At 31.6% G+C, this 115,343-nt stretch carries 110 protein-coding genes, 1 pseudogene and 2 riboswitches (2 of these 113 cut by a window edge); of the genes and pseudogenes, 104 read left to right on the forward strand and 7 right to left on the reverse strand.

Going from position 1 to position 115,343, the window contains the following annotated elements; genetic code table 11:
- From B5D41_RS02700 to B5D41_RS02775, 16 genes are all read left to right on the forward strand, one after another.
- Positions 1-47: the 3' end of a tripartite tricarboxylate transporter substrate binding protein gene (locus tag B5D41_RS02700; RefSeq protein ID WP_200806405.1), read on the forward strand. It extends 913 nt beyond the left edge of the window; 47 of the gene's 960 nt are visible here — the last part of the coding sequence; its start codon lies off the left edge, out of view; it ends in the stop codon at positions 45-47.
- A 91-nt stretch (positions 48-138) separates the two neighbouring features.
- Positions 139-1,662, forward strand: a complete 1,524-nt coding sequence (locus tag B5D41_RS02705) for a tripartite tricarboxylate transporter permease (RefSeq protein WP_078809067.1) — start codon at positions 139-141, stop codon at positions 1,660-1,662.
- Complete coding sequence (locus B5D41_RS02710; protein WP_078809068.1) at positions 1,662-2,105, forward strand: tripartite tricarboxylate transporter TctB family protein; 444 nt, start codon at positions 1,662-1,664, stop codon at positions 2,103-2,105. Before B5D41_RS02705 ends, B5D41_RS02710 begins: the two co-directional genes overlap by 1 nt.
- Before the next feature lie 89 nt (positions 2,106-2,194).
- Positions 2,195-3,448 carry a nickel-dependent malate racemase, LarAH6 family gene (locus B5D41_RS02715; RefSeq protein ID WP_078809069.1) on the forward strand — a complete coding sequence of 418 codons (1,254 nt, stop codon included), beginning with the start codon at positions 2,195-2,197 and terminating at the stop codon, positions 3,446-3,448.
- A gap of 29 nt (positions 3,449-3,477) precedes the next feature.
- The gene (locus tag B5D41_RS02720) at positions 3,478-3,756 is read left to right on the forward strand and encodes an OadG family protein (protein ID WP_234983881.1); all 279 of its coding nucleotides are present in this window, start codon (positions 3,478-3,480) and stop codon (positions 3,754-3,756) included.
- Positions 3,725-4,117, forward strand: a complete 393-nt coding sequence (locus B5D41_RS02725) for an acyl-CoA carboxylase biotin carboxyl carrier protein subunit (RefSeq protein WP_078809071.1) — start codon at positions 3,725-3,727, stop codon at positions 4,115-4,117. The genes B5D41_RS02720 and B5D41_RS02725 overlap by 32 nt, the downstream gene beginning before the upstream one ends.
- Before the next feature lie 2 nt (positions 4,118-4,119).
- Complete coding sequence (locus B5D41_RS02730; protein WP_078809072.1) at positions 4,120-5,235, forward strand: sodium ion-translocating decarboxylase subunit beta; 1,116 nt, start codon at positions 4,120-4,122, stop codon at positions 5,233-5,235.
- A gap of 8 nt (positions 5,236-5,243) precedes the next feature.
- Entirely contained in the window at positions 5,244-6,572 is a 1,329-nt protein-coding gene (locus tag B5D41_RS02735; RefSeq protein ID WP_078809073.1) for an oxaloacetate decarboxylase subunit alpha, read from the forward strand.
- A 137-nt stretch (positions 6,573-6,709) separates the two neighbouring features.
- Positions 6,710-6,905: riboswitch (cobalamin riboswitch) on the forward strand.
- A 161-nt stretch (positions 6,906-7,066) separates the two neighbouring features.
- Complete coding sequence (locus tag B5D41_RS02740) at positions 7,067-7,822, forward strand: energy-coupling factor ABC transporter permease (RefSeq protein ID WP_078809074.1); 756 nt, start codon at positions 7,067-7,069, stop codon at positions 7,820-7,822.
- Positions 7,819-8,124, forward strand: a complete 306-nt coding sequence (locus B5D41_RS02745; protein ID WP_078809075.1) for an energy-coupling factor ABC transporter substrate-binding protein — start codon at positions 7,819-7,821, stop codon at positions 8,122-8,124. The genes B5D41_RS02740 and B5D41_RS02745 overlap by 4 nt, the downstream gene beginning before the upstream one ends.
- Complete coding sequence (gene cbiQ / locus B5D41_RS02750; protein ID WP_078809076.1) at positions 8,121-8,906, forward strand: cobalt ECF transporter T component CbiQ; 786 nt, start codon at positions 8,121-8,123, stop codon at positions 8,904-8,906. Before B5D41_RS02745 ends, cbiQ begins: the two co-directional genes overlap by 4 nt.
- A complete protein-coding gene (locus tag B5D41_RS02755; protein ID WP_078809077.1) occupies positions 8,899-9,726 on the forward strand; it encodes an energy-coupling factor ABC transporter ATP-binding protein in 828 nt (275 codons plus the stop codon). Before cbiQ ends, B5D41_RS02755 begins: the two co-directional genes overlap by 8 nt.
- Before the next feature lie 259 nt (positions 9,727-9,985).
- Positions 9,986-11,200 (forward strand): CdaR family transcriptional regulator, encoded by a 1,215-nt coding sequence (locus tag B5D41_RS02760; RefSeq protein WP_078809078.1) that lies wholly within the window; start codon positions 9,986-9,988, stop codon positions 11,198-11,200.
- A 193-nt stretch (positions 11,201-11,393) separates the two neighbouring features.
- The gene (locus B5D41_RS02765; protein WP_078809079.1) at positions 11,394-12,527 is read left to right on the forward strand and encodes a glycerate kinase family protein; all 1,134 of its coding nucleotides are present in this window, start codon (positions 11,394-11,396) and stop codon (positions 12,525-12,527) included.
- A gap of 69 nt (positions 12,528-12,596) precedes the next feature.
- The gene (locus B5D41_RS02770; RefSeq protein ID WP_078809080.1) at positions 12,597-13,931 is read left to right on the forward strand and encodes a GntP family permease; all 1,335 of its coding nucleotides are present in this window, start codon (positions 12,597-12,599) and stop codon (positions 13,929-13,931) included.
- Between the two features lie 286 nt (positions 13,932-14,217).
- A complete protein-coding gene (locus B5D41_RS02775; RefSeq protein WP_078809081.1) occupies positions 14,218-16,416 on the forward strand; it encodes an MASE3 domain-containing protein in 2,199 nt (732 codons plus the stop codon).
- A 50-nt stretch (positions 16,417-16,466) separates the two neighbouring features.
- On the opposite strand, the gene B5D41_RS02780 is transcribed toward B5D41_RS02775, so the two are convergent.
- Both B5D41_RS02780 and B5D41_RS02785 read right to left on the reverse strand, forming a co-directional pair.
- Positions 16,467-16,793: a hypothetical protein gene (locus B5D41_RS02780; protein WP_078809082.1), complete on the reverse strand. Its 327-nt coding sequence runs from the start codon at positions 16,791-16,793 to the stop codon at positions 16,467-16,469.
- A gap of 3 nt (positions 16,794-16,796) precedes the next feature.
- Positions 16,797-17,579 (reverse strand): 4Fe-4S binding protein, encoded by a 783-nt coding sequence (locus B5D41_RS02785; protein ID WP_078809083.1) that lies wholly within the window; start codon positions 17,577-17,579, stop codon positions 16,797-16,799.
- 261 nt (positions 17,580-17,840) lie between these two features.
- On the opposite strand from B5D41_RS02785, the gene B5D41_RS02790 reads away from it, so the two are divergent.
- Positions 17,841-18,161: a hypothetical protein gene (locus B5D41_RS02790; protein WP_078809084.1), complete on the forward strand. Its 321-nt coding sequence runs from the start codon at positions 17,841-17,843 to the stop codon at positions 18,159-18,161.
- Between the two features lie 56 nt (positions 18,162-18,217).
- Here the strand turns inward: B5D41_RS02790 and B5D41_RS02795 are convergent, their stop codons facing one another.
- Together B5D41_RS02795 and B5D41_RS02800 are read right to left on the reverse strand one after the other, a co-directional pair.
- Positions 18,218-18,457, reverse strand: coding sequence for a 4Fe-4S binding protein (locus B5D41_RS02795; RefSeq protein WP_078809085.1), 240 nt, complete (start codon positions 18,455-18,457; stop codon positions 18,218-18,220).
- 110 nt (positions 18,458-18,567) lie between these two features.
- A complete protein-coding gene (locus B5D41_RS02800; protein WP_078809086.1) occupies positions 18,568-19,494 on the reverse strand; it encodes an AEC family transporter in 927 nt (308 codons plus the stop codon).
- Positions 19,495-20,010: 516 nt separating this feature from the next.
- Here B5D41_RS02800 and B5D41_RS02805 point away from each other — a divergent pair.
- From B5D41_RS02805 to B5D41_RS03055, 52 genes and pseudogenes are all read left to right on the forward strand, one after another.
- Positions 20,011-20,625, forward strand: a complete 615-nt coding sequence (locus tag B5D41_RS02805; protein WP_078809087.1) for a DUF4912 domain-containing protein — start codon at positions 20,011-20,013, stop codon at positions 20,623-20,625.
- 32 nt (positions 20,626-20,657) lie between these two features.
- Entirely contained in the window at positions 20,658-22,253 is a 1,596-nt protein-coding gene (locus tag B5D41_RS02810; RefSeq protein WP_078809088.1) for a glycoside hydrolase family 57 protein, read from the forward strand.
- Between the two features lie 60 nt (positions 22,254-22,313).
- Positions 22,314-23,567 (forward strand): glucose-1-phosphate adenylyltransferase, encoded by a 1,254-nt coding sequence (locus B5D41_RS02815; RefSeq protein ID WP_078809089.1) that lies wholly within the window; start codon positions 22,314-22,316, stop codon positions 23,565-23,567.
- Positions 23,568-23,582: 15 nt separating this feature from the next.
- Complete coding sequence (glgA, locus tag B5D41_RS02820; RefSeq protein ID WP_078809090.1) at positions 23,583-25,259, forward strand: glycogen synthase GlgA; 1,677 nt, start codon at positions 23,583-23,585, stop codon at positions 25,257-25,259.
- Between the two features lie 116 nt (positions 25,260-25,375).
- On the forward strand, positions 25,376-27,622 hold the full coding sequence (locus tag B5D41_RS02825) for an alpha amylase N-terminal ig-like domain-containing protein (RefSeq protein ID WP_078809091.1): 2,247 nt from the start codon (positions 25,376-25,378) through the stop codon (positions 27,620-27,622).
- A 50-nt stretch (positions 27,623-27,672) separates the two neighbouring features.
- Positions 27,673-29,160 carry a 4-alpha-glucanotransferase gene (gene malQ, locus B5D41_RS02830; protein ID WP_078809092.1) on the forward strand — a complete coding sequence of 496 codons (1,488 nt, stop codon included), beginning with the start codon at positions 27,673-27,675 and terminating at the stop codon, positions 29,158-29,160.
- A 112-nt stretch (positions 29,161-29,272) separates the two neighbouring features.
- Positions 29,273-29,427, forward strand: a riboswitch (cobalamin riboswitch).
- Between the two features lie 140 nt (positions 29,428-29,567).
- Complete coding sequence (locus B5D41_RS02835) at positions 29,568-29,933, forward strand: sirohydrochlorin chelatase (RefSeq protein ID WP_159442872.1); 366 nt, start codon at positions 29,568-29,570, stop codon at positions 29,931-29,933.
- A gap of 2 nt (positions 29,934-29,935) precedes the next feature.
- Positions 29,936-30,550: a precorrin-8X methylmutase gene (locus tag B5D41_RS02840; RefSeq protein WP_143555644.1), complete on the forward strand. Its 615-nt coding sequence runs from the start codon at positions 29,936-29,938 to the stop codon at positions 30,548-30,550.
- 72 nt (positions 30,551-30,622) lie between these two features.
- Positions 30,623-31,753, forward strand: coding sequence for a cobalt-precorrin-5B (C(1))-methyltransferase CbiD (gene cbiD, locus B5D41_RS02845; RefSeq protein WP_078809094.1), 1,131 nt, complete (start codon positions 30,623-30,625; stop codon positions 31,751-31,753).
- Positions 31,729-32,355 (forward strand): precorrin-6y C5,15-methyltransferase (decarboxylating) subunit CbiE, encoded by a 627-nt coding sequence (gene cbiE / locus B5D41_RS02850; protein WP_078809095.1) that lies wholly within the window; start codon positions 31,729-31,731, stop codon positions 32,353-32,355. Before cbiD ends, cbiE begins: the two co-directional genes overlap by 25 nt.
- On the forward strand, positions 32,348-32,938 hold the full coding sequence (gene cbiT / locus B5D41_RS02855) for a precorrin-6Y C5,15-methyltransferase (decarboxylating) subunit CbiT (RefSeq protein WP_078809096.1): 591 nt from the start codon (positions 32,348-32,350) through the stop codon (positions 32,936-32,938). Before cbiE ends, cbiT begins: the two co-directional genes overlap by 8 nt.
- Position 32,939: 1 nt before the next feature.
- Entirely contained in the window at positions 32,940-33,656 is a 717-nt protein-coding gene (gene cobI / locus B5D41_RS02860) for a precorrin-2 C(20)-methyltransferase (protein ID WP_078809097.1), read from the forward strand.
- A complete protein-coding gene (cobM, locus tag B5D41_RS02865; protein ID WP_078809098.1) occupies positions 33,656-34,420 on the forward strand; it encodes a precorrin-4 C(11)-methyltransferase in 765 nt (254 codons plus the stop codon). Before cobI ends, cobM begins: the two co-directional genes overlap by 1 nt.
- A gap of 2 nt (positions 34,421-34,422) precedes the next feature.
- Positions 34,423-35,487 carry a cobalt-precorrin 5A hydrolase gene (cbiG, locus tag B5D41_RS02870; RefSeq protein ID WP_078809099.1) on the forward strand — a complete coding sequence of 355 codons (1,065 nt, stop codon included), beginning with the start codon at positions 34,423-34,425 and terminating at the stop codon, positions 35,485-35,487.
- Positions 35,382-36,203 (forward strand): precorrin-3B C(17)-methyltransferase, encoded by an 822-nt coding sequence (cobJ, locus tag B5D41_RS02875; RefSeq protein ID WP_078809100.1) that lies wholly within the window; start codon positions 35,382-35,384, stop codon positions 36,201-36,203. The genes cbiG and cobJ overlap by 106 nt, the downstream gene beginning before the upstream one ends.
- Entirely contained in the window at positions 36,200-36,982 is a 783-nt protein-coding gene (gene cobK / locus B5D41_RS02880) for a precorrin-6A reductase (RefSeq protein WP_078809101.1), read from the forward strand. Before cobJ ends, cobK begins: the two co-directional genes overlap by 4 nt.
- Positions 36,982-37,608 (forward strand): bifunctional adenosylcobinamide kinase/adenosylcobinamide-phosphate guanylyltransferase, encoded by a 627-nt coding sequence (gene cobU / locus B5D41_RS02885; protein WP_078809102.1) that lies wholly within the window; start codon positions 36,982-36,984, stop codon positions 37,606-37,608. Before cobK ends, cobU begins: the two co-directional genes overlap by 1 nt.
- Positions 37,598-39,115: a cobyric acid synthase gene (locus tag B5D41_RS02890; RefSeq protein WP_078809103.1), complete on the forward strand. Its 1,518-nt coding sequence runs from the start codon at positions 37,598-37,600 to the stop codon at positions 39,113-39,115. The genes cobU and B5D41_RS02890 overlap by 11 nt, the downstream gene beginning before the upstream one ends.
- A gap of 51 nt (positions 39,116-39,166) precedes the next feature.
- Positions 39,167-40,738, forward strand: coding sequence for a cobyric acid synthase (locus B5D41_RS02895; RefSeq protein ID WP_200806407.1), 1,572 nt, complete (start codon positions 39,167-39,169; stop codon positions 40,736-40,738).
- The gene (gene cbiB / locus B5D41_RS02900; protein ID WP_078809105.1) at positions 40,714-41,676 is read left to right on the forward strand and encodes an adenosylcobinamide-phosphate synthase CbiB; all 963 of its coding nucleotides are present in this window, start codon (positions 40,714-40,716) and stop codon (positions 41,674-41,676) included. Before B5D41_RS02895 ends, cbiB begins: the two co-directional genes overlap by 25 nt.
- A gap of 89 nt (positions 41,677-41,765) precedes the next feature.
- Positions 41,766-43,166, forward strand: a complete 1,401-nt coding sequence (locus B5D41_RS02905; RefSeq protein WP_078809106.1) for a cobyrinic acid a,c-diamide synthase CobB — start codon at positions 41,766-41,768, stop codon at positions 43,164-43,166.
- Entirely contained in the window at positions 43,153-43,755 is a 603-nt protein-coding gene (locus tag B5D41_RS02910; protein ID WP_234983876.1) for a cob(I)yrinic acid a,c-diamide adenosyltransferase, read from the forward strand. Before B5D41_RS02905 ends, B5D41_RS02910 begins: the two co-directional genes overlap by 14 nt.
- A 25-nt stretch (positions 43,756-43,780) precedes the next feature.
- Positions 43,781-44,536: an adenosylcobinamide-GDP ribazoletransferase gene (gene cobS, locus B5D41_RS02915; protein ID WP_078809107.1), complete on the forward strand. Its 756-nt coding sequence runs from the start codon at positions 43,781-43,783 to the stop codon at positions 44,534-44,536.
- An 86-nt stretch (positions 44,537-44,622) separates the two neighbouring features.
- Positions 44,623-45,531, forward strand: coding sequence for a GHMP family kinase ATP-binding protein (locus B5D41_RS02920; RefSeq protein WP_159442873.1), 909 nt, complete (start codon positions 44,623-44,625; stop codon positions 45,529-45,531).
- The gene (cobD, locus tag B5D41_RS02925; RefSeq protein ID WP_234983877.1) at positions 45,491-46,630 is read left to right on the forward strand and encodes a threonine-phosphate decarboxylase CobD; all 1,140 of its coding nucleotides are present in this window, start codon (positions 45,491-45,493) and stop codon (positions 46,628-46,630) included. Before B5D41_RS02920 ends, cobD begins: the two co-directional genes overlap by 41 nt.
- Position 46,631: 1 nt before the next feature.
- Positions 46,632-47,240, forward strand: coding sequence for an alpha-ribazole phosphatase (gene cobC / locus B5D41_RS02930; protein WP_078809109.1), 609 nt, complete (start codon positions 46,632-46,634; stop codon positions 47,238-47,240).
- A 109-nt stretch (positions 47,241-47,349) separates the two neighbouring features.
- On the forward strand, positions 47,350-47,784 hold the full coding sequence (locus B5D41_RS02935; protein WP_078809110.1) for a MarR family winged helix-turn-helix transcriptional regulator: 435 nt from the start codon (positions 47,350-47,352) through the stop codon (positions 47,782-47,784).
- Between the two features lie 10 nt (positions 47,785-47,794).
- Entirely contained in the window at positions 47,795-49,213 is a 1,419-nt protein-coding gene (locus B5D41_RS02940) for an MATE family efflux transporter (protein ID WP_234983878.1), read from the forward strand.
- Between the two features lie 150 nt (positions 49,214-49,363).
- A complete protein-coding gene (locus tag B5D41_RS02945; protein ID WP_159442874.1) occupies positions 49,364-49,900 on the forward strand; it encodes a nitroreductase family protein in 537 nt (178 codons plus the stop codon).
- Between the two features lie 325 nt (positions 49,901-50,225).
- Complete coding sequence (locus B5D41_RS02950) at positions 50,226-51,203, forward strand: rhodanese-like domain-containing protein (RefSeq protein ID WP_078809112.1); 978 nt, start codon at positions 50,226-50,228, stop codon at positions 51,201-51,203.
- Between the two features lie 301 nt (positions 51,204-51,504).
- The gene (locus B5D41_RS02955) at positions 51,505-52,401 is read left to right on the forward strand and encodes a nucleoside hydrolase (RefSeq protein ID WP_078809113.1); all 897 of its coding nucleotides are present in this window, start codon (positions 51,505-51,507) and stop codon (positions 52,399-52,401) included.
- A pseudogene (locus B5D41_RS14530) lies at positions 52,401-53,297 on the forward strand (PucR family transcriptional regulator); the annotation flags it as partial. The gene B5D41_RS02955 and the pseudogene B5D41_RS14530, both read left to right, overlap by 1 nt.
- 162 nt (positions 53,298-53,459) lie before the next feature.
- On the forward strand, positions 53,460-53,672 hold the full coding sequence (locus B5D41_RS14345; protein ID WP_268794128.1) for a helix-turn-helix domain-containing protein: 213 nt from the start codon (positions 53,460-53,462) through the stop codon (positions 53,670-53,672).
- A gap of 418 nt (positions 53,673-54,090) precedes the next feature.
- The gene (locus B5D41_RS02965) at positions 54,091-55,884 is read left to right on the forward strand and encodes an FAD-dependent oxidoreductase (protein WP_234983879.1); all 1,794 of its coding nucleotides are present in this window, start codon (positions 54,091-54,093) and stop codon (positions 55,882-55,884) included.
- Between the two features lies 1 nt (position 55,885).
- Positions 55,886-56,662: a heterodisulfide reductase-related iron-sulfur binding cluster gene (locus tag B5D41_RS02970; protein ID WP_078809115.1), complete on the forward strand. Its 777-nt coding sequence runs from the start codon at positions 55,886-55,888 to the stop codon at positions 56,660-56,662.
- 62 nt (positions 56,663-56,724) lie between these two features.
- Positions 56,725-57,438: a TVP38/TMEM64 family protein gene (locus B5D41_RS02975; protein WP_078809116.1), complete on the forward strand. Its 714-nt coding sequence runs from the start codon at positions 56,725-56,727 to the stop codon at positions 57,436-57,438.
- Between the two features lie 183 nt (positions 57,439-57,621).
- Positions 57,622-58,866 carry an ABC transporter substrate-binding protein gene (locus B5D41_RS02980; RefSeq protein ID WP_078809117.1) on the forward strand — a complete coding sequence of 415 codons (1,245 nt, stop codon included), beginning with the start codon at positions 57,622-57,624 and terminating at the stop codon, positions 58,864-58,866.
- A gap of 31 nt (positions 58,867-58,897) precedes the next feature.
- A complete protein-coding gene (locus tag B5D41_RS02985; RefSeq protein ID WP_078809118.1) occupies positions 58,898-59,770 on the forward strand; it encodes an ABC transporter permease in 873 nt (290 codons plus the stop codon).
- A gap of 27 nt (positions 59,771-59,797) precedes the next feature.
- The gene (locus B5D41_RS02990) at positions 59,798-60,613 is read left to right on the forward strand and encodes an ABC transporter permease (protein ID WP_078809119.1); all 816 of its coding nucleotides are present in this window, start codon (positions 59,798-59,800) and stop codon (positions 60,611-60,613) included.
- Positions 60,614-60,656: 43 nt separating this feature from the next.
- Complete coding sequence (locus B5D41_RS02995) at positions 60,657-61,724, forward strand: ABC transporter ATP-binding protein (protein ID WP_078809120.1); 1,068 nt, start codon at positions 60,657-60,659, stop codon at positions 61,722-61,724.
- A gap of 5 nt (positions 61,725-61,729) precedes the next feature.
- Entirely contained in the window at positions 61,730-62,416 is a 687-nt protein-coding gene (locus tag B5D41_RS03000; protein WP_078809121.1) for a TIGR04283 family arsenosugar biosynthesis glycosyltransferase, read from the forward strand.
- Positions 62,417-62,477: 61 nt separating this feature from the next.
- A complete protein-coding gene (locus B5D41_RS03005; protein WP_078809122.1) occupies positions 62,478-63,203 on the forward strand; it encodes a TIGR04282 family arsenosugar biosynthesis glycosyltransferase in 726 nt (241 codons plus the stop codon).
- The gene (locus tag B5D41_RS03010) at positions 63,188-64,207 is read left to right on the forward strand and encodes an aminoglycoside phosphotransferase family protein (protein WP_078809123.1); all 1,020 of its coding nucleotides are present in this window, start codon (positions 63,188-63,190) and stop codon (positions 64,205-64,207) included. Before B5D41_RS03005 ends, B5D41_RS03010 begins: the two co-directional genes overlap by 16 nt.
- 25 nt (positions 64,208-64,232) lie before the next feature.
- Positions 64,233-64,685, forward strand: a complete 453-nt coding sequence (locus tag B5D41_RS03015) for a hypothetical protein (RefSeq protein WP_078809124.1) — start codon at positions 64,233-64,235, stop codon at positions 64,683-64,685.
- Positions 64,686-64,945: 260 nt separating this feature from the next.
- A complete protein-coding gene (sigG, locus tag B5D41_RS03020; RefSeq protein ID WP_078809205.1) occupies positions 64,946-65,737 on the forward strand; it encodes an RNA polymerase sporulation sigma factor SigG in 792 nt (263 codons plus the stop codon).
- A 12-nt stretch (positions 65,738-65,749) separates the two neighbouring features.
- Entirely contained in the window at positions 65,750-66,433 is a 684-nt protein-coding gene (spoIIR, locus tag B5D41_RS03025; RefSeq protein ID WP_078809125.1) for a stage II sporulation protein R, read from the forward strand.
- Positions 66,434-66,601: 168 nt separating this feature from the next.
- Positions 66,602-67,591: an ABC transporter substrate-binding protein gene (locus tag B5D41_RS03030; RefSeq protein ID WP_078809126.1), complete on the forward strand. Its 990-nt coding sequence runs from the start codon at positions 66,602-66,604 to the stop codon at positions 67,589-67,591.
- 44 nt (positions 67,592-67,635) lie between these two features.
- Complete coding sequence (locus tag B5D41_RS03035; RefSeq protein ID WP_078809207.1) at positions 67,636-68,373, forward strand: ABC transporter ATP-binding protein; 738 nt, start codon at positions 67,636-67,638, stop codon at positions 68,371-68,373.
- Entirely contained in the window at positions 68,366-69,208 is an 843-nt protein-coding gene (locus B5D41_RS03040) for an ABC transporter permease (protein ID WP_078809206.1), read from the forward strand. Before B5D41_RS03035 ends, B5D41_RS03040 begins: the two co-directional genes overlap by 8 nt.
- A 477-nt stretch (positions 69,209-69,685) precedes the next feature.
- The gene (locus B5D41_RS03045) at positions 69,686-71,191 is read left to right on the forward strand and encodes a DUF445 family protein (RefSeq protein WP_078809127.1); all 1,506 of its coding nucleotides are present in this window, start codon (positions 69,686-69,688) and stop codon (positions 71,189-71,191) included.
- Positions 71,192-71,257: 66 nt separating this feature from the next.
- Entirely contained in the window at positions 71,258-72,514 is a 1,257-nt protein-coding gene (locus B5D41_RS03050; RefSeq protein WP_159442875.1) for a metallophosphoesterase family protein, read from the forward strand.
- Between the two features lies 1 nt (position 72,515).
- Positions 72,516-75,704, forward strand: coding sequence for an AAA family ATPase (locus tag B5D41_RS03055; RefSeq protein ID WP_078809129.1), 3,189 nt, complete (start codon positions 72,516-72,518; stop codon positions 75,702-75,704).
- 69 nt (positions 75,705-75,773) lie between these two features.
- Here B5D41_RS03055 and B5D41_RS03060 read toward each other — a convergent pair whose 3' ends face one another.
- Positions 75,774-76,058 (reverse strand): hypothetical protein, encoded by a 285-nt coding sequence (locus tag B5D41_RS03060; RefSeq protein ID WP_078809130.1) that lies wholly within the window; start codon positions 76,056-76,058, stop codon positions 75,774-75,776.
- A 165-nt stretch (positions 76,059-76,223) separates the two neighbouring features.
- Here B5D41_RS03060 and B5D41_RS03065 point away from each other — a divergent pair, with 165 nt between their 5' ends.
- Positions 76,224-77,105: a diacylglycerol/lipid kinase family protein gene (locus tag B5D41_RS03065; protein WP_078809131.1), complete on the forward strand. Its 882-nt coding sequence runs from the start codon at positions 76,224-76,226 to the stop codon at positions 77,103-77,105.
- A gap of 127 nt (positions 77,106-77,232) precedes the next feature.
- On the opposite strand, the gene gloA is transcribed toward B5D41_RS03065, so the two are convergent.
- Positions 77,233-77,616, reverse strand: a complete 384-nt coding sequence (gene gloA / locus B5D41_RS03070; RefSeq protein WP_078809132.1) for a lactoylglutathione lyase — start codon at positions 77,614-77,616, stop codon at positions 77,233-77,235.
- A 265-nt stretch (positions 77,617-77,881) separates the two neighbouring features.
- Between gloA and B5D41_RS03075 the strand changes: the two genes are divergently transcribed.
- The 29 genes from B5D41_RS03075 (at position 77,882) to B5D41_RS03205 (ending at position 109,384) form a co-directional block, all read left to right on the forward strand.
- Positions 77,882-79,195: a glutamate--cysteine ligase gene (locus tag B5D41_RS03075; protein WP_078809133.1), complete on the forward strand. Its 1,314-nt coding sequence runs from the start codon at positions 77,882-77,884 to the stop codon at positions 79,193-79,195.
- A 2-nt stretch (positions 79,196-79,197) separates the two neighbouring features.
- Entirely contained in the window at positions 79,198-80,547 is a 1,350-nt protein-coding gene (locus B5D41_RS03080; protein ID WP_078809134.1) for a glutathionylspermidine synthase family protein, read from the forward strand.
- Positions 80,548-80,581: 34 nt separating this feature from the next.
- Entirely contained in the window at positions 80,582-80,974 is a 393-nt protein-coding gene (gene queD / locus B5D41_RS03085; RefSeq protein ID WP_200806408.1) for a 6-carboxytetrahydropterin synthase QueD, read from the forward strand.
- Positions 80,975-81,628: a radical SAM protein gene (locus tag B5D41_RS03090; protein WP_078809135.1), complete on the forward strand. Its 654-nt coding sequence runs from the start codon at positions 80,975-80,977 to the stop codon at positions 81,626-81,628.
- Between the two features lie 27 nt (positions 81,629-81,655).
- A complete protein-coding gene (gene queC / locus B5D41_RS03095; protein ID WP_078809136.1) occupies positions 81,656-82,327 on the forward strand; it encodes a 7-cyano-7-deazaguanine synthase QueC in 672 nt (223 codons plus the stop codon).
- Between the two features lie 165 nt (positions 82,328-82,492).
- A complete protein-coding gene (locus B5D41_RS03100) occupies positions 82,493-83,605 on the forward strand; it encodes a P-loop NTPase (RefSeq protein WP_078809137.1) in 1,113 nt (370 codons plus the stop codon).
- A 179-nt stretch (positions 83,606-83,784) separates the two neighbouring features.
- Complete coding sequence (locus B5D41_RS03105; RefSeq protein ID WP_143555648.1) at positions 83,785-84,114, forward strand: YkvA family protein; 330 nt, start codon at positions 83,785-83,787, stop codon at positions 84,112-84,114.
- Positions 84,115-84,132: 18 nt separating this feature from the next.
- Positions 84,133-84,831: a tetratricopeptide repeat protein gene (locus B5D41_RS03110; protein WP_078809139.1), complete on the forward strand. Its 699-nt coding sequence runs from the start codon at positions 84,133-84,135 to the stop codon at positions 84,829-84,831.
- Positions 84,832-84,876: 45 nt separating this feature from the next.
- Entirely contained in the window at positions 84,877-85,299 is a 423-nt protein-coding gene (locus B5D41_RS03115) for a PPC domain-containing DNA-binding protein (protein ID WP_078809140.1), read from the forward strand.
- Positions 85,300-85,315: 16 nt separating this feature from the next.
- Positions 85,316-85,867 (forward strand): TIGR00725 family protein, encoded by a 552-nt coding sequence (locus B5D41_RS03120; protein ID WP_078809141.1) that lies wholly within the window; start codon positions 85,316-85,318, stop codon positions 85,865-85,867.
- Between the two features lie 79 nt (positions 85,868-85,946).
- Entirely contained in the window at positions 85,947-86,075 is a 129-nt protein-coding gene (locus tag B5D41_RS14455) for a hypothetical protein (protein WP_268794127.1), read from the forward strand.
- A gap of 241 nt (positions 86,076-86,316) precedes the next feature.
- Entirely contained in the window at positions 86,317-88,443 is a 2,127-nt protein-coding gene (locus B5D41_RS03125) for a diguanylate cyclase (protein WP_078809142.1), read from the forward strand.
- Positions 88,444-88,548: 105 nt separating this feature from the next.
- Positions 88,549-89,232 (forward strand): vWA domain-containing protein, encoded by a 684-nt coding sequence (locus B5D41_RS03130; RefSeq protein ID WP_078809143.1) that lies wholly within the window; start codon positions 88,549-88,551, stop codon positions 89,230-89,232.
- A gap of 338 nt (positions 89,233-89,570) precedes the next feature.
- Complete coding sequence (locus tag B5D41_RS03135) at positions 89,571-90,341, forward strand: ATP-binding protein (RefSeq protein ID WP_078809144.1); 771 nt, start codon at positions 89,571-89,573, stop codon at positions 90,339-90,341.
- A 319-nt stretch (positions 90,342-90,660) separates the two neighbouring features.
- Positions 90,661-92,583, forward strand: a complete 1,923-nt coding sequence (gene cooS / locus B5D41_RS03140; protein ID WP_078809145.1) for an anaerobic carbon-monoxide dehydrogenase catalytic subunit — start codon at positions 90,661-90,663, stop codon at positions 92,581-92,583.
- A gap of 32 nt (positions 92,584-92,615) precedes the next feature.
- The gene (acsB, locus tag B5D41_RS03145) at positions 92,616-94,742 is read left to right on the forward strand and encodes an acetyl-CoA decarbonylase/synthase complex subunit alpha/beta (RefSeq protein WP_078809146.1); all 2,127 of its coding nucleotides are present in this window, start codon (positions 92,616-92,618) and stop codon (positions 94,740-94,742) included.
- A 144-nt stretch (positions 94,743-94,886) separates the two neighbouring features.
- Entirely contained in the window at positions 94,887-96,248 is a 1,362-nt protein-coding gene (acsC, locus tag B5D41_RS03150; RefSeq protein ID WP_078809147.1) for an acetyl-CoA decarbonylase/synthase complex subunit gamma, read from the forward strand.
- 44 nt (positions 96,249-96,292) lie between these two features.
- Positions 96,293-98,212 (forward strand): ASKHA domain-containing protein, encoded by a 1,920-nt coding sequence (locus B5D41_RS03155; protein WP_078809148.1) that lies wholly within the window; start codon positions 96,293-96,295, stop codon positions 98,210-98,212.
- 48 nt (positions 98,213-98,260) lie between these two features.
- Complete coding sequence (locus tag B5D41_RS03160) at positions 98,261-99,016, forward strand: ATP-binding protein (RefSeq protein WP_078809149.1); 756 nt, start codon at positions 98,261-98,263, stop codon at positions 99,014-99,016.
- Between the two features lie 62 nt (positions 99,017-99,078).
- The gene (cdhD, locus tag B5D41_RS03165) at positions 99,079-100,044 is read left to right on the forward strand and encodes a CO dehydrogenase/acetyl-CoA synthase subunit delta (RefSeq protein WP_078809150.1); all 966 of its coding nucleotides are present in this window, start codon (positions 99,079-99,081) and stop codon (positions 100,042-100,044) included.
- Between the two features lie 79 nt (positions 100,045-100,123).
- The gene (locus tag B5D41_RS03170) at positions 100,124-100,915 is read left to right on the forward strand and encodes a methyltetrahydrofolate cobalamin methyltransferase (RefSeq protein WP_078809151.1); all 792 of its coding nucleotides are present in this window, start codon (positions 100,124-100,126) and stop codon (positions 100,913-100,915) included.
- Positions 100,916-101,171: 256 nt separating this feature from the next.
- Entirely contained in the window at positions 101,172-101,663 is a 492-nt protein-coding gene (gene nuoE / locus B5D41_RS03175; RefSeq protein ID WP_078809152.1) for an NADH-quinone oxidoreductase subunit NuoE, read from the forward strand.
- Positions 101,664-101,695: 32 nt separating this feature from the next.
- Positions 101,696-102,055: a (2Fe-2S) ferredoxin domain-containing protein gene (locus tag B5D41_RS13960; protein WP_143555649.1), complete on the forward strand. Its 360-nt coding sequence runs from the start codon at positions 101,696-101,698 to the stop codon at positions 102,053-102,055.
- 23 nt (positions 102,056-102,078) lie between these two features.
- Positions 102,079-103,572: an NADH-quinone oxidoreductase subunit NuoF gene (gene nuoF / locus B5D41_RS03180; RefSeq protein WP_143555650.1), complete on the forward strand. Its 1,494-nt coding sequence runs from the start codon at positions 102,079-102,081 to the stop codon at positions 103,570-103,572.
- Between the two features lie 88 nt (positions 103,573-103,660).
- On the forward strand, positions 103,661-104,173 hold the full coding sequence (locus tag B5D41_RS03185; protein WP_078809153.1) for a 4Fe-4S dicluster domain-containing protein: 513 nt from the start codon (positions 103,661-103,663) through the stop codon (positions 104,171-104,173).
- Positions 104,174-104,194: 21 nt separating this feature from the next.
- Positions 104,195-104,959, forward strand: coding sequence for a 2Fe-2S iron-sulfur cluster-binding protein (locus B5D41_RS03190; RefSeq protein WP_078809154.1), 765 nt, complete (start codon positions 104,195-104,197; stop codon positions 104,957-104,959).
- A gap of 176 nt (positions 104,960-105,135) precedes the next feature.
- Positions 105,136-107,919 (forward strand): UPF0182 family membrane protein, encoded by a 2,784-nt coding sequence (locus B5D41_RS03195; protein WP_078809155.1) that lies wholly within the window; start codon positions 105,136-105,138, stop codon positions 107,917-107,919.
- A gap of 174 nt (positions 107,920-108,093) precedes the next feature.
- Complete coding sequence (locus B5D41_RS03200; protein ID WP_078809156.1) at positions 108,094-109,116, forward strand: DUF4899 domain-containing protein; 1,023 nt, start codon at positions 108,094-108,096, stop codon at positions 109,114-109,116.
- An 82-nt stretch (positions 109,117-109,198) separates the two neighbouring features.
- The gene (locus tag B5D41_RS03205) at positions 109,199-109,384 is read left to right on the forward strand and encodes a hypothetical protein (RefSeq protein ID WP_078809157.1); all 186 of its coding nucleotides are present in this window, start codon (positions 109,199-109,201) and stop codon (positions 109,382-109,384) included.
- Here the strand turns inward: B5D41_RS03205 and B5D41_RS03210 are convergent.
- Positions 109,381-110,259: a VanW family protein gene (locus B5D41_RS03210; RefSeq protein ID WP_078809158.1), complete on the reverse strand. Its 879-nt coding sequence runs from the start codon at positions 110,257-110,259 to the stop codon at positions 109,381-109,383. The two genes, B5D41_RS03205 and B5D41_RS03210, sit on opposite strands and share 4 nt — an antisense overlap.
- 164 nt (positions 110,260-110,423) lie before the next feature.
- Between B5D41_RS03210 and B5D41_RS03215 the strand changes: the two genes are divergently transcribed.
- The 5 genes from B5D41_RS03215 to B5D41_RS03235 form a co-directional block, all read left to right on the forward strand.
- Positions 110,424-111,482, forward strand: coding sequence for a M42 family metallopeptidase (locus B5D41_RS03215; RefSeq protein ID WP_078809159.1), 1,059 nt, complete (start codon positions 110,424-110,426; stop codon positions 111,480-111,482).
- Positions 111,473-112,510 carry a M42 family metallopeptidase gene (locus B5D41_RS03220; RefSeq protein ID WP_078809160.1) on the forward strand — a complete coding sequence of 346 codons (1,038 nt, stop codon included), beginning with the start codon at positions 111,473-111,475 and terminating at the stop codon, positions 112,508-112,510. The genes B5D41_RS03215 and B5D41_RS03220 overlap by 10 nt, the downstream gene beginning before the upstream one ends.
- On the forward strand, positions 112,494-113,483 hold the full coding sequence (locus tag B5D41_RS03225; protein ID WP_078809161.1) for a M42 family metallopeptidase: 990 nt from the start codon (positions 112,494-112,496) through the stop codon (positions 113,481-113,483). Before B5D41_RS03220 ends, B5D41_RS03225 begins: the two co-directional genes overlap by 17 nt.
- 114 nt (positions 113,484-113,597) lie before the next feature.
- On the forward strand, positions 113,598-114,359 hold the full coding sequence (locus B5D41_RS03230) for a class I SAM-dependent DNA methyltransferase (protein ID WP_078809162.1): 762 nt from the start codon (positions 113,598-113,600) through the stop codon (positions 114,357-114,359).
- 69 nt (positions 114,360-114,428) lie between these two features.
- Positions 114,429-115,343, forward strand: partial view of a multiheme c-type cytochrome gene (locus B5D41_RS03235; protein WP_078809163.1) — the 5' portion only. It continues 408 nt past the right edge of the window; 915 of the gene's 1,323 nt are visible here — the first part of the coding sequence; the start codon lies at positions 114,429-114,431; the stop codon falls past the right edge of the window.

A 115,343-nucleotide genomic window follows, 5' to 3' on the forward strand; every position in this document is an offset into this window, starting at 1 on the left:
GAACGAAGTATTATAGACAATTATTAAAAGAAGTAGGATTACTATAATTAATAACCAAAACGGCTCTCACATATGTGAGGGCCGTTAAATAAGAATAAGATCCTGAAATAGTTAAATAAAGAAGGAGGTAGAGTAGTCATGATAGAACATATTATAACAGCATTTGGTGCAATGCTTACTTTAAAGAATATGCTATTTATGTTATTTGGTGTTACAGGTGGTATGATAGCTGGTGGTTTACCAGGTTTAACAGCTACTATGTCTGTAGCATTAATTGTTCCTTTTACTTTTTCAATGGACCCGATTACTGGTTTAGTAACAATCGGGGCAATCTATTGTGGAGCAATATTTGGCGGTGCTTTTTCAGCTATATTAGTTAATGCACCAGGAACACCATCTTCAATTGGAACTACTTTTGATGGATATCCTATGACTAAACAGGGTAGAGGAGAGGAAGCTATTCTTACAGCTACTTGGGCATCTGCAGGTGGAGGAATTATCGGTACTATCATCTTAATCTTTCTTGCAGTTCCTTTATCTGAAGTAGCTATTAAATTTGGACCACCTGAATATTTTTGGGTTAGTATTTTTGGGTTAACAATCATTACTAGCTTAGCTTCAAAATCTATATTAAAGGGAGTAACTGGTGGGATTTTAGGATTGTTGATTAGTATGATTGGGATTGCTCCAATAGGTGGAGATGTTAGATTTACTATGGGTATACCCGCTTTTCAAGGTGGGGTGCAATTAATTTCTGTCTTAATTGGATTCTTCTGTATTCCTGAAATGTTAAAGACAGCAGGAAACCTTAGGAAAAGTGAATTAAAGAAAGATGTTGAAGTTAGTGATCAGTCTGGAGTAGTAAAGAAAGCCTTTCTAAATGTATTTAAAAAACCTATCAACTTTATTAGATCTTCAATTATCGGAGCGCTTGTTGGGGTTTTACCAGGGGCTGGAGGAAGTATTGCAAATTTAGTTGCTTATAATGAAGCTCAAAAAGCTTCTGATGATTCAGATAGCTTCGGGACAGGTAATCCACAAGGAGTAGTCGCTACAGAAGCAGCTAATAATGCTACGATTGAAGGTGGAATGGTTCCTTTACTTACTTTAGGTATACCAGGTTCACCACCGGCAGCAATCATATATGGTGCTTTAATGTTACAGGGATTAAGACCTGGCCCTGAATTATTCTCAACAAATGCTAAAATTACTTATGCATTTATGTTATCATTATTTGTAGCTAATGTTATGATGTTTGTAGTGGGAGCCTTAGGAGGGAAAACTATTTATAAGGTTGTTACTAATATTTCTAATAGAGTATTAGTACCATCTATTATCTTCTTAACAATCTTAGGTTCTTATTCTATTCGAAATAATATAGCAGATGTAGTAGTTATGTTAGTAATAGGATTAATTGGTTATGTTTTAAAAGAATTAGGCTTCCAACCTGGACCGGTTGTTTTAGGCCTAATATTAGGTCCGATTGCTGAGAAAGGTTTAGTACAAGGTTATTTAATGGGTATGGCTTTACCAAATCCATGGTTAACTTTCTTTACTAGACCAATCTCAATAACATTAATATGTCTTACTATAATTTCTGGAGTTTGGCCGTTAATTAAAGAATATAGAGAACGGAAAAAAGGAAAAGAGGTGACAGCTTAATGAAAGAATATAATACAGATCTGATTGGTGGATTAATTGTAGTTATTACTTCATTCCTTTTCTGGAAAGCAGTAGGTAACTTTACTCGTTTTGGTAAGCTGTTTCCACAAGGTATTATCGCCATACTTTTCATTGCAGGAATAGGTTTACTGATTAAAAGTAAGATTAATCCTTCTAAACGTGTGATGTTTATGGAAGATGATAAGGCAAGAATGATGGCTATTGCAGTTATCAGTCTTCTTTGGGTATTACTATTAGATAAAATTGGCTTTGCAGTAACTAGTTTTGTAGCCATGGGGTTATCTTTTTGGGTATTAAAGGAAAAACGAGGAGTTAGTAGCTTACTTACTTCATTTTTATTAGCTGGTGTTGAAGTGACTACATTTTACCTTATCTTTAGTAATCTATTAAAGATTCCTCTTCCTACAGGGATGTTCTTTTAATAATAGTTGTTGGAAGACTAGGCTTAAAACTGGTCTTCCAATTTTATTTTGGTACTGATACAATTATAATAACTAAGGAGGAAAGAATAATGGAATTAAAGTATGGAGAAGGAAAAGTAAGTTTTGAAATTGATGAAAGCAAAGTAACAGAGACACTCTTAGCAGATGAAAAAGAAGGGGTAGAAGATCCATTAGAAGCTATTAAAGAAAGCATAAAATCACCAATAGGTACAGATCCATTACTAGAGGTGGCGAAAAGAAAATCTCCGAAAAAAGTTGTAATTATTGTTAATGATGTAAGTAGACCAACACCATATAATTATATATTACCACCTATACTTGAAGATTTACATGAAGCAGGAATTAAAAAGGATCAAATTACATTTATAATTGCTACAGGAATTCATGACCCACATACTGATCAGCAGAATGAAGAGATTTTTGGCAAAGAATTAGTAGAAAATTATTCTTTTAAATTTCATAATCCTGATGAAGATTTAGTTAATTTAGGTGAATTAAGTTCTGGAAATACACTGCATGTAAATAAAGAAGTAGTAGACGCAGATATGGTCATTACTACAGGAGTAATATTACCACATTATTTTGCAGGGTTTTCTGGAGGGAGAAAATCAATCCTACCAGGTGTTGCTGGTCGAGATACTATTCAATTTAATCATGCACGAATGGTTAAATTATTAGGGAATTTACCTCCATTAGAAGAGAATCCAGTTAGTTTAGAGATGTTTGAGGCGGCTAACAAAGTAGGAGTAGATTTTATTTTAAATATTGTAACGAATAGTGAGAGAGAAATAGTTAAGGTAGTAGCAGGAGATTTAGAAGAAGCCTGGTATGCTGGAACTGATATTTCTTCTAAGATGTATCATGTGCCATTAAAAGAAAAGACTGATGTGGCAATTGTAAGTGCAGGAGGTTATCCAAGAGATATAAATATTTATCAAGCTCAAAAAGCTCTTGATCATGCCGACCACGGTACTAAATTAGGTGGAACAATTATCTGGGTGGCTAAATGTCAAGAAGGTTTAGCAGAAGAGGTATTTGAAAATTGGATGTATGATGCTCAAAAGCCTGAAGATAACGTAAAGCGAATTAAAAAACAGTTTGTAATTGGTGGGCATAAAGCATATGCAATTAGTCAAGTAGCATGTCATAAAGAGATTATATTAGTTTCTGATTTAGATGAAGATATAACAGAAACATTATTTGCTAAGAAAATGGATAGTGTACAAGCTGCTATAGATTATGTGGAAGAGAAATATAATGGAGATTATAACACCATAGTAATGCCTCAAGGTAGTTTAACTGTTCCAACTGTTGATCATTAATTTTAAGGGAGGCAACTATATTGGAAAAAGTGATTATAACTAGTCTCTTAGGAATGGGGGTAGTCTTTAGTTTTTTATTATTAATTTATGGTATATTATTTAGCTTTAAATATATATTTGTAAAAAATGAACACGCTTCTAAAGGAGAAATAATACCTAATAATAATGATTTAGTGGAAGAAGAGCTAGTCTCAATTCTGACTACCTTAAATTATTATACTGGTGAAGATTTAAATGAAGGAGAAGTAATTATTGATAAAGCTGGGAGGGTAAAAGATGAAGAGATATATTGTTCAGGCCAACAATAAGGAATATGAAGTCTTTATTAGAGAAGCTCCAAATGGTAGTGAAAATTTAGAACAAGATAATCCTCAAACGTCTGATAAAGATGATGAAGTAGTAAACCAAGTTATTTCTAGTACCGATTCAGCGATTAATGAAGATAAAATTCCAGTATTAGCTCCTATGTCTGGTGAAGTTTTATCTATAAGGGTTGATGAAGGTTCTAAAGTTAATAAAGGCCAAATAATTATGACTATAGAAGCCATGAAAATGGAAACAGAGATAGCAGCACCTACCAGTGGCATCATCAATAAAATTTTGGTTAAAAAAGGTGTTAATTGTAACCAAAAAGATAAGTTAGCTTTAATTGAAGAGGTTGGTGGTTAATAATGTATGCCAATCTGATCCAGGAATTATTAGTAGAGACTGGATTTTATAATTTAACCTTCCAACATTTAATTATGTTATTGATAGGTTTATCATTGATCTATTTAGCAATCAACAAAAAGTATGAACCACTGCTTTTACTACCTATGGGAGTTGGTATGATTTTAGCCAATCTGCCATTAGCAGATTTAATGGAAAATGGGGGATTATTATATTATATTTATCAAGGGATAAAATTAGGAATTTATCCACCATTAATTTTTTTAGGAGTAGGAACAATGACAGATTTTGGTCCACTTATAGCAAACCCTCGTAGTATATTATTAGGAGCTAGTGCTCAATTAGGAATATTTTTTACTTTAATAAGTGCGTTTTTGTTAAATTTTAGTTTGCCAGAAGCAGCTTCTATTTCAATAATAGGAGGAGCAGATGGTCCTACAGCTATATTCTTAACTTCGAAATTAGCCCCTCATCTTTTAGGACCAGTGGCTATAGCAGCCTATTCATATATGGCGCTGGTACCTTTTATTCAACCACCAATTATGAAGTTATTAACTACTCAAGAAGAGAGAAATATAGAGATGGTTCAATTAAGGGAAGTTTCCCAAAAAGAAAAAATAAGTTTTGCTTTAATAGTAATGATTTTAGGTATTCTAGTAATACCTTCAGCAGGAGCTCTCTTAGGTGCATTAATGCTAGGGAATTTATTAAAAGAGAGTGGAGTAACTGAAAGACTGGCAGATACAGCTAGAAACTCTTTAACAAATATAGTAACTATATTTTTAGGAACAACTGTTGGTGCAACAGCCAATGCTGAATTATTTTTGAATTGGAATACGATATTTATTATAGCCTTAGGATTAATTGCTTTTATGATTGGGACTATAAGTGGAGTGCTTTTTGCTAAAATAATGAATTACTTTAGTAATACTAAGATAAACCCTTTAATAGGTTCAGCAGGAGTTTCAGCTGTACCAATGGCAGCTAGAGTGAGTCAAAAGGTAGGACAAGAAGCTAATCCTAATAATTATTTATTAATGCATGCTATGGGGCCTAATGTAGCTGGAGTATTAGGTTCTGCTTTGGCAGCAGGCGTTTTATTAACATTAATCGGTTAAAGGGGGGGATGATGAAAGTGAAAGTTACAGAAACTATTTTACGTGATGGACAACAGTCATTATTAGCTACTAGAATGACAACAGAGGATATGTTACCAGCTTTAGAAAAAATGGATCAACTAGGCTATCATTCATTAGAGGTATGGGGAGGAGCTACTTTTGATAGTTGTCTTCGCTATTTAGATGAAGACCCTTGGATTAGATTAAAAAAGATAAAATTAAGAGTAAAAAATACTCCTTTACAGATGTTATTGAGGGGACAGAATATTTTAGGGTATAAACATTATTCAGATGATATTTTAGAAAAATTTATTGAAAAATCAATAATAAATGGAATAGATATTATTAGAATTTTTGATGCATTAAATGATGTTAGAAATATGAAAAAAGCAATAGAATATACTAAAAAATATGGTGGACATGCGCAAGGTACGATAGTATATACTACTAGTCCAATTCATGATGTTGATTATTATGTTAATACAGCTAAATTATTAAAGGACATAGGAATAGATTCTTTATGTATAAAAGATATGGCTGGATTATTAACTCCTTATAAATCTTATGAACTTGTTAAAAAAATAAAGCAGGAGACAGATTTAATAATTCAATTACACAGCCATGATACAAGCGGGATGGCTGCCATGACTTATTTAAAAGGAGTTGAAGCAGGAGTTGATATTATAGACACCGCTATTTCTGCTCTAAGTTCTGGAACTTCTCAGCCGGCTACTGAAACAATGGTAGCAGTTTTAGATGATACAAAGAAGAATATAGACCTTGATTTGAAAGAGCTGGAGGAATTAGGAGGTTATTTTAGAGAAATCAGAAATAAATATGATAAATATGCTGATTCTTTTGATGTAGACCCTCGAGTTTTAACTAGTCAAATTCCGGGAGGAATGTTATCTAATTTAAGAAATCAATTAAAGGAACAGAATATGTTAAATAGATATGATGAAGTGCTAAAAGAAGTACCTAAAGTAAGAAAAGAAATGGGATATCCCCCTTTAGTTACACCTACTAGTCAAATTATTGGTACGCAAGCTGTATTTAATGTTGTAACTGGTGAAAGATATAGCTTAGTCTCTAAAGAGATTAAATATTATGTTAAAGGGATGTATGGACGACCTCCAGGTGAGATTGATCCTGAAATAAAAGAAATTGTATTAGAAGATGAGCTATCAATTAAAGAAAGGCCAGCAGATTTATTAGAGCCTAAATTTGATATCACATTGAAAAAAATAAAAGATTTTATTACTAAAGAAGAAGATGTATTATCATATATTCTCTTTCCAGGTGTAGCAGAAAAATTTTTAAAGAAACATTATCAGTAAAGTAAATGCTCCTTTGATCAAAGGAGCATTTACTTTTTTATATAAGATATTAGTTAGTTTTTTAAATCACAAAGCAGGATTATTATTTTTTTTAAAGAATTATATAGGTGAAGTGTAATAAAATGTTATTAAAAATAGAATATCGTTGATGGTTAGGTGCCTTTAATTATTTTAATTAAAGGAGAATAGGGAATCAGGTGAAAATCCTGAACGGGCCCGCCACTGTTATTAGCTAGTTAGGCTTAATACTCCACTTAGATTATAATTATCTAGGGAAGGGGAGTCTAGCGTTATGTTAAAAGTCAGGAGACCTGCCTAGTCATCGACCTACTAATGTTCTGCGATGGCAAGGAAAGTAGGTGATAATATGAGTGATTATTTATCCTTAATCTTGTTTATCTAGATTAAGGATTTTTAAATTTAAAGTGTTTTTTATAAAGGATTATAGCAAGATTATAAATTAAATTTGAATTATGAATAGGAGGAGTTTATCAATGCGTAAGGAGAATGCTTTTTCTATAGGTATTTATTTTATATTGGGTATACTGTTCTTTTCCCCAAAAGCATATGCAATGCATATCGCTGAAGGATTTCTACCGTTTAAATGGGCAGGAATTTGGTGGGTGTTAATTTTACCATTCTTAGCTTTAGGAATTAAATATATTAAAAATGTTATTGAAGAGCAAGGACATGGGGTGAAGATGCTATTAGCATTAGCTGGGGCTTTTGTATTTGTTTTATCTTCATTGAAATTACCTTCCATAACAGGGAGTTGCTCTCATCCAACAGGTATTGGATTAGGAGCTATCCTCTTTGGGCCATGGCCTATGGTAGTTTTAGGTTGTATAGTCTTGATTTTTCAGGCAATTTTATTAGCTCATGGTGGTTTGACTACTTTAGGAGCTAATACATTTTCTATGGCGATAGTTGGAGCATTTGTAGCTTATGGTGTATATAAATTATCTAAAAAATTAGGTGCTCCGCTTTGGCTAGCTGTATTTTTAGCCGCTGCGTTAGGGGATCTTATAACTTATTTGACTACAGCTGTTCAATTATCTTTAGCTTTTCCAGCAGAAAGCGGTGGAATTATGGTTTCATTGACTAAATTCATGGGGGTATTTGCAACAACCCAAATTCCATTGGCTATTACTGAAGGATTAGTAACAGTATTAGTTTTTAATGTGCTGCAAGAGTATAGTAAAGGAGAACTACAAGAGCTTTCGATTATCTCTAAGGAGGGTAGAATATGAGTTTAGCAGCTAAGAATTCAATTATTATAATATTAATATTGATTATGACTATTACCCCATTTGTCATTAAGCCGAATGCTGAATTTGGAGGTGCAGATGGAGCAGCTGGAGATATAATTAAGAAGATAAACCCAGAATATCAATCATGGTTTAGCCACATTTGGGAACCACCTAGTGGAGAGATAGAAAGCTTATTATTTGCATTACAAGCAGCTATAGGTGCTGGGTTTTTAGGATACTACATAGGTTCTAAACGAACCAAAGCTAAATATCAAACAGAAATGGAGAAAGATAATAGATGATAGACATCGACCAGTATGCTTATTCTAATAATTTGCGCTCAATACATCCAATTGAAAAAGCATTATTTGCTTTATTGACGATGTTAACTTGTTTAGTAGCTAATTCAATAATTACTTCCTTAGTTATCATTTTATTGATGGCTGGGGTAGTAATTTTTAGGGCTAAAATACCAGCAACTTCTTTTGCCAAAATGATCTTAATCCCCATTTCATTCTTATTGATGAGTACAATTACTATTGCTATTACTATTTCCAAAGATTCAAGTGGATTTCTTTATTATATTAGCTTATGGGATTGGCAGATTGGAATTAAATTCAAGAATATACTTATTGCTATAAATTTATTTTTGAAATCTCTAGGAACAGTTTCTTGTCTTTATTTTTTGGCATTAACTACTCCTATGATAGAAATCATTTCAGTACTTAAGAAGTTAAAGGTACCAAAAATATTTATTGAACTAATGATTTTGATCTATCGTTTTATCTTTGTACTTTTAGACACAGCCAATTTAATCAGAGTTTCACAAATGTCCAGGTTAGGGTACTCTTCTTTTAAGAATGCTTTTCTGTCATTAAGTGAATTGGTTTCAAATCTTTTTATTAGGGCTTATTATCGTGCTAAAGGCTTACTTACTACTCTACTAGCTAGAGGATATGAAGGGGAAATTAGAGTATTGGAGCCTGATTATGAATTTTCTAGAAAAAATTTAGTTTTGATTATATTAACTGAAATAGGATTAATATTTATTACAGTCTATACAGGAGGGGATTTGTTTGTCTGATTCAATACTCGAGGCCCAAGATCTTATATTTAAATATCCAGATGGAACTAAAGCATTAAATGGTTTATCTATTTCAATTGAAAAAGGGAAGAAAGTAGCTGTTTTAGGTGCCAATGGAGCAGGAAAGTCCACATTATTCTTGCATTTTAATGGTATTTTGCAGCCTAATGAAGGGCAAATATTATTTGATGGAGAAGTTATTAATTATAAGAAAAAAATGTTAAAAGAATTAAGAAAGAATGTAGGAATTGTTTTTCAAGATCCTGATATGCAATTGTTTTCATCTAGTGTTTTTCAAGAAATATCTTTTGGGCCTCTGAATTTAGGATTGTCCGAAGAAAAAGTAAAAGAGAGGGTTCATGATGCTATGGAAGTAACAGGGATTTTGGATCTTAAAGAGAAGCCTACTCATTTATTAAGCTATGGTCAAAAAAAACGAATTTCCATTGCTGATATTTTAGCTATGAAGCCTCAAGTTATAATCTTTGATGAGCCTACTGTTTGGCTTGATCCTAAACATTCTATTGAGATTATCGATTTTTTTAATGAAATTAATAAACAAGGAATTACAGTAGTCTTATCTACTCACAATGTTGATTTGGCTTATTCTTGGGCAGATTATGTTTATGTTTTTGCAGAAGGTAAGATTTTAGGAACAGGAGAACCGGAAGAGATATTTAAAGATAAAGAACTTTTAATGAGTGCTAATTTAACTCAACCATGGATTGTAGAAATCTATGAAGAGTTAATTGATAAACAGGTGATTGATCCTAATTTATCTATACCTAGAGCCAAAGAAGAATTACTTGCTTTAATATAGCATTAATTTTAGTCTTAATAGAAAAGAATATAATATATGATCTGTAAAGTAAGGCGGTTATCGTCTTGCTTTTTTTATTTAAAATAAATTATCAAAAAAGTATAAAAAATTTAAAAAGTGCTTAAGCAATTATGGTTTTAAATATTGTAAAGAATTTGATATTTCTAGAATATTTATATTAAAATAGTTATAATAATTCATTTTAATATAATTTATGATGATAATGGTTAAATCATAAGTGAAGGTAGGAGATGATCAAATGGAAATAATAGAAACTAATTCAGAAATTAATTTAACCTCACATCTCGCTCAAACTATCGTAAATAGAACTATGCAGATATTAGAGAGAAATATAAATATCATGGATGAAACAGGAATGATTATTGGCAGCGGTAATGCTGAAAGGGTTAATACACTTCACGAAGGGGCTAGAGAAGTAATATTAGAAGGAAAAGAATTAAAGATATCTAAGCAAGAAGCAGAGAGATTAAAAGGAGTAAAACCAGGGATTAATTTACCTATTCATTTTAATGGAAAGATTATAGGAGTAGTAGGGATTACAGGAATTCCAAAAGAGGTAGAAAAGCATGGTGGTTTAGTGAAGATGACAGCCGAATTAATGTTACAACAGGCATTTTATTTACAAAGGTTACAATTAGAGGAACAAGCTGAAGAATACTTTATTAAAGAGTTATTGAATGGAGACTTGGATCTTAAAAATGCTTTGATCTATGACAGAGCAGAAGCATTGGGCTACAATATCAAACAGCATTTATTCGTTTCTATTTTAGAAGTGATTAATTTATGGGATGAATTATTAACTAATTCTAATAATAGAGGAGAAGCCGAATTACATCAATATATAAAAAGAATTAGAGAAAGTATTGAAAAGTTCTTTAGTAGGCAGACTGCTACAAAAGTTTTTCATTTGACTGGGAAAAAATTTATAATTATAAGTTATGAGAACGAAGAAGTAAGAGTATTAGAAGATATATTAAAAGCTAAGAAGAGGTTAGTAGATAGATTAAAGAATCGATTTAAGGTTGATTGTAGAATTGGTATTGGTAGAGTAAGAGAAGGATTACTTGGAATTAAAAAGTCATTTGAAGAGGGTCTAGAAGCAATTAACTTAGGTAAAAAGTTTTATTCTTCTAAAGAGGTTTATCATATTGAAGATTTGAAATTAGAAAGGATGACCAAGCAACTACCTGTACAAGTGAGAAAGAACTTTGCGGATATATTGCCATTAGATCATCAATTTAGACAGAGCTTAGAAGTATATTTTTCTAATAATTTAAATATAAGTGAAACTGCTAGAAACCTTTATTTGCATCGTAATTCAATAATATATAGATTAGAAAGAATAAAAGAAATTACCGGTTTAGACCCTAAAAGTTTTGATGATGCAGTCTGTCTTAAATTAACATTATTATGTCATATGTTTGAAACTGAAGATAAAAGTGAGTTTAATTAACAGATAATTGTAGATTTTTTGTGCAAATTGATTAAATAACAAAGGGGATTCAACTAAAAAGTTGTATAGTTTGCTAATTGAATTTAGATAAAATACAACTTATAATAATATTAAGAAAATAAAAAATATTATTAAGAAAATAATAAAGATTAATAACCAATGATAGATATTTAATTTAGAGGGGATGAAAATGATGAAGGTATTAGTCGCGCCAGATTCTTTTAAAGGAAGTTTAACAGCATTAGAGGTAGCAGAAAGTTTAGAAAGAGGCTTGCAAAGAGCTGAGTCACAATTTGAAATAGAAAAATTACCTATGGCTGATGGTGGAGAAGGAACAGTACGTTCGTTAGTTGATGCTACTGATGGAAGGATAGTTACTCAGATAGTAACTGGACCCTTAGGAAATGAAGTTGAAGCCTTTTTTGGTGTATTAGGAGATGGGGATACAGCAGTAATTGAGATGGCAGCAGCTTCTGGTTTACCTTTAGTTCATAAAGATAAAAGAGACCCGAAAAAGACTACTACCTATGGAACAGGTGAATTAATTAAGTTTGCTTTAGATGAGGGTTGTAAGAAGTTGATTATTGGGATTGGAGGTAGTGCTACTAATGATTGTGGTGTAGGTATGGCTCAGGCGTTAGGAGGGGAATTTTTAGATAAAGACGGAAATAATGTTGGTTTTGGTGGTGGTGAGCTAGAGAATGTTCAAAAGCTTGATCTGACTGATTTAGATTCTCGGCTTGAAGAAGTTGAGATTCAAGTAGCTTGTGATGTAGATAATACTCTTTATGGTAAAAATGGTGCCGCTTATATTTACGGACCACAAAAAGGAGCAACACCTGAAGTAGTAAAAGAATTAGATGAGGGGTTAAAAAATATTGCCCAGGTAATTAAAAGTGATTTAAATAAAGATGTAAATAATATTCCAGGTGCTGGAGCTGCTGGAGGTTTAGGTGCAGGATTAACAGCGTTTTTAGGAGCAGAATTAAAACCAGGGGTTGATATTGTAATTGAAGCTAGTAAGATTGAAGACAAGGTTAAAGAAGTTGATATGATTATCACTGGTGAAGGCATGATAGATTCGCAAACTATATTTGGTAAGACTCCAATAGGGGTTGCAAGAGTAGCTAAAAAGCATGATAGACCAGTAATTGGAATAGCTGGCAGCTTAGGAAATGGGGCTAATAAAGTTTATGAAGAGGGAATAGATACTCTATTTTCTATAGTTGATAAGCCGATGGAGTTAAAAAATGCTATGGAACAAGCACAAGAGTTATTAGAAAGATTAGGTGAAAATATAGGTAGAATATTAAATATATCTTATTAAATAAGGAGGTGGATTAATAAGGATATTCAGTTTTGACTTTCTTATAAACAATAAAAGGAGGAATTAATTATGGTACAAGGACCATTATTATTAGTAATCTTAGCGGCGGCAATTGTATTTATAGTTCTTATGACTGCTAGAGTAAAGATGCATGCATTTTTAGTATTACTTTTATCAGCTTTCGGAGTAGGTTTATTATCAGGCATGAATTCTCTAGAGGTGATTAAGACAGTAACTGATGGTTTTGGAGGTATATTAAGTTATATAGGAATTGTAATTATAGCTGGAACTATTATAGGAACTTTATTAGAAAAATCTCGTGGTACATTAACGATGGCTAATACTGTTTTAAAGTTAGTTGGTAAGACAAAATCTGCTCTGGCTATGTCTATTACTGGAGCTATTGTTTCTATTCCAGTTTTTTGTGATAGTGGATTTGTAATCTTATCATCTTTGAATAAATCTTTAGCTAAAAAATCTAAAGTTTCTATGGCGACTATGGCTGTTGCTTTATCTTCTGGGTTATATGCAACTCATACTTTGATTCCACCAACGCCTGGTCCGATTGCAGCGGCAGGGACTTTAGGAGCAGATTTAGGATATGTAATTTTATTTGGATTAATTGTTGCTATTCCGACGATTGGTGCAGGATATTTATGGGCTACAAAGTTTGCTTCTAATTATTATATAGAAGCTGATATTGAAGTGAATGAAATAGAAGATGAAGGTAGTTTACCAGGTGTATTTGATGCATTTGCTCCAATTATGGTGCCTATTATTTTAATTACTTTAAAATCAATTGCTGACTTTCCGACACATCCTTTTGGTGAAGGTAGCATTAAGACTTTCTTTGATTTCTTTGGAGACCCAACAGTTGCTCTAATACTTGGTATTTTCTTAGGTTTTCGTTTATTACCTAGTTTAGATGAAAAATATATTAATGGCTGGGTTGGCGAAGGATTGAAAAATGCTGCTTCCATTATTATGATTACAGGTGCTGGTGGAGCATTTGGTGCAATTCTAAAGGCTACTCCAATTGGTGATTATTTAGGCTCAACTTTATCTGGATATCATTTAGGAATCTTTTTACCATTTATTATTGCAGCTGCTTTAAAGACTGCCCAAGGTTCTTCTACAGTAGCTTTAATTACAACTGCTTCTTTAGTAAGTCCTATTTTAGCACAGTTAGGATTAGATAGTGAGTTGGCTAAAGCTTTAGTTGTATTGGCAACAGGAGCAGGAGCAATGACCATTTCTCATGCTAATGATAGTTATTTCTGGGTAGTAAGTCAGTTTTCTAATCTTGATACATCCACTGCTTATAAAACTCATTCCATGGGAACACTTGTGCAGGGTATAACTGCAATTATTACTGTATTTATTATTTCACTTATATTTATTTAGAGTTAAATAAAGTTATTCGATTAAGAGAAGATATTATAGTGAGAAGCCCAGATTTTTCTGGGTTTCTTTTTTATGTAATTGTATTTTTATAATTTTAAAATGATATATATTTGAATTATTAGTTTTGTTGAAGGGGTTTTTAAAATTTTATCTAAATAACTATGTAATGAATACAAATAATATGTTGAATATTGTGGTTGATTTATAGTTGAAATTAGCTTAAACTTGGTAGAATGATTTTCTTATTCCAAATTTTATATACCGATGATTATTTAAGGAGGATTATATGGAGGGTACTTTAAAGCAAAATTCTTTAATGAAAAATCTTATAATATTATTAACTTTAGTTGTAGGTTTTTCATATATGGGTTCTAAAGATTATTTACTCTTTCATAGCAGTATAGAATTATTCAGTATCATTATAGCCTTTAATATCTTTATTATAGCATTTAATACTGATCATATTTCTAGTAGTAATTATTTTATTTTTATAGGGATAGCTTATGGATTTATAGGTTTTTTTGATTTAATTCATGTATTTTCGTATAAGGGGATGGGGATATTTTCAGAATATGGTGCTAACTTACCAACCCAATTATGGATTATTTCTAGATATATTGAAAGTATTTCTTTATTAATTGCTTTTAAATTTATTAAGCAAAGAATGGATAAGTATAAAATAATTTATATATATGCATTTATCTCTATTATTTTCTTTATAAGTATCTTTTATTTAGGGATATTTCCTGATGCCTTTGTAGAAAACTCTGGTCTTACTCAATTTAAAGTAATTAGTGAATATATTATTTCTGGAATATTGTTGATAGTGATTGGATTATTGATTAAAAATAAAACTAAATTTAATCAAAGAATGTTTGAATTTATGTTAGGTTCCATAATTATGACTATTCTATCAGAGTTTGCTTTTACCTTTTATATAAGTGTTTATGGCTTATCAAATATGCTAGGCCATTTATTTAAATTAATATCATTCTATCTTATTTATAGAGCAATAAATAGGACCAGTTTGCAAAGACCTTATGAAATTTTGTTTCATAAATTGAATCAAGAAAAAAATAAGCTACAGCAATATTTAAATACTGCGGAAGTTATATTTCTAGTTATGAATTTAGAAGGTGAAATTAAATTAATTAATAAAAAAGGTTGTGAAATTTTAGGATATAGCAGAAAGGAAATTATAGGTAATAAGTGGTTTGAATATTTTATTATTAAAAAGGAAAAAGAAGAAGTAAGAAATCTTTTTGAAAAGATAATAACAGGAGACTTAAAAAGCTTTAAAGATTTTGAAAGTAACATTATAACTAAAGGTGGAACAAAAAAAACTATTGCTTGGCATAATACTATATTAAAAGATGAAGAAGGGAACGTCAAAGAAGTTTTAAGTTCAGGGATGGATATTACTAAACGAAAAGAGACAGAAGAAAGAATAAAGTATATGAGTTATCATGATTCATTAACAGGACTTTATAACAGAAAATACTATGAAGATAAATTAAACCAATTGAATAATGAAGGACAGTTTCCTTTAAGTATAATTATAGGGGATGTTAATGGATTGAAGCTTATTAATGATGTCTTTGGACATGATTTAGGAGATAAGTTACTAAAGGACATAGCACGAATAATTAGAAATTCTACTCGAGATAAGGATATAATAGCAAGATGGGGCGGTGATGAATTTGGGATCATTCTGCCTAAAACTAATAGACAAGATGCACAAAAGGTTATCCAAAGAATTAAAGAAAATTGTAAAGCATCAGAATTTAAACCTATTCCACCTAATCTTGCTTTAGGAAGTGCAACTAAGACTAGAAGAAATAAAAATGTTGAGAATGTATTTAATAAAGCTGAAGATGAGATGTACCAGGATAAAATGGAAACTAAGAATGATTCAAAAAATCCTGTTTTACAAACTATAATTGGTAGATTGGAAGCTACTAATTATAAAGTAGTAGAACATACTAACAGAATGGTGAAATTAGCCAAAAAATTAGGAAAGAATTTAAATTTAACTGATGATCAAATTAAAGAATTAGTTTTGTTAGTAAGGTTTCATGATATAGGAAAATTTGTTATTTCAAACGAAATTTTAAGCAAGCAGGAGCCTTTAACACAAGAGGAATGGAAAGAGTTTAAAAGTCATAGTGAGGCAGGATATAATATAGCTAAGAATTTTAAATACTTAAATTCAATTGCTAATTATATCTTACATCATCATGAAAATTGGGATGGTACTGGTTATCCTCAGGGGTTAAAAGAAAATGAGATACCATTATTATCTAGAATAAATCATATTATTGATGCTTATGATGCTATGACTAATGAAATTTATTATCCAGTGAATCAAGAAACTTATTATGAAATTGGTCTTTCCAAAAATGATGCAATTAAAGAGTTGAAGAAGAATTCAGGGAAGTTATTTGATTCTGAAATTGTGTCAGAGTTTATAGAATTAATCGAATAATTTAAAGCAACCCCATGAGCCACTATTTTGGGGCACATGGGGTTAATTTATTATTGATTATGATATTTAAGAATGATTTTACGTAATTCAGCCATTTCAAAACTATATTTTTTCTTTAAGTCTTTAAGTTTAGCTTCTTTGTTAATATTGCCTGGTAAGCCAAGTTCATTACAAGTATATTCTAAAGGAACGCCGAACAATTTATTAATTGCTTTTAATTTCATCCAGCCTTTAATATCATCTTTAGAGAATTCACCTTCATGGACTTCAATGCCTTGCATTTGGCTTTCCCAAACACCTGTAGTAATAGAAACTCCAATTATTCCCCAAAAGATTAAAAAAGTGATAATTACAAATTGTTTTTTATTAAGCTTCATTTATTATCTTCCTTTCTTCCCTAAAGTTAAGTATAAAACATCTGATTGATTACAACTTTTCATACAATCTAAGCATTTTATACACTCTGTTTTAGAAGTAGATCTGCTAGGCTGCAAATCCATACTACAGGAACTATCACATATATTACAGTCATTACATTGATCATGATTTTTATTCAAATTAATGATACTTAGGTAACTAAGCGGAAAGATAATAGCACCCAATGGACATAAGTATTTACACCAAAATCTTTCAATAAGTACACCTAATATAGAGAAAATAATTAAGATTATTATAGGAGTTAAAGATTCAAACTTAAAATGAAAGAATACCTTTAGTGGGTCATAACCTTCAAACCATAATTGACCGGTGCGAATGGTCATAAAAGTAATTAGAATTAATAATATGTATTTTAGGCTTCGAAATGGTAATTCTAATTTATGTGGAATATAAATTTTTTTATTAATGGTTTTTCTATTAATAAAATTAAAAAAATCTTGAATGGCACCTAATGGACAAATCCAGCCACAAAATACAGCTCCCATAAAAATAGTAATAACTAATACAGTAAAGAGCAAAATAATGTTTGACATATTAGTCTTTAATAAAAATTCTCCATTATGAATCCAAGAATATAAAGTTTCTACTCCTCCAAAGACACAATAGCTATCAAGTGGTGGTGCCCCTTTTGGTCCGCCTCCTATTACTTGATGTTTAATTCCAAAAACAGCAAGAAAACTAACAAAAAATATTTGTGAAAGTCTACGCCAAAATGTACTTGTCATTTTATTTCCTCCTTCCCCAACCGGTGGGGGATTATTCTGTAAAGAATTATATCAATGAATTATGAAGAAGTAATGAAAGTAATGTAAAAAAATATTAATAAATACATTTATTTAATATAAAGTAAAATAGACTAATAAATTAATATTAAAAATGATAATAAATTGTAAGATAAATATCCAAACTAAATTGCATAAGAATTAGACAATTAATGTTAAGAAAAAATTGATCCAATTAATATGGGAGTGGTGGAATTGAATTTCATGTTTAAGGTAGTTCTTTTTCCGTTAGTTATTTATTTAGCTACTTTAAGTCAAAATGCTTCATTACCATTGATAGTTATTTTAGGTTTAGCTTTTTTATTAGTTATAATTGGTATTATTGCAGAACCTATTTTTTTGCCTAGATTTGGAAATCTAGTTTCATCTTTAATGGGAACAGCTTTTATCATGTTCTCTCTTTGGGTAACACCTTTATTAGTAGGAGAAGGTTCTTTTACAATAGAATTGGCTATAATTACTGGTGCTATTTTAGGAATAATAGAATTTACTTTACATCATATTTTTATACTAACTGATAAATAAGACAAAATAAAATAGCTACTAAAGTGTACTTTAGTAGCTAATGACTTATGGATGTTTTATGTAACGCCTAATATCTGCTTGATTTCTTCTAATTCTTCATTAGTTTCAGCATAATATATCATATTAACTTCACAATATTTAACACATGTTTGGCAATCCCAACAAGCTTCTTCATCATAAACAATAGTATCATTTTCTTCGTCATATGTTAATGCATCAGCATCACACATGTAAATTGAAGGACATCCTGATAAATCATCACATGTACAGCCTGGTACATTGACAAAAACCGGCACCCCAATCCCCTCCCCTTAGGAATTATATTTACTAATATTATACTCTATTTCTAATTAATAGTCAAACATTTATAAAAATTTGGAAGAGTTTGGAAGAGTTACATTTTTACTTATAATGTAATTAGATAAACAAAGATAGGGATAGTAAATAGTGATAATAAAGTTGTAAAAAATACTCCCTCAGAAGCGAATTCATAATCACTATCAAACTTTTCAGCAAAAATAACTCCACTTGCAGATGCAGGCATAGCAAAGAGAATAATAGTTATATCATTAATTACTTTAGGAATATTAAAAGGTTTTAAAATTAGCAAAATAATAAATGGGATAACTAAAAGTTTTAATCCACTCAGTAGATAAAGAGAAGTATTACTTAGTATAGTTTTAAAGTTAATATTTGTTAAAGAGCTACCGATAATTAACATAGATAAAGGAAATGTCATATTACCTAGACTTTCTAAACCTCCATTAATAAATGTCGGTATTTGCCATCCAGTAAACAATAAAATAAAGCCAATAACAGTTGCTATTAAACCATTATTGAGTAAATTTTTTAGAGAAATTCCCTCATTATTTTTGTTATCTTTAGTGAATATGTAAATGCCATAGGTAAACATCAAAAGATTAAAAAAGAGATTAGCTATTACAGCGTAAAATAGTCCATGTTCAGGATAAATAGTATCAATTACTGGATACCCCATATATCCTACATTTCCAAAAATAAGAAAGTAATTTAGAACTGGCTTTTGTCGTTTAGAAATAGATAAAAATTTCATCAAAAAAGTTACTACTATTATTAAAATAAGGTAAATGATAATTGAAATAAAACTAATTGTTTTAATATTAGTTATTAATGTAGGGTTAATAGTAATTGTCATTGAAGAGATAATTAATGCTGGTAAATTTACTTCAAGTAAAAGATTAGAAAGCCCTTCATTAATTTCTTGGTTAATAATTCCTTTCTTTCTTACTATATATCCTACTAAAATCATAAGAAATAATATTAAAATTTGATTTATTATAATAGTGAATTGCATATTAATTGAGTTCTCCTTTCGAATATAAGTTACTAAATAATTCTAACACATAATCTATAATAGTGTCAAAATATGAGCTCTAGTTAAATTTAACTAGAGCTCATATTTTATTAAATAAATTTTGAAAATATATATTATAAAATAGATATTGAAATTAAATGATTATATAAGAAATCATAGAATAAAAAGTGAAATTTAATAGTGTAAATTTATTCAGCAATAATTCATGTATTAAAGATTTTAGAAAAAAATAAAGTTAAAAATGAAGGAATCAGAATTTAAATACAGTAATATATAATAATAACAATAAATCCATATATAAACAATAAGAGCGTAGATTGTTAGAATGATTTTTAGAATTCTTCCAACTGCCCAAATATACTAGTTAAATCTACAAATAATTAGCTTAAAAGCTAATTATTTCTGTTTATATGAAGGAATTAATAAAAGTGAATTGAGTTTAGATAATAGTAAATATGTCATAAATTTTATTTTTTTAAAAAAGGGGGGGATCATATGGTATCATCGACAAGTTGGAATGAAGGTAGCCAAATAAGTGGACAGATTGATTTTCAAGAGAAGTATTTACCAAAATATGGGGGTGGAAATCAATTTTCTAAAAAATATCATATTAACAAGATAGTTTTAAAAGTAAAAAATCCAGAATGGGCTTATGTATATTGGGAATATACTCCTGATAAGTTACAGGAAATAACTTATCAAGCGGGTTATGAGGAAACAGATGAAGCTCGTTTAATATTAAGAGTATATGATACAACTCCAAAAAAGGAGATTGATTTTTATGATATTAGTATCACTCAAGAGCATGATAGTTGGTATATTAGCGACTTAGAACCAAATCATTCGTATAAAGTTAAGTTAGGAATTTTAGATGATGAATTACAATTTAATTCTATGCTTAAATCTAACGAAATACATACACCACCTAATGATATTAGTGATATAGCAACAGAGGAATTGATGAGAGTTAATGAGAAATTGAAAAGAATATATATGTTATCTGGAATTGATAATTCTAGTAAATATAGTTCTGCAGAATTCATGAAAAAAATAAAGGAGAGAATACAAGAGTCTAGTTTAAGAACTGGATATAGTTCATTTGGAGGCTAAAATAAGATTAAGTAATATAGGGGTGATAAATTTTGTTAAAAGATAAAGGTTATTTATCGTTAGTATTACATGCTCATTTGCCATTTGTACGACATCCAGAACATGAGGATTTTTTAGAAGAAAGGTGGCTATATGAAGCAATTACTGAAACTTATATTCCTTTGATAAGCCATTTTGAAAAATTGCATAAAGAAAAGATTGATTATAGATTAACTCTTTCTTTAAGTCCTACTTTAATTACAATGTTAGCTGATCCCTTATTGCAACAACGTTATATTGAATATCTTAATCAATTACTTGAATTAGCTTCTAAAGAATTAAAGAGAACTCAAGGTCAACCTAAATTGAATCAAATTGCAAATATGTATCTTTTTAAATTTCAACAAGCTAAAGATATTTTTAGTAAATATAAGAATAATTTAGTTGCAGCTTTCAAAAAGTTTCAAGAGTTAGGCTATTTGGAGTTAATAACTTGTGGAGCAACACATGGATATCTACCATTAATGCAAGAGAACCCAGAGTCAGTTAGAGCTCAGATTGAGTTTGCCATAAAGAATCATAAAAAACATTTTGGTCAAAAACCATCAGGAATTTGGCTACCAGAGTGTGGTTATTATCCGGGACTTGATGAAATTTTAAATGAATATGATATTAGATTCTTTGTTCTTGATACTCATGGAGTGCTATATGCTAAGCCGCAACCTAAGTATGGAGTGTTTGCCCCTATATATACTCCATCAGGAGTAGCTGCTTTTGGTAGAGATAATGATTCTGCTAAACAGGTGTGGAGTGCAGATGAAGGATATCCAGGTGATCATGATTATCGTGAGTATTATAGAGATATAGGTTTTGATTTACCGTTAGATTATATTCAATCTTATATTCATGAAGAAAATGTTCGAATTAATACAGGAATTAAATACTATAAAATTACTGATGATGATTGCAAGTTAGAAGATAAAGAAATTTATAATCCGAAATTTGCTTTTAAGAAAATAAAGAGTCATGCTGCAGACTTCATTTCAAAACGAATAGAGCAGGTTGAGTACTTAGACGAATTAATAGATCGAAAACCTATGATTGTAGCTCCTTATGATGCAGAGTTGTTTGGACATTGGTGGTACGAGGGACCTAGTTTTCTGTACCATGTCATTAAAGAGGTAGCCAATGAAGGAAAGATTGAGTTAATTTCGCCTATCGATTATTTAGAAGAATATCCAGAGAATCAAGTCTGTCAACCGCCATTGTGTAGTTGGGGGGCTAATGGTTATAATGATGTTTGGCTAAATGACAATAATGATTGGATTTATCGCCACTTACATCAAGCAGCAGATAAAATGACAGAAATAGCTACTGAGATATCAGATCCTAATTCATTAGTCAAAAGGGCATTAAATCAGGCTGCGCGTGAATTATTATTAGCGCAAAGTAGTGACTGGGCTTTTATTATGAAAACAGGGACTATGGTAGAATATGCAGTAAAAAGAACTAAATTTCACATAAATAACTTCTTTAATCTTTATAATCAAATTAAGACTAGTAGTATAGATGAGGGGTGGGTAGAAGAATTAGAGAATAAGAATAATATTTTTCCCGAAATTGATTATCGGGTATATAGTAAGCAGTAATAAGTAAATGATTCTTTATAATGATTATAAGTTAAATGATCTCTTAAGCGAGGTGTAATTATGAATATTTTAGCATTAATTTTAGCTGGAGGTAGAGGGAGTAGGCTAGATATCTTATCAGAGGATAGAGCTAAGCCTAGTGTGCCTTTTGGTGGTAAGTATCGTTTAATTGATTTTACTTTGAGTAACTGTGTTAATTCAGGAATTTACACTATAGGTGTTTTGACACAATATTTACCTAGATCATTGAATAAACATATTGGTATTGGGAGACCTTGGGACCTTGACCGACAGTTTGGTGGTGTAACTATTTTACAACCTTATACAGGTAGAAAAGGGGGATGGTATCAAGGTACAGCCCATGCTGTTTATTGCAATATAAATTATATAAAAGAGATGGATCCTGAATATGTTGTTATCTTATCTGGAGACCATGTCTATAAGATGAATTATGCTGAAATGGTTTCATATCATAAGAAAAAAGGAGCTGATTTGACGATTTCAGTTAAACGAGTTCCTATGAAAGCTGCTCATCAATTTGGAATTCTAGATGTTAATGATGATATGCAAATTATAAATTTTGAAGAAAAACCAGAAGAACCCACCAGTAATTTAGCTTCAATGGGAATTTATGTTTTCAGTAAAGAGGCTTTAGTTAATAAATTAGAGGAGTTTTGTAATCAAGGAGACTCTGATTTTGGTCATCATATAATCCCAAGGATGATAGAGGATACAAATGTATTTGCTTATGAACATGAAGGCTACTGGCGAGATGTGGGAACGCTTGAGTCATTTTGGGAAGCTAATTTATCTTTAACTGGTCCTATGCCAGAAATGGATTTATATGATGAAAATTGGCAGTGGCATACTCGAAGTGAACGTAAGCCTCCGGTTAAACTTGGACCACAGGCAGAGGTTAGTGAAAGTTTACTCTCTAATGGGGCAGTTATTAATGGTAAAGTTACAAACTCTATTATTTCTCCAGGAGTATTTATTGAGGAAGATGCTCATGTTAAAGATTCAGTTATTTTTAATAATACTACAATAAAAAAACACTCTGCAATTTGTAAAAGTATAATTGATAAAGAAGTAATTATAGGTAAGAATACTAAGATAGGCTCTTGTAGTATTCAAGATGTTAATTTCGAACAACCAGAACTTTTACATAGTGGTTTAAGTTTAGTAGGAAAAGGGGTTCAAATTCCAAATGGTACTTTAGTTGGAGGAAATTGTAGAATCTTTCCTGGGGTTAAAGAGAAAGATTTCAGTAATAAGAATATTAAAAATGGAAGTACGATCAGAACGCGGGATTAAAAATGGAGGGATAGTATGCAAGATAAATTAAAAATCCTTTTTGTGGCTTCGGAAGTAGATCCTTTTATAAAGACAGGGGGCTTGGCTGATGTGTCAAGCTCCCTGCCCCAGGCAATTGAAGAGTTAGGTCATGATATTCGAGTAGTAATGCCTGAATATAAGCAAATTTCAGATAGATATATCAATAAGTTAGAGCATGTATTACATTATAAAACTAGGGTAGCTTGGCGTAATAATTATGTTGGAATTAATAGATTAGATAATAACGGGATCCCAACTTATTTTGTAGATAATAAAAATTATTTCAATCGTGATACTATATATGAGGAAGAGGATCGACATATTCAGTTTGCATATTTTTGTCGAGCTGTTTTGGAGATGCTACCTAAGATTGATTTTAAACCAGATATTATACATTGTAATGATTGGCAGACAGGGCCATTGAGTATGATTTTAAAAGATAATTACAAAATGTATGACTTTTATGAGGATATTAAGACAGTATATACAATTCATAATTTAAAGTATCAAGGGGAGTTTGGAAAAAAGATTTTAAGTGATGTATTATGTTTAGATTCTGCTCATTGGAAATCAGGAGTGCTTAAACATAATAATTTTGTGAATTATATGAAGATGGGAATTAATATGTCAGATACTGTTACTACAGTTAGTAAGACTTATGCCAAAGAAATTACTACTCCTTATTTTGGAGAAGGATTGGATTATGTAATAAGAATGAATGAAAATGATGTATATGGAATTGTTAATGGTATTGATTATCAAAAGAATAATCCAGCTAATGACCAAAATATTTATGCTAATTATGATCTTAATAATCTAGAAGGAAAGTTAAAAAATAAGAGACAATTGCAAAAAGATATGGGTTTATCAATAAGAGATGAAGTCCCTGTGATCAGTATTGTTTCTAGATTAGTTGAACAAAAAGGACTTGATTTGGTCAAATCTATTATTGATGATTTAATGCAAGAAGATATTCAATTAATTATTTTAGGGACAGGAGAAGAGAAATATGAACATTTTTTTCAGCAAATAGCTAAATATTATCCGGATAAAATAGCTACTAATATTAAATATGATGTAATTTTAGCTCAGAAAATATATGCCGGAAGTGATATTTTTCTAATGCCTTCTAAATATGAGCCCTGTGGTTTAAGTCAATTAATTAGTTTAAGATATGGTACTATTCCAATAGTTAGAGAGACTGGTGGTTTGAAAGATACTATTTCTGCTTATGATGAAATCACTAATCAGGGTAATGGCTTTAGTTTTAAAGATTATGATACTCAAGATATGTTAGACACTATTCTCCGTGCTATTAACTTTTATCATCAACCGAACATTTGGAAACAAATAGTTAAGAATGCAATGAATTCAGATTTTAGTTGGAAGAATTCAGCTCAAGAATATATTAATTTATATTATAAAACATTGGATATAGGTTCTGAAAAGATGAATGATAATATAAATATAAAAGACAATTCAAAAATTAATATTAATCTTGCTTCTATTGATGAATTAAAAGATTTAAAGGGAGTTGGAGCTGTATTAGCTAAGAATATATTAGATTATAGAAAGGAAAAAGGCCAATTTAAAGATCCAGAAGATTTAATGAAAATAGTAGGGATTGGAAAAACTAAATATAATTTATTTAAAGATAGAGTTATAGTTTAATTAATAAAGTAATAGTTAAGTAAAATTATTCAAATGTATAAAGTAGATAGAAATATTATAAAATAATATTGAAGAGATTTTAAGTATGCTAGATTGTCAAAGCTGGGGGGATAGAAATGTCGGAGACTGTGGAAGTGAAATTTACTTATAAACCGGTAATTTCAATAGAGAAAGTTAATTTAGTTGGTGATTTTAATGATTGGGACCGGCAAGCAACGCCTATGTTTGATGATAATGGGGATGGAACTTACGAGGCTACCTTAAAGGTAGAACCTGGCGAATATCAATATAAATTTTTAATTAATGAAGATAATTGGCAAAAGCCACCTGATGCTAATTATTATGTAGATGATGGGTTTGGTAATAAAAATGGAGTAGTTAAAGTAGAAAGTTTTGAACATTTTGTCCCTCCTGCAAAGCGAGGTAATGGACAGATTACAGTTGAAGCATTAGAACATGATAATGCAGAAAAAACTTTTATTAATCCACTAGATAAGGATAAAGCTTCTATTAGATTTCGGACAAAGCGACATGATGTAGAAAGAGTTATTTTACATTATAATGATGGTCATACAAAGGAAGTTAAGTTAGCACCATTTGTTGTTGATAATCATTTTGAATTTTATAGAGGGATTATTAATGTAGATAGCTCGAAGTTTCAATATGTATTTAAGATTCAAGACGGAGATAGAGTGATTTGGTATGATAAAGATGGATTTCAAGAAGAAAAAAAAGATAATCCGTTAAAAGAAAGTAAACTTTTTGAATATGACTTATCAACTGTAGATATATTTAAAACCCCAGATTGGGTTAGAGATGCAATTTTTTATCAAATATTCCCTGATAGATTTTACAATGGTAATCCGGATAATGATCCAGATAAAATAGGGATATATAAAGATAATAATAATTTATATGATGCTATAATTCCAGATTGGGAAGAAGGGGTACCTCCTAGTTCCCCAGTTATAACTAGGGATGTTGATTTTTATGATGATAATAATGCTATTCATCCAGAGGGAGGTCACTATGTATTCTATGGTGGAGACTTACAAGGGATTGAAAAGAAATTACCTTATCTTAAAAAATTAGGGGTCAATGCTATTTATCTTAATCCAATATTTAAAGCTACGTCTAATCACAAATATAATACAGAAGGTTATGAATTGGTTGATGATACTTTAGCGATCAAAGGTGACTTAGAAGCTTCAGAAGAATATTTAATAGAATTAATGCAGAAATTACATAAGAATGATATTAAAGTTATATTTGATGCAGTTTTTAATCATACAGGATATGAACATTGGGCATTTCAAGATATTGTAGAGAAGGGGCAAGACTCTAAATATGTAGATTGGTATCATATTAAAAGTTTTCCAATCATCCCACTACATGAACAGAATAAAGAAAATCCACCAAATTATGAATGTTGGTGGAACTTTGGTCATTTGCCACAGTTGAATACCGAAAATTCTGAAGTACGTGAATATTTATTTGAAGTAACAAAAAAGTGGATGGACCCTAAGGGTAATGGTGATTTATCTGCTGGAATTGATGGTTGGAGATTAGATGTTCCAAATGAAGTTAAGGATATGTACCCTGATTTTTGGAAAGAATGGAGAAAGTTTGTTAAAGAGATTAATCCAGAAATATATATTGTAGGAGAAATTTGGGATGATGCTTCTGGTTATTTACAAGGAGATGAATTTGATAGTGTAATGAATTATCGTTTTAGAGATGCAGTTGTTAGATTTATTGGATTAAATGAAATAACTGCTGATGAATTTGCTAATGAATTAGGTAAATTACGACTGCAGTATCCAGAACAAGTTAATAAAGTTATGTTTAACTTAATAGGAAGTCATGATACTACTAGATATTTAACTGTAATTAATGAAAATAAAGAAAGACTAAAATTAACAGCATTTTTTCAAATGACGTATCTTGGAGTCCCAGTAATTTATTATGGTGATGAGATTGGTATGAAAGGAAAAGATGGTTGTGATTGCCGCAGAACTATGATTTGGAAAGATAGAGGTTATACTAAACCAGACCAAGATATCTTAGAACATTATCAGAAATTAATCAAAATTAAGAAAGAAGAAGTAGCTTTACGAAGAGGGAATGTTAAACATATTGATATAAAAGATAATGAGCTTTATATTTTTAAACGTAGCTATAAAGGAGAAGAGCTCTTAGTTATAATTAATGTTAGTGAGAATATTTTGGGATTAGATTTAAATGTAAACCAGGAGGATGGAGAATACTTAGAATTATATCAAGGAGGAAAGGTAAAAGTAGAAAACGGTGTATTAAGTATTAGGTTACCTGGAATAGCTGGAGCAATAGTTAAATTAAAGTAAACTATAATAAGCTTAGATATAAATTATTATATCGAGGGGGAGAAAAGTTAATGAACTTTGAAAGAAAAAGTGGTATCCTATTACATCCAACTTCATTGCCAGGGAACTATGGAATAGGTTCTTTAGGTGATGAAGCTTATAAATTTATAGATTTTTTAATCGTAACAGAACAGAAATTGTGGCAAGTGTTTCCACTAGGACCTACAGGATATGGAGATTCTCCTTATCAATCTTTTTCTGCTTTTGCAGGAAATCCTTTATTGATTAGTTTGGATAAATTAAAAGAAGAAGAATTACTTACAGAAGAAGACTTAAATGTGGATGTTGACTTGCCTAAGGACCATGTAGATTATGGGAAAGTGATTAACTTTAAATTTCCTCTTTTAGAAAAGGCTTTTCATGAATTTAATTCCTCTACTTCTCATTTAGAGAGAAATAAGTTTGATCGGTTTTGTAAAAAAAATTCAGAATGGCTAGATAATTATGCTTTATTTATGGCTTTAAAAGAATATTTCGGAGGTAAGCCTTGGACAGAGTGGGATGATGATATAAAGTTTAGAAAGGATTCTGCTGTTGATAAATATAAAGTCGAATTAAGTGGAAGGATCCAGTTTCAAAAATTTGTTCAGTATACTTTCTTCAAGCAGTGGTATCAGTTAAAATCTTATGCCAATCAAAATTGTATTAATATTATTGGAGATATGCCTATTTTTGTCGCTTTTGATAGTGCAGACGTTTGGGCTAATCCTGAAATTTTTGAATTAGATAGAGAGGGAAATCCTATAAATGTAGCCGGAGTACCTCCAGATTATTTTAGTAAAACCGGGCAGTTATGGGGTAATCCGTTATATGATTGGAATAAATTAAAAGATAGGGGTTATAAGTGGTGGATAGATAGATTTAATGCAATGTTGGACTTAGTAGATGTAGTTCGACTAGACCATTTTAGAGGGTTTGCTGCTTATTGGGCTGTGCCTTATGGTGAAGATACAGCAGTTAATGGAGAATGGGTAGAAGGTCCAGGAGAGGATTTCTTTAAAACAATAGAAGATGAGCTAGGAGAACTACCAATTATTGCTGAAGATTTAGGAGTAATTACACCAGACGTTGAGAAGTTAAGGGATGATTTTGAATTTCCAGGAATGAATATTTTACAATTTGCTTTTGATTCTCAAGAAGATAATGAATATTTACCACATAATTATTCAAGAAATTCTGTGGTTTATACAGGAACACATGATAATGACACTATTTTAGGGTGGTATCAAAAAGCAAGTTCTGAGGTTCAAAATTATACTCAAGAATATTTAAATGCTAATAGTAATGAAATTTGTTGGGACTTCTTAGGAGCAGCTTGGTCCTCTGTTGCAACATTTGCTATAGCACCTTTACAGGATGTTTTATGCTTAGATAGTGAAGCTAGAATGAATACTCCAGGTCAGGCAGTAGGAAATTGGCAATGGAGGTATAGAGAAGATATGTTAACGGATGATGTAGTGAATAATCTTAAAAAGTTAACTCAATTGTACTATAGGTAATTAAGTTAAATAATATTTGTTTTTTTAATCACAAGGAAGGACTTTCTTATTAACTAAAGAATAATATAGTTAGAGTGTAATAATATGGAGCAGACTAGAGAGAAACTGTAAAAAAGAATATAAGCACTTAGGTGCCTTTCAGAGTGAGTTTGAGAGGAGAATAGGGAATCAGGTGAAAATCCTGAGCGGGCCCGCCACTGTGACTAGTTTGTTACGTTTAATGTTAAAACTAGAAGTCAGGAGACCTGCCTAAGTGTTGACCTACTAGATCTTCGGTGGCAAAGAAGGGTAGGGGATGTTATATAACATAATGTTATATAAATTTTAGGCTAAAAATCCTCAATCTACATCGAGATTGAGGATTTTTTATTTTAAATTTTAATTTTAAAACTGAAAGGATGATATTAATGAAAACAGGAGTAATTATTTTAGGACACGGAAGTAAGGCAGAGGAGTCAAATCAAGCATTTCACGAGTTTTGTCAAATGACTGAAGAAAGTTTGAATTATGATCTTGTAACTGGATGTGCTTTGCAGTTTGCTGAACCACGTTTAAATGATGCTGTAGCAGATGCAGTAGAAGTAGGGATGGAGCGATTAATAGTAGTTCCACTATTTCTTTTTCCAGGTAATCATGTTCAAAAAGATGTACCAAAAGCATTAGATAAATTAAAAGAAGAGTATACAGATGTTGAATTTATTTATGCAGATCATATAGGAAGTGATGATAGGTTAACGGAGATAGTTGCTGATAGAATTAAGGAGGTAGTTTAAATTTGAAAATTATTGAAGATCCAAAAGCAATAGAAGCAAAAAGTATGCAGATTATAGAAGAAGTGGCTAATTTAGATTATGCTGAACGAGAAAAAAAAGTAGTTAAAAGGGTTATTCATGCTACAGCTGACTTTGATTTTAAAGATTTAATTATTATTGCTGATGAGGCAATTGAATCAGGTTTAAAAGCTTTAAAATCAGGATCTAATATTGTAACTGATGTTAATATGTTACGAGCCGGTATTAATAAGCGAAAATTAGGTGCTTTAGGTGGAGAATTAGAATGTTTTATTAGTAATGAAGATGTAGCTAAGGAAGCAAAAGAGTTAGGAATTACTCGGTCAATGATGTCTATGCGTAAAGCTAGTAAAAACCCTAAAAATAAGATTTTTTCTATAGGTAATGCGCCTACTGCTCTTTTTGAATTAATGAAGTTAATAGAAGCTGGGAAAGTAGAACCTGAATTAATTATTGGTACTCCAGTTGGATTTGTAGGAGCTAAGGAATCTAAGGCGGAATTAGAAAAGTTAGATATTCCATTTATTACTGTAAAAGGAAGAAAAGGAGGAAGTAGTGTAGCAGCATCGATTACAAATGCTTTGTTGTATATGACTTAAAAAAAGATATAGTATAAAAAAATGATGATTGTTAAGTTGGAAAGTAAAAGTAGAGGATTAGAGGTGACAGTCATGTTTGAATCATATGTAGTACGGGATGGCAAAAAATTAAGAAGAGGATATACTACTGGAACTACTGCTGCTGGAGCTGCAAAGGCTGCTACAGATACTCTATATTCCGGAAGATTAGTTAGGAAGGTCAAGGTTGACACTCCTGCTAAGATAGTTGTAGATTTAGAAGTAATCAAGATAAAAAAGAAAGAGAATCAAGTCAGTTGCACTATTCTTAAAGATGGTGGAGATGACCCAGATATTACTGATGGTTTAGAAATTATAGCTGAAGTAAGCAAAATAGAAAGTGGAGTTGAACTTGAAGGTGGTCAGGGAGTAGGAAAGGTGACTAAGCCTGGATTAGTAGTTGAAGTTGGAGAAGTTGCTATAAATCCTGTGCCGCGCAAGATGATCATTCAAGAAGTAAAGAAAGTCTTACCACCAAAGGCAGGAGTTAAGATTAAGATTAAAGTATCTCGCGGTGAAGAAATAGCTAAGAAGACCTTTAATCCTCGTTTAGGAATTGAAGGTGGAATTTCAATTTTAGGCACCACGGGCATTGTAGAACCAATGTCTAAAAAGGCATATAAGGAGTCCTTAGTAGTAGCTATAGACCAGGCTATAGCCGAAGGAAATAAAGAGTTAGTCTTTATTTTTGGGAATTATGGTAAGCGAATGGCTAAGAGTTTAGGAGTCCCTGATAATCAGTGGGTGAAGATGAGTAATTTCGTTGGCTATATGTTAAAGAGAGCAGCTGAAAAAGGGATAAAAAGAATTATTTTATTAGGGCATATAGGAAAGTTAGTTAAGGTAGCAGCTGGAATTTTTGATACTCATAGTAAAGTGTCTGATGCTAGATTAGAAACAATTGCTGCTTATACTGCTAGTCTAGGTGGTAGTCAGCAAGTGATAGAAAGAATTTTGCAAGCTAATACTACAGAAGAGGCACTCCAAATTTTAAAAGAGGTAGGTTTAGCAGAAAACGTCTTTGAAACCCTAGCTCAACGGGTAGTAACTAAAGCTACAGAAAAAGTAGATGGAGCAATAGATTTTGGTTCTATTTTATTTTCAATGGATAAAGAGGTCTTAGGCAGTGATGGAGTAGAGTTAGAGAAAGGTGATAAAGAATGGAAAATCAAATCTATATCCTAGGGATAGGTCCTGGTTCAGAAGAATATTTATTACCAATTATTAAACGCCTAGCAACTGAATCTGATGTCTTAATTGGTGGCAGAAGAGCTTTAGATCTTTTTTCAGATTTAGATAAAGAGGAATTAGTTATTAAAGCAGATTTAGAAAAAAATCTAAATTATATTAAAGAAAATTATAAGAAACGTCAGATTGCAGTTTTAGTTTCAGGAGATCCAGGACTTTATAGTATGTTAAATTATTTATCTAAGCATTTTAGTCGAGATGAATTTAAAGTTATCCCTGGAATTAGTTCTTTACAATTAGGCTTTGCTAAAGCAAAGTTAGTTTGGCAAGATGCTAAAATTACTAGTTTACACGGTAGAGATAAATCAGAATTATTAGATTTTCTAAGAAAAAATGATAAAGTAGGATTCTTTACTGATCATAAATTTCCCCCAAATGAAATTGCTAAATATTTATTAAATAATGGTATGCAAGACCGCCGGGCTTTTGTAGGTGAGCGATTATCATACGATGATGAAAGAAATATTGATGGCACCTTAGAAGAAATAAGTAAACATGATGATTTTAAGATGTCAGTAATGGTGATCTATAATGAATAATTGGCAGTTTCAGACTCCTGGCATCCCTGATGATTACTTTATTAGAGGTCAGGTCCCTATGACTAAAGAAGAGGTGAGAGCCCTTACTATCTCTAAGTTAAGACTAAAGAAAGATAGCATAGTCTATGATATCGGGGCTGGAACCGGTTCTTTAACAATAGAGGCCGGTTTGATTGCTAATGAAGGGGAAGTATGGTCAATTGAAAGGAAGATTGAAGGTATTGATTTAATTGAAAAAAATATTAATAAATTTAAATTAGATAATATTAATGTCATAAGCGGAGAAGCTCCACAAGCCCTAGAAGGATTACCATCAGCAAATAGAGTGATTATAGGTGGAAGTGGAGGAAGGTTAGCGGAAATATTGGAGATAGTTGATCAAAATTTAAAGCCAGAAGGCAGAATTGTTGTTAATGCAATAACTTTAGAAACATTATTAGATGCTAAGCAGAATTTATTAGATTTAAATTATGAATTAGATATAGTGACAGTTAATATTACAAGAACTAAAGAGGTAGGCGATTATTATATGCTAGAAGGACAGAATCCTGTTTATATTATTGCTGGTGAGAGGAGAAGATAAGATGACTGGTAAATTTTATGGAGTAGGAGTGGGACCTGGAGATCCTGAATTAATGACACTAAAGGCTAAAAGAGTATTAGAGAATGTGGATATCATTTGTACTCCTAAATCAGCAGTTGGTAAGGAGAGTATAGCGTTATCTATAGTTGAAAAGGTTTTAGAAAGAGAGATAACAATTAAAGAATTAATATTTCCTATGACTCATGACCAAGATAAATTGAATGCTTTTTGGAATGAAGCCAGTGTTGAGATTAGAGATGAATTAGAAGCAGGTAAAGATGTTGCTTTTATTACTATTGGTGATCCATTATTATATAGTACTTATATTTATGTTTTAAAGAGGTTACAAGGAGATGGGATTGAGATAGAAACGGTTCCAGGGATTAATTCATATTCAGCTTGTGCAGCAGCTATGAATCGACCTTTGGCTGAAAAGAATGAAACAGTAGCTATTATTCCTGCAGCTTATGATTATGATGATTTAGAAGAGACGTTAAAGAAATTTGATAATTCAGTATTAATGAAGGTGGCCAGTAATTTCGATGAAGTAGTCGATAAACTAGAAGAGGCAGGAGTTAAAGATTATTCATTCTATGCTAGTAAATGTGGACAAGAAGAAGAGGTTTTAACTACTGACTTAGATTCATTAGTTGGTAAAGATTTAGATTACCTATCTATGATAATTGCTAAAGATGCAATTAAGGAGGATGATGAATAATGAAGGTATACTTTATTGGAGCAGGACCAGGAGATCCAGAATTAATTACAGTTAAAGGTCAAAAGATTATTAAGAAGGCAGACTTAATTATTTATGCTGGTTCATTAGTGAATCCAGCTGTTTTGGATGTTGCAAAAAATAATTCCGAAATTTATGATAGTGCAGCCATGACTTTAGAAGAGGTTTTAGAGAAGATGGAAGCAGCTATAGCTGATGGAAAGCTAGTTGCTAGAGTGCATACCGGAGATCCAAGTATTTATGGGGCAATTCAAGAACAGATGGATGCTTTAGAGGAAAAAGGAATTGATTATGAAGTAATACCAGGAGTTAGCTCTTTTTTAGCTACAGCTGCAGCATTAAAGCGGGAATATACTCTACCCGATGTAAGTCAGACAGTAATTGTTACTAGACTAGAGGGGAGAACTAGCGTCCCAGATAAAGAGAAACTTCATAAATTAGCTAAGCATAATGCTTCTATGGCCATCTTCTTAAGTGTACACATGATTGAAGATGTGGTTAAAGAGTTAGCCCAAGAATATCCTATAAAAACTCCAGTAGCTGTAGTTCAGAAAGCATCTTGGTTTGATGAGAAAAAGGTAGTAGGCACATTAGAAACGATTGCTGCTAAAGTTAAAGAAGCAGAAATTAATAAGACAGCTATGGTTGTAGTTGGTGACTTCTTAGATACTGAATACTCTAAATCTAAACTTTATGATAAAGACTTTAGCCATGAATATAGGAAGAGTAAGACTGGGAGTAATTAATAATGAAATTAGCAATAATGGCTGTAACTAAAGGTGGATTAGCTACAGCTAAAGAGATAGCAGATAGTTATAGCGATGAAGTTGATATTTTTATTTCTGATAAGTTAGGTAAGCAGATAGATGATTTAGAAGGAATCAATCAGTATTCAGGTAGACTAAAGGGATTAGTTGAAGATATCTTTGATCAGTATGATGGTCTAATATTCGTTATGGCTTTAGGGATTGTAGTTAGGGTAATAGCTGGTATTTTAGATGATAAAAGAAGTGATCCAGCTGTCATTACAATTGATGAGACTAAAGAATTCGTAATTAGTACTTTATCAGGCCATTTAGGTGGCGCTAATGAATTAGCAGTAAGTATAGCCAATTTAATCAATGCTAAACCAGTAGTTACTACGGCGACTGATTGTCAAAATAAATTAGCAATTGATATGGTAGCTAAAAAACTAAACTGTGAAATAGAACCTTTTTCGAATTTAACGAGGATTAATGCAGCCATAGTTAATGATAAAGAAGTGAATATCTTTACAGATTATGAATTAGATTTAGAATTGACTGATAATATGAAACTATACCCTTTAACTAAATTAGGAGAGGTTTCTAAGGTAGCAACAGTAATTATTTCAAATCAACAATTAAATCTACCTGCTGAAATTAAAAAAACGTCATATTTATGGTTAAAGCCAAGGAATTTAGTAGTTGGAATTGGATGTCGCCGAGGTATTTCTAAAGATAAAATTGAAAAGGCAGTGAGAACAGCTTTAACAAAGATTGATAAGAACTTGAGGCAAGTGAGATTTTTAGCAACTATTGATCTTAAAGCTAATGAAGAAGGTTTGTTGGAATATGCTAAGGAGAATGAATTTAATCTAAATATTATTTCTCGAGAAGAAATTAAAGCAACTGACTTAGAATTTACAACTTCGGAGTTTGTTAAAAAAATAATAGGAGTTGGTGGAGTATGCGAACCAGTAGCATTATTGAGTGGAAAGAGGATGGAATTACTCTTAAAGAAGCAGAAATTACAAGGAGTGACAGTAGCAATTGCCGAGGAGAGATTTATGTAGTAGGGTTAGGACCAGGTGATTTAGAGTATTTAAGTATTAAGGCTTTTAAAGTAATTAAAGAGGTAGATGTGGTAGTTGGTTACAATACTTATATTGACTTATTAGAAGATTTAATTGATGAAGAGCAAGAAGTAATTTCTACAGGGATGACTAAGGAGGTAGATCGAACTCAATTAGCAGTGGAAGCAGCCCAGGATGGCAAAAGGGTAGCTATGATTAGTAGCGGTGATGCAGGGGTTTATGGTATGGCCGGTTTAGTATTAGAGATGGTAGCAGAGAACGAGTTAGATTTATCTGTTGAAATTATCCCAGGGATAACTGCCGCTAATGCAGCAGCTTCTACTTTAGGAGCACCGTTAATGCATGATTATGCGGTGATTAGTTTAAGTGATCTTTTAACACCTTGGGAAGTAATTATTGATAGATTAGAAAAAGCTGCAGCAGGTGATTTTGTAATAGCTCTTTATAATCCTAAAAGTAAGCAAAGAACAGAACAGATTAAAGAAGCACGAAATATATTTTTAAAACATAAAGCTCCAGATACCCCAGTAGGAATTGTTCGTAGTGCTAAGCGAGGAACTGAGGAAATGATGATTACAGATTTAGAAAACATGTTAAACCATGAGATTAATATGGTGACTACTGTGATTATTGGTAATTCCGAGACATTTACTTTTGCTGACTTAATGATTACACCAAGGGGTTATGAATTATGATTTATGTCTTGTGTGGAACTAAAGATAGCCGCAGAATAATTAAAGAATTATTAGAAGCTGATTATGAAGTGATAACTTCAGTCGTTACTAAATATGGTGAGCGTTTATTAAGGCAATTAGGTGATATAGAGATAATTACAGGAAGATTAGATAAAGAGGAAATGGAAGAGATTATTAATAAATATGGGATTACAACAGTAATTGATGCTACCCACCCTTTTGCTGAAGAAGTTTCTCAAAATGCCATTGAAGCTACTAATAATTTAGATGTTCAATATGTTAGGTTTGAAAGAGAAGGTGTGATTCTGCCTGACAATGAATTAATTATTAAAAAACTAGATTTTCAGTCAGCTATTAAGCATATAAATAAGAGATCCGGTAAAGTATTATTAACTATTGGTAGTAAAGAATTACCCGACTTTGTCGAAGGAATTTCTGACTTTGATCAGCGAGTTATAGTTAGAATTTTGCCTACATCTCAAGTGCTTAAAAAGTGTCAAAAAGATTTAAATATTCCGATAAAAAATATCATAGCTATGCAAGGTCCTTTTAGTCGACGTTTAAATAAACAAATATTAATAGATTATGATATTGATTTATTAGTAACTAAAGCCAGTGGTAAAACAGGAGGATTAGAAGCTAAATTGATTGCAGCTCAAGATCTTGATATTCCTACTTTAGTAATCGAGCGACCAAAGTTAGATTATATTCAAGTAGTTTCAAGTCTAGAAGAATTAACAGTATATTTAGCTAAGTTAGATAAAGGAGTGGCAGGTTAATGGAGACAGGAGGTCAAAAAGTAGTCTTAATTTTAGGAGGAGCCCGTAGTGGCAAAAGTTCATTTGCCGAGAAGGTAGCTGGAACTTTAGGAGGAAAAGATGTAACTTATATAGCCACAGCTGAAGCAAATGATAAAGAGATGGAAGAGAGAATTAAAAAACATCAAGAGGATAGACCAAGTGAGTGGCGGACAGTAGAGGAACCTAAAGATGTGGCAGAGAGAATAGCAGAATTGTCACAAGAAGCAGAAGTGATACTATTGGATTGCTTAACAGTTTTAGTTTCGAATATTCTTTTACAGGGAGAAGAATTTGGAACTGAGGATTATCAATTTACTGATGGAGAGAAGAAATCTAGAAAAACATTAGCTAAGATTGAAAAAATAGCTTCAAAATTACAGGAAGCTGAGGTTAACATAATTATTGTTTCTAATGAATTAGGTCAAGGTGTAGTTCCAGCATATCCTTTAAGTAGAGTCTATCGTGACACAGTAGGTAGGGCCAATCAAATTATAGCAGAAGTGGCTGATGAGGTGTATATTACTTATGCTGGTCTTCCGGTTGAGATTAAAGAGTTAGGTCAAAAGACTATAGCAAGGTTTGGAGGAGATAAGGATGACTGCTAAAACTATCATGTTACAAGGAACAGCCTCCAATGTAGGTAAAAGTATTTTAGCTACTGCTCTTTGTAGAATTTTTGCTGAAGATAGTTATAAAGTTGCTCCTTTTAAAGGATGGAATATGGCATTAAATTCTTATGTGACCCAGGATGGTGGAGAGATTGGCACGGCACAGGCAATTCAGGCTCAAGCTGCTCAAGTAGAAGCTACTGTTGATATGCAGCCATTCTTATTGAAGCCTAAAGGTGATGGAAAGTCTCAAGTAATTAAACATGGCAGACCTTTAGCAGATTTGGGTTTAAAAGAACAAGATGAAGATTATCGTGCTGATGCATTAAAAACGATTAAAAATTCTTTAAACAGATTATGTCAACAATTTGAGATAGTGGTTTTAGAAGGTGCTGGTAGCCCAGCAGAGATCAATATTAAAAAACAGGATTTAGCTAATATGAATGTTGCAAAAATAAGAAAGTCTCCAGTTTTATTAGTAGCAGATGTAGATAGAGGAGGAGCTTTGGCATCAGTAGTAGGAACTATCGAATTATTACCACCAAAAGAGAAGAAATTAGTAGCTGGTATTATCCTTAATAAGTTTCGAGGTGATATTGAATTATTAAAACCAGGAATTGATATTATAGAAGAGGAGACAGGCATACCAGTTTTAGGAGTTATTCCTTATTTTAAAGATTTCAGAATTCCTGCAGAAGATTCTGTAGCATTAACTCAACTAACAGATCAAGAAGCTGAAATAGAGATAGCGGTAATTCGGTTGCCTCACATCTCTAACTTTACTGATTTAGAACCTTTTGAACAAGAGCCAAATACTGAAGTGAGATATATTAATCAAACTGATTATTTAGGAGAGCCTGATTTAATTATTATTCCAGGGACTAAAAACACAATAGATGATTTAGTTTATTTAAAAGAAAGTGGATTAGCTGAACAAATCTGTACTGCTGCTAAGAATAATATTCCAATAATTGGCGTTTGTGGTGGTTATCAAATGCTAGGACAAAAGATTTATGACCCAGAAGGCACAGAGTCTAATTGGGAAGAGATAAAAGGATTAGGTTTATTACCTATTGAGACTAATTTTAGTTCTAATAAATTAACATTTCAAGCTGAAGCTATTATAGAGGGTGGAGGAGAATTTTTAACTGACTTAAAAGAGAGTAAAGTAGAAGGATATGAAATTCATATGGGGACTAGTCAACTTTTGAATGATAATCTTCCAGCCTTTCGAATTAAAAAGAGAGGCAATGATTCCGTCAATATTGCTGATGGAGCAGTTAGTGAAGATGGTTTGATTTTAGGAACTTATTTACATGGGATTTTTGACAATGATACTTTTAGAAGGAATTTGATTAATACTTTACGACAAAAGAGAGGTTTAGAACCTTTAGATGAAGAGGTAAAATCACTAAAAGAAGAATTAGAGAGTAGTTATAATAAGTTAGCAGATATAGTACGAGAGAATATTGATTTAGAAAAGCTTTATGAGATTATAAAATAAATTATTAAATTTTATAAAATTGTAGATTAACATATTAATGAGGTGACAGGAATGATGGCTAATAAAATTATGTTTCAGGGAACCGGTTCAGACGTAGGAAAGAGTGTATTGACTGCTGCTTTTTGTAGAATCTTTGCTCAAGATGGTCATAAAGTAGCTCCTTTTAAATCACAGAATATGGCATTAAATTCTTATGTAACTAAAAAAGGAGGAGAGATAGGTAGAGCACAAGCTGTCCAAGCTGAAGCGTCTCAAATGGAAGCAACTGTAGATATGAATCCTATTTTACTTAAACCTAAAGAGGATACGGTATCTCAAGTTATTATTCATGGACGACCAAAAAAGAATATGAGTGCTCAAGAATATTTTAATCATTATAGTGAAAGCTTGGTATATATTAAAGAGTCCTTAGATAGATTGAATAATGATTATGATATAATTACTTTAGAAGGAGCTGGTAGTCCAGCAGAGGTTAATTTAAGAGATTATGATTTGGTTAATATGAAAGCAGCAGAATTAGCTGATGCACCCGTAATTTTAGTAGCGGATATTGATAAAGGAGGAGTCTTTGCTTCAATTGTTGGTACTTTTAAATTATTAAATGAAGATGAAGTAAATAGAATTAAAGGAATTATTATTAACAAATTTAGAGGAGATATTAATAGATTAGAATCGGGTTTAGAATTTATTGAAGATTATACCGGAGTACCGGTTTTAGGTGTTGTTCCATATTTTGATGATTTTAAAATTCCAGAAGAAGATTCTATTCCTTCCCAAAGATTGAATAATAGAACAGAAGGCGAAATAGAGATTGCTATAGTCTATCTACCTCATATCTCTAACTTTACAGATTTTACCCCTTTAGAAGATGAGCCTCAAACTACGGTGCGGTATGTACGAGCAGGAGAATCATTAGGTAATCCAGATGCTATTATTATTCCTGGCAGTAAGAATACTATTGAGGATTTGGAATATTTGAGGAAGGCAGGATATGCAGAAAAGATAAAAAGATTAGCTAAGCGGGGAACTCAGGTTATTGGGATTTGTGGAGGCTATCAGATGTTAGGTAAGCGATTAGCTGATCCACATAAGATGGAGACAATTGGGAAAGTAGTGCAAGGGCTGGATCTGCTAAATATTAATACTATCTTTAACCCCACTAAAGTAACTACTCAAGTGACTGGCAATATTATTAATCAACGGGGCTTTTTAGGTAATTTAGCTACTGAAAAGGTAAGTGGTTATGAGATTCATATGGGAGATACTGAGCTGGGAGAACAAGTAGAACCTTTAATTGAAATTAAAAATCAAATGAATCAAGAAGTTTCTAGGTTAGATGGTGCAGTTAGTTCAGATGGCCAAATATTTGGCACTTACCTACACGGAATATTTGATAATGATGATTTTCGTAATTCATTTATTAATCATTTACGAAAAAAGAAGGGATTATCAGAGATTGATTTTAGTCAACAGCTTTCTACTTCGCAAAAAAGGGAAGATGCCTATGAAAAGTTAGCAGAAGTTGTAAGAAATAATGTAGATATAAAAATGGTTTATGAAATTATGAATTTAAATAATTGTAAAGAGGGATTAGACTCATGTTTAATCAATTTATTATTATAGTTATAATAGCATTAATATTAGATTTATTAATTGGTGATCCAGACTGGATTACTCATCCTGTAATAATTATTGGTAAATTTATTAACTGGGGTGAGAAACATTTAAGGGCAATAACTAATGGAGAACTTAGTGAAAGACTAGCGGGGATTCTTTTAGCATTAGTGACAATTACATTAACATGGTCAATAACTTATATTTTAATTAAGGTTGGAACTACAATTGATATCTGGTTAGGATTAATCTTTAAAATAGCAATTTTATATACGACTTTATCGATTAAAGGGTTAGCTAAAGCCGGGGGAGAAATATATAAATTATTAATTATATCAGATTTGCAGGAAGCTAGAGAGAAAGTAAATTGGATTGTAGGGCGAGATACTACAAAAATGGCAGAGGAAGAGATAGTTAGAGCTACAGTAGAAACATTGGCTGAGAATACAGTTGATGGTATATTATCTCCGCTTTTTTATGCATTCTTAGGAGGAGCACCTCTAGCAATGACCTATAAAGCTATTAATACTTTAGATTCTATGTTAGGATATAAGAGTAAAGATTATTTATATTTTGGTTGGGCTGCTGCGCGAATTGATGATTTAGCAAATTTAATTCCAGCTAGAGTTAGTGGAATATTATTCCCGATAGCTGCTTTTTTACTTAACAAAAAGGGAATAACATCATTTAAAATGGTGTTAAGAGATGCTCATAAACATCCAAGTCCCAATGGTGGTTATTCTGAAGCAGCCGTAGCTGGAGCATTAGGGATTAGACTAGGTGGTCTTAATTATTACCATGGTCAATCTAGCTTTAGAGAGTATTTAGGAGAGAAGACTAGAATTTTGGAGGCTAACGATATTAAAGATGTTATTAACTTAATGTATTTAACTACAGGTTTATTTGTGATTATTGGGATTACTGTACTTTTAAACTTGAAATTTTAAATTATGAAATACTAAATAGAAATATAAATCAGGAATTTAGTAGATATAATTCTATTAAAATATACTAATTTGGAAAGGAGTCGATTTAGTTGACTCAGCCTCGAATTTTAATCGCTGGGACTCAGAGTGGAGTAGGTAAGACGACTTTAACTATAGGATTAATGGCAGCTATGAAGAAAAAAGGATATAAAGTACAACCTTATAAAGTTGGTCCTGATTATATAGATCCTGGATTTCATACAATAGCTACCGGAAGAGTTTCTCGTAATTTAGATAGTTGGATGATTCCTGAAGAACGATTGATTGAAATCTTTTTACGGAATAGTCAAGGTGCTGATTTATCGATTATCGAAGGAGTAATGGGACTCTTTGATGGACATAGAAAGGAAGAAGGGAAAGGGAGTAGTGCCGATGTGGCTAAAATTCTTTCAACACCGGTTATTTTAGTGATTGATGCTAAAAAATTAGCTCAAAGTGGAGCTGCTTTAGCCTATGGCTATCAAAATTATAATTCGGATTTAAATTTGATTGGAGTAATTTTAAATCGAGTTGGTAGTGCTAGTCATTATCAGATGATTAAAGAACCTATTGAGGAATTAGGTATTTCGGTTTTAGGTTATATTCCTAATCAGCAGCAGTTAGAATTACCGGAAAGACATTTAGGGTTAGTCCCTACTGCAGAAACACCTTTATTAGATGATTATATAGATGAATTGGCTGAAGTAATTTTGAAATACTTAGACTTGAATCAACTTTATGAATTGGCTACTGAAACTAATGATTTAGAATTAGGTGAAGAAAATTTATTTATAGATCAGAAATCTAAGACAGATATTAAACTAGCAGTAGCTAGAGATGAAGCTTTTAACTTTTATTATGAAGATAATTTAGAATTATTGGAGTCTAGAGGAGTAAAAATAGAATACTTTAGTCCAGTTAATGATGAAAGATTACCAGAAAATATTGATGGTCTATATATCGGCGGAGGATTTCCAGAAAGCTTTTTAGAAGAATTGAGTAATAATCATTCTATGAGAGAAAATATTAAAAAGATGATTGAGCTTGGAATCCCTACCTATGCTGAATGTGGAGGGTTAATGTATTTAACTGAAAAAATAATTAATTTTGATGGTAAAGAATATGAAATGGTAAAAGTAATTCCAGGAGTTACAGCAATGCAGGATCGTTTACAAGCAATGGGATATGTAAAAGCCAATGTAGAGGTGGACAATATTTTATTATCTAAAGGACAGGATATAAGAGGTCATGAATTTCATCATTCTAAATTGTCTGATTTACCTAAAGATTATGAAGCAGCTTATACTTTAACTGGAGGTAAAGGAGCCGATGGTAGATTAGAAGGATATGTTGAAGATGATCTATTAGCTACTTATCTACATCTTCATTTTGCTAATAATCCGCGAGTAGTTGATAATTTTATTCAAAAATGTGAAGAATTTAGTGGAGGTGTTATTTATGATGAAGAATAAATTAGAAAAAGGATTAGTACAAGTATACACTGGTAAAGGTAAAGGCAAGACTACAGCATCATTAGGATTAGCTTTAAGGGCAGTAGGACATGGGTTTAAAGTAGAAATGATTCAATATATGAAAGGTAGTGCATATTCTGGAGAGTTATTTTCTACAGAACGACTTCCTAACCTAAATATTAAACAATTTGGACGAGGCTGTCCTTATGCAGCTTTAATTAGGCAGGGAATTCAAAAATGTACTGGTTGTGGAGAATGTTTCTTAAAAGGTAATGATGATGAGTCGCGTGAAGAATTTAAAGAATTTGTGAAGGTTGCTTATGATTATACAAAAGAGGTTTTAGCTGATTCTAAAACAGATATTGTGATATTAGATGAAATAAATAATGCTTTAAGATATGATTTGTTAACTATAAAAGATGTTCTGGATTTAATTTCCCTGAAGGATGAAAAGACTGAATTAATTATGACTGGGCGTGGATTCGATAAGAAAATTTTAGAAACTGCTGACCTAGTAACTGAAATGCAGGCGGTTAAGCATCCATATCAGGAACAAGGAATTACTAGTAGACGAGGGATTGAATATTAAAACTGGTCTAAGGAAGTGAAAAAGTATGTTAAAAGGAAAAGTAATTACTAGATTAATAATAGCTTTACAATTTTTAACTAGGATTCCGATTAATATTAAGGTTAAGTTTACTCCTAAAAACATGGCTAAATCCATGGTGTTTTACCCTATAATTGGTAGTGGAATTGGATTGGTTTTAATTGGCTTGAATTTGCTTTTCGGTTTATTTTGGTCTGATTTAGTAATAAAGGCTTTAATACTTATATCATTAATTATTATTACAGGTGGTTTACACTTAGATGGATATATGGACACGATAGATGGAATATTTAGTGGACGTCGTAAAGAAAGAATGTTAGAAATTATGCGTGATAGTCGAGTTGGTGCTCATGGTGTGACAGGAGCTTTTGTATTATTATTACTGAAATTTGTATTTTTGATGGAACTTACTGATCAGATTCAAATAGAAACTTTAATATTAATGCCTACTCTTAGTAGATGGGCTATGGTCTATGCTTCGGCTTTTTATCCTTATGCTAGAAAAGAAGAGGGTTTAGGTAAAGCACATGCTGAACTTGTAGGAAAGAGAGAGGTTATGTTTGCTTCTTTATGGACTGTAATTCTAGCAGGGCTTTTACTGGCGTTTAATGGGATATTGCTTTTTATTCTAATTTGGATTATTACAGTTATAATTATTAAAGTAATTACTAAACGAATTCAAGGATTAACCGGTGATTGTTATGGAGCTATTAACGAATTAGTCGAATTATTTACTTTATTAGTATTAACCTTAATATATTAGTAATCAGTGCCTGTGTCAGTGAAGTTGAAAAGAAACTATCAAGTTTAAAAGTAGTCAGTTATCAGTAGAGGGCTGGGGTGATAATGATGAAAGCTACGGTGAAAGCACCAGGTACTTGTGGAGAATTAGTGCAGGGAACCATAGATAATATTAATTTTCATGTAACCTGTCCAATTAATAAATATTCTTATGTTACAGTTGAATTGGCTTCACATATGCAAGAAACGATTTGTAAACAAGAGTTACCTAAAACTGTTCAAGCAGTGAATAAAACATTAGATTATTTTGGGATCGATAATTTGAAGGCTATTATTAATGTAAGGTCAGAGTTAATAACAGGAAAAGGAATGGCCAGTAGTACTGCTGATATTACAGCAGCTATTTTAGCTACTGTCGTTGCTTTAGGTGAAGAGATTAGTTCAGAGGAGCTAACTAAGTTAGCCTTAAGTGTGGAACCAACAGATGGGGTTTTTTATGATGGAATAGTTTTATTTGACCATGTATCTGGTAAATTATATAGATATTTAGGTCAGATATCAGGATTAAGTATTTTAATGGTGGATTTAGGTGGTAAAATTGATACTTTACAGTTCAATAGTAGAAATGACTTGAAAGAATTGAATAAGGATAATGAACCATTAACTAAACAAGCTTTAAAACTAATAGAAGAAGGTATTAATAAGCAAAATTTAGATTTAGTTGGTAAAGGTGTGACTTTAAGTAGTAAGGCTAACCAAAATATATTACCTAAAAAAAATTTTAATAAATTCTTAAGTTTAACTAATTTAGAAGGGGTGCTAGGTTTAAATGTAGCCCATAGTGGTACTTTACTTGGGATTTTATATGATGCTAAGCAAATAAGGGTAAATAAAATAGAGGATAAGGTTAAAAAAAGGATAGGACATTTTAATATGGAGCAATTGAAGTTGATTAATGGAGGGTTAACTATAATAGATGATAGCTCAGACTGGGAAAGGAAGTATAAATATGGTTAATAACTCAAAGATGCATGGTGGAAATATTAAAGCAGCGGCTAAGGAATATGATTTACAATTAGAAGAGATTATTGATTTTAGTGCTAATATTAATTTTTTAGGTCCACCATCTGTAGTTGAAGAAGAGATTAAAGCAAGTTTGGATCAAATAATTCATTATCCAGAACCAGAGGCTAAGACTTTATGTAATGAATTAGCTGATTATTTTGGAATCCAGTCTAGAAATGTAATAGTTGGGAATGGAGAAGTTGAACTTATTTATTTAATTAGTAAAGTGATTCAACCTAGTCATGCTTTAGTATTAGCACCTACATTTTCGGAGTATGAAGCAGCAGTAGAAAGTGTAGGAGGAAAAATAGAATTATTTAAGTTATCTAGGTATAATAATTTTAAGATAGATATGAAGAGTCTATTTAGTAAATTAGAAGAAAGTGATATTGATCTATTATTTTTATGTAACCCCAATAATCCTACTGGTGATTTAATTACTAAATCAGAATTACTAAAATTAGTAGAAGTTGCAAAAAATGAAGAAACTTTTGTGGTGCTTGATGAAGCTTTTCTTGATTTTTTAATGAATGAATCAGAATATACTTTAATTTCAGAAGCTGTTCAACAGGAGAACCTTTTAGTATTACGTTCTATGACTAAATTCTTTGCTGTTCCAGGCTTAAGAATAGGGTATGGAATTGGTAATGCAAATTTAATATCTAAGTTAGAATCAAGTAAAGATCCGTGGAATGTAAACTTATTTGCACAGCAGGTAGGAGTTAAGGTTTTAAAAGAAGATACTTATATTACAAAAACTAAAGGAACTATTAAACAGGAGAAAGAATTCTTATATCAGCAGTTAAATCAGTTGAAAGGGCTTAATCCTTATCGACCAACAGTTAATTATATTTTAATTGATATTTCAGATACTGAATATAATTCACAACAATTAAAAAGTTTGCTAGCTAGTAAAGGAATTTTAGTACGAGATTGTAGTACTTATCATTTATTAGGTAAAGATTTTATTAGAGTTGCAGTTAAAAATAGAGAAGATAATCAAAAGTTAATTAAAGAATTAAAGTTATTATTAGATTTAGGAGGGCAATAATATGGCTACAGAGATTATTTTAGTTCGACATGGAGAGACTCTTTGGAATAAAGAATCAAAATTTCAGGGCTCTACTGATACAGTTTTAAGTCCATTAGGAATAGAGCAAGCAGAGAAGTTAGCAGATAGATTTAAAGAAGAAGAATTAGATGTGGTTTATGCTAGTAATTTGCAAAGAGCAGTGAAAACAGCAAAAGCAGTAGCTAAGCATCATGAAATTGTAGTTAATGAAGAGCCTAAATTGCAAGAAGCTAGTTTTGGAGAGTGGGAAGGATTAACCTTTGACCAGATTAAAGAGAAAGATGGTAAAAAGTTAGATGCTTGGTTGAAAGATCCAATAACAGTGAGAACCCCAGATGGAGAAAAATTTGAGGATGTACAAGAGCGGGCAATGGAAGCCTTAGATGAAATTAGAGATAAACATCAAGGAGAGAAGGTTTTAGTTGCTGCTCATGGAGGAACGATTCGTGCTTTATTAGTTGAACTTTTAGGAATGCCGTTAAGTAATTTTTGGCGTATTCAACAGGATAATACAGCAGTGAATATTGTTAAATTCTATGATGATGATCCAATTGTAGCATTAGTTAATTGCACCCAACATTTGAGGTAATATATACTTAAATCTTTATTCATATATTGACATATAAAGGTTATTTATGTTATAATATTTAGGAATTCGAAATATTATAAAGTCTAAATAATTTAGGGGAGGTATTAAGTTGCAAAAAGAAGTGACAGAAGATTTTATAGAATTAGAGATGCTATTTAGAAATATTGCTAATAAGGTTAATAAAGCAACAAAAGATAATTTATATAAATTTAATTTAAATAAAAGCAGATTATTTGTTTTAATCGCTGTTTCTAAATCAAAGAATATTACTATGGGAAAATTAAAAGAAAAGATGCATTTAGCATGTAGTTCTATTACCAATTTAGTAGATAAGCTTGAAGCAGATGATTTGCTTAAAAGAGAACGAAGTGAAGAAGATAGAAGAGTAATTCAATTACATCTTACTAATAAAGGTAGAGAATTATTAAATTCTATCCTTAAATTTAGAACAGAATATCTCAGTCAAGCATTAAATGATTTAACAAGTCTTGAGTTTTCTCAATTACAGAAAGTATTACAAAAAATAGACAATGAATTAGAATGAGGTGCCTAGTTTGAATAATATCCAAAATAATAATCATATTATTGAAGGGGAAATTTTAAGTTCACTTTTAAAATTATCAATTCCCACGATTCTTGCTCAGTTGATGCAGACAGTTTATAATTTAGCTGATACATTATGGCTAGGTCGATTTGGAGCAAATGCAGTAGCTGCAATCTCCGTTGGATTTCCATTAGTTTTCTTATTAATCTCTTTTGCTGGAGGAATTACCTTAGCTGGAACAACTCTAGTTGCTCAATATAAAGGGGCTGGAGATCAGGAGATGGTGAATAAAACAGCTAGTCAATTGCTTTCATTTTTGCTTTTGATTTCATTTGGAATCATGGTTATAGGGCTTTTATTTAATAAAGATTTCTTAATATTAATGGGAACTCCTAATGATATTCTCAATGATGCAGTAGGATATTTAAATATTATTTTTATGGGATTGCCCTTAATATTTATGTCATTTATCTTTTCTTCTACTCTACGAGGAAGCGGTAATACAGTAACTCCAATGAAATTAATGATTATGTCAGTTATAATAAATATTATTTTAGATCCATTCTTGATTTTTGGCTGGTCGATCTTTCCTGAACTTGGAGTAAAAGGAGCAGCTATAGCTACTGTTTTTTCTAGATTAATTTCATCATCAGTGGCTCTTTACTATTTAGTTAAAGGAAATAAAGGGATTAAATTAAGAGTTAAATACATGATCCCAACTTTAGCATTTATAAAGAAGGTTACCTATTTAGGAATGCCTTCGGCTATCGAACAGTCTGCTCGTTCTATTGGTCAAATAGTTATGACTGGAATAGTAACTGGTTATGGTTCTTTAGCAGTAGCAGCTTTTGGAATTGGGAACCGGATTTTATCAGTAGCTATTTTACCGACTCGAGGTTTTAGTAGTGGAGCTACCACAATGGTAGGCCAAAATCTAGGTGCTAATCAAGAGGCAAGAGCAGATAAGAGTGGATTGATCAGTGTTGGAATAAATTCTGTAGGCATGATATTGTTAGGGATTGTAGTCTATTTCTTTTCAGGGGATATAATTCAGATTTTTAATGATAATTCAGAAGTGGTCTTAATTGGTAGTGAATATCTGAAATTCTTATCCTTTTCTTTTATATTTATAGGAACCATGTTTATTGTGAATGGAATCTTCAGAGGAGCTGGAAATACAGTGTTACCGATGGTATTTTCATTAGTTTCATTATTGGTATTAAGAGTGCCATTGGCTACAATATTAGCTAAATTCAAATTCGGATTATCTGGAGTTTGGTGGGCAATACTCATTTCAAATTTAGTTAGTGGATTAGTAGCTTTTATTTGGTTTTTAGTTGGTGATTGGAAGAAAGAAGTGATTGATAAGAAAGAAGTAGAGATAGAAGATAGCATTGATAATGATAAATTAAAAATTGATTTAGTTTAATAATTAAGTATTCAATATGTAAGTAAGAGGTAGGTCAAATTAAGTTTTGTTATTGACCTATTTTTACATAGATTTAAGTTAGAGATGGCATTATAATATAGACTATGTATGATATTTTTGATAATTAATTCTTCAAAGGAGGAGTTAGTAATGGATAAAAATATTTTAGATATAATTGGACAAAGAAAGAGCATTAGAAAATATGAAGATAAAAAGGTTGAGTCTAAAAAGATTGAGAAATTAATGGAATCTGCAACTTTAGCGCCTAGTGCTGGTAACCGTCAACCGTGGGAATTTATAGTAGTAGAAGATGAAAAAGTGATAGCAGAGTTAATTGATGAACCGATGTCTAAGTTTAATACATCTTGGATGTCAAAAGGAGTTCCATTAATGATTGCGGTTTGTGGTAACCCTGTAGAGTCTGCTAAAAAGTATGGAGATAGAGGCCGTAATCTATATGCTATTCAAGACACAGCAGCGGCTATTCAAAACATTATGTTGGCAGCTGCAGGTTTAGGTTTAGGAACCTGTTGGATAGGGGCTTTTGATGAGGTTGAGGTTAGTGAATTATTAGATGTTAAGTCTGATTATAGAATTTATGGTTTAATTACTGTAGGGTATCCTGCTAAAGAAGGAAGTAGGCCATCTAGAAAACCATTATCTGAAGTAGTAAGATATATTAAATAATAGATATTTTAAAGTAGGCAAGTTTACTTGCCTACTTTTTTACTTTATTGGATTATAAATTCTTTATGTACCAAAAATATGAATACATATTAATTAATAAAGATGAAAATACTATATTTTTGTGTCTGAACCACAAAAAATCGACAAAAAATCAGTTTGTGAAAATAATGACAAAGTTTCAATTAGATTATATAATGATATTGAAAGAAATAAAGAACCCGGGTTTTTTAATCCCTCTAAAGGGGAAGTATGAGTATTTTATTATTGAGTAGTTTGTGAAAAAATAATCAAACCATTACATCAAAATAAGGGGAGGACTTATTAAATGAAGAAAATTTCAATGATTTTATTATCACTGATGTTAGTTGGTACTCTAATTTTTGTAGCTGGATGTGGTAGTGATTCAGAATTAAAGAAAGAAGCAAAAGATTATACTCCGATTGAAGAGAGAGGTTATGCCAACCCAGATGCTTTAATTAGTGCTGAAGACTTACAAGATATCAAAGATAAAGATGATGTAGTAGTTGTTGACTTTAGACATATTGCTAAGTATAAGTTAGGACATGTTCCAGGAGCAGTTAATGTTTATCGTAGTGATGAAGAGAATCCGAATGCTGAGTATGGAGGAATGAGAGCTACTCCTAAGCAAATGGAGAAAATGCTACAAAGTAGAGGAATTAACAATGGAGACTTAATCGTTATCTATGATGACCGAGGAGACTATGATGCTTCAAGAATGTGGTGGATTCTAACTATGTATGGTTATGATAATGTTAAGTTATTAGATGGTGGAATTGTACGTTGGGAAGCATTAGGGTATGATACTCAGATTTCAACTCCAGATGTTGAAGAAGGTAACTTTAAGTTTGATAGAGATGAGATTAATGAAGATAAATGGCTAGCTACTGTAGAAGATGTTAAAAAAGCTATTGATGATAAGAACACAGTTATTTTAGACACTCGTTCTGAAGGAGAATATACTGGAGCAGAATTAAAGAAAGGTGCTGAAAGGAAAGGGAGAATTCCTACTGCTACTTGGATTGAGTGGAAGCACGCTATTAACGGTGGTAAATCAGAAGGAATCCGTACTTTCAAAACTGCTCAAGAGTTAAAGAAAGTATATGGATCTAAAGGAGTAACTGCTGATAAGCAAATCATCCCTTATTGTCAGTCTGCTGTAAGATCTGCTCATACTACTTTCGTTTTAACTCAATTATTAGGATATGAAGATGTAAGGAATTATGATGAATCTTGGATTGGCTGGAGTAGTAGAGAGGAATTACCTCTTGAAAAAGATGAGTAATTAAAATATTAAAAGAGTTAAGTTGAGGAGGGGATATTATATCTCCTCCTTATTTATTTAAGCGATATTAATTAGAATTATAATATTAATTCAACCACCTTCAATATTGAAGGTGGTTTTTATTTTAATATTTTTAAATATATGTGATAAATTAATATATGTAAGAGAAAGTGTAATTTAAATAGTAAAAAGCATTTATATTGTAGTAAAATTGCGAATATATTAAAATAAAGAGGGATTTTGTCTTATTTATAGAAAGAAACTATGTTGAATAAGAAGAATAATGCTAGGAGGTATAGATATGCAGAAGATTTTATTTGATTGTGATAATACTATGGGATTGCAGCAAAAGGATGTAGATGATGGTCTTGTTTTGATTTATTTATTAGGTTGTCTAGATATTGATTTATTAGGTGTAACTAGTGTTTTTGGTAATGGTAGTTTAAAAGATGCTAACCAAGTAACGAAACAAATGTACAAGGATTTAGAAGTGACTGATATTCCATTTAATTCTGGAGCAGCCGATTCATCTGATATTCAAACCGATGCTGCTAGTTTCTTAGTAAAGATTGCCAAAGAAAATCCTGGTAAAATAACATTATTAGCAACAGGTCCTTTAACTAATTTAAAGGCTGCTTATAAATTAGATTCTAAGTTTTTTAGTTATTTAAAAGAGATTGTAATTATGGGTGGAATTACAGACCCATTATATTTTGGAGATAAAGAGGTCGAAGAATTAAATTTTTCTTGCGACCCTAAAGCTACTGAATTAATTTTAAAAGCATCGGTACCGATTACAGTAGCTACTGGTAACCTTTGCTTACAAGCATTTTTTGATAATGCGGATTGGCAAAGATTACAGAGTGAAGAATTATCTAGCTATCAATATATATTTAAGAATATCAAGCATTGGTATGAATATAATCAAGAACTGATTGGAAGAGTAGGTTTTTATATGTGGGATCTTGTTTCCGCTTTATATGTGACTCATCCAGAACTTTATTCTTCTAAATATTATAATTTAAAATCTACAGAAGATGACTTGAATGAAGGAAAACTTATTTTAGAAGAAGCAGAGAATAGAGATGTGTCTATTCCTGGTTTAATTAATATACCAGCAGAGATAAAGGATATTAATAGATTTAAAGATGCAATCTTTGATGCTTGGCAGAAGGTGAAAGTAATGGAGGGCAATTAATGGATAAATTGGATGAATTAATATTATTACAGCGAAAGTACCAAAATGTTTTATTGAATGATGGTGGAATACGAACTTTATGTAATACTCTGATTGAACAGATTAATAATCCTGTCTTTATCCTAGATCGATATAGAAAAGGAGTATTATATGTAGATAGAGATTTATCTAAAGAATGGGATTTCTATACTTATTTAGAAGAGAAAGAGCTTAAAGAGCAAGAAGATAGTTTTACAAGACATGGGCTTCAATTTGAAAGAAGAGTTCATCATTGGCAGGATCAGAAAAATACAGAGGTTCAAGTGAAATTAAAACAAGAAGATGAGGTTCTTGGTTTTTTGATTATTTTAGAAAAGGATCCACTAAAAAAATCTGATTATTTAGCTATTATGCAGGGTGCCTATGCTTTAGCTTTAAAACTACATCAAAATGCTTTAATCCAAAATTTAGCTCAAAGATGTAGTAATGAATTAATTGATGACTTTTTAAATGGTAGATTTAAGGAAAAGGATGAACTAGTTGAAAGGGGAGAGTTAGCTGGTTGGGATCTTACAATACCGTATCAACTTTTTGTTTTACAGATTGATTTTCAAAGGAGAAATAAAAAGGATCAACAGAGTGGATCTTTTTACTTCTATGAAATGAAAGAACGAATTATGCATGATTTAAATAGAATTATTAATAATAGTATTTCTAGGGAATCTATTGTGTTTGCTTATGATGATGATATCATATTATTAGTTAATTATTCACATCAGACAGAAGAAATCAAGTAAGATATTAATAAAGTTTATCAAAAATTACAAGGCCAACTTCCTGCTATTAATATTTCAATTGGAGCTGGTAATTTTGCAGAGGATTCCACTTTAATTCCAGATAGTTATCAAGAGGCTCTTTATGCTTTAGACTTTTTAGCAGCTATTGAACAAAAGAATGCAATTTTATTTTATGAAGAACTAGGAATTTTACGATTATTATGGCAAGTTGATTATAAGCAGTTAGTTCAGTTTGCTGATGGATTTCTAGAAGAGCTCATTGATTATGATCAAGACAATAGTATTGAATGGGTAGAGACTTTAGGAAGCTTTTTAGAAGAAGGGGGAAGTATTCAAAAAGCTGCTGAGAGATTACACATTCATCCGAATACCATGAGTTACCGAATAAAACGTATTCAAGATATTCTAAATGTGAATCTACAAGATTTTGAAGTCAAATTGAATTTAGCCATAGCATATAAAATTTATAAATTTATTATGATCCAAGATGATTAATTTAAGATTAATAAATTTTCGGGAATGGCAGATTATTTTAACAAAGATTAAATAATGATAGAGGATTATTAATAATCAGATAATAATTGAGTAATAATAAATATTATTAGATAATAAGTTGTAGAAATTTAGAAAATAATTTTTCTTTTTTCTATGACTTATATTTGATATTAATGTAATTATAAGTTAAATAGAAGTTTAAAAGGAGTTAATTATGCAAAAAATTGCATTATATAATTGGAAAATTACATTGTTTGTGTCTAAACCACAAAAATTCGACAAAAATTAGTTTGTGAAAATAAAGACAAAGTTTAACAAAAGAGATATAATTAAATTGTAATAAAGGATATATGAATAATATACTAATTTTTTTAAAAAACTTTGTGAAAATATTATTTTTTATATGGAGGGATTACACTTGTTATCTACAGAAACGATTGAAGCAATGAATGAAATAGTTGAAGATTGTATGGGTGATGCTCCTCCTTATTGTCAAGCTACTTGTCCGTTGCATATTGATGTTAAAGGATATGTGGATTTGATTAGTGAGGGAGAGTATAAGGAGTCTTTAGAATTAATTAGAGAGACTACTCCTTTTCCAGGGATTTTAGGAAGAATTTGTGCTCACCCTTGTGAAGAGGAGTGTAAAAGACAGGAGTTAGAATCAGCTTTATCTATTAAAAATTTGAAGAGGTTTGTATCTGATTTAGAAGATGACCCACAAAATTGGGATTTTACTTCTAAAGATGAATCTGGAAATAAAGTGGCAATTATTGGTGCTGGTCCAACTGGAGCATTGGCTGCTTATGACTTACGTAAGGAAGGACATCAGGTAACAATTTTTGAGGCATTACCTGTTGTTGGTGGAATGTTAAGTGTTGGAATTCCAGACTATCGTTTACCTCAAGAAGTTATTGATAGAGAGTATAGTATTTTGGAGAAGCTAGGAGTAAAAATTGAGCTTAATACTAGAGTAGGAAATGATATATCTTTTGCTGAGTTAGAAGATAAATTTGATGCTGTATTTGTTGCACATGGTGCTCATGAAAGTATTATGTTACCATTACCAGGAGCTGAACTAGAAGGTGTTTTACCTGGAGTGGACTTTTTAAGAGACGCAACTATAAATAGAGATAATGTAAAAATGGGTAAGAAAGTAGTAGTTATCGGTGGAGGTAACGTAGCTATAGATGTAGCCAGAACTGCTTGGAGATTTGGAGCAGAGGAAGTACATCTTCTTTGTCTTGAGTCAAGAGAAGAGATGCCGGCTCATTCTTGGGAGGTTGAAGATGCTGAGGAAGAAGAAGTACAGGTTCATTGTGGTTGGGGACCAAAAGAGATTCAAGGTCAAGATAAGGTAACTGGAATCTCTTTTAAAAAATGTACTTCAGTCCGTGATGAGGAAGGAAATTTTGCTCCAAATTATGATGAAGAGCAAATTAAAGAATTAGAAGCTGATACAGTAATACTTGCTATTGGTCAGAATGCTGAATCTGATTTCCTTAAAGATGATGATAAGGTAGAATTAAATCGTGGTGATAAAGTAAAAGTTGATCCGGTTACTTTACAAACTGATAAAGACCATGTGTTTGCCGGTGGAGATAATGCAGGACGTCCATTATTAGCTATTGAAGCTATGGCTCACGGACGGAAGGCTGCAACTTCTATTAATCTTTATCTGAAAGGTCAAGAACTTCACGAAGATAGAGATCAGGAAGGAACTTTTGAAACTTGGCTAGAAACAGAAATAGATGATAACGAATCTAAAGAAGAACGTGTAGATATGAGAATGTTATCTATAGATGAAAGAAGAGGAAACTTTGAAGAAGTTGAATTAGGTTTTAGTGAAGTAGAAGCTAGAAGAGAATCAAAACGTTGTCTACAATGTGAATGTAAGCTTTGTATGCAAGAATGTGTAATGTTAAACGATTATTGTGAATCACCAAAAGATTTATTTGCAAAAATAATTGAAAATGAAGATGTAGATCCAATTATTCCTTATTCATGTAATATGTGTAGTCAATGTACAATTGTTTGTCCTAAGGAATTTCCAATTAAGATGAAATTCATGAAGATAAGAAAAGATATGGTTAAAGCTAATGATGGCAAGTCACCTATGAAGGGACACAATGCTATTGAGATGCACCAATTCTTAGGTTTCTCTTGGTTATTTAATACTGCTAAATCGGCCAAAGATAAGGGGAGTGCTTAATATGGCAAAGACAGAAGAAACAAAAAGAGTATTTATTCCAGGATGTAGTTTACCATCATATAATCCAGAAGCTGTAGGAAAGACATTAGAATTTTTACAGGAGAAATTATCAGGTGTAGGGTCGATATTGAAGTGTTGCGGTAAACCAACTAAAGCTTTAGGCCAAGTAGATAAATTTAAAGAAAGATATAAAGGATTTCAAGCAGAGATTGATAAGTTAGGTGCTGAAGAGATAATTGTTGCTTGTCAATCATGTTATTTAACTATGTCAGCTAATAGCCCGCAAAAAGTAACTTCATTATGGGCTTTATTACCGGAAATTGGTTTACCAGAAGAAGCTATAGGAATTGGTAAAGATAGTGATATAACATTTGCAATTCATGACTCTTGTTCAACTAGAGATAGAAAGGATATTCATGACGGTATTAGATGGATTATAGATCAGTTAGGATATGACCGTGTAGAGCCACCACATACGAAAGGCACTACAATGTGTTGTGGATTTGGAGGTATGGTTGTTCCAGCTAATCCAGACCTTGCTCAAAGAGTAATGGAAAAGAGAACTAGTGAAGTAGAAACAGATTATATGGTAACGTATTGTGCAGCATGTAGAGAGTCTATGGTTAAAGGTGGAAAGAAAGCAGTTCATATTCTTGACTTAATCTTTGGAGGACCTTGGGATTCAAATTCTGAGTTTCCAGGAGTACCAGGTAATCCAGTAAAAGGTTGGGTTAATAGATATAAATCAAAAAGAGAAATTAAAAAAGCATTAAAGTAGTATTCATTGGAGTAACTTTAAAGTAATTAATTTAAATTTAACATTAATCAAGGAGGGGTTCTATGAGCACTAAACAGGAAAAGAAACAGGGTAAGGGTAAATTTATTGGAATCATTGTGGCAATAGGTGTAGTAGCTTTCTTATTAAATTATTTTGGAGTTATGGACTATATTAAAATTGAAAATTTACCTAAGATAAGAACTTGGATTGAGGGCTTTGGTATGTTAGGTCCTATCGTTTATATATTATTATATATAGCTGCTTGTGTCTTCTTTCTGCCTGGTTTACCGATTGCTTTAGTAGCTGGAGTTGCTTTTGGTCCGATTTGGGGTACAGTCTGGTGTTCAATTGGGTCTGTACTAGGAGCAACAGCAGCATTCTTAGTTGCTCGTTATGCTGCTAGAGATATGATTGAAGCTAAGTTTGGAGATAGTGATCAATTTAAGAAGATTGATAAAGGGGTTGAAGAACAAGGTTGGAGAATGTTAATGATTACTCGTATGGTTCCAATCTTCCCATTCAATGTTCAAAATTATGTTTATGGATTAACTAAGATTAAATTAGTGACTTATGTTTTAGTTTCTTGGATTACTATGCTTCCAGCTGCCATTGCTTTCTGTTTTGCAGGAGGGTCAGTAGCTAATGGTACTGGAAACTTAGGTCAAACATTTATGTACCTAGGTATTGCAGCTATAGCTCTTGTATTCTTGTCACTAATTCCTAAGTTGATTCAAAAGAAGAATAGTGATGTTCTAGAAACTGCAGAAGATGCTTAATAATTTCAATTATTTGGGTCTATTGCGATAAGTGATAGGCCCTCTTATTATAATGGTTCTCAAGAGATTACAATAGATGGTATATAAATCATTAAATAGATTATATTATATAATAACTATTACTAAGGTATGTGATTTGAATATCGGGTTAAGGGTGATTTTAGTTGAGGGGGGGTAGGGTCAATGTTTAATGAAAAAAGACTATTTATTATAGTATTAGCTATTATTATTATTTCTTTATTTATAAGTGGCTGTGCTGGTCCACAGCAGACTGAAGATGAACAGAATAATGTATTACAAAAAGAATGGGACGAAATTGTAAAATCAGCTGAAGGTACAAAAGTTAATTTTTATATGTGGGGTGGAGACCGTCGGATAAATCAATGGGTTGACACTTCTGTTGCTTCATATTTAAAAGAAGAGTATGATATTGAATTAAATCGAGTTCCAATGGGAGCAAATGATTATTTAAACAAATTATTAGGTGAGAAACAAGTAGGGCGTAAAGAAGGAAGTATTGATCTGTTATGGATTAATGGTGAGAACTTTAAAACGGCTAAAGAGCAGGACTTGCTTTTTGGACCTTTTGCTGAAAAGCTTCCTAATTATAATCGCTATATGGACAAAGAATCTCCAGAGACAACTACGGATTTTGGGTTTCCTACGAAAGGCTATGAGGTGCCTTATGGAAAAGCTCAATTTGTATTCATCTATAATAAGGACAAAGTTTCTAAACCACCGAAATCATATGATGAACTAATTACTTGGATTAAAGAACATCCAGGAAAATTCACTTATCCAGCTTTACCTGATTTTACAGGAAGTGCTTTTGTGCGGCATGTTATTTATAATGAAACTGGTGGTTATAAACAGTATTATGATATAAGCAAAGAAAAGTTAAGAGAAAAGATTCGCCCAGCATTAGAATTTTTAGCTGACTTAGAGCCTTATTTATGGAGAGAAGGAAAGACATATCCAGCCACTATAGCTCAAGTAGATAATATGTATGCTGATGGTGAGCTCTGGATGACCATGGGATATAATCCAGTTAAAGCATCCGGAGAAGTAGAGAAAGGTAACTTTCCGTCTTCTACACGAACTTTTATCTTAAAAGAAGGAACGATTTCTAATACTCACTTTTTAGCTATTCCGTTTAATGCACCTAATAAGACAGGAGCCTTAGTTGCAGCCAACTTTTTAGAAAGTTTTGATGTTCAATTATCTAAATTGAAGCCTGCTAATTGGGGTGATTTACCTGCTTTTAGTTCTGATAAGTTAAGTGAAGCTGAAAAAGAAGAAATTAAAGAGCTTGATTTAGGAGTAGCTACTTTGCCACAAAAGAGATTACAGGAACATCGAGTTCCTGAGATTCCAGCTGATTTAGTACCTATTATCGAAGATGAATGGAAGAAGATAGTTGGACAATAATCGTTATCGATTTTGATCGGAGGAATAAATTGTGGATTTAAGTAAGTATTCATTTTGGAAGCCATATATTTTATTATCACCAGCATTGGTTGTTTTAATTGGACTCTTTTTAGGGGGAGTAACTTTAGCTTTATTACAAAGCTTAGGTTATTTCCCTTTCATAGGTTTAAAAACAATCACACTAAAATATTATATTGAAGTATTCTCTAGTCCGGAATTTATAGATGCTTTAAAATATAGTTTATATATATCTTTTGTTTCATCGGTTGGAGCAGTAGTGATTGGAGTATTATTGGCTTATCAACTAGTGAAGTTGTCTGATAAATATAGATTGGTTCAATTGCTTTATAAGTTGCCTATTATTGTTCCGCATATTATTGCATCATTATTAGTATTTCTATTTTTTACTCAAAGTGGTTTACTATCAAGGTTACTATATCATTTTGGAATATTGGAGCAAATAACAGACTTTCCGAACTTAATCTTTGACCAATGGGGTATAGGTATAATTTTTGTCTACCTTTGGAAAGAAATTCCTTTTATTGCTCTTGTAGTTTATACAGTTTTAAAGCATATTAATACTTCTTTTGAAGAAGTAGCTGCTAACTTAGGAGCTAATCAACGTCAAATTTTTTGGAATATTTATTTTCCATTATCGTTACCAAGTATAGGTTCGGCTTTCATTATTGTTTTTGCTTTCTCCTTTGGGGCCTTTGAGATTCCATTCTTATTAGGTCCAACGTACCCTAATACCTTGCCAGTAATGGCTTACCAGAATTATATTAGTTCTGATCTAACCCAAAGACCGTATGCTATGGTAATTGTTATGATTTTGACTATTATTTCATTTGGGCTTATCTATTTTTATAAAAAATTATTAGACTTGATGTTAAAAAATATATAAGTTAGAATAACAGGAGGAGTTTAAAATATGGTAAGTAAGACTAGTACTAAGATCATTCGATTAACTATTGTATATGCTTTAGTTTTAGTTTTATTCTTACCATTGATAGCATTAATAATCTGGTCTTTTAGCAATAATTGGCCTTGGCCCCAACTTTGGCCTCAAACATTTACACTTGAAGGCTGGAAATTCTTTATTAATCCTATTAATGGAGCCTGGCAAGCGTTAAAGACAAGTTTCTTAATAGGTATTGGGGTTACTATTTTAGCTTTAGCTATTAGTATACCGGCTGGGAAAGCATTAGGTATTTATGATTTTCCTGGGAAGGAATTCATAAAGATTTTAGTATTAGCACCTATTATCATACCTCCTTTAGCAGTAACGATGGGAATTCATATTAATTTTATACGATATGGATTAAGTGACACTATTTTAGGAGTGATTTTAGTACATTTAATTCCAACGATTCCTTATTCAATTCGAATTTTAACGAATGTTTTTGAAGCTTCAGGGGAGAAATTAGAAGCACAGGCTCAAGTATTAGGGGCTAGTGTGTGGCAGAGGTTTATATATATTACTTTACCTATGATCTATCCAGGAATTTTTTCAGCAGGAATTATGGTATTCATTATTTCGTTTAGTCAATATTTTTTAACTTTCTTAATCGGTGGTGGACAAGTAGTGACTTTTCCTATGGTCTTATTTCCTTTAGTGAAGAGTGGAGATAGAATGTTAGCAGCTGTTTATAGTTGGGTATTCATTATTGCTGCGTTAGCTTTTACTTTAATTATGGAAAGATTATTTAAGAATGATGAAATTAGAAGTGATCACTTTCACTTATAAAGATAAATTAAATCTAGAAGTTGTTTAGCAAGGAGTAGTGATTATGGTAGAGATATCTTTAAAAGATTTGACTAAGAGTTTTGATGATGAGCTTGTAATTGATTCATTAGATTTAACTATAAAGCCTGGTGAGTTAGTGGCTTTACTTGGACCATCAGGTTGTGGTAAGACAACAACTTTAAAGATAATTTCTGGTTTATTAGTACCAGATGCAGGGGATATTCTTTTTGATCAAGAATCAGTTTTATCGGTGTCTGCTGAGACAAGAGGAGCGGTTTTAGTCTTTCAGGAATATTTGCTTTTCCCTCATATGAATGTAGCAGATAATATTGGTTTTGGTTTAAAAATGCGTGGTGAATCAAAAGAAAATATTCACAAGAGAGTTACGGAGCTTTTAGAATTAGTTAGTTTAACAGGTTATGAAGAGGATTATCCCCATGAATTATCTGGTGGTCAAAGACAGAGAATAGCTTTAGCAAGATCTTTAGCTATTAATCCTCAAGTATTACTATTAGATGAACCTTTATCTAATTTAGATGCTAATTTGCGGGAAGAAATGCAAAATTTAATTAGAAATTTACATGTTGAAGAGAATATGACTACTATCTTTGTGACTCATGACCGAGATGAAGCAATGTTAATGGCTGATCGCATAGCTGTAATGAATGAAGGACAGATTGAACAGTATGGTAAGCCGGAGAAATTATATAAAAAACCGGAAACAAAATTTGTAGCTGATTTTTTTGGGAAGACCAATTATATAAAAGGGAGAATAGAAGCAGGTAAATTTCACTTTATGAATAGTTATCTATCTGTTTCTAATGAAGTTACTACATTTAATATAGAGGAATATGAAGGTAAGACCATAGAAGCTATGATTCGACCGGAATTTATTGAATTTATTACTAATGATTATGAGGAAAAACAAGATAAAAAATTATATTTATCGGGGACAATTTCTGAACGCAGATTTGTAGGAGAGCGAGTCTTCTATCAAATTGATATTGGAGAACAGATATTAAGAGTGACTACATTACCTCAGTTTTCATTATCAATAGGAGACGAGGTAAATATGAAAATTAATTTGGAAAATATATGGTTTATGGAGTGATATAAATGTCAGACTTAATATCAGTAATTATCCCAGTGCTTGATGAAGAGAGTACTATAATTGAAACTTTAAAAGAAGTTAGCCAATTATCTGGAAGAAAAGAAATTATAATTGTCGATGGTGGAAGCAAGGATAGGACTTATGAGTTAGCAGAAGGATTGGCTGATAAAGTTTGTCAGACTAGAGCAGGTCGTGGTCATCAAATGAATGTCGGAGCTAAAAAAGCTACTGGAGATATTTTGTTCTTTTTGCATAGTGATTCTTGCATAGAAGAGGATGCATTATTATCTATAAAAAGTGCATTGCAGGATCCAGAAATTATTGGTGGATCTTTTAGTTTGAAGGTAGATGATGATTCTTTACCTTTAAGATTTATCTCATGGACTTCCAATTTAAGAGCAAAGTATTTAAAAATAATATTTGGAGATCAAGGGGTCTTTGTTCGCAGTTCAGTATTTCATGATTTAGGAGGATATCCTGATATAGAATTAATGGAGGACTGGGCCTTTTCAAAAAAAATAGCTAAGGTAGGTAAGTTAGTTCAATTATCGCAAAATATTTACACTTCTGCCCGACGCTGGCATAAATTTGGTACTTGGAAGACTATTTTCTTAATGCACAAAATTAAGATATTATATTTAATGGGAGTAAGCCCTAAGAAACTTAATCAAATTTATCGGAATGCACGATAAACTACTATTTTATTAATAAATCAACCAATTAATTATTCTAGAAAGGTGAGGTGAATGAATTATGTCAGTAGGTATTATCTTAATGAGTAGAGCACCTATCCCAGGACAGACTAAGACAAGATTACAGACACATTTAAAACCAGAAGAATGTGCTAGGTTGCATAAAGCATTTTTATATGATATAAGTCGAATGCTATTAATGGTAGCTGAAGAGAGAGAAGATATTAATTTATATTTAACTTATACTCCTAAGGGAACTAAAGAGATGTTTAAGGGATTGATTCCAAAAGAATTTAAGATGTTTCCGCAAAAAGGAGTAAATTTAGGAGATAAGATGTATAACGCATTGCAATTTGCTTATCAAGACGGGAATGATAAACAGATTATTTTAGGTAGTGATTTACCAATATTGCAACCTGAAGTCTTTATCAAAGCTATTAAAACTTTAGAGAAGAATGATATAGTGATTGGACCTTCTGAAGATGGAGGCTATTATTTAATGGGAAATAGGAAACCTCATCCTTTCTTATTTGGAGATATACTTTGGGGTAAGTATGGAGTTTTCCAAGCGACAGTTGAAGCTATTCAAACTCATGGTGAACTTAGTTATGGTTTAGTTGATAGGTGTTCTGATGTGGATACCTATCCAGAATTATTGAATCTTTACACTCAACTATTAGATAAGAGTTTCTGGACAAGATATCCAAAAGAAACGGCTAAATTTGTAAGACAATTATTAGAAGAAGGAGAATATCAGGAGGCTGAATATTTATGTCAAGTGAATTAACTAAAGAGGAGATTCTGCAACAGATAAAAGAATATACGGTAAAAGAGGAATTTAAAAAAGCGCTGCGAATTACAGAAGCTCCTAAAGTTTCTTTTTTAGCTCAAGGTGAATACAATATTAATTATTTATTGGAAACTTCTAAAGAAAAATTCGTATTAAGATTAAATACTGGAAGTCAGATGCATTTAGATAATCAGATTAAATATGAGTATCAAGCTTTAGAGTATTTAGTTTCATCTAATGTTACTCCCACTCCACTATTATTAGATGATTCTTGTGAAGAATTACCTTTCGGGTTATTAGTGATGAGTTATTTACCAGGTAGAAGTTTAGTTTATGAACGGGATTTAATTAAAGGGGCTAAAGTTTTAGCTAATGTTCATCAGGTGTCAGTTCCCAAAGAAAATCAATTGATTGTAGAAGAGAAGCCTCTTTCTGGAATTTGGGAAGAATGTTCTAAGTTAATACCAACTTATCTTGAATCTTCCTTAGGTAAAATAGAAGTTAAAAGAGTTTTAAACCGTATGATAAATGATTTAGATAAATTACGAAATCAAGAAGAAGATATTATGAATATTCTTCCTTTTTCAATTGTAAATACTGAGGTTAACTCTGGTAACTTCATTATCGACAATGATAAAGGTTATCTAGTGGATTGGGAAAAACCATTAGTCACTACTCCACTTCAAGATTTAAGTCATTTTATGGTGCCTACAACAACACTATGGAAGACTGATTATCGTATGACTAAAGAAGATAGAGAGTGTTTTATTAAAGTTTATTGTCAAGAACGAGGATTTGGCAGTAACAAATTTCAAGAGATAAAAGAAGCATTAGATATATTTGATAAATACTCCACTATGCGGGGGATCTCTTGGTCTGCTATGGCTTGGGTTGAATATCAACAACCTGATCGTTTATTAAAGAATCAATATACTTTTGAAAAGATGGATATGTACTTACAAGAGGAGTTTTTAGTAGAATTATTTTCAGAGTTTGAATAAAGGTAATAAATAGGAGGGGATGTAGATGAAGAATTTTGTACGGAACTTACTAGGTGTTATTATTATTTCATTTATCTTACATGGAATCTGGGAATATGTGCAGTGTGAAACTTTTTATACTATGAGTGGACAAAGTTCTGTTCAACATACTCGATTGATGTGGAGTGCTACTATTGGTGATATAGGAATTGCAGTTGTATTATTTTTAATTTTAACATTTATTAATGGAAATTCTAATTGGTTAATGAAACAATGGGAACGAAAAGATATTATAGTTAGTATTCTTTATGCTTTATTTGTTAGTTTTTATTTTGAGGTTCATGCTCTTTATAATGGTAGATGGGGTTATAGTGGGGAAATGCCGTTCTTCCCAACGACTAATATCGGTTTACTTCCAGTTATTCAGTTATTAATTTTATTACCACTTAGTTTTATAATTGTTAGATATATATATAGGAGATTAAATATAAGTACTTAAGTTAAAGAGCCTTTTTAGGCTCTTTTTTATATTATAGAAAATTATGTTTAATTTTAAATTATTGATAAGGTTATTTCAGTAAACATATTTCTGGAGTGCATAATTATGATTTCTTTTCTCAATACTAGTTTTAGTATGATAGAAGACTTAAACCATATTTCTATAAAAAACAATTTAGTTTCGAAATAATGTAAAAATTACATGTATAAAGCTAAGATTCTATGGCAATAATGATAATAGAAGCTATAAATTGGAAAAATATGGGAGGGTTAGTATTGGGAAATAAAGTAGATATCTGTGGGGTTAATACATCAGAATTACCAGTCCTATCAAATAAAGAGATGAGAAAACTTTTTAAGAAGATGCAGAATGGTGATAGACAAGCGCGTCAAACTATAGTAGGTGGTAACTTGAGATTAGTACTTAGTGTCCTACAGAGATTTAATAACCGAGGAGAGCCTATAGACGATTTGTTTCAAGTAGGTTGTATTGGTTTAATGAAGTCTATAGATAATTTTGATTTAAGTAAAAATGTTAAATTTTCAACTTATGCAGTGCCAATGATTATTGGTGAGATTAGGCGACACCTAAGGGATAATAATCCAATTAGAGTAAGTCGCTCATTAAGGGATACTGCTTATAAGGCTTTACAGATTAAAGAAACATTAGTTAATAAAAAATCAGAAGAACCTACTTTGACGGATATAGCTAAAGAGTTAGGAATTCCTCGAGAAGATATTGTATATGCTTTAGATGCAATTCAAGACCCGATTTCCCTATTTGAACCTATTTACCATGATGGAGGAGATCCAATCTATGTTATGGATCAAATCAGCGATGATCAGAGTGAAGATGAAACATGGTTAGAAGGAATTGCTGTTAGAGAAGCATTACGCCAATTAGAAGATAGAGAGAAATTAATTTTAAGTTTAAGATTTTATAAAGGAAAGACGCAAATGGAAGTTGCAGATAATATTGGGATTTCCCAAGCCCAAGTCTCTCGATTAGAAAAAGCAGCTCTCAAAAATCTTCAAAAGTATGTGAGCGAATAAGGAGAGATATAAATGCATCAATATAAAAGGTTTAGATTAATTGTAGTTACAGTTGTAGCCATAGTTATGTTGGTGGCATTAGGATACTCTTCAGCCATAGTAGTTAGTCCAAAGTCATCTACTATGGCCTACACTAATAATAATTTATTGCGGCTACATGTAATTGCTAATAGCAATTCTTTAATGGATCAAAGATTAAAAAGACAAGTTAGGAATGGTATTATAAATCAAACTGAAGGTTTATTCAAGAACATTGATGATATTCAAAAAGCACGAAATTTAATCAAGAATAACTTAGGCTACATAGAAAAAATAGTTGAAACAGAGCTAGCTAGGCAAGGTAATAATTATGATGTTAATGTTAAATTAGGAAACTATCAATTTCCGAAACGAACTTATGGTAATATGACATTGCCTGCTGGTAATTATAAAGCCTTAAGAGTAATTATAGGTCAAGGGAAAGGTGAAAACTGGTGGTGTGTCTTATTCCCTCCATTTTGTTATATAGATTCGGTTGATAAGCAAGAAGGGAGTAAGCAGTTAGGATCTGTAAAGAAGGAAGATGTAGATATTAAAATGAAATCTAAACTTTTAGAGTACTTAAATGAAAATCATACGTTAGCTAAAAAGATGAAAAAAGTAAAGGGATTATTGATGATGTCGGTTACTGATTTCAATAATTCATTTAACGAATAATATAATGATTTAGCACCTTGCTTTTTAAGTAAGGTGTTTTTTGCATTTAAGAGTTATTTTTAAAATAGAATTGAAAATCTAAAAATTTAGCTGTCTTTTTTTATTCACATATATTAGCTAATTGAATAATATAAGTATAGAATTATAGACTAAAGGAGGGAAAAATTAATGAAAAGATTATTGACTGTAGGATTGGTATTAATGTTAATTTTGACAATGAGCTCTGTAGTGTTGGCAAAGACTCAGGTTCGACTTAGTGAAGTAGTACATTCTATTTTTTATGCTCCTCAATATGTTGCTTTACATAACGGCTTTTTTGCAGATGAGGGATTAGAAATTGAATTATCTACTGCTTGGGGAGGGGATAAGGCAGCCACTAGTTTAATGTCAAATCACGCAGATATTGCTTTAATCGGTCCAGAGCCTACTATTTATATCTATCAACAAGGAGCAGATGATTATTTAATTAATTTTGCTCAATTAACTCAAAAGGCAGGTTCATTCTTATTAGCAAGAGAGCCTATGCCTGATTTTACATTAGAGGATGTAAGAGGTAAGACAGTTGTTGGTAATCGACCAGGAGGAGCTCCAGAAATGGTAATGGAATACACTCTACGGCATAGTGGAATTGAACCATTTAAAGATGTTAAGATTATCACTAATTTAGACTTTACAGCTAATGCTCCAGCGTTTAAGAATGGATTAGGTGATTATGTACAGTTGTTTGAACCAAAAGCTTCATTATTAGAAGAAATGGGAGCTGGGCACGTAGTAGCTTCTTTTGGGGAATTAGGAGATAAGGTTCCTTATACTGTGTATATGGCTAGAAAGAATTATATTGCTGAGAATCCAGAAGTAATTCAGAAGTTTACTAATGCTATTTATCGGGCACAGATGTGGACTTATACACATTCTTCAGAAGAGATTGCTGAGGTCATTAGACCTTTCTTTCCTAACTTGGATTTTGATGTTTTAGTTAAAGTAGTTAATAGATACAAAGAACAGAATACTTGGGATCAGAATCCTATTTTAAGTAAGGCAGAGTTAAATCATTGGCAAAATATTATTATTGAAGCTGGTGAATTAGAGAAAAAAGTAGATTATGACGTTATTGTAAATACAGAATTTGCTAAAAAAGCTATAAAGACTGTTAAGTAGAGGAGGGGTAAACAGTGAGTAAAATTGAGTTTAAGGAGGTGGGGATGAAGTACCACACTTTAGCTGGAGAGACAGAAGCACTGCGTAATCTTTCTTTTACTATCCAAGAAAATGAATTTGTTAGCTTGGTAGGACCGAGTGGTTGTGGTAAGACGACATCCCTATCCCTAATAGCCGGCCTCTTATCTTCAACTAGTGGGCAAGTAAGTGTAGATCAAGAACCTATTTCAGGAATTAATGAAAAAGTAGGTTATATGTTACAGGAGGATTATCTTTTTCCCTGGAGAACAATTATTGATAATGTCTTATTAGGCTTAGAATTAAAAGGGGAGCTTAATCCTGAAACTGAAGCAAGAGCTAGAAAGTTATTAAAAGATTATGGTTTAGAAGGATTTGAAGATTATTATCCCACTCAATTATCAGGGGGAATGAGACAAAGAGTGGCATTAGCTAGAACTTTAGTCTTTGAACCGGAGATTTTACTTTTGGATGAACCATTTTCTTCTTTAGATTATCATACCAAATTAGCATTAGAAGATGAAGTAGCCCAAATATTAAGGGATGAAAAGAAAACAGTAATCTTAGTTACCCATGATATTGCTGAAGCAATTGCTATGTCAGATCGGGTGTTAGTTTTTACAAAGCGTCCTGGTAGAATTAAAGAAGATTATCAGATAGATTTAACTATTAATGGTGCATTTTCGACGTTTGCAGCCCGGGAAGCACCAGAGTTTAGTGATTATTTTAATTCTATCTGGGAGGAGCTGGATGTTTATGTTTAAAAAGCTAAGGTCAATTTATAATGATTTGCTGACTAAAGGAGCTGTAACAGAAGCACATGGTAAGTATTTAAAAAAAGTGAGACTAAGAGAGTTTAGTATTAAAGTTTCACAAATTTCTATCTTGATTTTACTTACTATTAGTTGGCAGTTAGCAGCAAAATATAAAATTGTCGATCCATTTATTACTAGTTATCCATCGCAGATTTTGAATACTATCTATAAGATGGCTTTAAATGGAGAATTATTTAAGCATACTTGGACTACATTATATGAAACATTAGTTGGTTTTTCTTTAGGTGCTTTAACAGGAATAATAATAGCTGTCATTCTATGGTGGTCTGACTATCTTTCGCGAATTTTTGAACCTTTTATTGTTATCCTCAATGCTTTACCAAAGATGGCGTTGGGTCCTGTACTGATTATATGGTTAGGGAATGGTAGTACTGCTATTATCGGCATGGCTCTCTTAATTTCCATTATAGTAACTATTATGATGGTATATAACGGTTTTCGTGAGACAGATAAAAATAAAATTAAACTTTTACAGACCTTAGGTGCTAATAAACTACAGATCTTTAAAAAGGTTGTATTACCTGAGAACTTACCGACTATATTTGCAGCTTTAAAGGTAAATATTGGCCTTTCATTAGTGGGAACTATTGTTGGAGAATTTTTAGTTTCTCAGGCTGGATTAGGTTATTTAATAGTATATGGAGGTCAAGTCTTTAAGCTTAATTTAGTAATGACCAGTGTAATTCTTCTTTCAATTTTAGCAGCCGTATTATATTATCTGATTGTTGGATTAGAAAAGTTAGTCATTAAATGGAAGAAATAATTACTAATCCTTAGTACCTGGATCAATAGGAGTTGCAGTAGGGACATTATCTTCAGAATTAAGGCAGATTATTTCATTCTCTTGGGTCTGTTTACTAATAGATTTAATGATAGATTGAGGAGATAGAGGAGCTATAGCTTGCTGAATTTTTTCATCTAAACTATTTAACCAGGTTTGCTGGGAGCTTTTAATTTGCTTAACCCAGCCCTGGTTATTTTTTTAATCCTACATTAATTTTTTCAGCTAATTGGACTAGCTCATCTTAGTTAGTTATTATGTATAAAGTTTAGTGTTAAGCTATAATATTTTAATAGTTTGCAGGAGTTGAGAGGGGATATCTCTAATTTTAGTGATTAAAAGTATCTTTATTATTAATATTATTTATACTTTCATATAATAAACAGGAGATATTGCTGAAATGTAGAAAAATATATGTAGATAGATTAGATTTTGAAATTATAGGAGGGGAACTAGGGGATGAATATAGTTTTTATTGTGAGTCCAATTATAGGATCTATAATTGGTTATTTTACTAACTGGGTAGCTATTAAGATGTTATTTAGGCCATTAAAAGAAAAGAGATTTTTAGGAATTAAGCTTCCTTTTACTCCAGGGGTTATTCCAAGAAGAAGGGGTAAATTAGCAGAAAGCATAGGGGATACAGTAGGTAAACGCTTATTGACTCCTGATGCTTTTCAAAATATGTTAGAAAGTGAAGAAATGAAATCTAAAATCAGAGATTTCATCAAAGAAAATATAAAAAATCTAGCAGATGAAGAACGCAGCACACAAGAGATTTTAGACGAAATTATTACTGATAACGAAAAAAGAAATAAATTAGAGATGGAGCTTAAGAATTTTATATCTAATGGAATTCAAAACTTATTAAGTAATGAAGAGATAGTAGAAATGATTAAAAGTAAATTAGATAATATAGACCCTAAAAAGGTAGAAAATTATTTAGAGTCTGATGAATATCAAGAATTGAAAAGTAAAATAGAAGAAGCTTTGATAACTAATTTACATAAAGACTCTACTAAGCAACGGTTAGTTGAATTTATAGAAGAGAAATTAGAAATTATAAAAGATAATAAACAGTCAATAGGTGAAGTCTTACCAGCTGGGATTGAAAAGAGTTTAAAAGGGTGGCTTGCTGAGCAAGGGCCACATATTGTAGAGAGATTAGTTGAATTTTTAGATTCAGAAGCTACTAAAGATAGAATTAATCAGAAGTTAGAAGAAATTTTAAGTAATAATCCACTTATGCAGATGGCAAGTGGATTTATAGACAAAGATAAGATTATTAATCAGTTTATAGACCATATGATTCAATTTTTAGAAGAAGAAGAGAATCAAAAAGAATTAGTAGCTCAAGTTGAAAGTATTTTAGATTCGATTTTAGAAACAGAATTATCAAGTATTATTGAAAGATTTGATGAAGCTAGCCTAGATGAATTATCAGAATTTTTATTAACAAAATTAGCTTCCAAAGATTTAATAGATAGATTACTTTCTAGTTTAGAAGATTCTTTACTTAAAAAAGTTAATAATGCTCAAAGTTTAGATTCTGAAGATAAGATTAATATTAGTGAAATAGTTGGTGAATTAGTAGAAAGATTAATGAAGAGTGAATTCTTATATAATACTTTGGAATCTTGGGCTTATAATCAATTAGATTCCTTAAGTAAGCGCCCGGTGGCTAATTACTTTGAAGGTTTAGAAACAGATACTATTGAGAAATTAGAGGTAGGAATTTTAGCCGGGTTAGAGTATATAGTTGAGAATCATTTAGGTAGAGTACTAGCTACTTTAGATTTTGAAGAAATGGTTATAAGAAAGGTAAATACTTTTGATATTCTAGAAGTAGAAGGTTTATTATTAAATGTAATAGAGACCGAACTTAAGGCGATTACTTGGTTTGGAGCGGTCTTAGGATTAATATTAGGTTTAATAACACCTATTATTTCATTAATTATGTCATAGCTAATTAACCACCAGTATAATTGCTGGTGGTTTTTATCTTATTCGATTGGGGAGTTGGTGGTTAACTTGTTTAAATTCATACATACAGCAGATTTACATTTAGGTAGTCCTTTTAAAGGAATTGAAAATGTCTCTGAAGAGTTACAACAACGATTATATGATTCAACCTATCAAGCTTTCAAGAATGTAGTAGATCTAGCTTTAGCAGAAGAAGTTGATTTTATATTAATCGCTGGAGACCTTTATGATGTTGCAGATAAGAATATTAGAGCTCAGGTATTCTGTCAACGAGAATTAAGTAGATTAGCTGATAAAGGGATTCATACTTTTATAGTCCACGGGAATCATGACCATTGCAGTGGATGGAGAGCAGAGTTGACTTGGTCAGAGGAAGTACATTTTTTTAATGCTGGTCAAGTAGACAATATTCCTTTTAGTAAAGAAGGAATAGAAGTAGCAAAAATTCATGGGATTAGTTATCCTCAACAGAATGTAAATGATAATTACTTTAAAAAATTTAAAGTAAGAGATGAATCACTATATCAAATAGGTGTTTTACATACTAATGTAGATGGAAAGAATGATTATCAGAATTATGCTCCTTGTCGATTAAATGATTTAGTTAGAAGTAATTTTGATTATTGGGCACTAGGTCATATTCATCAAAAAAATATTTTAAATGAAATACAACCTACGATAATTTATCCAGGTAATATTCAAGGAAGACACCCTAAGGAGACAGGAAGTAAAGGCTGTTATGTAGTAGAAGTGTCTGATAATGGCAAGACAGAATATGAGTTCATATCTACAGATGTGGTAAGGTGGTATTATGAAGAATTAGATATAACTGATGTTGAAAATGAAGAGATTTTACTAAATAGATTAGAAGAAAGAATTGATAAGATAAAAAGTGAAAACATTTCAGGTATTATTAGGTTTAAATTGCAGGGGAGGACTCTATTACATCATAAATTAAAAGTTGATGGATATATTGAAGAAATTGTACAATTATTAAGGTCTCATTGGCAGCAAGGAAAGAAGTTTTATTGGGTAGATTCAATTAAGGTAGAGACAGGTCCAAAGTTAAATAAGGAAAGAATAAGAAATGAAGAAACTTTAGTAGGAGATTTCTTGAACTTAGCCCAACAAAGTAAGAAAGATGAAACTTTATTTACTGAGCTTAGGGGAGCTATTAGTCCAGTTTATGAAGAGGATAATAGAGCATCAAAAGTTTTAAGGGGATTATCAGATGATAGATTAAAAGAATTGATTAAACAAGCAGAAGATTTAGGATTAGATTTATTATTGGGAAAGGAGGGATAATATGCGAATGAAAGAGTTACATGTAGATGGTTTTGGGATTTTTAATGATCTTTATATTGATGATATGTCTGATGATTTAATATTATTTTCAGGAAATAATGAAGCAGGAAAGACAACGTTAATGTCATTTATTAGAGCAATTTTGTATGGCTTTCCTCGAGATATCCCTAGTAATAATCGACATGAACCCTTAAATGGTGGGAAACATGGTGGAGCTTTAACTTTCTTAAATAATAAAGGTAATGAGTATAGGATAGAACGGAAAGAAGGGAATAAAAGTGCTGGGGAAGTAGTGGTTTATGGGCCAAGCGGCAGGCGCGAAGGAGAAAAGGGACTAGATATTTTATTACAAGGTGTCTCTAATGAACTTTATAATAATTTATTCTGTTTTGGCTTAGATGAATTACAAAAATTAGAGACTTTGCAAAATGATGAAGTAAATAACTTCATATATAGTGCAGGGATGGGAAGTGGAACTAGATCTATAGTCGAAGTTAGAGAAGAATTACTTTCTAAAAAGCATGATCTTTATACTCCTCGTGGCAGAAAAAGACCTGAAATTAAAAGCTTATTAAGGGAAATAGATGATGTAGAAGCTAACTTACAGGATTTAATGGGGTTGCCAGAAGACTATAATAATTACCAACATGAATTAAGTGATTTACATCAGGAAGTTAAAGATTATAAGGAAAAATTAAAAATGATTGTAGAAGAGATTACTTGGTTACAGAAGATAGAAGATGCCTTGGAACCTTGGCAGAATATAAAATTAAATGAAGAAAAGTTAGTAGAACTACCAGAAATTAATTCTTTTCCTGAAGCTGGAGTTACTAGATTAGAAGAATTAGAAGTAGAAATTGAGCAAATTAAGCAAAAAGTTAGGAAGATAGAGAAAGCAATCGAGAAGAAGAATACCGAAGTGAGCATAATAAAAATTAATAATAATCTATTGGATAATGATACATTAATCACAAACTTACAAGAAAAGAAAGAATTATATTTTAGACAATTAGATGAAGTTAAAAAATTAGAAAATGATTTAGAATATGTCAAAGAAGAGTGTCAGACAGGGTTATTACAGTTAGGGACTAATTGGAATGAAGAAAAAGTTTATGATTTTGATTTTTCAATTAAATTTAAAGGGAAAATAAGAGAATATAAAGATGAATTGGATAAAATCAAAAAAGATGTTAATAATCTTAAGGCTAGATTTGAAGCTCAAGAAGATAGATTGAAGGACCAAGAGCATGAATTGAAATCTTATCGGCAAAGGATAGAAAGTATTACCCAGGAAAATTTAAATAGAGATAAGATTAAGCAAGAAGAATTAAGGCTAATAGAGTTAAAGGATTTAAAGGTTAAGTTAGAAACTCAAAGAAAAGTATTGGAGACCAAAATTGAAGATAAAGCTAAAATAGAAGATAATTTAACAAGAATAAGTAAAGAAATAAAAATAGCTAATGAAGATCAGGGTAATAGTTTTGGTTGGCAAAAAAAGACTTTTGCTCTAGGCTTAATTGCAGTTGGAGTGTTTAGTCTTTGGCAGGTCAATACGGTAATAGGTTTAACTTTAATTATAGGCTCTATTTCTTTCTTATTTTTAAAGAAGAATGAGCAAGAATCTATTAGCATTGAATATTTTAATCAAGAAAAAGATCGTTTAAAAAAGGAAGTAGAGCAATGTAATAATGAAATTATTAATATAAAAGCTAAAATGAATGAATTAGAAAATAAAACTAAAGAGATAATTAGCAAATCGACTTTAACAGAAGGTGAGCTGAAAAAATTAGAAGGTAAATTAGAAAAGAAGAAGAAGAAATTAAATAAATTGAATCTTTTGCAAGAGGAATATAGAGAAAAAGAAAAAGCATATCAACGGATACAAGAAAGGTATAATACTATAGAGAGTAGATTGAATAAAATGAAAGAGAGGCAATATGAATTACAGTCTAAATGGAATAATTTTTTAAGAAAACATGAATTAGATCAAGAGATTAGTCCAGATAACCTATTAGATTTAATTAATGAAGCTGAAAAAGTGAGAGATAAGATAAGGAAGAAAGAAGCTATTATAAAAAAACGTGATCATTTAATAAGTAATATTAATGAGTATAAGCAAAAAATTGATAAGTTAGCTAAAGAATGCAGTTTAGCTACATCTGGAAGTGTGGAATATAAAATTACAGAATTAGCTAATAAATTAAAAGAGAATAAGGAATTGGTGCAAAAACAAACAGAATTAAAAGAAGAAATAGGTGACTTAGAGTTAGAATTAGTTGATAAGAATGAATTATTAAAGATTAAGCAGAATAAGAAAGAAGTCTTAATGGATAAAGGTATGGCTAAAGATGTAGAAGAGTTTAGAGTTAATTCTAATATATATATTAAACGCAGAAATTTAATTGATAAATTAAAGGAGAATCGATTACGGGTTAAAAGTTTAGTAAAATCTGATAAGGAAGAGAGACGTTTATTTGATGATTTAAGAGAGTATGATAAAACTAAAGTTAAAAATGAAAAGAAAGAGTTAATAATTAGAAGAGAGCATTTAGAAGAGGAGATTGCTAATAAACAAGAGAAATTAGGAGAATTAAGAGAACGAATAAAAAATTTAGAATCAACAGAGCAATTAGCCAAAATTTGGAGTAAGAAAGAAGTATTGAAGACTCAATTAGAAGAAAAAGCTGAAGATTGGGCAGTATATGCTATTTGTGAAAGATTATTAGAAATGGCTAAAGAAAAGTATGAGGAAGAAAGACAACCTACTGTTTTAAAAAGGGCATCTAATTATTTTAAAAGGATGACTCAAAGTAAGTATGAAAGAATATTTAAACCTTTAGGAAAAGATAGGTTTGAAATAAAAAGATATGATGGTCAGCGTTTAACTACCGATCAATTAAGTAAAGGTACAGCAGAACAGTTATATTTAGCAATGAGACTTTCATTTGCCAGAGAATATGCTAAGCAAGTAATACCTCTGCCATTAATTATGGATGATATTTTAGTAAATTTTGATTCTAAAAGATTAAAGATGACTTTGAAGGTAATAAGTCAAGTAGCTAAAGAACAGCAAGTTATATTCTTTACTTGTCATAATTATATAGTAGAGGAAATAGAGAAGGTTGTTAAGGATTATACTCACTATCAATTAGAAGCAGGTCAAATAATAAAAAATTTAGTTTCAGCATAAATATAGATAAATTAAATGGTCAATATATCTATTATTTTTAGAGAAGTAATATATTGACCATCATACTGCTTATTCATGGATTATTTCTAATACATCCTTAACTTTATTATGATCGCAATTTTTTAGTAATTTTATTGTAATTTCTTTATAAATAACTTTTTCATAACGCTTAAATAGAACAGAGAATCCTATCCAACCAACAATTCCACTAATGATTGCCCATTCTAAAGAGCCATAGATAATAAAACTAACCATAGCAGAAGAAGAAAACATCCCAATAAAGAAAGAGAATAAATTCATTATTTCATGTTTAAAGCGAATTCTTTTTAATAGATTTGTCAAAGTCTTAATCATTATTCTCACCACCTAATTTAAAAATATATTTTACTAAATAATTGTCCATATTTATATATTGCTCGTATAACGAATTCTAGTTAAGTAAGAAAAGTCCTTTAATTTTATAGCGATTATTGATGAATTTTATCTATTAAATGCATAAACTGGAAGAGGTGATTTGAAATGGCGATTAATTTTATAGTTAATCCTTATTCTGGAAGAGGTAGAGGAGAAAAAGCAATTAAAATTATTAAAGAAGAGTTAAATAGTGAGGATATAGATTTCGACATTCAGACTACAACAGCACCTAAAGAAGCAATTACTTTAGCTAAATATGCCGTTAACCAAGGTTATAATAAGATAGTAGCAGTAGGAGGAGATGGTACTTTAAATGAAGTAATAACTGGCATTTTACAATCAGACCCACCTTACCCTAAGTTAGGTTTAATAGCTGCTGGTACAGGTAATAATTTTGCTCGTAGTATAGATTTACCTTTAAATTTAAAGAAGGCATGTCATAAAATTCTTAGTTCAAATGAAATGAAGATGGATATTGGTCAAGTAAATGATCGTTTTTTCATTAATTCTGTTGGGATAGGTTTTAATTCTATTGTAGCTAATGAAGCTAATCAAAACTTCAAACATTTACATGGTACTTTAGTATATATGTTAGCAGCATTAAAGGTTATGCCTGAATATAAAAGTGTAGACTTAGAAATCACTTTGAATACAGGTGAGTTAATTAAAGGGAAATATTTATTATTAGTAATTGGTAATGGGAAGATATATAGCAAAACATTAGATTTGATTCCTGAATTCGGCATTAACGATGGTTATTTAGATTTATGTTTAATTGCTGAGATGTCTAAAGCGGAGTTAATGACTAAACTCCCTTATTTCTTAACTACACAGCATCAGGATTTAGATCAAGTATTAATTAAAAAGATTAAAGAAGCTAAAATTAAATTAAAGAATACGGATCAATTTCATATTGATGGAGAAATTTTGCATGGAAATGAGTTAAAGATCAACATTTTACCACAAATTTTGCGAGTTATAATTTGATATCAGATGGAAAAAGTGCTATAATATATCCATGGTATTTAAGTGGTTAAAATATAATTAATATAAGTAATACATAAATTCAAAATAGCCTCCTGAATTCAGGAGGCTATTAATTGGAAGTTTAATATTATTCTTGGATAACTTCAATACGGTAACCATCAGGGTCAGTTAAAAAGTAATAACCACCTTCAGCTTCTTCGCTTAAACTTTTAAGGTCGCTAACTTCATAGCCTGATTTTTTGTGTTTTTTATAAGCGGCTTGAATATCTTTAACTGTAACAGCAAGATGACTAAAGCCATCGCCAATAGTATAAGGTTCTTTACGGTCATAATTATAGGTTAATTCAATTTCAAAATCATTATTTTGGTTCTTCATAAAGACTAAAGTAAATTCATATTTTGGAAAGTCTCTTTTTCTAGCTATTTCTAAGTCTAAAGCTTCTTTATAAAATTTTATTGATTTTTCAAGATTTAACACCCTGATGCAAGCATGTACAAAGTTATATTCCACGATTATAACCTCCTTATGATTATGTATTTTACTTCTCTTTATATAGAATACTAATTTTAAAATTGAATGTCAATATTTATTTGAAATTATTTTAATAATAGAGTATGTTTAATTATTATTAGGGATAAAGATTATAATTATTATAGTATCATATATTATAATGTTATTAAAGATGGCAATATAATACAAATGATTATTATCATTGACAATTGGTACTATAAATAAATAAAGTAATAATAGATTAAGTATAAAATGAGGTGAAAAAATGGAGTATCAAAAGCAATTAGATAAGTTTGAATCTTATTTTAAATCAAGTGAGAAAGAATTAGGAACTGAGGGCTTAGGATTAGAAGTAGAACATTTTGTAGTTGATAAGCAAACGTTGGAAACGATTTCTTATTCTGATGAATCTGGTATAGAACAGATTCTTTATCAGATAGTTCAAAGAGGTTGGGAAGGTAAAAAAGAAGGAGATGCATTAATTCAGGCTAGTAGGAAAGATGCAGTAATTACATTAGAGCCTGGTGGACAGTTAGAAATCAGTATTGCTCCTCAATGTAAGATAGCAGAATTAGAAAATAAATATTTTGATTTTCTATCAGATTTAATTCCTATTTTGGATGAAAATAATCAATTATTAGTGGCTGCTGGTTACCAGATTGAAAATGCAATTGCTGAAATTGACTGGAATCCCAAACAACGTTATAAGATTATGTCTAATTATTTAGCTGAGAAGGGGAAATATGCTCATAACATGATGAAGGGCTCAGCATCAATTCAAATAGCTGCTGACTATATAAATGAAGAAGACTTTGTTAAGAAATTTAGAATTGCTAATGCTTTGGCTCCAGCAATTGCAGCTTTATTTGATAATGCTGCTTATTTTGAAGGAGCGGAGTATGTAGAGCATAATATTCGGACTGATATTTGGTCTAATTGTGATCCAGACCGAGCTGGAACTATAAAAGAAGCTTTCGATAAAGATTTTGGATATCGAAAATATGCAGAATATATATTAAGTAGACCACCTATCCTATTAAAAACTGGAGACGGATTTATATCCACAGGTGATAAGACATGCCGAGAAGTATTTACTACAAAAGAACTAGGTCAAGAAGAGTTAGAACATGTTTTAACTATGTTCTTTCCAGATGTTAGAGCAAAGAATTTTATAGAAATTAGAATGATGGATTCTTTATCACCAGAATTGACTTTTGCTGCCGTAGCATTTTGGAAAGGGTTATTATACGATAGTGAAAATTTAGAAGAAGTTTATAAAATTGTTAATCAATTAACTTATGAAGAAGTATTAGCAGCTAGAGAAGATGTAGTTAAGAGAGGTTTAGAAGCTGAGATTGGAGATTATCAAGTATTAGAATTAGGTAAAGAATTAGTGGAAATATCTAAAACAGGTTTGTCAGCTGCTGAAAAAGAGTATTTAACTCCTTTTGAAGAATTACTTACTGAGGGTAAGAATCCTGTGGCTATAACTAGAGAAAAATTAAGAGATGGTTATAGTAAGCGTGAAGCATTAGATTGGTTAATTCTAAATTCGAGGATAGATAATAAGGAGGAATAGTGGTGTTAGAGCAGGTTAATGCTGAATATCAGCAGTTATTAGCAAGAGAACCAGAGAAGTATAATCAAGATTTTAAAAGAGTTTGTAAAGAGTTAGGTGAAGAAGAAATCTATTATAATGGCGAAGTAATTCCTATCTTATATCAACCGTTATTCTTTGGTCAGAAAGCGATAGATAATTTTAATAAATTAGTTAATGGTTTAGGAAGTATTTTAAAAAAGGTAATTGATAGATACTTAATAGATGAGGATTTTAGATCATATTTTGGTTTTTCTCAGAAATTAGAAGAATTAATTTTGATGGACCCAGGATATAATAATCCGGTACCTATGGGTAGATTTGATATTTTTTATTACGGGCAAGGGAATTTTAAGTTTTGTGAATTAAATGCTGATGGCTCTTCGGGTATGGTTAAAACTAATACTTTAGAAGAAATATTTCTACAATCAGCAGGGATTCAAGATCTAACTCAAAAACATGGTTATGATTTTAGTTATCATGAATTGTTGCAAAGTTGGATTGATACTATGCTAAATAATTATGAGAAGTTTGATTCTGATATTGTTAAACCAAATATAGCAATTATGGATTTTAATAATTTAGGTATGGTTAGTGAGTTTGAATATTTTAAAGAATTATTAACTGAACAAGGATATGAAGTAGTCATTGTAGATCCTAGAGAACTCGAATATAATGAAGATAAACTCTATTATCAGGAGACAAGAATTGATTTGATTTATCGTCGAGCTGTTACTACTGATATAATGAAACGATATTCTGAAGTAAAAGACTTATTAAAGGCATATCAAGACCAAGCGGTTTGTATAGTAGGATCTTTTAGATCACAAATTATTCATAATAAAATAATCTTTGCTATCTTGCATGATGAAGAAAAGACAAATTTTTTAAATGAAAATGATCGAGAATTTATTAATAAGTATATTCCTAAAACGGATATTATAAGTTCTAATAAAGAAAAATTAGAACATATTAGAAGAAATAGAGAAGGTTTAGTTTTAAAACCATTAGATTTTTATGGCGCTACAGGTGTACATATTGGCTGTGATTTAACTCAAGATGAATGGGGAGAAAGATTAAATGGAATAAAGCCAGGAGAATATTTGGTTCAAGAGTTTTGTCGAATTCCAGAAGAAGATATGGTGGTTTTTGATAATAATCAGTTAAAAATAGAATCATTCAAATATACCTTAGGATTATTTGCTTATGATTTATCTTTTGCTGGAATTTATACAAGGGCTGGCAAAGAAAATTTAATTGCTAGTTCTACTGGTTGTGTAACTTTACCAAATTTGATATTAGATGAAGGTTATACCTACTCTAATAAAGAATGATAATAAGGGTAATAGGTATAAGGAGGACTAAGTAATGAAGAGACCGATAGTTATTACTAGAGAATTTGAATTTGATGCGGCACATAATTTAAAAAATTATGATGGGGATTGTTCTAATTTACATGGACATAGATATAAATTAGAAGTTTCTGTTTTAGGGTATGTAGGAGAAGAAAAGTATTTAGCTATAGATTTTAAGGATTTAAAGTCTTTGGGCAAAGAATTAATATTAGATAAATTGGATCATCAGTATTTAAATGAAGTTTTAGATTTTAATACATCTTGTGAAAAATTGGCTTATTGGATTTGGGAAAGATTAGAAGGTAAATTTATTGAGTATGACTGTGAATTATATGAAATAAAACTTTGGGAAACTCCAAAAAGTTATGTTACTTTAAATAGAAATATTATGAATGAGGGATTATAGGTGTTAGTAAATAATATATTTTCAAGTATTCAAGGAGAAAGTACTTATAGTGGCTTTCCTACAACATTCATTAGGTTGACTGGATGTAATTTAAGATGTAGTTATTGTGATACTGAGTATGCTTATAAAAAGGGAGAAGAGTTAAGTATTGATGAAGTTATAACTAAAGTAATTGATTTAAATAATGATTATGTATGCTTAACTGGTGGAGAACCATTATTCCAGAGTAATATTCAAACTTTAATTAATAAATTATTTAAAGAAGGTTATGAAGTTAGCATTGAGACTAACGGGGCTGTTGATCTAGAAGGATTTGAACTTGATAATATCAAAGTAGTTATGGATTTTAAATTGCCAAGTAGTGGTGAATTTGATAATAATTCAGAGGTTATTTATGAAAATTTACAAAGAATTAGTAAAAAAGATGATCTAAAATTTGTAATAGGAGATAAAGAGGATTTTCTATTTGCTAAGAATGTAATAATAGATAAAGAATTACAAAAAAAAGTTAATATTATTTTTTCACCTATATTTAAAAGATTAGAACCTAATTTACTGGTTAAATGGTTATTAGAAAGTCCAGAATTAAATAAATGTAGATTACAGTTACAATTACATAAGATAATTTGGGATGAAGAAATGAAGGGAGTATAATTTAATAATAGAAAGGAGCGTTAACATATGAACAAAAAGGCTATTGTGCTAAGTTCTGGAGGATTAGACAGTACTACTTGTCTTAGTATTGCTTTAGATGAAGGGTATGAAGTATATCCTTTATCCTTTTTATATGGTCAAAAACATAGTAGAGAAATCGAACAATCTAAATTGATTAGAGAAGAATTAGGGATTCCTAAAGAAAATCATCTATTTGTACGAGTAGACAATATAGGAGAATCGGCTTTAACAAATGATGAAGTTGATATTCCTGAAGATGAAACAGAAGGTATTCCAGATACTTATGTTCCGGCTCGAAATATGCTTTTTTTAAGTTATGCAGTTAGTTTAGCAGAAGGAGTAGGAGCAGAAGCAGTTTATATTGGAATCTCCAGTATAGATTATAGTGGTTATCCAGATTGTAGACCAGAATTTATTGAAGCTTACCAAAAGACAATAGATGTGGGGACAAAAGCTGGAGTTGAAGGAGATTCGGTCCAAATTAAGACTCCATTAATAGATAAAACAAAGGTAGAAACAATTGAGATTGGATTAGAGCTTAAAGCACCATATAACTTAACTACTACTTGTTATAGAGGTGAGGAGAAAGCTTGTGGTAAATGTCCATCTTGTAAGATTAGATTGAAAGCATTTGACAAGATAGGGGTTAAAGATCCAATCGAATATGAAACAGAATAAATTTTAGAGACGAGAGCTAAATTTAAGCCTCGTCTTTTTATTTTTTATTATCAAAGGAAAAACGGGAATATTTGTAGAAAAAGTTATATATATAGAATGGTTGTAGAAGAATGGTAAAATAACTTATAATTATAAAAGAATCTATTTTATGTGGGGGAGGTATTAATGACTAAATTAAACTTAGATATTAATCAGATAATTGAATTAGATGCTGAGTCTAAATACTTTAAAGAAGTATATAAAAGTCAAGTATTAGAAATCGACTCTAATCATTTAGTAATTTCTATTCCTTATCAAGAAAAACAGCCTATTTTACTAGGAGTAGGAACTAAAATAGAAGTAACAGCTAAAAGGATTGGGAAAGATTCTAAATTCAAGTCGGAAATAATTGATAGAGATTTAGACCAAGAAATATTTAAAATTATTAAACCTGATGGCATTTCAAGGAATAAACGTCAGTATAGTAAAGAGAATATGGCTAAAGTAATAGCAGTGACCAGTGGTAAAGGAGGTGTCGGCAAGTCAACATTTGTTAGTAATCTGGCAGTAGCTTTAGCACAAAATGATAAACGAGTAAGTGTCATAGATGCAGATTTAGGTACTGCTAATCTAGATATTCTATTAAATATAAATGCCGAATATAATTTAGGTGATGTAATCGATGGGAGAAAAGCTTTAATTGAAGTAGTTGAGGAAGGTCCTGAAGGAGTAGTTTTAGTCCCAGGTGGCTCAGGTTTTCAAGCATTAACCAAGTTAGAAGAAGTACAGTTTAGCAAATTAATATCTAGTTTCAATCAATTAGATGAATATTCTGATTTAATCTTAATTGATACTGCTGCTGGAGTTTCAGAGAATGTAACAAATTTCTTGTTAGCAGCTGATGAAACGATTGTAGTTACTACTCCTGAACCTCATTGTATTATAGATGCTTACTCTATTATTAAGGTGGCTTCTAATTTAGAGAAAGATATTAAGATTAAATTAGTAGTAAATAAAGCCGATGATAAAGAAGAAGCTACAAAAGTTGCTAATAAAATGAAGCAGGTAGTAAAGGAATACATAGGGCTAGATATTGATTTTATAGGATATATTGCAATGGATTTAAATGTGCTAAAGGCTATAAAAAAGAAGGAGTTACTTTTATTATCACATCCTAGATCTAAAGCTAGTAAAGGGATTAAAGATATAGTCTCTAACCATTTTTTAGAAGAAGAAGCTTCTGAAGAAGTTAAAGGAATAAAAGGTTTTATTAATAAATTTAAAGGGTTTATTTCATAATAAAATTTAATGATGTAAACTATCTATGGTAATAATTAACGATAATAGTTTTTTTATAAATAAATAGAGGTTTAATGAAATTTTCATAGAAAATAATTAACTAGATATATTTTAATTTTTTACTCTTAAAAATAGCATAATATAGATAAAAGAGCTATCTAATGGAGGTTAATATTATAATGTCGAAAAGGTTATCGCTTTTGAAGTGGGGGCAGTTAATAAAAAACGTAATAAAATTTTTAAAAGACAAAGATGTACCCAAATTCAAGAAATTATTATTGTTTATTCCAATTATTTATGTTATTTCTCCAATTGATTTAGTTAGTGATTTCATACCATTATTGGGTTGGCTTGATGATGCGGCTATTTTAACATTTGCTTGGAATTTCTTTTTGCAAGAATTGAGTGATTATGATTTGAATAAGGATTCTACTATTGAACAAGATGATTCTAAAGAAAATAGTGGAGAAGAATATACTTTAAATAAAGACGATTATCGAATAGATTAATAACAGGGGGAGCACATTATGAGGCAGAAATTAATCCTAATTTTTTTAATTTTAATATTAGTATTTAGTTCAGTAGCTATAGCTAAGGATAAAGTAGATCGGAAGGATAAGCTTACAACTTTACAATCTAAGCTAACAAAGGTAACTAATCCTGGCAAGAAGGTAGAAATTTTAAAGGAATTAGGTCGTTTATATCATCAAGAAGCAGCGTTAGGTAATGAAAAAGCAGTACCTAAGGCAATCAAAAGTTTAAAGAAGGCCAAAAATATTAAAAATACTCCTACTATTAGGGCCTGGTATGGTAGTGCTTTAACTTTGAAAGGAAGATATGCTTTTGCATTAGGGAAGATATATTATTCTAAAAAAGGAATTAAGATTTTAGACCAAGCTGTTAAAGCTTCACCTAATAATATAGAAACCAGATTAGTTAGAGGAGTTAATAGTCTTTATTTACCTGATTTTATTTTTCATAGATTGGATTTAGCTAAAAAAGATTTGAATTATATTATTAAGACAGCGAACAAGCATCCTCAGAAAGTAAGAGATGGACAATTAGTTACTGCTTATTTAAATTTAGGCAAGTATTATCAAAAGAAGGAAAAGTTTAAATTAGCGATTGAAGCCTGGGAAGAAGTAATTAGTTTTGATGTTAATCAGACTCAAAGTGAAAGAGCTAAAAAGTATATTAAAGAATTACAGACTACTAGTGAAGACTAAAGTATAAATAAATTTAATAAACATACAATTAAGGAGGAGAAGGTTATGTTGAAAGAATATGAAGTAAAGAATGTTTATATGGGAAGATTACCTTATGGAGCAGACTTAATTGAAGAACTGACTGAAATAGTTAAAGAAAAAAAGATAAAAGCAGGGAAAGTTACAGTTATTGGAGCAGTTAAGCAAGGAGTTATATCGTTTTATGACCAAGAAGAACAAGAATATTATGATGAAATATTTGATGAAAAACTGGAGATAGCAAATTGTACTGGGAATATATCTTTAAAAGATGCAAAGCCAATGATTCATGCCCATATATCCTTTGGTAATGAAAAAGGAGAGATGTTTGGTGGACATTTAAGTTCAGGGACTATTATTTTTGCAGGAGAATATATTATTGAAGAGTTTGCAGGTGAACCATTTAAAAGAGGTTTAGATAAAGTAACAGGCTTGACATTATGGGAGTAAACTAGGGAGGATAATTATGAGCATCAGAGTAGGAGTGATCGGGAAATCAGGAAAAATTTCCAAAGAGGTGAAGAAGAAGGCTTATCAAGTAGGAAAAGAGATTGCTTTAAAGAAAGGAATTCTTTTAAGCGGTGGTCGTGATGGAGTTATGGAAGCAGTATCTAAAGGTGCTAAAGAACATGGAGGGTTTACAGTGGGGATTATGCCCGGTTTAACTCAAGAAGATGCTAATGATTATCTGGATTTGGCTTTAACTACGGGATTAGGGTTTGATATTAGAAGCAATGTTTTAATTAGATCTTCAGATGTTGTAATTATGATTAATGGGGGTAATGGTACTTTCAATGAAGTCTCTAGTGCCTACTTATTAAGTAAACCAGTAATTGTTTTTGAAGGAACTGGTGGTTGGGCTGACAAGATTAAGGATATTACCCAAGAAGGTAAGTATTTAGATAAAAGAAAGAATATAGAGTTAAAATATGAAGATTCAGCAATTGAGGTAGTAAATTTAGCATTTAAATGTGCTCCTAAAAAAAGTAATAAGTTTGATCAAGGTAAGGTAATTTAAGTTTATGGAGGCTTATACATTAAAATTGACTCTTTTACACAGAATAATATTAAATTATTAAATAAAGGAGTTGATTATAATGAATAGGGAAGATGTTAAATTCACTAATTTAGATGAGCAAGAATTACAAAAGCTAAATAAGATGGAAAGGGCTTTAGAAGATCGTAAAGGTAAAAAGGTAATTCTATTAGCTTATGAGTTAGATTAATATTGTAAAATCATAAAATTAAAGCACTGAATCACCCCCTTAATGCTGTTAAAGTATTTAAAGGGGTGATTCTATAATGGATGACTTTAGATTATATTAATGTAACGAATCACCTTCAAAAGTTAATTATAATATAAAGTTGGAATATCATACTGGAATATAGTAAACTTATAATCTATATAAACCATTGTGAGATTGTTGTATGTGAATTTATTTAAAAAAGTTGTAAAGAAGGGATATTATGATTATGAAATTAAAAATAATACTTCTTATTAAAGTCATAATGTTAATTGGGGCTATTTATTCTGTATTTCAGTTAGATAGTTTTAAAAAGATATTATTTAAAAGTAGGAAGGAAATCAGCATCAATGATAGTTTAATATTGATTGGTTTATTTAGTTTAACAGGGATTATTGGAGATATATTACAAGGGGCAAATAAAGTATTATTTTTCGGAATTAAAGATTTAGGAGTAGTTTTGGCAGGATTATTAGGCGGTCCCATAAGTGGTGGATTAGTAGCAGGGATTTTTGGTGGTTATAACTTTATAATAAATGAACAACAGATTAACTTAATAAATGTTGCTAATATTTTAACTTTAGGTCTGGTTTCTGGATTCTTTAAAATTAAATTAATCTTGGAGGATAAAAAAACATTCAAAATAATATTCTTTAAAAATTATATTCCAATAAGTATATTATACTTACTCTTAACAGTTAATACTATCTATCATTCCAATATGTCTGATAGTACACTTATATTCACTAAGATTAGTTTAAATTTATTAGGTATATTATTGCTACTGTTCCTATTTAATAAATTAAGAAAAGAAGAAACAAATAAAGAATTAAATAGACTAAAAATAAAAAAGCAGGATAGAAAACTTAATAACTTAAATAGATCTTTAAAGAAATTAGATGGTCTTTATAAAATGGGGAAAGAAATTAATTCAGGAACAAACTTATATCAGACTTTAGAGTCAATAGTTAAAATTACTTGTGAAGCATTGGATGTAGATTCTGGAGGAATTATAACTTTGGAAGATGACTCAAATAGAATTTGTCATAAATTTTTGAAGAACTTTAATCAAAAGTTGATTCCAGAAAAAATAGAGGAAGGAATATTTGAAGCGATAGTAGAAGAACGTCAATCAATTATTAAGAATAACTTAGATTTTAATTCAGAGCTTCAATTTATTAAAGAGGGTGGTTATGAAACTTTTTTGGCTACTCCATTAATTGAAAATGATGAAGTAATTGGAATATTATTTGTAGTAAATAATACTAAATTTAGCAATGAGGATTTAGATGTCTTAAATAGATTAGCGAGTCAAGCATCATATTTGATTAAAAAGAATCAGTTATTCGAAAAAATGCAGCGTAATGTGGCAGAATTAACTACTTTACAAAGAATTAGTAAGACGATTAACTCAACTTTAAATTTGGAGCAAGTATTAGATTTAACGATTGATGTGATAGTTGGGACGATGGGAGTTTCCTCTTGTGCAGTAATGTTATTTGATAAGGATAATAAAAAATTAAAATTAGAAGCTAGTCGAGGTTTATTAGCAAAATGTAAAAGGAAAGGGGCATTAGATATAAAAGCCTGTGTTTTTGCTAAAGAGACTCTTGAAAGTAAAAAACCAGTTGTATATAATCAAGTGCCACAACAAATTAAAGAAGACTTAGGAATGCCAGAAATAAAGTCAGCTATAGCAGTCCCTCTTAAAGTAAGAGATGAAATAATAGGAGTAATATTAGCTATCAATACTTTAATGGCTCATAGTTTTAGCAAAGAAGATGAACGTTTTTTAACAACTTTAACTAACCAAGTAGCAATTGCTTTAGAGAATGCTAAAATGTATAATAGAATGGAAGAGATAGCTATCAGGGATGGCTTAACTCAGTTATATAATCATAGTTACTTTCAAGAAGCTTTGGCTGATGAAATTAATAGAGCCAAAAGATACGGGCAAGAGTTGTCATTAATTTTATTAGATATAGATAATTTTAAAGATTTTAATGACACTTATGGACATCAAGTAGGAGATAAAGTCTTAAAAGAATTAGCTAAAAATTTAAAGTCTATTATTAGGGATATAGATGTTGTTGCTAGATATGGAGGAGAAGAATTTGTTATTATTTTACCAGCTACGAGTACAAAAGGTGCTGAAGATGTTGGATTTAGAATAAATGAATCTGTTAGAGAAATGGTAGTTAAAGATGATGGATTAGAATTGAATGTAACGGTTAGTATTGGAGTATCAACTTATAATCAGGCTTTATCACAAAAAGAGTTTATTAGTGAAGCAGATAAAGCTTTATATCGAGCGAAAAAAGAAGGAAAAGATAGAACATGTATAGCTTAACTTAGAAGGCGCCTAATTAAATTAGGTGTCTTTTTTTATATTTGTTATATTTTAATAACTAATTGAATAGGATGGTATGGAGAGTTTAAAAAAGGAGGGACAAAATTGAGGATTAAGCATAATATGACTTTATTGGTCATAATATTATTTTTGTTGGTGGCTATCATAGGAATAATCGGATTACCGATTGATAAGGTACAAGAGGTTAAAGTAAATAAGGAACAATTACCTACTTTTGTTGAGGCTCATAATGTAGAAATAGTTTGGGATGTTTCAGGTAGTATGTGGGGAAAAGTAGCAGAAGATAGAAAGTATTTAAGATCTAAAAAAGTGTTAATTGATATTATAGAGTCTATACCAAGTAATGTAAACGTAGGTTTAAGAATTTTTGGAGCAAAAAATTCGAAACATAAGACTACTAATTTGAATGTAAAAGCAACTACTAATAATAGAAATAAATTATTAGAAAAAGTTAAACAATTAAACCCTGCAGGTAAGTCACCAATTGGAAAAGCTTTAATAGAAGCCAGTAGAGATTTGGTCAATTTAGAGGGGAATAATCATATTTTATTAGTTACTGATGGTAAAGACACAGGTAATATTATGCCTGGCAGAGTTGCGAACAGGTTGCGAGGACAAGGAATAAGAGTGCATATCTTGTATGTAGGGAATCCTCAAGAAAAAGTAGAAATTAATTTAAAGTCTATTGCTCAGTTAGGAGGAGGAAAATATTTTGTTTATTCAGAGAAGGACAAAGTGGTTCCTACTATGAATTTACAGGTAGAATAATAAATCCCATGTAAAATAAATACATAAATTGAATTGTGAAGAAAAAAACTTATTTTTTTGCAGGAATTCCATTAAAGAAAGAGAAATATAATTATAACAAAACAAAAATATACAATGCAATGATAAATATCATGATTTAATTAAGGGTCTTATATGATATTGGGAAATTATTGTGGATATGCATTATATTTTTTTAATTTTTGTAGAAAAAATTACCTAAGAATATTTAAACTTCTAGATATAGAAATATATTAATTGATCTTACTATTCAGAAAATTTTAAAATATAATAATTTTTATGTAATATTATAAAAAATAATGAAAGAGGTGTGGTAAGAGATGAAGATAGCAATTTCAGGAAAAGGTGGAGTAGGTAAAACAACAGTAACAGCAAATCTGAGTAAGATGTTTGCACAGAATGGTTATCAAATATTTGCTGTTGATGCAGATCCAGATGCCAATTTAGCAACTGCTTTAGGAATATCAGGTGAAGAAGCAGAAAATATTAAACCCTTAGTTGAATTAGAGGATGTAATTAAAGCAAAGAATGCTGGAGGAGGATCTTTAGTTAGTTTAAATCCTAAAGTTGAATATGTATTAGATGATTATGCATATGACTTAAATAATGTTAAATTCTTAAGAATGGGAGATATCAAACAAGGTGGTTCAGAGTGCTATTGTAAAGAAAACTCTTTTCTCCGTTCTTTAATGGACTCATTATTAATGGAAAAGAATGATGTAGTAATCTTGGATATGGGAGCTGGAATTGAGCATTTAAGTCGAGGTACAGCTCAAGCAGTAGATTGTTTAATTACTATTATTGAACCTAGCCAAGTAAGCATTGAAACTGCTGAAACAGTAAAGGAAATGGCTAGGGATTTAGATATTCCTTTGGTTAAGACTATAGTAAATAAGGTTTATGATGAAGAAGCTAAGAAATTTGTTGTGAATCACTTTCAGGCTGAGGATATACTAGGATTTATACCATTTAGTCAAGACGTAATTACATCTGCTATGAAAAGACAGCAACAGGATAAGATATCTGAAGCACTAAGACCCAGCATGAAAGATATATATAATAATCTTTTAAAGGAAGTAGGTGATAAATAAGGTAAATGAGTTGACACCTTATCTACAAATTTAATTATTCTCAGAAGGCGCAAGGGACTTTTCATTACATTGCTTCCATTATGAATACTCCTTGCATAGATGTATGTCAGGGAGCATTAAGTGTTGATGAGGGGAAGGTAAGGTTTTCATGAGGACTAAAAGTGTAATTGTTGCCTTGATGAGAATTCGCCAGATCAGGATGTGCAGACATAAGCTTAACAGATAATTTGGTGTGTGAAGAAGTATAAAGTGTACTCAAAATACTTAATTTTTAAAAACATAATTTTCTGAAAATAAGAACAAGGAGGTTGACAGATATATGAGTTTTGAATCTAAATCACAAGATCCTGCTAGTCAAGAAATGCTTCAGCTAGCAGCAGATAAAGGAATGGAGACAATTTGGGATCGCTATGAAGCGATGCAACCACAGTGTGGTTTTGGAAGTACTGGACTTTGCTGTACGAACTGTTTACAAGGACCTTGTAGAATTGATCCATTTGGCGAAGGGCCTAGTGAAGGGATTTGTGGAGTTAGAGATTATTCAGTTGTAGCTCGTAACTTAGTAAGAACAATTGTAGGTGGTACTGCTTCTCACTCTGATCATGCTCGTCACGTAGCAGAGTTATTAAGAGAGGTAGCTGCTGGTCATATTGAAGGTTATGAAGTGAAAGATGAAGAGAAATTAATGAAGGTTGCCAATAAGTTAGGATTAGAAACTGAAGGTAAAGATGTAAACGAGTTAACTAAAGAGGTAGCCGAAGAAGCAGTAGGTAACTTCATTGGATACCATGGTGAGGAAATGAGTTTCTTAAAGCCAATGGTACCAGAAATTCGTTACGAATTATTTAAAGAGTGCGATATTATTGCTACTGGAATTAATGATGTTATTAATCAAGCTATTCATAGAACAGCAATGGGGATGGATGCTGACCCAGTAAACTTGATTTTTGGAGGTTTGAAGGCTGCATTAGCTGACTTTGTTGGCTGTACTATAGGAACTGACTTATCAGATATATTCTTCGGAACTCCACAAGTAGTTGAGTCTGAAGCTAACTTAGGAGTCTTAGATGAGAATGCGGTTAACTTAGTAGTTCATGGTCACGAACCAGTTTTAAGTGAAAAGGTAATAGAAACGGCTAGAGCATTAGAAGATGAAGCAAAAGAAGCAGGGGCTGAAAATGGAATTAATGTTGTTGGTATTTGTTGTACAGGAAATGAGCTCTTAATGAGGCAGGGTGCTCCATTAGTAGCTAACTATGCTTCTCAAGAGCTAGCAATCATGACTGGAGCAGCAGATGCTATGGTAGTAGATATTCAGTGTATTATGCCATCATTAAAGAATGTAACTGATTGCTTCCATACTGAATTGATTACAACTATGCCACATGTTAAGATTCCTGGAGCAAGACATATTCAGTTCAGTGATACTACTGCTGATCAAGATGCAGAAGAGATAGTTAGAACTGCAATAGATGCTTATGGTAGACGTAATCCAGATACAGTTAATATTCCAGATCATAAGAGTAAGTTAATGGCTGGATTTAGTGTAGAAGCACTTATGGATGCTTTCAGTAAAATTAACGAAGAAGAGCCAATAAGTGTAATTACCGATGCAATTGCTGCTGGAGATATTAGAGGTATAGCAGTATTTGCTGGTTGTAATAATGTTAAGACACCACAAGATAGAAATCATGTGGAAGTTGCTAAAGAGTTAGCTAAGAATGATGTGTTATGTGTAGCTACTGGATGTGTAGCCAATGCATTCGGTAAGAATGGTCTATTACTTCCAGAAGCAGTTGAAAAGTATGCAGGTGAAGGACTTAAGAAATTCTTCAGTGAAGCAGCTGATGCTCTTGGAATGGAATTACCATTAATCTTACATATGGGTTCTTGTGTTGACAACTCCAGAGCGGTTGAATTAGGTACAGCTATTGCTAATTATTTAGGTGTAGATATCGGTGATTTACCATTAGTTGCTAGTGCACCTGAAGCCATGCATGAAAAGGCTGTGTCTATTGGTTCGTGGGCAGTTTCATTAGGATTACCTACTCATGTTGGAGTTGATGTGCCAATTACTGGTAGTTCTTTAGTAACTGAGGTCGGTACTAAGATTGCTAAGGATGTACTAGACGGTTACTTCATTATTGAAAAAGATCCTAAAGTTGCTGCTGAAAAGTTAATAGCAGAGATTGATGAACGTAACTGGTTATTAGAAATGAAGGCTAAAGCTAAAGAAGCGTAAATGAAAATGTTTAAGTATAAGGAGGAGATAAAATGTCTATAGATGTATGTAAAGCAGCGATTGAAGGGACTATAGTTGCTACTAGCTTTGCTGAACTTCGGCTTAATCAGGCACTTAATGAGTATGGTCCAGATACTGAGATAGCTTATCCTGATACTGGATATGAATTGCCTGTTATTTCAGGATTAGAAGGAACAAAGGTAACTAAGCTTGGACAATTACCAAGAATCCTAAATAAATTTAAGAAGAATCTAAAGCATGAATTTGACTTTGAAAATGCTAAAATGGCTGGTGAATTAACAGCTATATCAGCTGAGATTATTGAGGCCTTAAAGTATATTGGAGATGAAGATCCTTACGAAGATGAGGTATACACAGGATTTGTAAGTGATGGTGTATTAAGAGAATTAGGGGTACCTTTAGTAGACGGTACTATTCCTGGTATTGCATTACTTGTTGGTAAAGCTCGTAGCAGTGAAGAGGCTGCTGAGTTAGTTAAGGACTTACAAGGAAAAGGTATTTTAACAGTTCTTAATGACCAAATTATTGAGCAATTAATTGAAGAGGATGTTAAGATCGGTCTTGATTACTTAACTATTCCTTTAGGTCATTTTACTCAGGTAATCCACGTTGTTAACTTTGCTGTAAGAGCAGCATTAGCTTTTGGTGGTGAAGAACGTGGTGACTATGAAGCTATTTTAACTTATATTAGAGATAGAATTAAAGCATTCGTACTTGTTTTAGGCGATCTAGATGAGGTTAGAATTGCAGCTGGAATGGCAGCTAACCATTTAGGATTACCAGTTATCACTGACCAGGATGTACAAGAAGTTCCTGATTGGTTTGTAACTGAAAAGGACTATGAGGAAGCAGTTCTATTAGGACTTGAATTACAGGATATTCATATTGAAATTGTAGATATTCCAGTACCAATTACTGTAGGACCTGCTTTTGAAGGAGAGCAAATCAGAAGTGATGGTATGTATGTTGAGTTCGGTGGACAAAGAACTCCAGCATGTGAGTTAGTAAAGATGAGAGAAAAAGAGGAAATAGAGGATGGAAAAGTAGAAGTAATCGGACCAGACATTGATGATATTGAAGATGGTGACAAGTTACCATTAGGAATCATGGTTGATGTTTATGGTCGAAATATGGAAGAGGATTTTGAAGGTGTATTTGAAAGAAGAGTTCACTACTTCTGCAACTATGGTGAAGGATTATGGCACGTAGGTCAGCGTGACATCAACTGGGTTCGAATTAGTAAAGAAGCTGTAGAGAAAGGATTTACAATTGAGGGTATAGGTCACATCTTATACGCTAAGTTTAAGTCTGAATATCCATCATTAATTGATAGACTTCAAGTAAGAATTGTTACTGATGAAGACAAAATTGATGAAGTATTAGATGAAGCTCGAGAACGTTACACGAAGCGTGACGATAGAATGAGAGAATTAACTGATGAGTCAGTAGATGTATTCTATGACTGTACTTTATGTCAGTCTTTTGCACCAGATCACGTATGTATTGTAACTCCTGACCGAGTTGGATTATGTGGAGCAGTTAGTTGGTTAGATGCTAAAGCCGCTTATGAAATTGAACCAACTGGACCTAACCAGCCTGTTGAATTAGGTGAATGTATAGATGAGCATAATGGGCAATGGACAGGATGTAATGAAAGACAGTATAAGGAATCAAGCGGTAAGATTGAAGAAGTAAATATTTATTCAATCATAGATAATCCAATGACTTCTTGTGGATGTTTTGAGGCAATCATGGCTATGCTTCCAGAAGCAAATGGCTTCATGATTGTAAACCGTGAATTTTCTGATCAAACTCCTGTTGGTATGAAGTTCTCTACTTTAGCTGGTACAGTAGGTGGAGGAAATCAGACTCCAGGATTTATGGGAATCGGTAAATCTTACGTTTCTAGCCCTAAGTTTGTTAAGGGTGATGGTGGTATAAGAAGAATAGTTTGGATGCCGAAAGAATTAAAAGAGCATTTAAGGGATGACATTGAGCGACGTGGTGAAGAACTAGGTCTTGATAACTTCTATGATATGATTGCTGATGAAACTGTAGGAGAGACTGTAGATGAAATCTTGCCATATTTAGAAGAGAAGGGACATCCTGCTTTGGAAATGGATCCACTTATGGGATAATTTAGATTCCAATAATTATTAATTACTAATTAAAAAGTATAGAAGATTGAGCAGAAAGCAGTTTACTATATTACTGTTCAATCTTCTATAAAAATAAATATGTTAAAAAACTAAAGAAAACAATATGAAAGGAGAAATCAGATTATGGGTTTAACAGGATTAGAAATTTATAAGAAATTACCGCAAACTAATTGTGGTGAATGTGGACCTCCTACTTGTTTAGCTTTTGCTATGCAATTAGCAGAAGGAAAGGCTAAATTAGATCAGTGTCCTGACGTTTCAGATGAGGCAAAGCAGGCTTTAAATGCTGCTTCAGCACCTCCAATTGAAACAGTTGCTATGGGGACTGGTGATTATGAAATAGAGGTAGGTGGAGAGACAGAATTATTTAGACATGATAAGACTTTCTTCAATCAACCAGGGGTTGCAATTTCAGTGAGTGATGAAGAAGGTGCGGATGATATTGCCGATAAGATAGAGAAAATTAATGCTTTAACTTTTGAGAGAGTTGGGCAGGTAATTGAATTAGGTATGATTGCAGTTGTAAATGATTCTGATGATGCTGATACTTTTGTAGAAGCAGTAAAAGTAGTAGCAGAAAATACAGAGAGAACTTTAATTTTAGTTTCTCAGGATCCAGCAGCTATTGAGGGAGCTTTAGCAGAAGTTGCTGATAGAAATCCGTTGATTTATGCTGCAGTAGAAGCTAATTATGAAGAAATGACAGAATTAGCTAAAGAGAATGAATGTCCATTAGCTGTTAAGGGGGATGACCTAGATAGTTTAGCTGAGTTAACTAAGAAGGTAAAAGATTTAGATTATGATAACTTAGTTATTGATTCTGGTTCTAGAGATACAGCTCAAGTATTAGCTGATCAGACAGTAATTAGAAGATTAAGTATTAAGAAGAAATTTAGACCTGTTGGATTCCCAACTATAACATTTACTGAAGCAGATACTGTTGCAGAAGAGGTCATGCAAGCTAGTACTTATGTATCTAAGTATGCTGGTATAGTAGTCTTAAGTAATGCTCTTGAATTAGCTGAAGTATTACCATTATTAACAGTGAGACAGAATATCTATACAGATCCAAGAGTGCCTGTTACAGTTGAACCAAATAAGGTATATGAGGTTGGTGAACCTGATGAGACATCACCAGTATTTATCACTACTAACTTCTCATTATCTTATTATAGTGTAGAAGGAGATGTAAGTGGTGGTAAACTTGATGCTTACATTATCCCAATTGATACAGATGGTACTTCTGTACTTACTGGTTGGGCTGCTGATAAGTTTGGTGGTAAGAAGATTGGTGAAATCATGACTGAGGAAACTGATATTGAAGATAGAGTAAATCATAAAAAGGTTATTATTCCAGGTCATGTAGCAGTAATTAGTGGTAAGTTAGAAGAAGCATCTGGTTGGGATGTTCTTGTAGGACCACGTGAATGTTCTGGAATTCCAAGTTATATTGCCAGTAGATGGGAACAAGAATTAGGAGCATAACCTGACCGATAGTAACCAGTTTGACTAATGGGAGGGGAATACAAATGGCAGGATATACTGTAAGTTTTTTGCCAAATGAGATAGAGATAAATTGTGATTCAGGAACTAATTTATTAGAATTAGCAGCAGATGCTGGTGTTGAAATTAAAGCAGTCTGTGGTGGGGCTGGAAGCTGTGGTAAATGCCAGGTTATTGTTAAAGAAGGTAAAGTTAATAAACTTGATCAGGGGATTCTTTCCCCTGACAAGTTAGAACAAGGTTATGTCCTGGCATGTAAAGCAGAAGTAATCAGTGATGTAGTTATAGAAGTTCCACCAGAATCACGACTAAGTAAACATCAGATTCTACTTGATGATGATATGGGAGATGGAGAATACTTAACTGAGGAAGATTTAAATATAGATGATAGGGTAGAATTGTCTCCATTATATCAAAGATTAGAGTTAGAATTAAATGAACCATCATTAGTTGATAATGCTAGTGATTTAGAAAGATTATATACTGAAATTAATCGAGACCGAAATTTACCAGATTTAAAAACACCATTACCTGTTTTAAAAGAACTAGCTTCTCATTTGCGAGAATATGATTGGGAAACAGGAGTTTCTTTAGCAGCAGTTAATGGGAATTATGAGGTTGCTGAATTAAGTGCGCCAGATGATGAGAATTCTGATTATGGAATTGCTGTTGATATTGGAACTACTACTTTGGCTTTAAATTTAGTAGATCTAAGTACTGGTAAGACAGTAGCAATGGAAGGTGCTTATAATAAACAGGCGAATTATGGTGATGATGTAATTGGTAGAATTAATTTTGTTAAAGAAAATGATGGTGGTTTAGAAAGATTACATCAATCTATAATTAAAAGCATTAATGAATTAATAGAAAATGCTGCTACTAAGCAAGGTATAGAACATTCTGATATCAAGACAGCAGTTTTTGCAGGTAATACAACTATGGCTCATCTATTCTTAGGAATTGATCCAAATAATATTAGACTGGATCCATATATTCCAACTTTAAACTTTATTCCACCTGTAAGAGCTAATGAATTAGGCATCAATATTAAAGAAGAATCGTGGGTTTATTGTTTACCAGGGGTAGCTAGTTTTGTAGGTGGAGATATTACATCTGGAGTCTTAGCTACAGAGTTATCTAAACAGGATAAGATTACTTTATTTATTGATATTGGTACTAATGGTGAGTTAGTATTAGGAAATCAGGATTGGTTAATGACTTGTTCTTGTTCAGCCGGCCCTGCATTTGAAGGGGGAGGAATTGAGTATGGTATGAGAGCAATGACTGGTGCTATTGAACTTTTCGATATAGATGAAGAGACTTATGAGATGAAGTATAGTACCATTGATGATGCTCCTCCAATAGGAGTCTGTGGGTCAGGCTTAATAAATCTAATAGCAATATTAAATGAAGTGGGAATTATTAACCGTTCTGGTAAATTCGATTCAGAGTTGGAACATGAAAGGTTAAGAGATAGAGATTATGAAAAAGAATTCGTGTTGGTTCCAAAAGAAGAAGCTGGAATTGATAAGGATATAGTAATTACAGAAAATGATATTAAGAATTTACTAAGATCTAAGGGAGCGATTTATGCTGGTATTAGAATGATGCTTAGAAATATGTCATTAACTGAAGACTTTATTGAACAAGTCTTAGTTGCCGGAGGTTTTGGAAATTATATTAATTTAGATGATGCTAAGAAAATAGGATTACTTCCGGATTTGCCAGCAGATAAATTTAAATTTGTGGGGAATACTTCTTTAAAAGGTGCTAAGATAAGTCTGTTATCGAAAGATGCCTTTGATAGAGTAGAAGAAATTGCTAAGAAAATGACTTACTTAGAGTTAAGTGCTGAAGACCAAAGTCAAGACTTTATGGATGAGTTTGTTTCAGCACAGTTTATTCCACATACCGATTTAAGTCTATTTCCTTCTGTTACAGAGTAACAGATTTACAACTAAATCTTTTAAATCAACGGTGGAGAGGTGAAAATTATGAATATAGCAGTAGCGGGAAAAGGTGGAACAGGAAAGACTACATTTAGCTCTTTATTAATTAGAACATTAATTAATAATAAAGCAAGACCAATTTTAGCTGTAGATGCTGATGCAAATGCTAATCTAAATGAAGCATTAGGGATGGATATTCATACTACTATAACTAAACTATTAACAGATTTTAAAGAAATGAAAGGTAGACCGCCTGGAGGAATGGATAAAGCTAGTTATGTGGAATATCAACTACAGAGTTCAATAGTTGAAGAAAAAGATGTAGATTTATTAGTGATGGGAGGACCAGTTGGTCCAGGTTGTTATTGTTACCCAAATGATCTTTTAAAGGGATTTATAGATAGTTTAAGTGATGGTTATCCATATGTAGTGATGGATAATGAAGCAGGATTAGAGCACTTAAGTAGACGTACTACTCAAGATATAGATATCTTGTTTGTCATTAGTGATGCTAGTGCGAGAGGAATCCGTTCTGCTGGTCGAGTTAAAGATATTGTAGATAATATTAAACTTGAAATTGATCAGTTATATTTAATAATTACTAAAACACCTGATAATGCACTTGAAGCATTAGGAGAAGAAATTGAAAAGACTGGTTTAGAAGTGATCGGGATAATTCCTCATGATCCTAAAATTGCTGAATATGATTTACATGGTAAACCATTAGTGGATTTACCAGATGATTCTTCAGCAGTAGAAGCTGTTAAAGAAATCATAGAAAAGACTGTTTTAGCTGATTAAAGGTTTAAAAATAAATCTTCCAATCAAGAAATTTATTAAAACAAGAGAAAGGGGCGTATAAAATGGCAGTAGAAATGTTAAAAGAAAAGTGGAGTGGCCAAGTAGAAGAACTAACTATTGGCGCTACAGAAGAAGATGGAGGAACTAGAACATCTACAGTAACAGTTGGAGGTGAAACTGCACTTCCTTTCCTACATTTTGAAGGTGAATTTCCTCATAGACCAGTTGTGGCGTTTGAAATTAATGATGAAGAACCAGTAGATATGCCAGAATCATTAGTTGAAGTATGGGGTGATGTTTGGGCAGATCCAGTTGATTGGGCTAAGAAAGCTGTTGAAGAGTATGATGCTGAATTACTTGCTCTAAAACTAGACAGTGCTAATCCAAATGGGGAAGATGCTTCTGGTGAAGAAGTAGTTGAGACTGTGCAAGCAGTTTTAGATGCAGTAGGAGTACCATTAATTATCATTGGTTGTGGTGATTCTGAAAAGGATAATGAAATTCTAAAAGCAGTTGCTGAAGCTACTGAGGGTGAGAATTTATTATTTGGAATCGCTGAAGAAGATAATTATAAGACAATTGCTGGAGCTTGTATGATTCATGAACATAGCATTATTGCTCAGTCTCCAGTAGATGTGAATATATGTAAGCAGTTAAATATCTTACTTACTGATATGGGTATTAAAGAGAATAAAATTGTTATTGACCCAATTATCAGTGGTCTAGGTTATGGTATGGAGTATTCTTATTCGATTATGGAAAGAATTCGTTTAGGTGCCCTAAGAGATGATAAGATGTTATCTATGCCGATAATCAACTTTATTGGTGAAGATGGTTGGAAAGCAAAAGAAGCATCAGCATCTAAAGAAGAGTTTCCTAGTTGGGGAGAGCAATCAGTTAGAGGTCCTTTATGGGAAACATTAACTGCAGTACCATTATTACAGGCAGGGGCTGATCTATTAGTAATTTGGCATCCTGAAACTGCAGAAAATCTTGATAAGCATATAGCAGAATTAATGGAAAAGTAAAGAAGATTAGTATTTAAAGTGACATAGCTATTAGCTAAGTTACTCTAAATTTAATAAAATTTAAGGGGGAGTTTACAAAATGATCATAATTGGCGAAAGAATCAATGGAATGTTCAATGATATTGGTGAAGCTATTAAGAATCAAGATCCAAAGCCTATCCAAGAGTGGGCTGTGAAGCAATTAGAAGCAGGAGCAACTTATCTTGATGCTAACGTAGGACCTGCAGTTGAAGATTCACCGGAAGTAATGAAGTGGTTAGTTGAAGTTATTCAGGATGAAGTTGATGCTCCAGTTGCTTTAGATACTACTAATATTGATGCTATTGAAGCAGGCTTAGAAGTACATAAAGGAACTGCTATGATTAATTCTACAACTGCTGAACAAGATAAGTTAGATAAACTTTTACCTTTAGTAAAAGAGTATGAGGCAGAATTAATCGGTTTAGCTATGGATAAATCAGGAGTTCCTAAGGACTCTGAAACTAGAACGGCTAAGGCTATGCAAATTATAGCTAATGCTGATGCTCATGGAATTCCAATGGAGAATATTTTCATTGATCCACTAATTTTACCGGTTAATGTTGCTCAGGAACATGCTCCTGAAGTATTAGACACTATTCGTCAGGTAAAGCTATTGGCTGACCCTGCTCCTAAAACTGTATTAGGATTAAGTAATGTGTCTCAGAATTGTAATAATATGAAGTTAATCAACCGTACTTTCATGGTTATGGCTATGGCAGCTGGATTAGATGCAGCTATTATGGAAGCTAACGATGAAGGATTAGTTGATTCTATTGCAACAGCTGAAATTTTATTAGGTAACGATGTATATTGTGATTCATTCTTAAATCAGTTTAGAAAAACTTCCTAAGTCATAGTATTTTATAGATTCTATGAATTAAGAAGTAAATTTTATGGAATTGAGGAGCAGATCTGCTCCTCAATTTTTTAAAAGAGAAAAGTAATAAGGGCTAGTAAGCTATCCATTTTAATTTTTAATATAATTGATTGATCTAGGAGGTGGATTAATTAAGATACTATCAATTAAAATGAAATAAATATTAATTATGAATAAATCAGGAGTAAAGATAATAGATTGATTACAAAAGGTAAGGAGGGATTATATAATGGCTTGTCAATGTGGATGTTCAGAGGAGAATAATGAGAAATATCTATCGCCATTAAGAGAGATTTTAGAAAGTTATGAGCAGAAAGCAGAAGATTTAATTCCGGTCTTACAGGATGCTCAGGAAGAGTATGGTTATTTACCTAAGACAGTTTTAAGAGAAATTGCAGATAGTTTAGATATTTTCTTTAGTGAGGTTTATGGAGTAGCTACTTTTTATTCTCAATTTCATTTAGAACCTCGAGGTGAAAATGTTATTAGAGTCTGTATGGGAACTGCTTGTCATGTTAAAGGTGGAGCACAGATTCTAGAAGCTGTACAGAATGAATTAGGTATTGAAGCTGGTGAGACGACAGAAGACCTTGAATTTACTGTAGAGTCAGTAGCCTGTATTGGTGCTTGTGGTTTAGCACCGGTAATTATGGTGAACGAAGATACTCATGGAAGATTAGTGCCTAGTCAAATTTCTGAAATTTTAGCTCAGTATAAATAGAGTAAAAGATAATTTAGACGGAGGTGAATGAGGTGGAATCATTAGCAAAATTGAAAGAATCTAGAGAAAAATTTAGTAAAGAATTAGAGTTGGTCTCTGAAAAACCGCAAATAATTATTGGCTTCGGTACTTGCGGAATTGCTGCAGGAGCTAGAAAAATTTTGACAGCTATTGAGACTGAAGTTGAAGAACGGGAATTAGATGTAGCTGTCAGTCAAACGGGCTGTATAGGTCTGTGCGAAAAAGAACCATTAGTAGATATTAAGTTACCGGGAGAAGATAGAGTTACTTATGGTAATTTAAGTGTTGATGATGTAGAGAAAATTATTGCTGAACATGTTATAGAGGGTAAAGTTGTAGAGAATTTAGCAATTGCGAGGTTAGAAGATTAATTATAAGATAGGAGGTAAAAGTAATGGATAATATTCCAGCTTATAAAGAGCTTGACGTTTACAAAAAACAGCGCCGAATAGCATTGGCCAATTGTGGTCGAATCGATCCAGAAAGGATTGAGGAGTATATTGTGGCCGGTGGTTATGAAGCATTAGGTAAAGCATTAACAGAAATGACCTCTCAGGAAGTCATTGATGAAGTTAAAGAAGCTGGCTTGCGTGGCCGTGGTGGTGGAGGTTTTCCAACAGGTCTTAAGTGGCAGTCTGCTCATGATGCTGAAGGTGATAAGAAGTATATTGTATGTAATGCTGATGAAGGAGATCCAGGTGCATTTATGGATCGAAGTATATTAGAAGGAGATCCTCATAGAGTACTTGAAGGTATGGTTATTGCCGGTTATGCAGTTGGTTCTGATGAAGGGTATATTTATGCTAGAGCTGAGTACCCACTAGCCATTAAAAGATTGAAGAAGGCTATTGCTCAAGCACGCGAACATGGTTTATTAGGAGAAAACTTGTTTGGAACGGACTTTAGTTTTGATGTTCATATTAAAGCTGGTGCCGGGGCTTTCGTTTGTGGTGAAGAAACAGCTTTAATGGCTTCCATTGAAGGTAGACGAGGAATGCCAGAACCTAGACCTCCGTATCCAACTGAAAAAGGTTTATGGGGTAACCCTACTAATATCAATAACGTAGAAACTTATGCAAATGTTTCAACGATAATTGAAGAGGGTGCTAAAGAATTTAAGTCAGTTGGAACTGAGAATAGCAAAGGAACTAAAGTATTTGCTCTAGCAGGTAAGATTAATAATACTGGTCTAGTTGAAGTTCCAATGGGAATTACAATGAAAGAGGTCATTTACGATATAGGTGGTGGAATTCCTAATGATAAGGAATTTAAAGCAGTACAGATCGGTGGTCCTTCTGGAGGTTGTCTGCCAGAAGAAAAGACAGACCTACCTATAGATTATGATTCATTAGTTGAAGTTGGAGCAATGATGGGATCAGGTGGATTAATCGTTATGGATGAAGACACTTGTATGGTAGATGTAGCTCGATTCTTCTTAAACTTTACAGTGTCAGAGTCTTGTGGTAAGTGTACTCCTTGTTCTGAAGGTACTAAGAGAATGTTGGATATCCTAGAAAGGATTGCTGAAGGTAAAGGTAAAGCTGAAGATCTAGATGAATTAAAAAATCTAGGTGAAACTATAAAGGATACTGCATTATGTGGTTTAGGTCAAACCGCTCCTAATCCTGTATTGTCAACATTAAATTATTTCAAAGGTGAATATGAAGCGCATGTAGAAGATAGGGAGTGTCCTGCGGGAGTATGTAAGTCATTAATTGAATACGATATTACTGATGAGTGTACTGGTTGTACTAGTTGTGTAGATGTATGTCCAGTAGATGCTATCAGTGGAGAAGCGAAAGAAGAGCATACTATAGATAAGAGTGAGTGTACTAAATGTGGTACTTGTATAGATGTTTGTCCTGTTGATGCGATAGTCAAAGGATAATCTATAAACTCAAGGAATAAGAATTGCTGAGAAATAAAAGAAAGTTTGATGGAAATTATGACTAAGCACATAGGAAAGAGGGGATAAAATGGAAAAGATAATTCATGTTGACTTAGATAAATGCATGACATGTCATACATGTGAGATAGAGTGCGCTACTGCACACTCTGACTCGAAAAATCTGTTGGCAGCTATTCAAGAAGACCCTCTACCACAGCAAAGGATAAGTGTAGAATACGTAAAAGGAGCTAATATTCTTTGGCAGTGTCGACATTGTGAAGATGCTCCTTGTGAGACTATTTGTCCTACAGGCGCTATAGGTAGAGAAAATTCCGAATCTCCAGTTGTGGTAGACGATGATAAATGTTTAGGTTGTAAGATGTGTATCAAAGTTGGATGTCCTTATGGAATCTTGAAAGAAGATAATGCAGGCGGTGTTGTGACGAAATGTGACTTCTGTATAGAAGATGGGGAAACAGAACCATCGTGTGTATCAGGATGTCCTACAAATGCAATGAAGTTCATAAGTGTAGAAGAACTTTCTGAAGAGGAAAAAGAAGAATCTGGAAATGTGATTTATAAAAGAGTGAGTACACAATAAGGAAAGGGAAGGAGTGATATAATGAAAGTAACAATTGACGGTAGAGATGTTGAGCTACAGGAACAAAAGACCATTCTTAAATTGGCAAAGGAAATGGATATTAATATCCCAACCTTATGCCACCATGAAGGTTTAAGTAATTATGGTTCTTGTAGATTGTGTATTGTAGAAATAAGTAATAATGGTAATGCGGAGATAGACACTTCCTGTACTAGATACGCAGAGGATGGCATGGTAATTGAAACTGAAACAGAAAAGTTGAAAGAAAGGCGACAACTTATAGGCGAACTTTTATTAGCTCAGGCTCCAGAATCAGAAAAACTGAAAGATAAGTTACAAGAATTAGGAGTTACAAAAACTAGATTTGAAGCTAAAGATTCTGATTGTATAGTATGTGGTAGATGTGTTAGAGCTTGTAATGAGGAAGTAGGAACTGGAGCTATAAGCTTTGTAGGAAGAGGTTATGAGACTAAGGTTGATACGCCATTCTCCATCAATTCTGATGTCTGTATAGGATGTACCTCTTGTGCTGAAGTTTGTCCTACAGGTGCTATAGAGGTTGAAGATGAAGGTGCAACTAGATACATCCGATATTTCAATACAGAACTTGAACTTAAAAAGTGTGAAGAATGTGGAGATTATATCAATCCTGAAAGAATGATAGAAAAATTAAAGGAAGAAGACTTCTCATATTACCCAGAAGAGAACTTTAACTTATGTGTAAATTGTAGACGTAGTAGAGAAATGAACAAATTTGCAGACAAAGTTTTGGAGGCAAGTAAGTAAAGATTTATATTTACAAAAAAGAATTTTACTTTGAGTTAATAAAGTAGCCAAAATTTTGGCTGCTTTATTTTTTGATGATTTAATGTTTATTTGTATAATTACAGGAGGAATATTCCAAACTATAAGAAGGAGAAATTAATTGTGAATAGAAAAGTAGTTAAGAAAGGAGGGATAAAATGAAGTTTATTAGAAGATCAATTTTTATTATAGTAGCTTTAGTTTTAATTCTTAGTTCATTATTCTTTGCTGGTATTAAGTTTTATACTGATTGGTTATGGTTTGCAAATACCGGCTATCTATCAGTCTTTAAGACTATTTTCTTTACTAAAGTCTGGAGCCAGGTTAGCATTGGAATTCTTTTTGCAATCTTTATTTTTATCAATCTACTACTGACTAAGAAAGAGATCTTAAACTTCAAAGAAAAAGAAAAATTTGTAAATAATAATATAGATAATGATCAATTAGCAGCAGAAAGGAATCAATTATTAGAGGTGGTTAATGGCAAGAGATTGACTTGGGTATTCTTAGGAATAAGTGTCCTAGTTAGTCTTTTATTTGGAAGTATTAATTCTGACACATGGTTAATAGTCAAAGAGTTTTTAAATGGGAGTTCTTTCGGTATAACTGATCCTATCTTTAATAATGATATTGGATTCTATATTTTCACTTTGCCGTTTTATAAATTGACTTATCAATTATTAACTACAATGTTAGTGGTAAGTGGAGTCATTACAGGAGGAATTTATCTTTTTATTAACTCAAAAGATTTATTAAGTGAAAATATTACTGCTGATTCTAGAGCTAAATATCATCTTTCAGTATTAGTAGCTTTATTTATGTTGTTAAAAGCCGGGGGATATTGGCTATCTAGGTATAACTTACTTTATTCCGATAGAGGAGTCGTTTTTGGGGCCAGTTATACTGATATAAATGCTAATTTATTAGCTCTTAAAATTCTAGCAGTTATTTCTGCTATAGTAGCTATCTTTATGATCATTAGTATCTTTACTAGAAATTTAAAATTAGTATTTGGTGGAATAGTAGCTCTGATCATAGTTTCAATTATTTTAGGCAGTGTTTATCCAGCATTAATACAGCAGTTTAGGGTTGAACCAAATGAAATTGCCAAAGAAAGTCCATATATTAAACATAATATTAAGTTTACCAAATTAGCATATAATTTAGATGAAATCGAAGAAAAGGAGTTTCCGGTTGATGAAGATCTAATTGCAGAAGATATTAAAGATAATGCTGCAACTATTAATAATATTCGGTTATGGGATAGTAGACCTTTAAAACAGACTTATAGCCAATTACAAGAGATGAGACTATATTACAATTTTGGTAATGTGGATATAGATCGCTATAACATAAATGGTGAATATCGACAAGTAATGTTATCAGCACGAGAACTAAATCAAGATCAATTACCTAATCGAGCTAGCACTTGGATTAATCGTAAATTAAAGTATACTCATGGATTTGGGTTAGCTATGAATTATGTTAATCAAATTACTTCTGAAGGGTTTCCTGAATTTTTGATTAAGAATATACCACCAGAATCTAGTCTTGATTTAAAGGTTAAGGAACCAAGAATTTATTTTGGAGAGCAGACTAACAATTATGTAATTGCTAATAATAGATCTAAAGAATTTGATTATCCAGTTGGAGACAATAACGCATATAATGATTATCAAGGGCCAGGTGGAGTTGAACTTAATTCAATTATTAGAAAGTTAGCATTTGCTTTTAGATTTGGAACTGCAAAATTGATTCTTAATAGTGATATTCAAGATGATAGCCGTTTACTATTTTATCGTAATATTAAAAAACGGATTAATCGAATAGCTCCATTCTTAGGTTATGATGGAGACCCTTATTTAGTCTTAAATGATGATGGAAGATTATATTGGATCCAAGATGCTTATACACTTACTAATATGTATCCGTATTCTGAACCATTTAATGATTCGCTTAATTATATTCGGAATTCAGTTAAAATTGTGATTGATGCTTATACTGGTGAAGTTAATTATTACATAGTTGATAAATCAGATCCATTAGCTAAAACATATAGTAAGATATTTCCGCAATTATTTAAACAATTTACCCAAATGCCAGAAGGATTAAAGAAGCATATTAGGTATCCAGAGGATTTATTTAAGATTCAATCTCAGCTTTATAAAACATATCATATGGAGGATCCAATAGTATTCTATAATAAAGAAGACTTATGGACAATTCCTAATGAAAAGTTTTCAGGAAGCAGTATACAGATGGAACCTTATTACACAATTATGAAATTACCTGATGAAGAAAAAGAAGAATTTATTTTAATGTTACCTTTTACTCCATCTAAAAAGAATAATATGATTTCTTGGTTAGCTGCCAAATCTGATGGAGAAGATTATGGTAAGCTTATACTATATAAGTTTCCAAAACAGCGTTTAATTTATGGACCAATGCAGATAGAAGCTCGAATAGATCAAGATTCTAATATATCACAAAAATTAAGTTTATGGAACCAAAGAGGATCTCGAGTAATTCGAGGAAATCTATTAGTAATTCCAATTGAGCAATCAATATTATATGTAGAGCCTATATATTTACAAGCTAATCAGAGTCAACTACCACAAATGAAGCGTGTAATAGTAGCATATGGTGATGAATTAGTAATGACTAGAAATTTAGATGCAGCTTTTGCTAAAATATTTGAGAGTACAGCTCCACCAGAAAAAGAAACACAGCCAAAAGCTAAAATTAAGGATAAGGATTTAATAGGAATTAAAAACTTAACTAAACGTGCCTTAAATTTCTATAACCAAGCACAGGATAGTCTACGTAAAGGAGATTGGGGCGAATATGGAAAAAGAGTTAATAGATTGCAACAGATTTTAGAGAGGTTGAATTCAGAAGTAGCTTTGGATTCAAATCAAGAATCAAATTTAAAAGCAGAATAAATAAGGTAGTTAATATAAAGGTCAGCTGAATTCAGCTGACCTTTATAAATTTTCAATAAGTTAATCTATAATAAAGGACTATTTAAAGAATATACAGAAATAAAAAATATAATATATTATATGATTTTAGAAGGTGTATTTAACTATATAAGTTTAAATAGGGTGGGGGTTTAAATGGATTCTAAATTACAGGTCATTCAAGCAAATAGCAATCTTGATGAAGTGGAAGCAAAGTTGGCTTTAGATTTAGCTGAAGGTGATGTTAATCAGGCTTTAAATATGGTGGAGTATGTAGCAAAACCTTTCTTTACTTTGCAAATTAAATTTCAAGGAGAACATTCAAGAAAAATTTATGGTTTAATAAATTTTATAGCTGATGGGAAAAATGGTGAACTTTTAAATTTAAACGTTGTTACTACATATAATCGAGAGGTTTTAAATATCGGGATAGAAGTTAGCAATAAAGCATTTAATCAAACTATTGAAGAAATTAAAGAAGAAGGTAGTAATTCTTACGATACTGAAATTAGGCAAGCATTTTATAATAAACTCCATTCAGCAGATATTTTTGAATTATTTACTGAAGTTAAGAAAGAGAAGACTAGAAATGTTAAAGCTGCTATTGAAGAAGTTTTGGATGGGATTTTTGATAAAGGAATTAAAGTTTATGTAGCTGATAATTTGATGACTAAAGCCCAAATACAACAGTTGACGGAACTTACTATTGAAAGTAATTCAAGAGATGAAGTAGAGGAAAATGAACAGGAAACGGGATTATCGATTTATCTTAAATGTGCTCCTATTATTTCTGCAGTTCATGGTACTAAAGTTGAGGATTTACAAGAAGGTGATGAAATTTTAGTTAAGATTGTAGATACAAGAGAAATAGGGGCTTATTTAGCTAATTTGATTAGTACTAATGGGAAATATATATCTACAGGGGTTATTACACAGATTTACTTTAATGAAGAGTCTAAAAGATATACTTTAATGGTCGAGTTTGGGCCTAAAATTTATGGTAAGCTATTAATTGATGGTGAAGTTAAGTTAGCTTTAGCTGAGGAATTGTTAGAAGAGCAAGAGAATGATAATAAGCCAGAAGAAAGATTAAGTTTAAATGTTGATTCTTTAGGGCCATTATTAGTTTTATTTTTAATGTTAATAATTTTAATTATTGTTTTATTACAAGTTATTTAATGATTAGTTTTGTATAAGAACTGGTTTTAAGACTAAAACTATCTATAGTCTTTATAATAGGTTATAGAAAGGACATCATTATATGGGAATTAAGTGTTATCATTGTGGTTCTATGAATACTCATTTTAAAGAAGATATTTTAAGTGATTGTTGTCAAAAAAAGAAAGAGGGTGAAAAATGGTTTTGTAAAGATTGTAAAAGTATCTTTAGTTTCTTTGTTGTTTATTCCGATGATGAAGAACCATGTTGTCATAAGAAATCTAATTAATTTATTTGATGTATTTGTAGCAAGTAAATAACTACTTTATTATCTATTATTTTTCCTATAATAGTAATTGGAAACTTTTTATTATTTTTAAATTTTAAATCTTTAAACCCTGGCACTACAGTAGCATCCTGACCTGTTGGTACATAATTAACCTTAAATGAATGAGGATGTCTTTCTACTATCTTTAAATTAGCTTGTAATAAAGTGTTATATAGAGTAGATGAAACTTGACAAACACCTCCACCATAAGCTGGTTTTAATTGATTATTAATAATTGCTGGTGCTTGTTGGTATCCATTTTTAGCTGTTAAACTACCAATTACTTGGTTAAATGAAAATGAATTTTGGGAGTTTATTATTAAACCGGTTAATTCTTTTAAAGCAATACTAATATTATTTAATCTTGATGAATTATTATTCTGTAAAGGGGTAGCATAAGTGCTTAAAAAGCTTACTTTAAGTTTAAAATTATTAAGGTTAATCCATTTTTTTTGGTTCTTTAATATAAATTTGGATGTGATTAGAGGTTTGATTTTAGTGGATATTAAGTTAAATTTTGTTCCAGTACTAGCTGTTAATAATTGATTAGTCATTCTTTCAATGTTAAGTTTAGCACCATATTTTTCAGGAATTATTTTTTTGTTATCAGGGTCTATATATGCATTTTTAGGATTAATTTCTTCTTTGTTTTGTAATCTTTTTAAATATTTCTTTAATTCTCGTTGGTTAAGGGGTTCCAGATTTATCTCTTCTAATTGGATTCCTGGTTCTACTATTTGATTTCTATAGGTTTTAAAATTTATGTTACTGATTATAATTGGAGTAAGCAAGAATATAATAGTTAATATTAGGCTCTGAAATAATTTATTATTCATTTTGACAACTCCTTTTTATTTTATTATCACTACTATGTATTCTTTATATTCGTAATTATATATCCAATGGTCTATTTTATATCTAAATTTGATTTAATTTATGTACTTATTAAATTTTTGGAAAGTTATTTTAATAAATAGTTTTTATGGAGGGAGGACTAAATTTGGAAAATAAAGATTTTTTAAAGAAATTATCTAATCAAACTGGAATTTCAGGTTCAGAAGAGAAATTATCTAAAATGGTAAGAGAAGTATTTAGTAAATATACAGATGAGATTAAAACAGACCCTTTAGGTAATTTAATTACCTTAAGGAAAGGAGAAAGCAGTTCAGAAGCAGCTCCTAAAGTGATGTTAGCTGCTCATATGGATGAAATAGGATTGATGGTTAAAAAAATAGATGATAAAGGATTCTTAAAATTTACTACTGTAGGTGGAATTGATCAGCGAACTTTAGTTGGTCAAGAGGTGTTAATTTATGGGGAAGAAGTTCTACAAGGGATTATTGGTGTGAAACCGCCCCATGTACAAGATGCAAATGAACGAAAGAAAGCAGCAAAATTAAAAGATATGTATGTAGATGTAGGTAGAAGTGTAGAGGAAGTGAAAGATTTAGTTAGAATTGGGGATTTAATAATAGTTCGAAGAGATTTTACTGAACTAAATGGAAATAGAGTTAGTGGTAAGGCATTGGATGATAGAGCCGGTGTTACTATGATTTTAGAATGTTTTAAAGAATTACAACGTTTACGGCATACAGCAGATGTTTATGGAGTGGCAACTGTACAAGAAGAGGTAGGAGTTAGAGGTGCTACAACTAGTACTTATGGCATTGTGCCTGATATTGGAATTGCTATTGATGTTTGTCATGGTGAAATGCCAGGAGTTTCTGATGAAGAGACTTCTAATTTAGGTGAGGGACCGGTGATTACTTTAGGACCTCAAGTGCATCCTAAATTACATGAAGAGTTAAAAAATGTAGCTCAAAATTATGATATTAATTATCAGATTGATATTGATACTAATCCTCGGGGGACAGACGCTTTTGCAATTCAGATTACTAAGAGTGGAATACCGACTGCTTTGATTTCTATTCCACTTAGATATATGCATACCTCTGTAGAGACTATAGATTTAACAGATATTGAAAAAGGCGGACGATTATTGGCTAATTTTATTAGTCAGATTGATTCTGAATTTGTGGAGGGGTTAAAATGCTTTTAGATAAATTATCTGAAGCAGTTGGAGTTTCAGGAGCTGAATATGAAATTCGTGATTTAATTAAAGAAGAAGTGAAGGATTATGTTAATGAGATTAAGACTGATTCTTTAGGTAATTTGATTGTCTATAAAGATGGAGATTCTTCATTACCTACTTTATTACTATCAGCGCATATGGATGAGATTGGTTTGATGATCACTAAAATAGAAAAAAATGGATTATTAAGCTTTAAACCTGTAGGTGCTGTAGATAAGCGAGTATTAATTTCTAAAAAAGTAGTTGTGGGTAAAGATAAAGTTCCAGGAATAATAGGAGCTAAGGCTATTCATCTTCAAAAGTCTAGTGAGCGCAAAAGGCCGCTTAAAATAAAACAGTTATATATTGATATTGGTGCTAATGATCAAAAAACTGCCAAAAAACTAGTTAATCTTGGGGATACAGCTACATTTGCTACTAAGTTTTCTGAATTAGGAGAAAAGACAGTAAAAGGTAAAGCTTTTGACGACCGAGTGGGTTGTTCTATTTTAGTGGAGTTACTGAAGAAAGATTATGATTTTCCATTTTATGGAGTTTTTGCGGTTCAAGAAGAGGTTGGTTTAAGGGGAGCTGGAGTAGCAGCTTATGATATTGAACCGGATTTAGCAATTATTTTAGAAGGAACAACTGCGTCTGATGTGCCGGAGAGTAAAGAACATGCTTATTCTACCACAGTAGGTAAAGGTCCTGCTTTAACTATGATGGATATGACTATAATTCCTAATAAAGAATTATTACAAGGTATTATTAAAACAGCTGATGAGAATCAAATAGATTATCAGTTTAGACGTTCTACATCTGCAGGTACTGATGCAGGTAAAGTCCATTTATTAAAAGAAGGAATTCCGACAGTAGTTATATCTCTACCTGTCCGCTATATTCATTCACCAATTTCTTTATTAAATTTAGATGACTATCAAGCAGCTAAGGGTTTAGTAGATAAGTTTTGTGAAAAAATAGCGCAAGGAGGTTTTAGTATTGAAAGAGATTATTAAAGATTTAGTAAAGACTTATGGACCATCGGGACATGAAACTAAAGTAGCTGAATTAATTAAAAGTCAAATTGAGGATAATATAGATGAAATCAGAATGGATAATATGGGAAACTTAATAGCAGTAAAAAAAGGTGAAAGTGATAAAAAGGTAATGCTTGCTGCGCATATGGATCAAATAGGGTTGATAGTAACTCATATTGATGAGAATGGATTTATTAGGTTTTCAAATGTTGGCGGAGTTTCTCCTTATGTATTATTAGGAGAAAGAGTAATCTTTGCTAATGGTGTAGAAGGAACTATAGGTAAAGAGAAGCTAGATAGTATTAAAGAACTTAAATTAAGTAAGATGTATATAGATGTAGGGTTAGATAGTGAAGAGAAAGTTAAAGAGAAGATAAAGATTGGTGATGTGGCAACATATAATCGAGGATTTTCTGATTTAGGAGATAGAGTTGTTGCTCAAGCTTTAGATGACAGAGCTGGTTGTGCGGTTTTAATAGAAACGATTAAAGAGTTAGATGAAGTGGAGAATGATACTTATTTTGTTTTTACTGTGCAAGAAGAGGTAGGAATTAGAGGAGCACAGACTTCTGCTTTTGGAATTGATCCAGATATAGGAATTGCAGTAGATGTAACAGCTACAGGTGACACTCCAGAGGCTCGGACTATGGCTGTCTCTTTAGGAGAAGGCCCAGCAATCAAGATTAAAGATCGTTCTGTGATTACTCATCCTAAGGTTAAAGATTTAATGGTCAAGGTGGCAGAACAAGAAGAGATTCCATATCAATTTGAAGTATTAGAATTTGGTGGAACAGATGCGGGAAGTATTCATTTAACTAGAGAAGGTGTTCCAACAGGTGTCTTATCGATTCCAGCAAGATATATACATACTCCTAGTGAAATGGTTGATTATGGTGATTTAGAGCATAGTGTTAAATTATTGAGTGGTATCTTACAAGAAAAGATTGATTAATCTTTAAAATATAAAAATAGATAATTGTGGGAAGAGTTTTTATCTAGACTCTTCTCACATTTATCATTTATAAGATGTAATTTATATTATAATGAATAATGAGGAGGTAAAGTAATGGGAGAGAGTCAAAAAGAGTATAAAGATTTAGCTTCTATCTATGATTATTTAGTAGCTACAATAGATTATGATGACTGGTTTAAATATATTCAGAAAATTTTGAATAGAATAAATTATACTCCAAATTCAGTGGCTGATTTAGCTTGTGGCACTGGAGAAACTACGATTCCTTTTGCTAAACAGGGGATTAGTAGTTATGGGATTGATATTTCTAAAAAGATGTTAGAAGTAGCAGATATTAAAGCAAAGAATAATGATTTGGATATAACATATCTTGAACAAGACATGAAAGAATTAGATTTACCAGAAGTTGTTGATTTAATAGTCTCTTATCATGATGGGATGAATTATATTTTATCAATATCTGACTTACATCAGGTCTTCAATCGAGCATATAAGAATTTAGTTAATGATGGTTACTTTATTTTTGATCTTAATTCAGTTAATCGATTTCAAGGAGTGGAAGATGAAGAAGGAATAACTATTATTGATGAGGATAAAAGATTTTTAGCTTGGCAGACTGATTATGATCAATTACTTGATATTTGGACTATTGATTTAACAGGGTTTATTGAAGTTGAAGAGGGATTATATCGTCGCTTTAAGGAGAGTCATCGTGAAAAGTATTATTCTGAGGGAGAGGTACTCTCTACTTTACAAAAAGTAGGCTTTAAGGTAGAGGATTATTATGAAGCATTTACCTGGCAAAAACCAGGCCATAATTCATCAAGAATTATGTATATAGCAAAAAAAGTTTAATTCATATACATAACCTTCCTCGAAATGATAAATATTATAAAGTAGATAAACTTAGAGGAGGGAAGTGTCATGAATAGAAAAGGTCAGAATGTTGCTGTAACATTAATTCTATTAATTATCTTTTTAATAACTTTAACACAATTATCATGGGCTCAAAGTACTGATGAACAGTGTTTAAATTGTCATGAAGGACAGACTCCAAATATTATTGATGAATGGGAGAAGAGTAAGCATTATGAAGGCGGTGTAGGGTGTTATACCTGTCATAAGGCAGAAGAGAGTGATAAAGATGCACAAAAACATTATAATGACGTTTATATTTCTCCTATAGTTTCACCAAAAGACTGTTCTACCTGTCATCAAGAATATGTAGAAGAATTTAATGAAAGTTTACATGAAAAAGGTGCAGAATTTGTAATAGCTTTTGAGGAGAAGAATAAAGACCCAAATTACTTAGCATATAAAGTGCAAGGAGCAGCATCAAGTCATGCCGGATGTGAACAGTGTCATGGTAGTCGGGTAAAAGTATTAGATAATGGGAAATTAGATCCGATGACCTGGCCTAATACTGGAATTGGAAGAATCAATCCTGATGGAAGTCGAGGTACTTGTTCGGCTTGTCATACTAGACATGCTTTTTCAATTGAGGAATCTAGAAGAGCTGAAGCCTGTTATACTTGTCATGTAGGTCCAGACCATCCACAAAAAGGAATCTATCAGGAGTCAAAACATGGTGCCATTTATGAAGCAGAAGGTGATACGTGGAATTGGACTGCTCCAGTAGGTGAATGGGGAGTAGAAAATTATAGAGCCCCAACCTGTGCTACTTGTCATATGGCTGGATTAGGAGATACTGAAGCTACACATAATATTAGTGAAAGGTTATCATGGGAATTAGAAACACCTTTATCTAGTCATACTGATAATTGGAAAGAAGAAAGAAGTAAGATGAAAGAGGTCTGTCGACAGTGTCATTCATCTTCT

Origin of the sequence: Selenihalanaerobacter shriftii (genome assembly GCF_900167185.1) — a bacterium.
GTDB lineage: Bacteria > Bacillota > Halanaerobiia > Halobacteroidales > Acetohalobiaceae > Selenihalanaerobacter > Selenihalanaerobacter shriftii.

Excerpts from the sequence above, each read along its gene's own strand:
- B5D41_RS02705 (WP_078809067.1), top strand. The coding sequence starts at position 139 with ATGATAGAACATATTATAACAGCATTTGGTGCAATGCTTACTTTAAAG.
- B5D41_RS02710 (WP_078809068.1), top strand. The coding sequence starts at position 1,662 with ATGAAAGAATATAATACAGATCTGATTGGTGGATTAATTGTAGTTATT.
- B5D41_RS02715 (WP_078809069.1), top strand. The coding sequence starts at position 2,195 with ATGGAATTAAAGTATGGAGAAGGAAAAGTAAGTTTTGAAATTGATGAA.
- B5D41_RS02725 (WP_078809071.1), top strand. The coding sequence starts at position 3,725 with ATGAAGAGATATATTGTTCAGGCCAACAATAAGGAATATGAAGTCTTT.
- B5D41_RS02730 (WP_078809072.1), top strand. The coding sequence starts at position 4,120 with ATGTATGCCAATCTGATCCAGGAATTATTAGTAGAGACTGGATTTTAT.
- B5D41_RS02735 (WP_078809073.1), top strand. The coding sequence starts at position 5,244 with ATGATGAAAGTGAAAGTTACAGAAACTATTTTACGTGATGGACAACAG.
- B5D41_RS02740 (WP_078809074.1), top strand. The coding sequence starts at position 7,067 with ATGCGTAAGGAGAATGCTTTTTCTATAGGTATTTATTTTATATTGGGT.
- B5D41_RS02745 (WP_078809075.1), top strand. The coding sequence starts at position 7,819 with ATGAGTTTAGCAGCTAAGAATTCAATTATTATAATATTAATATTGATT.
- cbiQ (WP_078809076.1), top strand. The coding sequence starts at position 8,121 with ATGATAGACATCGACCAGTATGCTTATTCTAATAATTTGCGCTCAATA.
- B5D41_RS02760 (WP_078809078.1), top strand. The coding sequence starts at position 9,986 with ATGGAAATAATAGAAACTAATTCAGAAATTAATTTAACCTCACATCTC.
- B5D41_RS02765 (WP_078809079.1), top strand. The coding sequence starts at position 11,394 with ATGAAGGTATTAGTCGCGCCAGATTCTTTTAAAGGAAGTTTAACAGCA.
- B5D41_RS02770 (WP_078809080.1), top strand. The coding sequence starts at position 12,597 with ATGGTACAAGGACCATTATTATTAGTAATCTTAGCGGCGGCAATTGTA.
- B5D41_RS02775 (WP_078809081.1), top strand. The coding sequence starts at position 14,218 with ATGGAGGGTACTTTAAAGCAAAATTCTTTAATGAAAAATCTTATAATA.
- B5D41_RS02780 (WP_078809082.1), bottom strand. The coding sequence starts at position 16,793 with ATGAAGCTTAATAAAAAACAATTTGTAATTATCACTTTTTTAATCTTT.
- B5D41_RS02785 (WP_078809083.1), bottom strand. The coding sequence starts at position 17,579 with ATGACAAGTACATTTTGGCGTAGACTTTCACAAATATTTTTTGTTAGT.
- B5D41_RS02790 (WP_078809084.1), top strand. The coding sequence starts at position 17,841 with ATGTTTAAGGTAGTTCTTTTTCCGTTAGTTATTTATTTAGCTACTTTA.
- B5D41_RS02800 (WP_078809086.1), bottom strand. The coding sequence starts at position 19,494 with ATGCAATTCACTATTATAATAAATCAAATTTTAATATTATTTCTTATG.
- B5D41_RS02805 (WP_078809087.1), top strand. The coding sequence starts at position 20,011 with ATGGTATCATCGACAAGTTGGAATGAAGGTAGCCAAATAAGTGGACAG.
- B5D41_RS02815 (WP_078809089.1), top strand. The coding sequence starts at position 22,314 with ATGAATATTTTAGCATTAATTTTAGCTGGAGGTAGAGGGAGTAGGCTA.
- glgA (WP_078809090.1), top strand. The coding sequence starts at position 23,583 with ATGCAAGATAAATTAAAAATCCTTTTTGTGGCTTCGGAAGTAGATCCT.
- B5D41_RS02825 (WP_078809091.1), top strand. The coding sequence starts at position 25,376 with ATGTCGGAGACTGTGGAAGTGAAATTTACTTATAAACCGGTAATTTCA.
- malQ (WP_078809092.1), top strand. The coding sequence starts at position 27,673 with ATGAACTTTGAAAGAAAAAGTGGTATCCTATTACATCCAACTTCATTG.
- B5D41_RS02835 (WP_159442872.1), top strand. The coding sequence starts at position 29,568 with ATGAAAACAGGAGTAATTATTTTAGGACACGGAAGTAAGGCAGAGGAG.
- cbiD (WP_078809094.1), top strand. The coding sequence starts at position 30,623 with ATGTTTGAATCATATGTAGTACGGGATGGCAAAAAATTAAGAAGAGGA.
- cbiE (WP_078809095.1), top strand. The coding sequence starts at position 31,729 with ATGGAAAATCAAATCTATATCCTAGGGATAGGTCCTGGTTCAGAAGAA.
- cbiT (WP_078809096.1), top strand. The coding sequence starts at position 32,348 with ATGAATAATTGGCAGTTTCAGACTCCTGGCATCCCTGATGATTACTTT.
- cobI (WP_078809097.1), top strand. The coding sequence starts at position 32,940 with ATGACTGGTAAATTTTATGGAGTAGGAGTGGGACCTGGAGATCCTGAA.
- cobM (WP_078809098.1), top strand. The coding sequence starts at position 33,656 with ATGAAGGTATACTTTATTGGAGCAGGACCAGGAGATCCAGAATTAATT.
- cbiG (WP_078809099.1), top strand. The coding sequence starts at position 34,423 with ATGAAATTAGCAATAATGGCTGTAACTAAAGGTGGATTAGCTACAGCT.
- cobJ (WP_078809100.1), top strand. The coding sequence starts at position 35,382 with ATGCGAACCAGTAGCATTATTGAGTGGAAAGAGGATGGAATTACTCTT.
- cobK (WP_078809101.1), top strand. The coding sequence starts at position 36,200 with ATGATTTATGTCTTGTGTGGAACTAAAGATAGCCGCAGAATAATTAAA.
- cobU (WP_078809102.1), top strand. The coding sequence starts at position 36,982 with ATGGAGACAGGAGGTCAAAAAGTAGTCTTAATTTTAGGAGGAGCCCGT.
- B5D41_RS02890 (WP_078809103.1), top strand. The coding sequence starts at position 37,598 with ATGACTGCTAAAACTATCATGTTACAAGGAACAGCCTCCAATGTAGGT.
- B5D41_RS02895 (WP_200806407.1), top strand. The coding sequence starts at position 39,167 with ATGATGGCTAATAAAATTATGTTTCAGGGAACCGGTTCAGACGTAGGA.
- cbiB (WP_078809105.1), top strand. The coding sequence starts at position 40,714 with ATGTTTAATCAATTTATTATTATAGTTATAATAGCATTAATATTAGAT.
- B5D41_RS02910 (WP_234983876.1), top strand. The coding sequence starts at position 43,153 with ATGATGAAGAATAAATTAGAAAAAGGATTAGTACAAGTATACACTGGT.
- cobS (WP_078809107.1), top strand. The coding sequence starts at position 43,781 with ATGTTAAAAGGAAAAGTAATTACTAGATTAATAATAGCTTTACAATTT.
- B5D41_RS02920 (WP_159442873.1), top strand. The coding sequence starts at position 44,623 with ATGAAAGCTACGGTGAAAGCACCAGGTACTTGTGGAGAATTAGTGCAG.
- cobD (WP_234983877.1), top strand. The coding sequence starts at position 45,491 with ATGATAGCTCAGACTGGGAAAGGAAGTATAAATATGGTTAATAACTCA.
- cobC (WP_078809109.1), top strand. The coding sequence starts at position 46,632 with ATGGCTACAGAGATTATTTTAGTTCGACATGGAGAGACTCTTTGGAAT.
- B5D41_RS02945 (WP_159442874.1), top strand. The coding sequence starts at position 49,364 with ATGGATAAAAATATTTTAGATATAATTGGACAAAGAAAGAGCATTAGA.
- B5D41_RS02950 (WP_078809112.1), top strand. The coding sequence starts at position 50,226 with ATGAAGAAAATTTCAATGATTTTATTATCACTGATGTTAGTTGGTACT.
- B5D41_RS02955 (WP_078809113.1), top strand. The coding sequence starts at position 51,505 with ATGCAGAAGATTTTATTTGATTGTGATAATACTATGGGATTGCAGCAA.
- B5D41_RS02970 (WP_078809115.1), top strand. The coding sequence starts at position 55,886 with ATGGCAAAGACAGAAGAAACAAAAAGAGTATTTATTCCAGGATGTAGT.
- B5D41_RS02975 (WP_078809116.1), top strand. The coding sequence starts at position 56,725 with ATGAGCACTAAACAGGAAAAGAAACAGGGTAAGGGTAAATTTATTGGA.
- B5D41_RS02980 (WP_078809117.1), top strand. The coding sequence starts at position 57,622 with ATGTTTAATGAAAAAAGACTATTTATTATAGTATTAGCTATTATTATT.
- B5D41_RS02990 (WP_078809119.1), top strand. The coding sequence starts at position 59,798 with ATGGTAAGTAAGACTAGTACTAAGATCATTCGATTAACTATTGTATAT.
- B5D41_RS02995 (WP_078809120.1), top strand. The coding sequence starts at position 60,657 with ATGGTAGAGATATCTTTAAAAGATTTGACTAAGAGTTTTGATGATGAG.
- B5D41_RS03000 (WP_078809121.1), top strand. The coding sequence starts at position 61,730 with ATGTCAGACTTAATATCAGTAATTATCCCAGTGCTTGATGAAGAGAGT.
- B5D41_RS03005 (WP_078809122.1), top strand. The coding sequence starts at position 62,478 with ATGTCAGTAGGTATTATCTTAATGAGTAGAGCACCTATCCCAGGACAG.
- B5D41_RS03010 (WP_078809123.1), top strand. The coding sequence starts at position 63,188 with ATGTCAAGTGAATTAACTAAAGAGGAGATTCTGCAACAGATAAAAGAA.
- B5D41_RS03015 (WP_078809124.1), top strand. The coding sequence starts at position 64,233 with ATGAAGAATTTTGTACGGAACTTACTAGGTGTTATTATTATTTCATTT.
- sigG (WP_078809205.1), top strand. The coding sequence starts at position 64,946 with ATGGGAGGGTTAGTATTGGGAAATAAAGTAGATATCTGTGGGGTTAAT.
- spoIIR (WP_078809125.1), top strand. The coding sequence starts at position 65,750 with ATGCATCAATATAAAAGGTTTAGATTAATTGTAGTTACAGTTGTAGCC.
- B5D41_RS03030 (WP_078809126.1), top strand. The coding sequence starts at position 66,602 with ATGAAAAGATTATTGACTGTAGGATTGGTATTAATGTTAATTTTGACA.
- B5D41_RS03035 (WP_078809207.1), top strand. The coding sequence starts at position 67,636 with ATGAAGTACCACACTTTAGCTGGAGAGACAGAAGCACTGCGTAATCTT.
- B5D41_RS03040 (WP_078809206.1), top strand. The coding sequence starts at position 68,366 with ATGTTTAAAAAGCTAAGGTCAATTTATAATGATTTGCTGACTAAAGGA.
- B5D41_RS03045 (WP_078809127.1), top strand. The coding sequence starts at position 69,686 with ATGAATATAGTTTTTATTGTGAGTCCAATTATAGGATCTATAATTGGT.
- B5D41_RS03055 (WP_078809129.1), top strand. The coding sequence starts at position 72,516 with ATGCGAATGAAAGAGTTACATGTAGATGGTTTTGGGATTTTTAATGAT.
- B5D41_RS03060 (WP_078809130.1), bottom strand. The coding sequence starts at position 76,058 with ATGATTAAGACTTTGACAAATCTATTAAAAAGAATTCGCTTTAAACAT.
- B5D41_RS03065 (WP_078809131.1), top strand. The coding sequence starts at position 76,224 with ATGGCGATTAATTTTATAGTTAATCCTTATTCTGGAAGAGGTAGAGGA.
- B5D41_RS03075 (WP_078809133.1), top strand. The coding sequence starts at position 77,882 with ATGGAGTATCAAAAGCAATTAGATAAGTTTGAATCTTATTTTAAATCA.
- queD (WP_200806408.1), top strand. The coding sequence starts at position 80,582 with ATGAAGAGACCGATAGTTATTACTAGAGAATTTGAATTTGATGCGGCA.
- queC (WP_078809136.1), top strand. The coding sequence starts at position 81,656 with ATGAACAAAAAGGCTATTGTGCTAAGTTCTGGAGGATTAGACAGTACT.
- B5D41_RS03100 (WP_078809137.1), top strand. The coding sequence starts at position 82,493 with ATGACTAAATTAAACTTAGATATTAATCAGATAATTGAATTAGATGCT.
- B5D41_RS03105 (WP_143555648.1), top strand. The coding sequence starts at position 83,785 with ATGTCGAAAAGGTTATCGCTTTTGAAGTGGGGGCAGTTAATAAAAAAC.
- B5D41_RS03110 (WP_078809139.1), top strand. The coding sequence starts at position 84,133 with ATGAGGCAGAAATTAATCCTAATTTTTTTAATTTTAATATTAGTATTT.
- B5D41_RS03115 (WP_078809140.1), top strand. The coding sequence starts at position 84,877 with ATGTTGAAAGAATATGAAGTAAAGAATGTTTATATGGGAAGATTACCT.
- B5D41_RS03120 (WP_078809141.1), top strand. The coding sequence starts at position 85,316 with ATGAGCATCAGAGTAGGAGTGATCGGGAAATCAGGAAAAATTTCCAAA.
- B5D41_RS14455 (WP_268794127.1), top strand. The coding sequence starts at position 85,947 with ATGAATAGGGAAGATGTTAAATTCACTAATTTAGATGAGCAAGAATTA.
- B5D41_RS03125 (WP_078809142.1), top strand. The coding sequence starts at position 86,317 with ATGATTATGAAATTAAAAATAATACTTCTTATTAAAGTCATAATGTTA.
- B5D41_RS03135 (WP_078809144.1), top strand. The coding sequence starts at position 89,571 with ATGAAGATAGCAATTTCAGGAAAAGGTGGAGTAGGTAAAACAACAGTA.
- cooS (WP_078809145.1), top strand. The coding sequence starts at position 90,661 with ATGAGTTTTGAATCTAAATCACAAGATCCTGCTAGTCAAGAAATGCTT.
- acsB (WP_078809146.1), top strand. The coding sequence starts at position 92,616 with ATGTCTATAGATGTATGTAAAGCAGCGATTGAAGGGACTATAGTTGCT.
- acsC (WP_078809147.1), top strand. The coding sequence starts at position 94,887 with ATGGGTTTAACAGGATTAGAAATTTATAAGAAATTACCGCAAACTAAT.
- B5D41_RS03155 (WP_078809148.1), top strand. The coding sequence starts at position 96,293 with ATGGCAGGATATACTGTAAGTTTTTTGCCAAATGAGATAGAGATAAAT.
- B5D41_RS03160 (WP_078809149.1), top strand. The coding sequence starts at position 98,261 with ATGAATATAGCAGTAGCGGGAAAAGGTGGAACAGGAAAGACTACATTT.
- cdhD (WP_078809150.1), top strand. The coding sequence starts at position 99,079 with ATGGCAGTAGAAATGTTAAAAGAAAAGTGGAGTGGCCAAGTAGAAGAA.
- B5D41_RS03170 (WP_078809151.1), top strand. The coding sequence starts at position 100,124 with ATGATCATAATTGGCGAAAGAATCAATGGAATGTTCAATGATATTGGT.
- nuoE (WP_078809152.1), top strand. The coding sequence starts at position 101,172 with ATGGCTTGTCAATGTGGATGTTCAGAGGAGAATAATGAGAAATATCTA.
- nuoF (WP_143555650.1), top strand. The coding sequence starts at position 102,079 with ATGGATAATATTCCAGCTTATAAAGAGCTTGACGTTTACAAAAAACAG.
- B5D41_RS03185 (WP_078809153.1), top strand. The coding sequence starts at position 103,661 with ATGGAAAAGATAATTCATGTTGACTTAGATAAATGCATGACATGTCAT.
- B5D41_RS03190 (WP_078809154.1), top strand. The coding sequence starts at position 104,195 with ATGAAAGTAACAATTGACGGTAGAGATGTTGAGCTACAGGAACAAAAG.
- B5D41_RS03195 (WP_078809155.1), top strand. The coding sequence starts at position 105,136 with ATGAAGTTTATTAGAAGATCAATTTTTATTATAGTAGCTTTAGTTTTA.
- B5D41_RS03200 (WP_078809156.1), top strand. The coding sequence starts at position 108,094 with ATGGATTCTAAATTACAGGTCATTCAAGCAAATAGCAATCTTGATGAA.
- B5D41_RS03205 (WP_078809157.1), top strand. The coding sequence starts at position 109,199 with ATGGGAATTAAGTGTTATCATTGTGGTTCTATGAATACTCATTTTAAA.
- B5D41_RS03210 (WP_078809158.1), bottom strand. The coding sequence starts at position 110,259 with ATGAATAATAAATTATTTCAGAGCCTAATATTAACTATTATATTCTTG.
- B5D41_RS03220 (WP_078809160.1), top strand. The coding sequence starts at position 111,473 with ATGCTTTTAGATAAATTATCTGAAGCAGTTGGAGTTTCAGGAGCTGAA.
- B5D41_RS03230 (WP_078809162.1), top strand. The coding sequence starts at position 113,598 with ATGGGAGAGAGTCAAAAAGAGTATAAAGATTTAGCTTCTATCTATGAT.